Source organism: Micromonospora sp. NPDC048839, assembly GCF_040649915.1.
In the GTDB taxonomy this organism is placed as follows: Bacteria; Actinomycetota; Actinomycetes; order Mycobacteriales; family Micromonosporaceae; genus Micromonospora.
In genome coordinates, this window is sequence record NZ_JBEZGL010000002.1 from 172,861 (window position 1) to 288,203 (window position 115,343).

At 69.2% G+C, this 115,343-nt stretch carries 100 protein-coding genes (2 of these 100 only partly in view); 50 read left to right on the forward strand and 50 right to left on the reverse strand.

The features are described 5' to 3' along the window. The 4 genes from AB0C25_RS03960 to AB0C25_RS03975 all read left to right on the forward strand — a co-directional run. A protein-coding gene (locus tag AB0C25_RS03960) for a BTAD domain-containing putative transcriptional regulator (RefSeq protein ID WP_357369346.1) crosses the window boundary here: on the forward strand, positions 1–821 show its 3' portion. 1,978 nt of this gene lie to the left of the window's left edge; 821 of the gene's 2,799 nt are visible here — the last part of the coding sequence; its start codon lies off the left edge, out of view; the stop codon is at positions 819–821. 69 nt (positions 822–890) lie between these two features. Further along, complete coding sequence (locus AB0C25_RS03965; RefSeq protein WP_357369349.1) at positions 891–1,637, forward strand: hypothetical protein; 747 nt, start codon at positions 891–893, stop codon at positions 1,635–1,637. 52 nt (positions 1,638–1,689) lie between these two features. Then, positions 1,690–3,252, forward strand: a complete 1,563-nt coding sequence (locus tag AB0C25_RS03970; RefSeq protein WP_357369351.1) for a recombinase family protein — start codon at positions 1,690–1,692, stop codon at positions 3,250–3,252. A 127-nt stretch (positions 3,253–3,379) separates the two neighbouring features. Beyond that, positions 3,380–3,757, forward strand: coding sequence for a hypothetical protein (locus AB0C25_RS03975; RefSeq protein ID WP_357369353.1), 378 nt, complete (start codon positions 3,380–3,382; stop codon positions 3,755–3,757). Positions 3,758–3,793: 36 nt separating this feature from the next. On the opposite strand, the gene AB0C25_RS03980 is transcribed toward AB0C25_RS03975, so the two are convergent. Beyond that, complete coding sequence (locus AB0C25_RS03980; RefSeq protein ID WP_357369355.1) at positions 3,794–5,158, reverse strand: hypothetical protein; 1,365 nt, start codon at positions 5,156–5,158, stop codon at positions 3,794–3,796. 105 nt (positions 5,159–5,263) lie between these two features. On the opposite strand from AB0C25_RS03980, the gene AB0C25_RS03985 reads away from it, so the two are divergent. Beyond that, positions 5,264–6,013 carry a phage Gp37/Gp68 family protein gene (locus tag AB0C25_RS03985; RefSeq protein ID WP_357369357.1) on the forward strand — a complete coding sequence of 250 codons (750 nt, stop codon included), beginning with the start codon at positions 5,264–5,266 and terminating at the stop codon, positions 6,011–6,013. 166 nt (positions 6,014–6,179) lie between these two features. Beyond that, positions 6,180–7,274: a three-Cys-motif partner protein TcmP gene (locus AB0C25_RS03990; RefSeq protein WP_357369359.1), complete on the forward strand. Its 1,095-nt coding sequence runs from the start codon at positions 6,180–6,182 to the stop codon at positions 7,272–7,274. Between the two features lie 130 nt (positions 7,275–7,404). Here AB0C25_RS03990 and AB0C25_RS03995 read toward each other — a convergent pair whose 3' ends face one another. Continuing rightward, complete coding sequence (locus tag AB0C25_RS03995; RefSeq protein ID WP_357369361.1) at positions 7,405–7,971, reverse strand: GIY-YIG nuclease family protein; 567 nt, start codon at positions 7,969–7,971, stop codon at positions 7,405–7,407. A 1,004-nt stretch (positions 7,972–8,975) separates the two neighbouring features. Between AB0C25_RS03995 and AB0C25_RS04000 the strand changes: the two genes are divergently transcribed. From AB0C25_RS04000 to AB0C25_RS04010, 3 genes are all read left to right on the forward strand, one after another. After that, complete coding sequence (locus AB0C25_RS04000) at positions 8,976–9,770, forward strand: DUF2637 domain-containing protein (protein ID WP_357370116.1); 795 nt, start codon at positions 8,976–8,978, stop codon at positions 9,768–9,770. A gap of 450 nt (positions 9,771–10,220) precedes the next feature. Next, positions 10,221–11,156, forward strand: a complete 936-nt coding sequence (locus AB0C25_RS04005; RefSeq protein WP_357369363.1) for a replication-relaxation family protein — start codon at positions 10,221–10,223, stop codon at positions 11,154–11,156. Positions 11,157–11,726: 570 nt separating this feature from the next. Continuing rightward, complete coding sequence (locus tag AB0C25_RS04010) at positions 11,727–11,864, forward strand: hypothetical protein (RefSeq protein ID WP_357369365.1); 138 nt, start codon at positions 11,727–11,729, stop codon at positions 11,862–11,864. Between the two features lie 235 nt (positions 11,865–12,099). Here the strand turns inward: AB0C25_RS04010 and AB0C25_RS04015 are convergent, their stop codons facing one another. Further along, positions 12,100–12,732: a 2'-5' RNA ligase family protein gene (locus tag AB0C25_RS04015; protein ID WP_357369367.1), complete on the reverse strand. Its 633-nt coding sequence runs from the start codon at positions 12,730–12,732 to the stop codon at positions 12,100–12,102. A 15-nt stretch (positions 12,733–12,747) separates the two neighbouring features. Further along, on the reverse strand, positions 12,748–14,217 hold the full coding sequence (locus AB0C25_RS04020) for a helix-turn-helix transcriptional regulator (RefSeq protein ID WP_357369369.1): 1,470 nt from the start codon (positions 14,215–14,217) through the stop codon (positions 12,748–12,750). A gap of 380 nt (positions 14,218–14,597) precedes the next feature. Here AB0C25_RS04020 and AB0C25_RS04025 point away from each other — a divergent pair, with 380 nt between their 5' ends. The 11 genes from AB0C25_RS04025 (at position 14,598) to AB0C25_RS04075 (ending at position 25,218) form a co-directional block, all read left to right on the forward strand. Next, positions 14,598–16,004 carry an APC family permease gene (locus tag AB0C25_RS04025; RefSeq protein ID WP_357369371.1) on the forward strand — a complete coding sequence of 469 codons (1,407 nt, stop codon included), beginning with the start codon at positions 14,598–14,600 and terminating at the stop codon, positions 16,002–16,004. Between the two features lie 5 nt (positions 16,005–16,009). Beyond that, positions 16,010–17,026 (forward strand): acetamidase/formamidase family protein, encoded by a 1,017-nt coding sequence (locus AB0C25_RS04030; RefSeq protein WP_357369373.1) that lies wholly within the window; start codon positions 16,010–16,012, stop codon positions 17,024–17,026. An 11-nt stretch (positions 17,027–17,037) separates the two neighbouring features. After that, positions 17,038–17,718, forward strand: coding sequence for a GPP34 family phosphoprotein (locus AB0C25_RS04035; RefSeq protein ID WP_357369375.1), 681 nt, complete (start codon positions 17,038–17,040; stop codon positions 17,716–17,718). Positions 17,719–17,779: 61 nt separating this feature from the next. Continuing rightward, positions 17,780–18,622 (forward strand): hypothetical protein, encoded by an 843-nt coding sequence (locus AB0C25_RS04040; RefSeq protein ID WP_357369377.1) that lies wholly within the window; start codon positions 17,780–17,782, stop codon positions 18,620–18,622. Positions 18,623–18,738: 116 nt separating this feature from the next. Next, positions 18,739–19,233 (forward strand): DUF4254 domain-containing protein, encoded by a 495-nt coding sequence (locus tag AB0C25_RS04045; protein WP_357369379.1) that lies wholly within the window; start codon positions 18,739–18,741, stop codon positions 19,231–19,233. Beyond that, entirely contained in the window at positions 19,230–21,137 is a 1,908-nt protein-coding gene (locus AB0C25_RS04050; RefSeq protein ID WP_357369380.1) for a hypothetical protein, read from the forward strand. The genes AB0C25_RS04045 and AB0C25_RS04050 overlap by 4 nt, the downstream gene beginning before the upstream one ends. Beyond that, a complete protein-coding gene (locus AB0C25_RS04055; RefSeq protein ID WP_357369382.1) occupies positions 21,134–21,688 on the forward strand; it encodes a phosphoribosyltransferase in 555 nt (184 codons plus the stop codon). The genes AB0C25_RS04050 and AB0C25_RS04055 overlap by 4 nt, the downstream gene beginning before the upstream one ends. Continuing rightward, a complete protein-coding gene (locus AB0C25_RS04060; RefSeq protein WP_357369384.1) occupies positions 21,667–22,761 on the forward strand; it encodes a glycosyltransferase family 9 protein in 1,095 nt (364 codons plus the stop codon). Before AB0C25_RS04055 ends, AB0C25_RS04060 begins: the two co-directional genes overlap by 22 nt. Further along, positions 22,758–23,891 carry a hypothetical protein gene (locus AB0C25_RS04065; RefSeq protein WP_357369386.1) on the forward strand — a complete coding sequence of 378 codons (1,134 nt, stop codon included), beginning with the start codon at positions 22,758–22,760 and terminating at the stop codon, positions 23,889–23,891. The genes AB0C25_RS04060 and AB0C25_RS04065 overlap by 4 nt, the downstream gene beginning before the upstream one ends. After that, on the forward strand, positions 23,888–24,634 hold the full coding sequence (locus tag AB0C25_RS04070; RefSeq protein ID WP_357369388.1) for an SDR family oxidoreductase: 747 nt from the start codon (positions 23,888–23,890) through the stop codon (positions 24,632–24,634). Before AB0C25_RS04065 ends, AB0C25_RS04070 begins: the two co-directional genes overlap by 4 nt. Then, entirely contained in the window at positions 24,631–25,218 is a 588-nt protein-coding gene (locus AB0C25_RS04075; protein WP_357369390.1) for a histidine phosphatase family protein, read from the forward strand. The genes AB0C25_RS04070 and AB0C25_RS04075 overlap by 4 nt, the downstream gene beginning before the upstream one ends. On the opposite strand, the gene AB0C25_RS04080 is transcribed toward AB0C25_RS04075, so the two are convergent. The 5 genes from AB0C25_RS04080 to AB0C25_RS04100 form a co-directional block, all read right to left on the reverse strand. Next, entirely contained in the window at positions 25,201–25,647 is a 447-nt protein-coding gene (locus tag AB0C25_RS04080; RefSeq protein WP_357369392.1) for an NUDIX domain-containing protein, read from the reverse strand. The two genes, AB0C25_RS04075 and AB0C25_RS04080, sit on opposite strands and share 18 nt — an antisense overlap. 204 nt (positions 25,648–25,851) lie before the next feature. Continuing rightward, positions 25,852–26,568: a SprT family zinc-dependent metalloprotease gene (locus tag AB0C25_RS04085; RefSeq protein ID WP_357369393.1), complete on the reverse strand. Its 717-nt coding sequence runs from the start codon at positions 26,566–26,568 to the stop codon at positions 25,852–25,854. Next, entirely contained in the window at positions 26,565–29,825 is a 3,261-nt protein-coding gene (locus AB0C25_RS04090; protein ID WP_357369396.1) for an HsdR family type I site-specific deoxyribonuclease, read from the reverse strand. Before AB0C25_RS04090 ends, AB0C25_RS04085 begins: the two co-directional genes overlap by 4 nt. A 4-nt stretch (positions 29,826–29,829) precedes the next feature. After that, positions 29,830–31,074: a restriction endonuclease subunit S gene (locus tag AB0C25_RS04095; protein ID WP_357369398.1), complete on the reverse strand. Its 1,245-nt coding sequence runs from the start codon at positions 31,072–31,074 to the stop codon at positions 29,830–29,832. Continuing rightward, positions 31,067–33,466: a class I SAM-dependent DNA methyltransferase gene (locus AB0C25_RS04100; RefSeq protein WP_357369400.1), complete on the reverse strand. Its 2,400-nt coding sequence runs from the start codon at positions 33,464–33,466 to the stop codon at positions 31,067–31,069. Before AB0C25_RS04100 ends, AB0C25_RS04095 begins: the two co-directional genes overlap by 8 nt. Positions 33,467–33,710: 244 nt before the next feature. On the opposite strand from AB0C25_RS04100, the gene AB0C25_RS04105 reads away from it, so the two are divergent. After that, on the forward strand, positions 33,711–33,890 hold the full coding sequence (locus AB0C25_RS04105) for a hypothetical protein (RefSeq protein WP_357369402.1): 180 nt from the start codon (positions 33,711–33,713) through the stop codon (positions 33,888–33,890). A gap of 142 nt (positions 33,891–34,032) precedes the next feature. On the opposite strand, the gene AB0C25_RS04110 is transcribed toward AB0C25_RS04105, so the two are convergent. Genes AB0C25_RS04110 through AB0C25_RS04130 form a run of 5 tightly spaced genes read right to left on the reverse strand, consistent with a single transcriptional unit; the run spans position 34,033 to position 40,803 of the window. Further along, entirely contained in the window at positions 34,033–35,109 is a 1,077-nt protein-coding gene (locus tag AB0C25_RS04110) for a caspase family protein (RefSeq protein ID WP_357369405.1), read from the reverse strand. Positions 35,110–35,156: 47 nt separating this feature from the next. Then, positions 35,157–37,643 (reverse strand): effector-associated domain EAD1-containing protein, encoded by a 2,487-nt coding sequence (locus AB0C25_RS04115; RefSeq protein ID WP_357369407.1) that lies wholly within the window; start codon positions 37,641–37,643, stop codon positions 35,157–35,159. A gap of 24 nt (positions 37,644–37,667) precedes the next feature. Continuing rightward, positions 37,668–38,495 (reverse strand): hypothetical protein, encoded by an 828-nt coding sequence (locus tag AB0C25_RS04120; RefSeq protein ID WP_357369409.1) that lies wholly within the window; start codon positions 38,493–38,495, stop codon positions 37,668–37,670. 2 nt (positions 38,496–38,497) lie between these two features. Further along, complete coding sequence (locus AB0C25_RS04125) at positions 38,498–39,460, reverse strand: hypothetical protein (protein ID WP_357369411.1); 963 nt, start codon at positions 39,458–39,460, stop codon at positions 38,498–38,500. Positions 39,461–39,465: 5 nt separating this feature from the next. Further along, on the reverse strand, positions 39,466–40,803 hold the full coding sequence (locus AB0C25_RS04130) for a GTPase-associated system all-helical protein GASH (RefSeq protein ID WP_357369413.1): 1,338 nt from the start codon (positions 40,801–40,803) through the stop codon (positions 39,466–39,468). Positions 40,804–41,138: 335 nt separating this feature from the next. Here AB0C25_RS04130 and AB0C25_RS04135 point away from each other — a divergent pair, with 335 nt between their 5' ends. Beyond that, positions 41,139–41,993 carry an alpha/beta hydrolase gene (locus tag AB0C25_RS04135; protein WP_357369415.1) on the forward strand — a complete coding sequence of 285 codons (855 nt, stop codon included), beginning with the start codon at positions 41,139–41,141 and terminating at the stop codon, positions 41,991–41,993. A gap of 112 nt (positions 41,994–42,105) precedes the next feature. Here AB0C25_RS04135 and AB0C25_RS04140 read toward each other — a convergent pair whose 3' ends face one another. Together AB0C25_RS04140 and AB0C25_RS04145 are read right to left on the reverse strand one after the other, a co-directional pair. After that, positions 42,106–43,278 carry a hypothetical protein gene (locus AB0C25_RS04140; protein WP_357369417.1) on the reverse strand — a complete coding sequence of 391 codons (1,173 nt, stop codon included), beginning with the start codon at positions 43,276–43,278 and terminating at the stop codon, positions 42,106–42,108. Continuing rightward, positions 43,275–43,787, reverse strand: a complete 513-nt coding sequence (locus AB0C25_RS04145; protein ID WP_357369419.1) for a SigE family RNA polymerase sigma factor — start codon at positions 43,785–43,787, stop codon at positions 43,275–43,277. The genes AB0C25_RS04140 and AB0C25_RS04145 overlap by 4 nt, the downstream gene beginning before the upstream one ends. Positions 43,788–43,993: 206 nt before the next feature. Here AB0C25_RS04145 and AB0C25_RS04150 point away from each other — a divergent pair, with 206 nt between their 5' ends. Beyond that, positions 43,994–44,923 carry a hypothetical protein gene (locus AB0C25_RS04150; protein ID WP_357369421.1) on the forward strand — a complete coding sequence of 310 codons (930 nt, stop codon included), beginning with the start codon at positions 43,994–43,996 and terminating at the stop codon, positions 44,921–44,923. Positions 44,924–44,984: 61 nt separating this feature from the next. Here the strand turns inward: AB0C25_RS04150 and AB0C25_RS04155 are convergent, their stop codons facing one another. The 6 genes from AB0C25_RS04155 to AB0C25_RS04180 form a co-directional block, all read right to left on the reverse strand. Beyond that, the gene (locus AB0C25_RS04155; RefSeq protein WP_357369423.1) at positions 44,985–46,712 is read right to left on the reverse strand and encodes an IlvD/Edd family dehydratase; all 1,728 of its coding nucleotides are present in this window, start codon (positions 46,710–46,712) and stop codon (positions 44,985–44,987) included. 41 nt (positions 46,713–46,753) lie between these two features. Next, on the reverse strand, positions 46,754–47,638 hold the full coding sequence (locus AB0C25_RS04160) for a carbohydrate ABC transporter permease (protein ID WP_357369425.1): 885 nt from the start codon (positions 47,636–47,638) through the stop codon (positions 46,754–46,756). Further along, on the reverse strand, positions 47,638–48,579 hold the full coding sequence (locus AB0C25_RS04165) for a sugar ABC transporter permease (RefSeq protein ID WP_357369427.1): 942 nt from the start codon (positions 48,577–48,579) through the stop codon (positions 47,638–47,640). Before AB0C25_RS04165 ends, AB0C25_RS04160 begins: the two co-directional genes overlap by 1 nt. A gap of 78 nt (positions 48,580–48,657) precedes the next feature. Continuing rightward, positions 48,658–49,998: an extracellular solute-binding protein gene (locus AB0C25_RS04170; RefSeq protein ID WP_357369429.1), complete on the reverse strand. Its 1,341-nt coding sequence runs from the start codon at positions 49,996–49,998 to the stop codon at positions 48,658–48,660. Between the two features lie 102 nt (positions 49,999–50,100). Continuing rightward, the gene (locus AB0C25_RS04175) at positions 50,101–52,284 is read right to left on the reverse strand and encodes an alpha/beta hydrolase-fold protein (RefSeq protein WP_357369431.1); all 2,184 of its coding nucleotides are present in this window, start codon (positions 52,282–52,284) and stop codon (positions 50,101–50,103) included. A 152-nt stretch (positions 52,285–52,436) separates the two neighbouring features. Then, positions 52,437–53,459 (reverse strand): LacI family DNA-binding transcriptional regulator, encoded by a 1,023-nt coding sequence (locus AB0C25_RS04180; RefSeq protein WP_357369433.1) that lies wholly within the window; start codon positions 53,457–53,459, stop codon positions 52,437–52,439. A 672-nt stretch (positions 53,460–54,131) separates the two neighbouring features. Here AB0C25_RS04180 and AB0C25_RS04185 point away from each other — a divergent pair. Then, the gene (locus tag AB0C25_RS04185; RefSeq protein WP_357369435.1) at positions 54,132–55,655 is read left to right on the forward strand and encodes an alpha-N-arabinofuranosidase; all 1,524 of its coding nucleotides are present in this window, start codon (positions 54,132–54,134) and stop codon (positions 55,653–55,655) included. A gap of 95 nt (positions 55,656–55,750) precedes the next feature. Here the strand turns inward: AB0C25_RS04185 and AB0C25_RS04190 are convergent, their stop codons facing one another. From AB0C25_RS04190 to AB0C25_RS04220, 7 genes are all read right to left on the reverse strand, one after another. Then, positions 55,751–57,322, reverse strand: a complete 1,572-nt coding sequence (locus AB0C25_RS04190; RefSeq protein ID WP_357369437.1) for an alpha/beta hydrolase-fold protein — start codon at positions 57,320–57,322, stop codon at positions 55,751–55,753. A gap of 75 nt (positions 57,323–57,397) precedes the next feature. Beyond that, complete coding sequence (locus AB0C25_RS04195; protein WP_357370118.1) at positions 57,398–58,921, reverse strand: aldehyde dehydrogenase (NADP(+)); 1,524 nt, start codon at positions 58,919–58,921, stop codon at positions 57,398–57,400. A 2-nt stretch (positions 58,922–58,923) separates the two neighbouring features. Then, on the reverse strand, positions 58,924–60,135 hold the full coding sequence (locus AB0C25_RS04200) for a fumarylacetoacetate hydrolase family protein (RefSeq protein ID WP_357369439.1): 1,212 nt from the start codon (positions 60,133–60,135) through the stop codon (positions 58,924–58,926). After that, positions 60,132–61,316: a mandelate racemase/muconate lactonizing enzyme family protein gene (locus tag AB0C25_RS04205; protein WP_357369441.1), complete on the reverse strand. Its 1,185-nt coding sequence runs from the start codon at positions 61,314–61,316 to the stop codon at positions 60,132–60,134. Before AB0C25_RS04205 ends, AB0C25_RS04200 begins: the two co-directional genes overlap by 4 nt. Positions 61,317–61,324: 8 nt before the next feature. After that, on the reverse strand, positions 61,325–62,155 hold the full coding sequence (locus AB0C25_RS04210) for a carbohydrate ABC transporter permease (RefSeq protein ID WP_357369443.1): 831 nt from the start codon (positions 62,153–62,155) through the stop codon (positions 61,325–61,327). Then, positions 62,152–63,099: a sugar ABC transporter permease gene (locus AB0C25_RS04215; protein ID WP_357255329.1), complete on the reverse strand. Its 948-nt coding sequence runs from the start codon at positions 63,097–63,099 to the stop codon at positions 62,152–62,154. Before AB0C25_RS04215 ends, AB0C25_RS04210 begins: the two co-directional genes overlap by 4 nt. Positions 63,100–63,174: 75 nt before the next feature. Next, on the reverse strand, positions 63,175–64,422 hold the full coding sequence (locus AB0C25_RS04220) for a sugar ABC transporter substrate-binding protein (protein ID WP_357369446.1): 1,248 nt from the start codon (positions 64,420–64,422) through the stop codon (positions 63,175–63,177). A gap of 165 nt (positions 64,423–64,587) precedes the next feature. On the opposite strand from AB0C25_RS04220, the gene AB0C25_RS04225 reads away from it, so the two are divergent. Continuing rightward, entirely contained in the window at positions 64,588–65,388 is an 801-nt protein-coding gene (locus tag AB0C25_RS04225; RefSeq protein WP_357369447.1) for an IclR family transcriptional regulator, read from the forward strand. Positions 65,389–65,422: 34 nt separating this feature from the next. On the opposite strand, the gene AB0C25_RS04230 is transcribed toward AB0C25_RS04225, so the two are convergent. Further along, positions 65,423–65,911, reverse strand: a complete 489-nt coding sequence (locus AB0C25_RS04230; protein ID WP_357369449.1) for a GNAT family N-acetyltransferase — start codon at positions 65,909–65,911, stop codon at positions 65,423–65,425. A gap of 273 nt (positions 65,912–66,184) precedes the next feature. On the opposite strand from AB0C25_RS04230, the gene AB0C25_RS04235 reads away from it, so the two are divergent. Next, positions 66,185–67,243 (forward strand): hypothetical protein, encoded by a 1,059-nt coding sequence (locus AB0C25_RS04235; RefSeq protein ID WP_357369451.1) that lies wholly within the window; start codon positions 66,185–66,187, stop codon positions 67,241–67,243. A 52-nt stretch (positions 67,244–67,295) separates the two neighbouring features. Here the strand turns inward: AB0C25_RS04235 and AB0C25_RS04240 are convergent, their stop codons facing one another. Beyond that, positions 67,296–67,514, reverse strand: coding sequence for a hypothetical protein (locus AB0C25_RS04240; protein ID WP_357369453.1), 219 nt, complete (start codon positions 67,512–67,514; stop codon positions 67,296–67,298). Positions 67,515–67,591: 77 nt separating this feature from the next. Continuing rightward, positions 67,592–67,888, reverse strand: coding sequence for a chorismate mutase (locus tag AB0C25_RS04245; RefSeq protein WP_357369455.1), 297 nt, complete (start codon positions 67,886–67,888; stop codon positions 67,592–67,594). A gap of 98 nt (positions 67,889–67,986) precedes the next feature. On the opposite strand from AB0C25_RS04245, the gene AB0C25_RS04250 reads away from it, so the two are divergent. Further along, positions 67,987–68,589, forward strand: a complete 603-nt coding sequence (locus AB0C25_RS04250; protein ID WP_357369457.1) for a class I SAM-dependent methyltransferase — start codon at positions 67,987–67,989, stop codon at positions 68,587–68,589. A 40-nt stretch (positions 68,590–68,629) separates the two neighbouring features. Here the strand turns inward: AB0C25_RS04250 and AB0C25_RS04255 are convergent, their stop codons facing one another. The 3 genes from AB0C25_RS04255 to wrbA all read right to left on the reverse strand — a co-directional run bounded on the left by AB0C25_RS04255 (position 68,630) and on the right by wrbA (position 70,931). Beyond that, the gene (locus tag AB0C25_RS04255) at positions 68,630–69,349 is read right to left on the reverse strand and encodes a tetratricopeptide repeat protein (protein ID WP_357369459.1); all 720 of its coding nucleotides are present in this window, start codon (positions 69,347–69,349) and stop codon (positions 68,630–68,632) included. Between the two features lie 39 nt (positions 69,350–69,388). Next, positions 69,389–70,150, reverse strand: a complete 762-nt coding sequence (locus AB0C25_RS04260; RefSeq protein WP_357369461.1) for a GNAT family N-acetyltransferase — start codon at positions 70,148–70,150, stop codon at positions 69,389–69,391. A gap of 181 nt (positions 70,151–70,331) precedes the next feature. Further along, positions 70,332–70,931, reverse strand: a complete 600-nt coding sequence (gene wrbA, locus AB0C25_RS04265; protein WP_357369463.1) for an NAD(P)H:quinone oxidoreductase — start codon at positions 70,929–70,931, stop codon at positions 70,332–70,334. Between the two features lie 222 nt (positions 70,932–71,153). Here wrbA and AB0C25_RS04270 point away from each other — a divergent pair, with 222 nt between their 5' ends. After that, the gene (locus tag AB0C25_RS04270) at positions 71,154–72,098 is read left to right on the forward strand and encodes an acyltransferase domain-containing protein (protein WP_357369465.1); all 945 of its coding nucleotides are present in this window, start codon (positions 71,154–71,156) and stop codon (positions 72,096–72,098) included. Between the two features lie 16 nt (positions 72,099–72,114). On the opposite strand, the gene rph is transcribed toward AB0C25_RS04270, so the two are convergent. After that, positions 72,115–74,712: a rifamycin-inactivating phosphotransferase gene (gene rph / locus AB0C25_RS04275; RefSeq protein ID WP_357369467.1), complete on the reverse strand. Its 2,598-nt coding sequence runs from the start codon at positions 74,710–74,712 to the stop codon at positions 72,115–72,117. Positions 74,713–75,119: 407 nt separating this feature from the next. Here rph and AB0C25_RS04280 point away from each other — a divergent pair, with 407 nt between their 5' ends. From AB0C25_RS04280 to AB0C25_RS04290, 3 genes are all read left to right on the forward strand, one after another. Further along, a complete protein-coding gene (locus AB0C25_RS04280) occupies positions 75,120–75,746 on the forward strand; it encodes a TetR/AcrR family transcriptional regulator (RefSeq protein WP_357369470.1) in 627 nt (208 codons plus the stop codon). 32 nt (positions 75,747–75,778) lie between these two features. Beyond that, a complete protein-coding gene (locus AB0C25_RS04285) occupies positions 75,779–77,185 on the forward strand; it encodes an acyl-CoA synthetase (protein ID WP_357369472.1) in 1,407 nt (468 codons plus the stop codon). Between the two features lie 113 nt (positions 77,186–77,298). After that, positions 77,299–78,054 carry an MBL fold metallo-hydrolase gene (locus AB0C25_RS04290; RefSeq protein ID WP_357369474.1) on the forward strand — a complete coding sequence of 252 codons (756 nt, stop codon included), beginning with the start codon at positions 77,299–77,301 and terminating at the stop codon, positions 78,052–78,054. A gap of 64 nt (positions 78,055–78,118) precedes the next feature. Here the strand turns inward: AB0C25_RS04290 and AB0C25_RS04295 are convergent, their stop codons facing one another. Both AB0C25_RS04295 and AB0C25_RS04300 read right to left on the reverse strand, forming a co-directional pair. Beyond that, entirely contained in the window at positions 78,119–80,512 is a 2,394-nt protein-coding gene (locus tag AB0C25_RS04295) for an FtsX-like permease family protein (protein ID WP_357369476.1), read from the reverse strand. Continuing rightward, on the reverse strand, positions 80,509–81,201 hold the full coding sequence (locus AB0C25_RS04300) for an ABC transporter ATP-binding protein (protein ID WP_357369478.1): 693 nt from the start codon (positions 81,199–81,201) through the stop codon (positions 80,509–80,511). Before AB0C25_RS04300 ends, AB0C25_RS04295 begins: the two co-directional genes overlap by 4 nt. A gap of 205 nt (positions 81,202–81,406) precedes the next feature. Between AB0C25_RS04300 and AB0C25_RS04305 the strand changes: the two genes are divergently transcribed. From AB0C25_RS04305 to AB0C25_RS04320, 4 genes are all read left to right on the forward strand, one after another. Continuing rightward, complete coding sequence (locus AB0C25_RS04305; protein ID WP_357369480.1) at positions 81,407–82,783, forward strand: histidine kinase; 1,377 nt, start codon at positions 81,407–81,409, stop codon at positions 82,781–82,783. Continuing rightward, positions 82,780–83,439 carry a response regulator transcription factor gene (locus AB0C25_RS04310; protein ID WP_357369482.1) on the forward strand — a complete coding sequence of 220 codons (660 nt, stop codon included), beginning with the start codon at positions 82,780–82,782 and terminating at the stop codon, positions 83,437–83,439. Before AB0C25_RS04305 ends, AB0C25_RS04310 begins: the two co-directional genes overlap by 4 nt. A gap of 225 nt (positions 83,440–83,664) precedes the next feature. Continuing rightward, complete coding sequence (locus tag AB0C25_RS04315; RefSeq protein ID WP_357369484.1) at positions 83,665–85,179, forward strand: family 43 glycosylhydrolase; 1,515 nt, start codon at positions 83,665–83,667, stop codon at positions 85,177–85,179. A gap of 156 nt (positions 85,180–85,335) precedes the next feature. Continuing rightward, positions 85,336–86,904, forward strand: a complete 1,569-nt coding sequence (locus AB0C25_RS04320; RefSeq protein WP_357370120.1) for an RICIN domain-containing protein — start codon at positions 85,336–85,338, stop codon at positions 86,902–86,904. Positions 86,905–86,952: 48 nt separating this feature from the next. On the opposite strand, the gene AB0C25_RS04325 is transcribed toward AB0C25_RS04320, so the two are convergent. Beyond that, a complete protein-coding gene (locus AB0C25_RS04325; RefSeq protein WP_357369486.1) occupies positions 86,953–88,218 on the reverse strand; it encodes a PHB depolymerase family esterase in 1,266 nt (421 codons plus the stop codon). A 168-nt stretch (positions 88,219–88,386) separates the two neighbouring features. Between AB0C25_RS04325 and AB0C25_RS04330 the strand changes: the two genes are divergently transcribed. The 3 genes from AB0C25_RS04330 to AB0C25_RS04340 all read left to right on the forward strand — a co-directional run bounded on the left by AB0C25_RS04330 (position 88,387) and on the right by AB0C25_RS04340 (position 90,920). Then, on the forward strand, positions 88,387–89,625 hold the full coding sequence (locus tag AB0C25_RS04330) for an MFS transporter (RefSeq protein ID WP_357369488.1): 1,239 nt from the start codon (positions 88,387–88,389) through the stop codon (positions 89,623–89,625). Positions 89,626–89,848: 223 nt separating this feature from the next. After that, complete coding sequence (locus AB0C25_RS04335) at positions 89,849–90,628, forward strand: hypothetical protein (protein ID WP_357369490.1); 780 nt, start codon at positions 89,849–89,851, stop codon at positions 90,626–90,628. 13 nt (positions 90,629–90,641) lie between these two features. Then, complete coding sequence (locus AB0C25_RS04340) at positions 90,642–90,920, forward strand: hypothetical protein (protein ID WP_357369492.1); 279 nt, start codon at positions 90,642–90,644, stop codon at positions 90,918–90,920. A gap of 191 nt (positions 90,921–91,111) precedes the next feature. Here the strand turns inward: AB0C25_RS04340 and AB0C25_RS04345 are convergent, their stop codons facing one another. Next, complete coding sequence (locus tag AB0C25_RS04345; protein WP_357369494.1) at positions 91,112–92,122, reverse strand: hypothetical protein; 1,011 nt, start codon at positions 92,120–92,122, stop codon at positions 91,112–91,114. Positions 92,123–92,194: 72 nt separating this feature from the next. Next, the gene (gene murQ, locus AB0C25_RS04350; RefSeq protein WP_357369496.1) at positions 92,195–93,088 is read right to left on the reverse strand and encodes an N-acetylmuramic acid 6-phosphate etherase; all 894 of its coding nucleotides are present in this window, start codon (positions 93,086–93,088) and stop codon (positions 92,195–92,197) included. 263 nt (positions 93,089–93,351) lie between these two features. Here murQ and AB0C25_RS04355 point away from each other — a divergent pair, with 263 nt between their 5' ends. From AB0C25_RS04355 to AB0C25_RS04365, 3 genes are read left to right on the forward strand one after another with little or no spacing between them, the layout of a single operon-like run. After that, positions 93,352–94,917 (forward strand): sodium:solute symporter, encoded by a 1,566-nt coding sequence (locus tag AB0C25_RS04355; protein WP_357369498.1) that lies wholly within the window; start codon positions 93,352–93,354, stop codon positions 94,915–94,917. An 11-nt stretch (positions 94,918–94,928) separates the two neighbouring features. Beyond that, on the forward strand, positions 94,929–96,098 hold the full coding sequence (locus AB0C25_RS04360) for an anhydro-N-acetylmuramic acid kinase (RefSeq protein WP_357369500.1): 1,170 nt from the start codon (positions 94,929–94,931) through the stop codon (positions 96,096–96,098). Between the two features lie 25 nt (positions 96,099–96,123). Then, a complete protein-coding gene (locus AB0C25_RS04365; protein WP_357369502.1) occupies positions 96,124–98,997 on the forward strand; it encodes an FAD-binding and (Fe-S)-binding domain-containing protein in 2,874 nt (957 codons plus the stop codon). Positions 98,998–99,008: 11 nt separating this feature from the next. On the opposite strand, the gene AB0C25_RS04370 is transcribed toward AB0C25_RS04365, so the two are convergent. The 4 genes from AB0C25_RS04370 to AB0C25_RS04385 all read right to left on the reverse strand — a co-directional run bounded on the left by AB0C25_RS04370 (position 99,009) and on the right by AB0C25_RS04385 (position 102,202). Next, positions 99,009–99,725, reverse strand: coding sequence for an alpha/beta hydrolase (locus tag AB0C25_RS04370; RefSeq protein ID WP_357369504.1), 717 nt, complete (start codon positions 99,723–99,725; stop codon positions 99,009–99,011). A 94-nt stretch (positions 99,726–99,819) separates the two neighbouring features. Next, positions 99,820–100,170 carry a DNA polymerase ligase N-terminal domain-containing protein gene (locus AB0C25_RS04375; protein WP_357369506.1) on the reverse strand — a complete coding sequence of 117 codons (351 nt, stop codon included), beginning with the start codon at positions 100,168–100,170 and terminating at the stop codon, positions 99,820–99,822. Between the two features lie 43 nt (positions 100,171–100,213). Continuing rightward, positions 100,214–101,395: a MalY/PatB family protein gene (locus tag AB0C25_RS04380; protein WP_357369508.1), complete on the reverse strand. Its 1,182-nt coding sequence runs from the start codon at positions 101,393–101,395 to the stop codon at positions 100,214–100,216. Between the two features lie 9 nt (positions 101,396–101,404). After that, entirely contained in the window at positions 101,405–102,202 is a 798-nt protein-coding gene (locus AB0C25_RS04385; RefSeq protein WP_357369511.1) for an antibiotic biosynthesis monooxygenase, read from the reverse strand. Between the two features lie 73 nt (positions 102,203–102,275). Here AB0C25_RS04385 and AB0C25_RS04390 point away from each other — a divergent pair, with 73 nt between their 5' ends. Then, the gene (locus AB0C25_RS04390; RefSeq protein WP_357369513.1) at positions 102,276–102,632 is read left to right on the forward strand and encodes a helix-turn-helix domain-containing protein; all 357 of its coding nucleotides are present in this window, start codon (positions 102,276–102,278) and stop codon (positions 102,630–102,632) included. Here AB0C25_RS04390 and AB0C25_RS04395 read toward each other — a convergent pair. Then, positions 102,622–103,119, reverse strand: coding sequence for a hypothetical protein (locus AB0C25_RS04395; RefSeq protein WP_357369515.1), 498 nt, complete (start codon positions 103,117–103,119; stop codon positions 102,622–102,624). The genes AB0C25_RS04390 and AB0C25_RS04395 overlap by 11 nt on opposite strands. Positions 103,120–103,269: 150 nt before the next feature. Here AB0C25_RS04395 and AB0C25_RS04400 point away from each other — a divergent pair, with 150 nt between their 5' ends. Further along, positions 103,270–104,460 carry an amidohydrolase family protein gene (locus tag AB0C25_RS04400; RefSeq protein ID WP_357369517.1) on the forward strand — a complete coding sequence of 397 codons (1,191 nt, stop codon included), beginning with the start codon at positions 103,270–103,272 and terminating at the stop codon, positions 104,458–104,460. A gap of 36 nt (positions 104,461–104,496) precedes the next feature. On the opposite strand, the gene AB0C25_RS04405 is transcribed toward AB0C25_RS04400, so the two are convergent. Beyond that, positions 104,497–105,822, reverse strand: a complete 1,326-nt coding sequence (locus AB0C25_RS04405; RefSeq protein ID WP_357370122.1) for a glycoside hydrolase family 6 protein — start codon at positions 105,820–105,822, stop codon at positions 104,497–104,499. Positions 105,823–106,321: 499 nt separating this feature from the next. On the opposite strand from AB0C25_RS04405, the gene AB0C25_RS04410 reads away from it, so the two are divergent. Genes AB0C25_RS04410 through AB0C25_RS04430 form a run of 5 tightly spaced genes read left to right on the forward strand, consistent with a single transcriptional unit; the run spans position 106,322 to position 110,715 of the window. Continuing rightward, positions 106,322–107,386: an ABC transporter substrate-binding protein gene (locus AB0C25_RS04410; protein ID WP_357369519.1), complete on the forward strand. Its 1,065-nt coding sequence runs from the start codon at positions 106,322–106,324 to the stop codon at positions 107,384–107,386. Beyond that, the gene (locus AB0C25_RS04415; RefSeq protein WP_357369521.1) at positions 107,383–108,219 is read left to right on the forward strand and encodes an ABC transporter permease; all 837 of its coding nucleotides are present in this window, start codon (positions 107,383–107,385) and stop codon (positions 108,217–108,219) included. Before AB0C25_RS04410 ends, AB0C25_RS04415 begins: the two co-directional genes overlap by 4 nt. A 29-nt stretch (positions 108,220–108,248) precedes the next feature. After that, entirely contained in the window at positions 108,249–108,932 is a 684-nt protein-coding gene (locus AB0C25_RS04420; protein ID WP_357370124.1) for an ABC transporter ATP-binding protein, read from the forward strand. After that, positions 108,929–110,266, forward strand: coding sequence for an LLM class flavin-dependent oxidoreductase (locus AB0C25_RS04425; RefSeq protein ID WP_357369523.1), 1,338 nt, complete (start codon positions 108,929–108,931; stop codon positions 110,264–110,266). The genes AB0C25_RS04420 and AB0C25_RS04425 overlap by 4 nt, the downstream gene beginning before the upstream one ends. A 20-nt stretch (positions 110,267–110,286) precedes the next feature. Beyond that, complete coding sequence (locus tag AB0C25_RS04430) at positions 110,287–110,715, forward strand: aldo/keto reductase (protein ID WP_357369525.1); 429 nt, start codon at positions 110,287–110,289, stop codon at positions 110,713–110,715. 6 nt (positions 110,716–110,721) lie between these two features. Here the strand turns inward: AB0C25_RS04430 and AB0C25_RS04435 are convergent, their stop codons facing one another. Beyond that, a complete protein-coding gene (locus AB0C25_RS04435; protein ID WP_357369527.1) occupies positions 110,722–111,483 on the reverse strand; it encodes a hypothetical protein in 762 nt (253 codons plus the stop codon). 71 nt (positions 111,484–111,554) lie between these two features. On the opposite strand from AB0C25_RS04435, the gene AB0C25_RS04440 reads away from it, so the two are divergent. Next, positions 111,555–111,902, forward strand: coding sequence for a helix-turn-helix domain-containing protein (locus AB0C25_RS04440; RefSeq protein ID WP_357369529.1), 348 nt, complete (start codon positions 111,555–111,557; stop codon positions 111,900–111,902). 287 nt (positions 111,903–112,189) lie between these two features. Here AB0C25_RS04440 and AB0C25_RS04445 read toward each other — a convergent pair whose 3' ends face one another. Together AB0C25_RS04445 and AB0C25_RS04450 are read right to left on the reverse strand one after the other, a co-directional pair. Further along, the gene (locus AB0C25_RS04445) at positions 112,190–113,485 is read right to left on the reverse strand and encodes a GAF domain-containing protein (protein WP_357369531.1); all 1,296 of its coding nucleotides are present in this window, start codon (positions 113,483–113,485) and stop codon (positions 112,190–112,192) included. Then, complete coding sequence (locus AB0C25_RS04450; protein ID WP_357369533.1) at positions 113,482–114,096, reverse strand: hypothetical protein; 615 nt, start codon at positions 114,094–114,096, stop codon at positions 113,482–113,484. The genes AB0C25_RS04445 and AB0C25_RS04450 overlap by 4 nt, the downstream gene beginning before the upstream one ends. 224 nt (positions 114,097–114,320) lie before the next feature. On the opposite strand from AB0C25_RS04450, the gene AB0C25_RS04455 reads away from it, so the two are divergent. Next, positions 114,321–115,343, forward strand: the 5' portion of a protein-coding gene (locus tag AB0C25_RS04455) for a hypothetical protein (protein ID WP_357369535.1). 228 nt of this gene lie beyond the right edge of the window; the window shows 1,023 of its 1,251 coding nt (coding positions 1–1,023); it begins with the start codon at positions 114,321–114,323; its stop codon lies off the right edge, out of view.

The window sequence follows — 115,343 nt, forward strand, 5'->3', positions numbered from 1 at the left end:
CCATCGAGCAGGGGGTGCTGCTGGCCGCCGTCGACGACGCGGTCGCCCACCGCTTCGACGCCCACGCCGGGCAGCTCGCCCAGGCCCTCACCCCCCTGCTCAGCCGGTTGTCGCGGTGGCACGACCTGAGTGCCGTGCAGGCCGTCGCGGTCGCGGTCGCCCGACGCCGCGGCGAGCCGGGGGCCGAGGCGGTGGCACACCGGGACCTCGCGCTGGCCCACCTTCAGCTCCGCCGCTACGGCGCCGCCCGCCGTCACCTGCGCAGCGCGATGGCGCGGTACGAGACGATCGGTGACCGGCCGGGCCAGGCGAGCATCCACCTGCACCTCGCCTGGGTGTACGACATCGAGGGCAACCCGCGCGAAGCGCTGCCGCACGCCGAGGCGGCGCTGGCGCTGTCCAGCGGCAGCGACGACGCACGCGGCGCGGCGGACGCGCTCAACGCGATCGGGTGGGGTCACGCCCGGCTGGACGAACACGTCCGTGCCATCGCCTACTGCGAGCAGGCACTGGCACTCCATGCCGAGGTCCACAACCGGGTGGGCGAGGCCCAGACCTGGGACAGTCTCGGCTTCGCCCATCAGGGTCTCGGGGCGCACCCGACCGCGGTGGACTGCTATCGACGCGCCCTCGCGCTGTATTCCGACGCTCAGGACCAGTGCGGGCGGGCCGAGACACTCGTCCGGCTCGGGGACAGCCACCGGGCGGTGGGCGAACACGACACGTCGAAGGACCTCTGGGGACAGGCGTTGGCGATCTTCAACCGAATCGGTCATCCGCTGGCCGATGAGCTGTCCGAGCGGTTGGCGGCCACGCGCTGAGCGTGCCCCGTGCGGCGCATCCGGACCGGCATGGATCCGGCATGGACCGGCCGTCGGCAGGCTGGGCGCATGCTGACCATGAAGAGACCCACTCGCGGCGGGGCCGACCGTCGACGCCTCCCGCTCGTCCTTCGCCTTCCGGCTGCCGTCGCGGTCCTCGTCGCCCTGTCGCTGAACGCCCCACCGGCGTTCGCGGTCACCCCGCCGGCGTCGTCCGTCGCAGCCGGGCCGGACACCGGTTCGGTCGGGAGCACCACCAGCGGATGGAACGGCCGCATCGACTGGCGGGCGTGCGCGGACCAGGCCGACGATCCGGGTACGCGATGCGGCACCCTGCGCCTGCCCGTCGACTGGGCCCGGCCGGGCGGGGAGACCTTCGAGCTGGCCCTGGCCCGACGTCCCGCCGCCGACCCGGCCGCCCGTATCGGTGTCCTGGTCTTCAACCCCGGCGGTCCCGGCCTGTCCGGGGTGGACGTGGCGCTGACGGCCGCCAGCCAGCTCGGACCGGACGTGCTGCGCCGTTTCGACATCGTCGGCTTCGACCCCCGGGGTACGGTGCGCAGCGCACCGGTGCGCTGCTCGTCAGCGTTGCTGGCCCAACACCCGTCCCTGACCCCCACCACGGCGGCGGAGTTCGAGCGGCTCCGCACCTACAACCGCCAGTTGCGTGAGGACTGCCGCGCGCAGAGTGGCCCCCTGTTCGACCACCTCGACAGTGTGAGCGTCGCGCGGGACACGGACGCGATCCGGGCGGCACTCGGCGAGCGGCAGCTCAGCTTCTACGAGTGGTCCTACGGCACCGTGAAGGATCGTTAGAAGCTATGGTCGATGTTGCCGACACGAACGTCGATCTAGGGGGACGGTTCTGATGGTACGGCGGAAGGCCTGGTCGGGGAACCGGGGCCGGTTCGACAGCAAGGATGCGCTGCTAGCCGGTGGCGTAGAGGTGCGGGCGCTGCGGTATCAGCGTGCGAGTCAGGACAAGAAAGAGCAGGGCAAGAGTGTTCACGACCAGGGTGTGCTCAACCTGGCGGAGGTCACGAAGCGGTCGTGGACGGACGCGGGGTCGTTCACAGACAACCACCGCTCGGCGAGCCGGCGCGCGACGAAGGAGCGTGAGCAGTTCGAGTTGTTGATCGAGCAGATCCTCGCCGGCAAGGGTGATGTGCTGGTGGTCTGGGAGATCTCCCGCAAGGAACGTGACCTTGCGGTGTTCGTGAAGATCCGGGACATGTGCCACGAGGTCGGTCTCAACTTCTGGCTGGTCGGTGGGGTGCTGTACGACCTGCGGGACAAGAACGACCGGATGATGCTCGGCTTCCAGGCAGTTCAGGCCGAGTGGATGGCCGACTCGATCCGCGACAACGTGCTGCGCGGCATCGTCGGCGCAGCCGAAGCTGGCCGCCCGCACGGAAAGGTCACCTACGGGTACCGGCGGATTTACGACCAGCGCACCAGAGCTCTCCTGCGCCAGGAGCCCGACGCTGAGATCCGTACGGCCGTGGCGGTGGATGGGACGGTGACGGAGTATTCGCACGCGCAGGTGGTGCGGGACAACTTCCGCAAGATCGCCGAAGGTATGCCCCTAACGGTCCGCGAGGCGGAACTGAACCGCCTCGGAATCCCCGCGTCGCAGGGTGGAATGTGGCGACGCGGGATCCTGCGCAAGCAGGTGATGAATCCGGCCTACATCGGCAAGCGGGTGCTGCGTGGGGAGATCGTTGGCGAAGGAATCTGGCCCGCTCTGGTCAACGAGGAGACGTACTGGTCGGTGGTGCGGATGCTCGGCGACCCGTCGCGGACCACGACCCGCTCTGGCAGGGCGGTGCATCTGTTGTCGTACATGGTTCGCTGCGGTGTGTGCGACGGGCCGTTGTCTTCGCAGCGCCTGAACCGGCACGGCTGGGAGGGGCAGGTGTACTCGTGCCTGCAGAAACGATGCACTGCGGTGAAAGCCGAGTTCCTCGACGAGTACGTGCAGCGCACCGTGGTGGCGTGGCTGTCCCGCCCCGACGTCTACGACATCCTGACCGCCGCCAGCGCCACCGACGAGGAGGTCGCCCACGCCCGCGCCGAAGCGCAACGCTTGCGCGGGGAGCTGGAAGATTGGCGCAAGCTCGGGGAGGAGGGCGAGGTCACCGCGATCGCCTACTCCCGCGCAGAAAAGGGCCTGACGGCCCAGATCGCCGAGCACGAACAGCGCGCCGCCGACGCCGGCATTCCTGCGGTGCTGCGCGGACGCATCGGGGACCAGGCTGTGGAGGCGTGGCAGGAACTCGGTGACGACATCCCCGTCAAGCGGGAGATCATCCGCCTCGTCGCCGACATCAAACTCCTGCGCGCCGGATTCAAAGGCGAACGCCGCACCTTCGGCCGCCACCGCCTCGACTGGCGGTGGAAGTTCGGCCCGCAGGATCAGCAGGCGGCCTGAATTCGGGAGATTCTGAGTCAGGAGCCGCGAGGACGACTTGACCTGTGGGAAAAGTCGAGCGTCGATGGTGTCCGCCGCCCGCCCATGGGACGGGCGGCGTCATCCGTCGACGGAAGGTGTTCAGGCTGTGCCACGCGAACGACTCAGCACCCTGGCCGTGCTGCCCGACGATGCCACCGATCCGCTGTTGTGGCGGCTGGCTTTCGACGTTGCCTCCGCACACCAGCCCGACGAGCGCGGCGACTGCCGCAACCTGCAGTGCCAAGGGCAGCGCGGCATGTGCGCCGCCGCTCGCGCCGCCCGCCGTGCGATGAGCATGGCGCGTACACCGCGGACTATCGCGCCGCGCCCGCCGCCTGCTCGGGGCTGCGCTGCTGTGGACGACTCACCTAAGCGCAGCTTCGTCGGTTGGTTTACCGCGCGCTCGCCGATCGAGGCGACACACCCCGCCAGCCGTTCGGAGACGCTGCCACGCTGGCCGCATCCGAGACGCGCGGCGGCGTGACTGGGTCCGACTGTCGCAAGCTAGGGATGTGGTTGCTCACTTTAGGTGACCGAGCAGCTCGGCAGTGTCAATCCTCCCTGCGGCGGTCAGCGCTATAGCGATGAAGGTCGCCGCCATTCCCGCGACGGCGGCCAGGACGGCAGCGGTTCGCTGCGCGCTATCGGTGAGCCTTGTCAAGGCCACCGCGAGGCGCCCGGGGGGCTTGACGAACGTCTCTGCTGCCGGGGTTCCGTCCTCGTCGAACGCCTGAACCCTGGAGGCGAGTTTGCGCAGTGACGATGTCCCTTCTGGTTCGACCAGCAGGTCCAGCACAATGCGCAGCGTTTCTCGCAGGTCGAGGGGAAGCGTCGGGTCGCACGACTGTGGGCTCTGCAGGTGTCGTCGGATCGACGCGCTCGTCGCTCGCAATACGGTCGCCGCGGGGTGAGGGGCGAACCCTCGCGGTTGCCGACGATCCCACAGCCCGGCGGTCTGATCGAGCAGCACGGCGATGTCGACCAGACCGCTGCGGTGGACGTCGGCAACCGCGCGGAGAGGTTCAGGCAGCTCCAGCGAGTCGGCGCGCTCTTCTAGGACAGGCGGGACCAACAACTGGCAGATCTCTACCGACAACTCCCACCCGGCCAAGCGACGGCGCAGGAAGGACGCAGCAATGTGAGCGGGCACCATCATCGGCGTCACCGCCAGAAATAGCACGATGAGGCCGAGCAGAGGGGGCAGTGCGGAGTCGGCGTCCGATGACGGCGCCGCAGCACTTGACGGCGTTGCAGCACTGTCCATCTCGGGTATCACCGCGACCAGGACGAGGACGGGATACATGGCGGCGAGCAACTCGACCGTATGGGCCATCGTGAACCAGAACGCGTTAGCGGCGAGCCGGTCACGACCCCTGCTGGACAGATCGTCCGGAAAACGCAGGCCCGGAAGCTTCCCGCGCGGCTTGCCGGGCTGGGCGATGTAGCGCAGCCCGTTCAGGAAGAGGCGTATCGCCACCAGAATGCCGAACATGCCCGTGAGGCGACCCACTCTGTCGATCGCCTCCGCGAACTCGCCACCCGCGATGGCCCCTGGCACCAGAAGTAGGACAACGTAGGGAAGACTCACCGGCACCAGGAATCCAACGATCGGGACCAGCAGCATCAGCAGCACCCGACGCCACGACTCGCGGGCGACCAGCCGGCCAAAGATCCCGGACCCAGCAGCCGACCGAATCAGCTCCCATGCACCTCTGCGCAGCCCTCGCCGTCGGATGGGCTCAAACGACGTGGACGAGACGCATCTCCACTGAACCGCCCAGAGCATCGAGCCGCCGAACGCGGCTGCCGCAACGATCCAGCCGACCATCAGGGCGATGATGCAGACGAGCAAGAGTGCCGCGATCACAGTCACATCGACCGTCATACCAGTCACGGCCAAACGTGCCGGCCGTCCAGCTCGATATTCGGCGGTGTCGGATCTATCGAACCTGCGTGCGAACCAATACTCTTCGCAGTGTGAGGATGAGCCATGGGTGACCGCAGCGCCATCGAGTGGACGGAGGCGACCTGGAACCCTACGACGGGCTGCGATCGCGTGAGCCGCGGATGCGACAACTGTTACGCGTTGACGCTGGCCAAACGGCTCAAGGCGATGGGACAGCCGCGGTATCAGCGAGATGGAAACCCGCAGACAAGTGGGCCAGGGTTCGGGTTGACGCTGCACCCGGACAGCCTTGAGTTGCCATTGACCTGGAAGCGTCCCCGGCTCGTCTTCGTCAACTCGATGAGTGATTTGTTCCACGCCCAAGTGCCGGCGAGTTTCGTCCGCCAGGTCTTCGAGGTCATCGCGGCGACCCCGCAGCATACGTATCAGGTACTGACCAAACGAGCCCGCCGCCTACGCCGGGTGGCTCCATCTCTGGCCTGGCCGTCCAACTTGTGGATGGGCGTGTCCGTGGAGGACGTCAGCACTGTGCACCGCATCGATGATCTGCGGGCCGTGTCGGCGGCGTTGCGATTCCTGTCGTGCGAGCCGTTGCTGGGCCCGCTTCCGAGCCTGAAGCTAGACGGCATCGGCTGGGTGATCGCAGGCGGCGAAAGCGGTGCCAGCGCCCGACAGATGAACCCAGCCTGGGCCGTAGACCTGCGTGATCAGTGCACGCGCGCTGAGGTGCCCTTCTTCTTCAAGCAGTGGGGCGGACGGACGCCCAAGGCTGGAGGCCGCGTCTTGAATGGCCGGACCTGGGACGACATGCCCCTCAGCCTGGCCACCTGCTGACAACCACCCGGCCCGCATTCGCGACTGTCGGTCGCAAACCAGCAACCCCTCGCAGCTCCTCGGACTACTCGGCCTTCGCGCGGTGTCACTCAGGGACAGTATCGCTTTACGTGCGTCACAATGAGAGACTGTCTCGCAACCTGCTGTGATCGGGTGAGGAGGCTGGATGCCGGTCGACGGTCCGGTGCCGTGGCCCTGTGCGGAACACACGGGCGCCAAGCACGACATCTACCGCCACTACCTCGGAAAATGGTTCCCCATCCTGCTTGCCTACTCCAACGCCTACCCCTCGGTCACCTACGCAGAGGGATTCGCCGGACCTGGCATCTACAGCGGTGGGCAACCCGGATCGCCTGTCATCGCGATCCGCGCCCTCGTCGAGAACGTCCCCCCGACCAAGGGCATCGCCCGATTCGTCTTCATCGACGACGATCAACGTTGTGTCGACATGCTATGGGAGACCCTTCAACAAGCGTTTCCCGACCGGCCACGGTCCACGGTCGCCATGCCTGTGACGATGGGCAAAGGCACCTGCGCCGACGACCTCGAAGCCGCTCTCGACCGCATAGGTGCCTGGGGCCAGCCGATCTTCGCGAACTTGGACTCCTGGGGCAACGCACCCGTACCATTCAGGCTGCTGAAGCGCCTCGCCGCGAACGTGTCCACCGAGGTCATCGTCACACTGTTGCCGCAGCACTTCGTGCGCTTCGTCAGCAACCTTGGCGAGGCAGGTGATGACGTGTTCGGCGGCGACCCGCGCTGGCGCGAAGTCGTCAACCTCCCACCAGCGGCAAAGAGTCGACACATCCTTACCTGCTACCGACAGGCCCTGCAGGCGGCTGGCTTCCCTTACCTTCTGGACTTCGAACTGATCCCTCGCAACGGCCAACCCCTGTACCTCGTCTTCGGCACCGGGCACCCACTTGGCGTGCAGAAGATGAAAGCCAGCCTCTGGGAGGTCGACCGCGCCCAGGGCGTCGGCTTCCGCGACCCCCGCGACGAACAAGCGGAGACGCTGTTTGCCATAGATGAACCGCTTCTCGGACCGCTGACCCGACTACTGCAGCACAGGCTGCGCGACAGTGAGCCGGCCCGCGTGGAGGACCTGCGCAACTTCGCCCTACTGGAAACGGTGTACCGGCCAGAACACGTCATTATGGCACTCAAGCCGCTCGTTGACGCCGGCACTGTGAAGATCGAGGGCGGCGGCCGGCTACAGAGGTCATCCTTCGTTTCGCTGGCTAACGCGCGAACTCCTTAAGAACCGACGGCCGGGCCACCGCTGCGCACCACATTCTCGCGGCTCGTGGTCTGCTGGTCGCGGCAGTGCACGCCGTCGGGCTCGCGTTCGCGTTCGCTGGAACGGGTGCTGTTCTTCCCGTTCGGCGTCCTTACCGCTGCACACGTGGTTCGGCCGCCCAGACGTCCCATGCGCCGATCCCGGCGTACTCCAGATGGATGTCGTAATGCTCGCCCCGGCGCAGCGGATACCGGCCGTCGGGGGCCATGTCCTGGTCGTGCAACTGGCCCTTGATGACGCTGCGGCACGGCAGCCGAAAGTCGCAGACGAGTGAACCATCTTCATCCCAGGCGTCGTTCGCGACGATCGCGGCCATCCGCATCGGCGCGGGCACCACTCCGTTCCCGCAGGTTGGACAGGTCGTGGAGTACACCTGTCGAGCCTGCTCGCACGCGATGCTGAAGGCAACGTCCTGGAAGTACTCGCGGCCGGCGGGCGTGCGCCTGCCGATCTTGGCGAGGATCGTGATCAGTTGCCGTTCTGCCCAGTGGGCGCCCGCCCACTCGCCCGAAAACCAGCGACGTTCGATTGTGAGACCGTAGCGACCGCAGTCTCGCTCGTGGCGCACGTTGCGCGTCCGGGGGTCGGCCGTGCGGCCCACCTTGATGACTCCGTTGTCGAACTGCAGGACGTAGAGGTGTTCCTTGCCCGGGTCCATTGATGTTGACCGACTTCTTGCCACGGCCGCGGAGTGTAGCGGCTGCCCCTGACAGCAGCCGGCAGCGATCACCCGATGGTCTTCAATCTGCGCAACGGCATTCGCCATCCGTCGTACCACCGTAGCGACAAGGGCGACTCGCTGGGCTCGCACTGGCCAATCACATGCCGAGATCAGCGTCCCAGCAGGCGGGGTGTGGTGGCAGGTTTTTGTAGACGATTGGGGTGGACGGGCGAGGACTGGGGCGGATGCGGGCAACATCTATAGCACTCGGTTAGACTGGCGGCAAGGCTTGTGACCGATTCGTTACAAAATTTTGGTTGACTTCATCGGGTTCTTGGGGCTTAATGGAGGGACATTCCCGCAGCGCCGGCTGGCGCGGTCGGCCACAGACGCAGCGGGCAGGCACCTCCTCAGGGGTGCCTGCCGTTGCTGGTGCTGACGCTGCCGGGGTATGCCGAGTGTTGGGAGGACCCCCATGAAGGATCGTCTGTCGGCGAGTTGAGCCGCCGCACCATCTGATCGCGTTTGCGTCGTCGGTGGTGAGTCCTCACCCCTTGTGGCTCGGCTTGGCCGTCTGCCCTGTTTCCATGCTGTTGACCGTCGCCTGCTGTGCAGGTCACGGCGACGCCTGCTGCCGTGGTGCCTGCCCCCTGCGTGGGGTTCGGCGTGTTCGTTGACTCGACCACAGTGACTCTTACCGTCCCCCGCCACGCGAGGGGTCCGCCCGCCCGGGCGTTACCCGGCACGGACGCGCATGCCCGTACCTGCCGAGCATGCGCGACCCGGGCGATCCCCTTGCGCCGCACCTGAAACCCACAAACCCAGCTTGGAGAAGTTCGTGACTTCACTCGACATCATCCCTTCGGGCGCGGCCTTCACGCCCGCCCTTCCGGTCCACACCAGAGCGATGACCCCTGTTGAGGCGTTGCCCGGATCGGCCAACGGCGGGTGGTGGGCCTTTGGCGACACGTAAACAGCCGCGCCCTGACTCACCCGAGGCGGTGGGGTCGGGGCGGCAGCCGTTGGAGAACCGAGCCCAGGTGGCGATCATGCTGCTGATCGGCGGAGCGGCCGGCGCGGCGTCCTTCACCCACGTGCATGACGTCGCCGCCGCACACGGCCAGCCGGGCTGGCTGGCCTGGGCCGACGCGATCGTGTTGGAGTTGACCTCGATCGCCGCCGGTCTAGAGTTGCGCCGCAACCGGCGCTTGGGCAAGAACGTTGCGTTCCCTGCCACGATGTTGGTCGCGGCGGTGCTGCTGTCGTTGGCCGCGCAGGTCGTCGAGGCCGAGGCGTCGGTGATCGGCTGGATCGCCGCCGCCCTGCCAGCGCTCGGTTTCCTGGCGATGGTGAAGATTGCCCTCGGCCGCGCCGACCCTGCCCCACCCCACTCAACCGTCCGGCCCGCGCGGACGGAGCCCGGGCCGCCCCTGACCGTTGACGCCTCGGTCCCGGACGACCGTCAGCCGGCTCCCAGGATCGCTACCGCCGTCCGGGACCGCGCGACCGAGGTCCCCGCCGTCGCGGACCAGCCCTGGGTGGTCCCGGACCGTCCGGACAGCCAGCCGTCGACCAACGATGGCGGTCCGGAGGTCGCCGTGCTGGTCCCGGCCGCCCGGACCGCCGCCCACACCCTCACCGTCGAGGGAACGCCGATGTCCCGCAAGGCTCTCGCCCGACAGCTACGCGCGGACGGACACCAGTTGTCCAACGCCACCGCCTCGGCACTCGTGCGTGTCCTGCGCGCCGAGACCACCTCACCCACACCGGACCTGTCACCCGGAGAGGCAGCGTGACAGAACCGCAACCTGCGGCTTCTGTCAGAGCGAGCCGCTGCTGTCAGACCAGTTCGCGCGCCTGTCAGCAGGCCCACGAGCTGACAGAACCTGACCGAACCTGTCCACACGCTTCGGCCCGCGACAGCGGCCGGTGCACCCGCCGCACGTCCACCCACACCTCTGAGCTTGGAGCAACAACAGTGATTACCCCACATGGTGAATCTCAGCTGGGTCGCCGCTTTCGTCACCGGCCCGACTCACACCCACTTCCAGGGTGCCGTCACGCCGGGCACGGTGTGCCCGGCGGTGTAGGAGTCAGCGCCGATCCCCGTTCTACCGTCCGTCTTGATCCTGACCCCCAACCTGACCCTCCGTACTCGCTCACAGCCCAGGTCAACCCCCCTCACATCGACTCTGATCGGCTCCAGACAGACCCTCAACTCTGGGGTCTCCCCCCTGGGGCTGCCCATGCGTAAACCCATACAGACCTCGGATCCGCTGCTGCGGCTGCAGGCCAGCATCACCGCCCGCGACGACCGGCTCCTCGGCTGGCTCTACGACCACGGCGTGTTCACCACCGACCAGATCGCTGCCGCCCTGTTCCCGTCCCTGGACTTCACTCAACGCCGCCTGCGCCGCCTCACCACCCTGCGGGCGGTGGACCGGTTCCGGCCCAACAGGGCCGACGGCGGCTCCTACCCCTACCACTACGTCCTGGACCAGCTCGGCTACGACCACGTCCACGCCCAACGTGGACTCGGACGACCACGCCGGGACCAAGCCCGCCGCCGCAAGCAGTCCCTCACCCGCAGACCGGACCTGCCACACCTGCTCGGCGGCAACCAGGTCTTCATCGACCTCTCCGCCCACGCCCGCACCCACACCGACGGCGACCTGGTCCGCTGGCAACCCGCATCCGCCTACCACGAACCCGGCGTCCTCTACCGCAAAGGCGGCAACCCGCAAATCATCATCGGCGGACCGACCGGCTTCCCCCGCCCTGACGGCGCCGGGGTGTGGACCGAACGCGGACGGTCCGTGCCGTTCTTCCTTGAGTACGACACCAGCGGCGAACGCCTGGACGTCCTGATCGACAAGATCGCCAAGTACGATCGCCTCTTCGCGATGAGCACCTGGGCATGGCCCGTTCTGTTCCACCTCCCCTCCGCCCGCCGCGAGGCGAACCTGCACCATCGCATCGCCGGCATTAACCTGCACACGGTCTTCGCCACCACCACCGCCGAACTGCGGGGCGCACTCGATGCCAGCCCCGCCGACCAGGTCTGGCAACGAGCCGACAGCAGCGGCCGTCACCGCCTCATCGACCTGCCCTACACAGACACCGACCACGACGACGAGTTCCCCACCCACACCGCGCCCGACCAAGACGGGCGCGCTGCCTGATGGGGAGGGGTGGATCAGACGGCGCTGTCGGCGGTTGGTCTCCCGCATGCCGCTGAGCCCGCCCGCGCCCCACAATCCCGGGGCTGCGGTCGTCGTCGCCGCACGGCGCGCACCCCAGCGGTGTTCCCGGAGCGCGTGTCGGGCGGCGCGGGCAGCAGGGCTTACGAGCTATCAAGGTCTGTCAGCGGCGCTGCTCGGCGACAGACAGACCCCCGACCGCCCACCACTCACACCAGCGGCTCGCCTCCGTGAGTTGCTGTGAGTGGCGCACCTCTTCACTTCCACGGCCAGCGGAGCTAATGTCTGCGGCCCTCACCGATGCCGGCCCGCCGCCGACTCCGGCCAGCAGGATCCGGCGATCGATCTTCAGCGAGTTCTTATCACCGAGAAGGAGATGCGCATGGCTCGACACCTCGACCTCACGCCACGAGCCGTCCTGGGAGGGACATGGCCAGACGCCGTGACCACACATCACGTGCGAGCACACCGCATCGGTCGCCGCCGACCCCGCCCACGCGGGCAACCGACGGCGAGGCCCCGATCGAGTCACCCGACACCGATCTTGCGACCGTGCCGGGAACACTGTCGATGGCCCGCTACCTGACCGACCCACAGACCGAAGCCGAGATCCAAGCCCTGGCCGCCGAAGCCGGCCTTCCCACTGTCGACCAAGCCACCAGACTCGCCCGCCTCCTACGCCTCCATTAGGCCGCCGCCTCAGCACACGCCGCCTGAGCTGCGCCCGCTCCAATGGGGCGGGCGCAGCCTCTGCATCTGGAAGGCCAGCCTCTGGGATCAGAGTGCTACGGGTATCGATGCCGGCTGGCCGCGCGAACCCGTAAGCCGAAACCCGGCCAGCTCGCAGGCGGCAAACTGAGCGGCTGGTCGCGTCGACAGCGAGGCGACCGAGCACCAACGACGGCTTCGGCAGAAGAGGCAGACTTCAGGATCCGAGCTTTACGGTGGCGTACGGTTCCCAGACGTACATACCCTCGTCGCGGTTGAGAACGATGAGCTGACACGAGTCGATGACGGCGTTCGCGCTGAGTTTCGGCGCGGACGACAGAGTCTCGATCAGCGGAGCCGCAGAACCGTCGGTGTTGGTGTAGGCCAGGCTGAGGTGAGGGTTGTAAGGCTCGGCGGGCTCCGGTACTCGGTCCTCCCCCCAGACGTCGGCGATCGAGGCGCGGATCGCGGCACGTAGCTGCCGCACGGGTTCGACCGGGTCAACGGCGATCTGGATGGACTCGGAGTCGACGTGGGGCACGCCGATGGCGAGGTTGAACGGTGCCAAATGCGCGCAGCGGTTCTCAGCGGCGGCCACGATGGCGTCGATGTCCTCCGCGGCAACATCCTGAACAAACCCGATCCCCTGCATCGTGAGATGGAGCCATTGGTTTGGGATGACATCGAGGCTGGGCTGCGAGGAGAGCAAGGATCGGTACTGGCCAGCGAGCTCGTCGACCTCGGGTTGGCCGTCGAAGGTGATGTGCCACGTGTAGAAGCGGGAGCCAACGCCCCAGCCCGGTCGCCAGTACCAGTGGTTGCGGATGCTGGTGGTGTGGGGGATCGCCATTGGTTCTCCAGGTCGTTACGGGAGTTGACGGGCGGCGCCGGTGGCGCAGAACTCGGTGATCGCTGCTTGAACACTGCGCGCCTCGGCGCTCGTTCGCAGCGATGGGTTGCCGGCGAGGCTCCGGCCGACGTCACGCAGGCGGTGAATAAGCGGGTCGAGCCGCTGTTCGGGCGGCAGGCCGAGTACCGGGGACAGGATCGATACCGCCCCGTCGAGGCTTCCCGCGTTGAGATGTGCCGAGGCGGCCCAGATGCGGATTTGGGCCAGCGTGCCGTAGGCGACCGAGGGATCAACGGCGGCTTGCGCGAGAGCGTGCTCAGCATGCTTGATGGCGCTGGCAGCCTCACCGATGCGGAGCAGCACCGAGCCGGCGTAGTTGTGCTGGCGCACCATGCTGCAGGCCAAGAGTCCACCTACCGTGTCGACGGTGACATGCTCTCGGGCTGCGTCGGCCCGCCGCAGCGCCGATCGGGCCGAGTCAGCAGCACCGATTTCCGCCCACGCGTCTGCCTCCTGGCAGGCCAGCATGACCGCTGCGCTGCCCTCTGCGGCGTAGCCGAGTCCCCGCGCGGCGGCGTCCGCCGCGTCCTCGAAGCGCCTCTCCCACAGATGGACCTTGCTGATCGTGGACAGGACCCAGGCTCGGAGAGTGTTATCGCGGACGGTCTCGGCGCACATCCATGCGGTACGTGCTTGAGACTCCGCTGCGGCGGGATGGCCAAGGTCGCCAGCCATCCAGGCAAGCAGGCTGCATAGGTACCCAGCCCAGGTGTAGAGCTCTCGCGACTGGTCGGGATTCTGGCGACCGGTCTGCAGCAGCCGGAACACACGGTCGGCCAGTAGGCCCGCTCGGGCGTAGACGACGACTGGCGGCTCGGTCAGATAATCGACGGCGATCCTGCGGGTGGAGGCAATGACATCGTCGAGGGTGAAGGGCCCGACGTTGGAGGCTTGCGCCCATGTGCCGAAGCTGGCCGTGCGTTCTGCCACCGCGATCACCAATTCCGTCTCGTCCTGCAGAGCTCCGAGGTCCCACCGCATAGGCTCGGTCATCACGCCCGGCGGGGCTAGGGGTGTGACGGATCGGCTAGGCATCGGGACGGCGTTCCGGCCGCTCAGCATCTCTCGGTCCGCGTCCGGCATAGCGGTCAAGTCATCTAGGTCGACCAGACAGCTCGGCTCGGCGCCGAAGACCTGGGCCAGAGCGTTCAAGGCGGCCAAGGTGGGCCGACGGCCGCCGAAGGGCCATCGCTCGTAGTCGCTGATCCGTGCCCCTGTGATCGTCGCCGAACCGGTTCCGTTGGCGTTCAACCTCTCGGCCACCGCGTCCTGGGTCCAGCCATGAGCCTGTCGAAAGGCATCTCGCGGGCGCAATCCGAACCTTCGCTGCAGTTCAGCGGCGATGACTGTCGGCGTCGCGCCGAAGCCGGCCAACGTCTGGCGCACGTGGTCGCGCTGCGCTTTGGTGCCGGTTGTCCTTGCCATCGCGGTCACCTCCTACGTGCGGCCTTCCCGTCGCACGGTATCGCCCTTCTCGTGACAACCGGAACGGATGACGACGAGGCCACCGGTCTACCACTGGGTAGTTCCTCACCAAATGATCAAGGTAGATGCAGGTCAAGGGCCATGTGTGTGTGGGGGAAAATCTCACCACTCCTGGGAATCCATCTACGTCCATGCGTTGGCAAGCTTGCGGCACTGGATCGCCGATCGGTCCGGATGTGGCCACTCAGATGGATGCAGTGGGTGGCTAGCAAGCAATGCCAGTCATGGATGCCTACTGCCGCTAGCTCCCATGTCGTCAACCGGGCGGCAGACGCCACTCGGCTCCGTGCTGACACTTCTTACCCGCGTGGGGATGCCTGATGACAACGTCGAATGACCTGACCCGCTACGGCTACCGCCAGGAGTTGGCCCGAAGACTGCGGTTCCGGGACCTGGTCGCCTACGGCCTGGTGTACATGGTGCCGATCGCGCCGATGGCGATCTTCGGCAGCGTTTACGCCGGCTCCGGCGGGATGGTCGCCCTGGCCTACGCCATTGGTGTGGTCGCGTTGGTGTTCACCGCGTTCTCGTATGCGCAGATGGTGAAGGCCTTCCCCATGAGCGGCAGCGTCTACAACTACGCCGGCCGGGGCATCAGTCCGCCGGTCGGATTCCTCGCAGGTTGGGTGATCCTGCTCGATTACGTGCTCGTGCCGGGCCTGCTGTATCTGGTGGCGTCGGTGGCGATGCACGCCACGGTGCCGGCGGTGCCGGTGTGGTTGTGGCTGCTCGGGTTCGTGGCCGTCAACACGATCGTCAACTCGGTCGGGATCCGCATGACTGCGGTGGTAACCCGGGTGATGCTGATCGGTGAGCTGATCGTCTTAGCGGTGTTCCTCAGCGTCGCCGTCTGGGCTCTCGCCTCGGGCAAGGGCCGGTTCAGCTGGGACGCCTTCCACAACGCCGGCACCTTCACCTGGTCGCTGGTCGCCGGGGCGGTGTCGATCGCGGTGCTGTCCTTCCTCGGCTTCGACGGCATCAGCATGCTGGCGGAGGAGACCCGTGGCGGCACTCGGCAGATCGGGCGGTCGATGGCCGTCGTGCTCGTCCTGGCGGGGGTGTTGTTCATCGCGCAGACGTGGTTGGCGGCAATGCTCGTGCCGAATCCCGACGCGCTGCTGGCCGAGGGCGACGTGAACGGCACGGCCTTCTACGACGCCGCCGCCGTCGCCGGTGGAAGCTGGTTGGCAACCGTGTGCGCCGTCGCGACCGCGATCGCGTGGGGACTACCGAACTCGATGGTCGCCCAGGTCGCCACGTCACGGCTGCTGTACGCAATGGCCCGCGACCGGCAACTCCCGGCGTTCTTGGCGAAGGTGTCGGTACGCCGAAGTGTGCCGATCAATGCCACCCTGCTCACCGGCGTTGTCTCCCTCGTCCTGGGCTTGTACATGGCGACTCGGGCGGACGGGATCACGCTGCTGTCGTCGCTGATCAACTTTGGGGCGATGGTCGCCTTCCTTGTCCTGCACGTCTCCGTGGTCGTGCACCACCTGATCCGGCGGCGTAGCGGGAACTGGTGGGCGCACCTGCTCATGCCCGCGGTCGGCTTCGCGATCCTCGCGTTCGTGGTGGTGAACGCCAACATCGCCGCCCAACGCCTCGGCCTAGCTTGGCTCGCCCTCGGCCTGGTCGTCCTGGTCGGCCTCTACGCGACGGGCCGCCGCCCCGCGCTGTCCGGCCTGGCGCCGGCTCAGCCGGCCGGGCGTGACCTGGAGCGGGTGTGACCACGATGCCTCACGGAAACCACTTCACGTACCGGCCGGCCCGTGACGAGTTGGCCTACACCTTCGGCGGTCGGATCCCGGTGGCGCACGTGCACTCCGGTGACGTGTTCACCGTGCACACCGAGGATTGCTTTGGCGGGCGAGTGCGAGGGCCGGCAGACCTGCCGTCGCAGGTCTGCGCGATGCCGTACCTGAATCCGGTGTCGGGGCCGTTCTTCGTCGAGGACGCCGAACCCGGCGACACCCTCGCCGTGCACATCGCCTCGATCGAACCCGCCCGCGACTGGGGTGTCTCCGCGACGTTCCCGTACTTCGGGGCGCTGACCTCAACCCCTCACACCGCCACACTCCAGCCGCCCCTTGACGAACGGGTGTGGATGTACGACGTCGACCGCGCGGCCGGGATCGTGCGGTATCGGGCGACCGCAAGCGAGCACACTGTCGACCTGCCGTTGGATCCGATGATCGGCACGATCGGCGTCGCCCCGGCCGCGATGGAAGCTCGGGCCACGATCGTGCCGGACTACTACGGCGGGAACCTCGACACCCCTGAGCTGCGCGCCGGCACCACCCTTTACCTCGGTGTCAACGTCCACGGCGCGCTGCTCGCCCTCGGCGATGGACACGCCCGCCAAGGACAGGGCGAAGCCTGCGGGGTTGGGGTGGAGATCGCCACTGTCACCACCCTCGCCGTCGAAGTGATCAAGGGGGATCTCGGCACCGCGTGGCCTCGGCTGGAAACCAACACAGCGCTCATGTCGATCGGCTGCGCCCGACCGCTCGAGGACGCCTACCGAATGGCGCACCACGACCTCACCGCCTGGACCGTCGAACTGTGCGGTCTGGACAACCTCGACGCCTACCAGCTCATTTCCCAAGCCGGCCGGGCGCCGATCGGCAACGTCTGCGACCCCAACTACACAGTTCTTGCCGCCATCGACAAAGCCCTCCTCCCGCAGCCGAGGGCCGCCTACGAGGACGCCCATATCCGGCTGCGCAACCTCGTCGGCCGCAAGAGGTAGGAGCGGATTCGATGACCGCCGCTGCGATTCCCCGGCTGCCGCTGCGCGACGAGCTGTACCTGCTCGGCCACAACGACGACACCGGACAATCCCACATCCACCGCCAAGCCCTCGCCCTCGGCCTCGCCGGCGCCGTGCTCATCGACCTCATCATCAGCGGACGAACCGTCCTCGACGGCGACGGCCATCCGGTCGGGGAGCAGCGGGTCCGGCTGCACATCGACCGGCCCGTCGGCGACCTCATCGCCGACACCGCCATCGCCACCCTCCGCCACACCCACACCGCCCCACCCCTACGCCAGTGGCTACGCGGGTTCGCCGACGATCTCTACGAACGCACCCGAGCCGGCCTCCACGCCGCAGGCATCCTGCGCCACACCAGCCGCCGCCGACTCGGCGGACTCATCCGGGCCGACACCTACCTACCCACCCACACCCGATGGCCCGTCATCGCCCGCGCCCGACTGCGATACCTCGCCGACGGCCGTGAACAACCCGACAACCACACCGCCGCCCTCGCCGGACTCGTCGCCGCTCTCCACCTCGCCCATCACCTCTACCTCAACGACGACACCACCACCGTCACCAACCACCTCCGAGCCATCGCCAGCCAACACCACCGACCAGTCCGCGACGTCATCGCTGCCGTTGACGCCGCAGTCGGTGACCTCGCCACCGCCACCTACCGCTGAACGCAGAAGGGACCTCCACAGAGTTATGGTCACCCCGACTGTCCCCGTCCACCGTCTGGCGGTGAGCCTGCTCGGCAGCGTCCTGCTCGCTGGCTGCCACACCAGTACCCCCGCCGCCCAGACAGGGGCAACGACCGCATCACCGGCCACCAGTAGCCGGCCCGCCACCGCGCACACGGCCGTCACCGGGCCAGGCCTGACCGCTGCGCAGCGGCTGACCGCCCTCGCCGACACCATCAGCGCCACACCAGCCGACGGCACCACTGGCCTGCCCTACACCTACCTACACATCCAGTCCTGGACTCGCGCCACCAACGCGATCACCCGCACTGACCTGCGCCAGTGGCGCCGTAACACCGACGGCTCTGGCCAAGAGACCACCCGACGCCTACCCGACCTACCAGGCCTCGACCACCAGCCCGCGCGCGACGATCGCACCCTGCTCACGCAGGCATCCGAGACGACAACGCAGCACCCACCCGGCAGCCTGCATCCGTACCTGACCGAGCCGCTGCCAGCCGACGCGAGCGCCCTGGCCGGCGCACTGGCCCCCCTTCAACTTGCTGCCGAACCTGCCTACCCGAGGATGCTCACCAACGGCGTCGCCGCGCTCGCCAGCAACCAATACCTCAACCGAGACCAGCGGGCGAAGAGCCTCCGCGTCCTGGCTACCGTGCCCGGCATCACCTACCGCGGACAGACCACCGACCTCGCCGGCCGCGTCGGCCTGACCTTCACCGTCAGCGCCGACGGATCCACGTCGCAACTGCTGGTCGACCCGGGAAGCGGCGAGATCCTCGCCGCGCACGAGCGGCTGACCGGAAGCCGACCGGGTCTGTTCTCGTACTTCCTCATCCTCGAGCGGGGTCACACCGCCCACGCCGGCGTCGCTACCAAGCCCTGAGAGGCCACCAGCATCAGTAGGACCTGAAAGGAGGCTCGGCAATGCCCCTCCGTTCTGCCCCCGGCTCACCAAGTGCCCACGACCAGCAGCGTTGTCCGCCATTACCAAGCTCAGACATGATCACCAGCACCTTCGGTGGTCACGCACAAACCCTGCCAGAGCTTTGGACGAAGCCCCTTCATGCGGCATCCCGGCTCGCCTCGCAGCACTGCGAACAATGGGCGGCGGAAACAATCTCCCGCGACCCAGCTGCTGACGACCACGCTGTGGCGGCCGCCAAACGATTGATTGACTGCCTCAACGCCACACGGGTCGGTTTGATCAGTGAGATCGACTCGTGGGTTGAGCAGGTGGTTCGGGCTCCGGACGAGGGCCCGCTGCATACCGAGACGATCGGCTCCGTGATCGACCGCTTAGCCATCGCATGGATTCGGTGGAGGCGGTTCTCCGAGGCCGCCGAGATGGACCTACGCGACGTAGACCCTTCACTGGCCCTGCAGCAGTTCACCGAGCTCACGGAAGCCTACGACGCCCTTGTGCTCGATATCCATGAGGGCCGCCGCCGAATCCCTCGATGGCGCACGCTGAAGAGCTATCGGGGGCCGCGATGAGGATCGCCGTCACTCTCAACGGTGCCGACAACGTCGGCAAGACCACGAACGCCCGGTGGTTGGCGTCGGCGCTGCCGGACGTCGACTTCACCGGGACAATCGATCGGTGGGACCGGCGATGGGCCGAGGTGTCGCAACGGGACTTCGGTCAGTGGTGGTTCGTTGACAGCACCACAGACGAACACATCGACCTCGTGTTCAGCTCTCACGCCGCGCGGTGCGCCGGTGGTCGGCCCTTGGCGTTGGAGGACCGCGGTTGGCCGATGCTTGTAGCGACCTGCGCGGCAACGGCGGTGGTCAAGGACGGCATTTCAACCGCCGAGGCGCTCGCACAAGTCGAGGCCAAAGCACGCCGTTACGCCCCTACGCCGCGTCGCGAGCTGCACCTGCTGCTGCGCCACAGCAGCCAGCCTGCGGCCGAGGCACACCACGCCGTGGAGCGTGACCCTGCACCGGCCACTGAGCGCTACGCCGAGTATCAGTGGCGATTGGCGGAGGCGATCGATCTTCAAGTCGACGGCGGGGAATACCAGGCCATCGTGGTGCGCGGAGACCGCCCACTCCTTGATGTGCAACGTGAAATCCGCGAGGCTCTGACGCAACTCGACGTGCCCGTCGTCCCGCTGCCGCCGGACCGGATCGAACACCTATGGGTGCTCGCTGGTATGTCCGAGAGCGGCAAGAGCACGGTCGGCGAGCTGCTGCGCACTGAGCACACAGCCACTCGACTGAAGATCGGCTATCTCATGCAGCTTGGCGCCGATCGGCGCGGTGCGGCCGATCCGTATCGCGAATGGGACGAGGTGACCCAGGCGCAGATCCTCTCGGAGGAGATCCTGCGGTTCGCCGCACTGAACCCAGGCTCCCACCGGATGAGCCTGGAGAGCGCGCACCGCCTCGAAGCCACAGCACACCTTCGCAGGATTTGGGGTGAGCGCTGCGAGGTCCTATACCTCGACATCCCGCACCGGCTTCGCTCGCTGCGTGCCACCGAGCCCACGGAATCGCTCGCCACTCGCGACGCGATCAAGCAAAGCCGTGGCGGAGACCGCATCGTGTCGGTTGCCGACACGGTGATCGACAACAGTCGCAGCCTCGCCGCGCTGAAGAGCGCAGTCACGGAAGTTGTTCACCGCAGGTCCGCCGCTACGGTTCCGCCGCAGGCGGAAACGCCTATCCCTGATGCCCTGCAACCGCTACTCGCGGACTGCGTCGCCAGGCTGACCGATTCTGAGACAACGCTTGTCGCCGTCACCGGCAGCCTCGCCCACCAAGGCTGGCTACCCGGATGGAGCGATATCGACCTCCTTGTCGTGCGCGACACGCTACCGCTGAACTGGCTTCAGAGCAGACGTATAGCTCAGAACGGACCGGCGGGCGAAAAGATCGCGCTGTCCTCGTTTACCACGCGAGAGGTGCGCGCCGGGTCTGTCCCACCTCGGGTACTGCACGCGTTGCGGCAGATTGCCCACGATGGGCGAGGTCTGCTCTACCGCCGAGACGGCCTCACACTCAACGCCTTCGACGCACCAACCGACGACCGGGCCTCACGCAGCGAGTTGCCGCTCGTGGTGATGGTGCTGCGGCGGCTCGCCGCGAACCCGGCACTCGATGTCCGCGCTGCCTATAAGCACGTTGTGCTGATCATGAAGATCATCCTGCGTGCCGATGGGGTTGACCTAGACGCCAGCGAGGAGGTCCGCCTCGCCTTCACCACCAGCCATCCGGGTGCCGAAGTCGACCTCCCGGTAGTGGCCGAGGTCAGCGGCGACCGGTGGCGACAGGACGAAACGCTCTCCCACCGGGTCCGCGAAGCCGCCGCCAAGATCCTCGTTTATCACGACGCGCTCGGCTGCGCGGCCACCTCCGATGCCCCCAAGACGGAAGGACCCGATCTTCGATGACCACCGCCTTTGACGAGGTTCTTCACGCCGATCGAGTGACCCGGCTCGGGGTGGGAGACACCACTCGCCCGATTCGCGTCGTCCATGGCCTCGACGGCATCCGCACCGACGTGGCCGCAGAACAGGTACTGGCCACCGGGCGAAGCTTGTGGCAGCGATGGTGTGAGCACCCGGCGTACCGGCAGCACGATCTGCTGTTGGGTCTGGACGCCGGCGGCATCGTGCCCACGATCGCAATCGCCTGGGCCAGTGGCAGCCAATACCGCCTTGCTTGGAAGGTCAACCTTGACCTGCCCGAGAAGCTTGTCTTCCACGAGCCGCATGCCCGACGCCTTGAAGTCTTCGCGTACGGCGACTTCAAGGGCCAGCGCGTCCTCATCGTGGATGACGAGATAACCACAGGACTCACGTTGGCCAATCTCGTCAGGGCACTCCGTGCGGCCGGAGCCGATATCACTGGTGCGCTCTGCCTGGTCGAAGACACCGCCGGAGATGGTCGACGGTTACTCGAGAGCAGCGAGGTCCCGCTGTGCGTACTGACCACGCTGTGACCCTCGTCGAGGAGCCGGTGCGTCATCGCGGCGGGCGGTACGTCGTCCGACGTGAACAGGCGCCGCTCGGCCGGCTCCTGCCGTATCGACGGGCCAACGGAGAGATCCCGCCGCGACGGGCACGGCTCGACGCAGTACGTGAGGCCGGCTGGCGCGTCGACTTCGGCTCTCGCGGACTCGGCGACCTGCTGCTCGGCCTCGCCATGGCCCAGGCACTTCACGACGCCACACACGATCAGTTCGAAACACTGGAGTACGCCGGCAGGCGGGCGGACCTAATCGCCCGGTGCACCCTTCCAGTCACGGTCGAGTACGGGGACAGGCACCAACTGGGTACGCGGAGCAGCGATAACGCCGTGGAATTCGACGCGGTACCGGAATCGCCTCCGACGCTGCTCGACCTCGTCGACGTCGAGCTTGTCGAGGTCCATGCGGCGCTGCCGATGCGCTACTACCTCGACATCGAGCAGACCCTCGGCGCCAGGCTCCCCGCATCCGGTGATCCGTGCCCCAGGTTCCGGTCGACCGTCGCAGCGCCAGACCCATTCCACGTGGTCTTCGTGGCCACGACAAGTCGCCCCGACCGCAAGGACTACGGCATCGATAACTTCAGCGCTCTCGCCGAACACCTGACGACCCGCCACTCGGCCGCCTGGCGCTTCAGCCTGGTGACACCACCGGGCCACCAACCTGCGGCACCCGTAGGGCAGATCGAAGTACTTCACGGACCAAAGGCGGTCGACTGCATTGACCTCTTCGCCACCGCCGAGCTGGTCATCGGCAACGACACCGGCCTGACTCATCTCGCCGCGCTCACCATCCGACCGAATGGCACCCAGCCGCACGTGGTCGGCCTCTACGGACGACACGGCTACGCCAAGTGGATCACCGGATCGCCACACCACCACGCGGTGGCCACCCCGTTCTCGCACCTGATGTCGCTCGCCGACGCGTGTCCCGTGCGGGACCGCTACGACGACACCGTCTGGTCCACCGCGAGCGACCTTCGGGCCATTCCCGCCAAGGACATTGCCGACTTCGCGGGGCAGTGCGCCGGGTGGTGGCAACGATGATCCGGGTCGCCCGCTACCGCCGCTTCACCATGAACCGCACGTTCCACCTGGACATCGGCTCACACCGCCTTTTCGCCAAAGTGAACCCGAACCCGGTGGAGGCCGCCGCCGAAGCCGCCGGATACCAACGAATCCGCCACCACTACCGGGTACCAGGGCTGCATTCCCAACACCGCATCGGGCACTGGACCCTCACCCTCTACGACCGCCACCAACCAGATCTTGCGGACACCGGCCTGCTCCTCGACGCTCTCACATCGACCGACGCAGACAGCACGGCCAACCTCGATCGCGGGCTAGACGCGATCTTTCAGCACTACCGCCGAACCATCGACGCGACAATCTGCCGCGTCCCCGCCTCGCGCACCAACGGCAAGCTCTACCGCGACCGGGTCCAGCCCTGCGGCAGGCTGGACCACTACTACGGCCACGACCCGATCGTGCTCAAACTGGCCGACGCCGACGGTCTCCGACCCACCGAGCTGCGAGAGACCACCCTCATGGTCAACGGACAGCCCCGACGGCTCGACTTTCCTGCCCTTGTCAGCGAGCTACGCGACGCCTTCCACCCCGACGAGCAGGTCTGGGCCGCGATAACCCAGGGCGACCCCACCGACTTCAACATCGGCCTCGACGCCGACAGCAGGCCCGTCTGGTTCGACTACGACACCGCAGGCCTCAACGCCCTGCCCGGCGAGATCGCCTGCTTCCTCTGGTACCAGAGACTTCACGGCGCCTGGCTCGTCCCGCACTACAACACCGCCGCCTACGCCGACCACACGATGGCGCTCGCCGAAGCTGTCGAACCCACCGTACGGCTCAAGAGACTCTCCGACCGATCGGTCGGCATCGACTACCAGCACCAACCATCGCCGGCCCGGCAGCAAGCCATCACCCGATACCTCACGACGCTCGCCCGGCCGCTCGCACTCTCCGCCGCCACCGACCTACTCACCTGGATACGCCCATACCTCGCCATGCGGATCCTCGCGGTCTACCCACTACAGCTCCTGGAACCCCGCGACGCCGCTCTGTCGCTGGGCCTGCTCGCCGACCTCTACGCACCCGACGCCGACCTGGAACAGATCCTCGGACTCACCCCTTGTGCGCCGACGGAGCCGCCCTCGTGAGCCGCTCCATCGCCGTCATCACCGGAGCAGGCACCGGCATCGGCGCGGCCATCGCCACCCGGCTGTCCGCCGACTTCGACCTCGTCCTGACCCACCTCCACGACGACGCCGACCTCGCTGCGGTCGTCGAGGCCGCCCGCCGCCACGGCGCCCAGACCCACACCATCACCGGAGACCTGACCGTCGCCGACACCCAGACCGCACTCCGCGTCGCGATCGAGCAACACGCCACCCGGCTCGCGGCCCTGATCAGCAACGCTGGCGCGTACCCTCGCGTCCCTTGGAGCCGGACGGACCCCGACGTCCTTCGCGACCAGCTCGAACTCAACCTCGTCACGCACGCCGCTGTCATCCGCGCCGTCACGCCGGCATTCATCGATAACAACTACGGGCGTATCGTCGCGGTCTCCTCAGTCATGACCCAGCTCGGACGCGTCGACCTCGCCGGCTACATCGCCGCGAAAAGCGGCCTGGAGGGACTCGTCCGCGCGCTCGCCCGCGAACTCGGACCCCACGACATCACCGTCAACACCGTGCGGCCCGGCTCGATCGAGGTCCCCGCAGAGCACAGCGTCGTACCCGACCACGACGCCATGGTTCGACGCCAGCTCGACCGACAGTGCATCAAACGACGGGGCCAACCCTCGGACGTCGCCGCCGCCATCGCCTTCCTGGCCTCACCAGCAGCGGGATTCATCACCGGCCAAGCGATCAACGTCGACGGCGGCTGGCACCTGTCATGACCACCCTCTGGATCCGCCACGGAACCAGCCTCGACGGAATCACTCGCCCCCACGCCCATGCCCGACCCGACACGCCACTCAGCGCGCGCGGCGCGGCACAGATCGCCGCTACCGCCCACACACTTCGTGACCGCGGTGTCCGGCCCACAATCGTATTCACCAGCCCGCATCCGCGCGCCACCACAAGCGCGGAGATCCTGGCTGCGCTGCTCGGCGTGCCACTCGCCGCGCCGAACCCGCTGTACGCCGAGTGGCGCGCCCCCGACTGCGTCCTCGGTAAAGAACCTGACGACTACCCACCCGAGTACCGGACCTGGCGCACGCACCGGCTCCGCGCCCCGGACTCAACCCTGGCCGGCGGCGAGAGCCTTACAGCGCTTTACGAACGGGCGATGGCCGCCTCCACGGTCCTCGGACACCCGGTCGAAGGAAACACCGCCTTGATCGTCTCGCACCGAGTGCTCATCGGCGCCGTCGCAGCGATCATCGCCGGAGCGAGCCGCCCCCAGGACGTCTTCCAGGCCGCGCGCCGATTCACGCTCGCACCGGCAGGGATCTGGCCCGATTCAGGTCAACTCCGATAGCAACGCGTCAGTGTTCGCGAGGATAAAATCCTTCAGGGCTGCAGGCTTCAGATCTACCTCAGGAAGGCGGTCGACAGCCACCCGGTCCAGGGCATAGCCGCCCCGGCCCGGATCAGTGAACTCCGGACCCGTGCGGGCACTCGTGTCTACCCGTGTGAGCCGGCAGGAGACGAAGTGCTGTACGGACACCCCCTCGCCGGCCGGCGAGCTGAACAAGAACACCTGGCTGAGCCGCTCTGCCTCCGCGCCCAACTCCTCCCGCAGCTCACGACGCAGGGCCGCATCGAGGGTTGCGTCCGTCGGCTCAAGGCCGCCACCGGGCGCAGTCCAGTAAGGGGCTTGGCCGGACTTTGTCCTCTTGATTAACATGAGCTGATTGCGTTCGTCCCACAGGATCGCCCGTACCGACCGACGTACGACCTTACGCATGTAGACCCCTATCAGCACTTGCTCAAGGCGCGGGCGATCTGAAGTTACACCGTGACGTAGTGCAAGCACAAAGTGCTCAGATTGCGTACCGTGAGCGTGACCTGGTCTCGACAGTGGCGGGGCAGACGGCCCCATTCAGGCGAGGATGAAACAGCTCCCGTGCGACGACCATAGTTGCAAAATGGCAGTGACTCTCATCGAACGTCAACCCATCCATAGTCGGGCACCGGCGCCGAGCAGATCGGACTTGCGGCGTTCGTAGTCGGGCATAGCCCGTTCCACCATTGCCCAGAACGCGGACGTGTGCTGCGGGTGCGCCACGTGCGCCAGCTCGTGCACCAGCACGTAGTCGATCAGCGACGGCGGTAGTTGCAGGGTTGCCCAGTGGATGTTGAGCCGGCCATTGGCGCTCAGAGACCCCCATCGGTAGCCGAGGTCCCGCACGTCCAGCCCGGTCGGGAACAGACCCATCCGGTCGGTCCACGGACGCAGCCGACCCGGCAACCACTGCCGGCCCCGAGCGCGATACCAGCGGACCAGGTACGCGCTCGGGTCTGGGCCGGCTGCAGCCGTTCGGGGAAGAAGCAGCCGACCGCGTTCCATCCGCACCTCATCGGTATCGGTGACGAGCAGGCGGTGGCTGCGGCCCAGGTAGGCGAACCCTTCCCCGCTGACGAACTCCTTAGCTGGCCGGGCGGACAGCAGGAGGTCCTTCTCGGCCAGCTTGCGGTAGACCCACATCCGTTTGGAGTACGCCCATGCGGCCAACGCATCAGGTGGGCATCCGGTGGGTGCCTGCAGGTACAGCGACCCGTCCCGGTCGACTGTGATGCCGACGGTGGCGCGATGCGGCGACTCGCGGACCGCGAAGTGCAGGTCACCGATGAGCATTGTGTCGGGTAGCGCTTCGGCCACGCTCACGGCGAAGACGCCAGCCGGTGGTGGTTGTGCTTGGCCAGCTCGAGCAGCCGGTCGGCGAGCGGTCGCAGCATGGCGTACTTGAACAGGTCGCTGCCGTCCTCCAGCCGGCTGTCGTCCAGTCGCGCGATGATCGCCCGGCGGAGCTGTTCGCGCTTGTGCGGGTTGTCCCAGAAGCCGACCAGGCGTACGTCGTCGCGGATGAGGTGTACGACGTCGATGGTGGCCTGCCGTAGCGGTCCGGCGATCTCGGCGGCGACCGGTCGGCCGAAGTCGGCCAACTCTTGGGCGATGAGGTCGTGGAACGGTGCCTCGATACCCGCGTCGAGTCCGTTGCTGTCCTCGGTGCGCCCAGAGGTGACTACCGGCAGGAAATCGGCCAGCGCGAGCGCGAGCTGCTCCCACTGGTCCCGCAGCTGGCTGATGATCTGCTCCAGGTGCTCGGACAGCCGCTGGTAATGGGCCGGGTCGGTGTCCATGCGCTCGCCGATGTGGTGGCGGATGGCATGCTCCATCTCCGATGCCTTGGCGCGAGGGCTGGTCAGTCCGCTGACCTTCTCCGCGTAGTCGGCCGAGGTGATGGAGATCGGTGGGATCTTCTGGCTGATGCCCAGGGACTGGACGTGCGCGTCGATCAGCGCTCGGACCTTCTCGCCGTAGACCCGAACGTCGAACAGCGTGTGGTCGCGGTAGCGGCGGCGGGCCAGCAGCGCGATCGTGCCGAACGCCTTCGCGTCGGCCACATAGGGCAGGGCCTTATCCGACGGCAGAACGATCTCCATGCTGCGGTTGAATGCCTTGAGTGCTGCTTCGAACCGGGCCCTCAGCCGCTCCTCGGCCAGCGCCTCCACGCAGGCGTCCTGCGCCGCCACAATGCTGAAATCACTGATGCTCGTGAAGAGCTGCCGCACCGCGGCGTGCGCGGCGGCCAACCGCGGCACCTCGTCGTTAAGGCTGGTCAGTGCGCCGTCGATGTCGTCGTCGGCATACGCCTCCAACGCCTGCGCCAGGTGGTGCGCGACACCGTAGTAGTCCACGACGTAGCCGACACTCTTGCCCAACGTGGTGCGGTTGACCCGTGCGATGGCCTGCAGCAGGTCCGCTTCTCGAATCGCCTTATCCAGGTAGAGCACCTGCTCGCGAGGCGCGTCGAAGCCGGTCAGCAGCATGGCGTTGACGATTAGCATCGCCACCGGGCTGGTCTGGTCGGCGGGCACGCCCGGCATGGGCAGCTTCTTTTTCTTAAAGTCGTCGACTACCTGCTCGTACCCGCTGGTCCACTCCATGATCGGCGACTTGTCGTTCTGCGTGCCGGAGATCACCGGTACGAAGTCGAGCTGCGCGATGACGTCCCGATAAGGCCATGCTCGCACCAGTAGGGCACGCCTGGCGGTCAGCCGATCGACCCGCTCCAGAGCGTCTGAGGTCTTCCACGCCGGATCGAGTGCATCCAGCTCAGCGATCAGGGCGTCCCGGGCAGCCAGGAACGCGGTCCGGTAGCGGATGGTGGCGAGTCGGCTGGTGGCCACCACCTGAGCCTTGAAGCCGTTTGGCAGCACCACCTCGACGTAGTGGCGCAGCATGTTCGCCGCCTTCGCGGCGATGAGCTGCTCGGCCTCGGCGACGTGCCGCTTGGTGGCGTACCGCTTCTTCAGCTCCTCGGTCTGCTCCTGGGTAAGCCCGTACAGATCGATGAACTCGTCGATGTCGTCAGCGTCGTTAATGCCGCCGCGGGTGGTACGGCCCTCGTACAGGATCGGCACGGTCGCCCCGTCGGCCTCGGACTGGCGGATGTCGTACCGGTCCAGGTACTCACCGAAGATCGTATGGGTCTTCTTCTTTGCACCCATGATGATCGGCGTACCGGTGAACCCAACCCTGGCCGCGTTGGGCAGTGCCTTTTGCAACGCCGCATGCAGCGCGTTCGAGTGCGACCGGTGCGCCTCGTCGACCAACACCAGCACCTCGGCGGACTTGTCCAGCTGACCAATGTTCTTTAGCGCAGCGTCGTCGGTCTTCTTCGCCTGCGGGTTGCGGTACTTCTGCACCATCACGAAGATCAGCGCCTTGCCAGGAATGGCCAATAGTTCCTTGGCCTTGGTCACCTTGGTCGTCGTATGGACCGTTTCCCCTGTAAGCTCCGCCGTCTCGGCGAGCTGCTTCTGCAGATCCTTGCGGTCGGTCACCACCACGACCTTGAACCCGACCAGCGCTGGGTGCGATCGCATCGCCCGAACCAGGAACACCATGGTCAGGCTCTTGCCCGACCCCTGGGTATGCCAGATGATCCCGCCGCGCCTATCGTGCTCGCCGTCCTGCGCCCGGGTCGGGCCGGTCAACAGCCGCTCAATCGTCGTCCGGACGGCGCGGTACTGCTGGTACCGCGCGACGACCTTGATCTTGCGATCCTCCGGCTGCATGAACAGCGTGAAGTGCCGGACCAGGTCCAGCAGCCGGGCGGGGTGCAGCATCCCCGCGACCAAACGCTGCTGAGGGGACAGCCGCGCAACGCCGAGAGCGGCCTGGACGTCATCTTCAGGTACGGGGGCAGTGGTTTTCCACTCCGCGTAGTGCTCGGCCAGTGACGTGAACGTGCCCACCCGAGCCTCATCGAAGCAGGTGGCGACGACGAATTGATTGGTGTAAAACAGCCGCTCGCTGCCCTCCGGCTCGACCGAGCCGCGCTGATTGGCGTATCGGCGTAGCTGCTCGATCGCGGCGTTGACCGGCCCCGGCACGGTCGGAGACTTGGCCTCCACGACGACCAGCGGAATGCCGTTGACGAACAGCACAGCGTCGGGATAGATCGGAGTACGCCCGCCGGGCGGGTCGACCCGGAACTGGTTGACCACCAGGAACTCGTTGTGAGCCAGTGGGTCGGGGCTGGTCCAGTCGATGAAGTGGACGGTGCGGTCCCGGGCACCATCCCAGCCCGGCACGCCCTCGACGGTCACACCGTGCAATAGCTTCTCGGTCAGCTCCTCGTTGATCTCTAGCACCGAGGTGGCCCGTGGCCGGGTGAGCTGGGAAACCGCCTGGCTGATCCGCCCATCATCGAGCCACTCGCGGCCGTCCTCGTCGAGGTTGATCCGCCGCAGCGCGGCCCGGAGCCGATCGAGCAGCAGCACATCCCGGAAGTTCTCCCGCCCGGCGACGCCGGACGATTCGACTTTGCCGCCCCCGACGCGTCGCCACCCCATCCGGACAAGTTGCTCAAGCAACGGCCGCTCGACCCGTTCGTACTCCGATCCGGACCCCATGCAGCTACATCCCCTTCGCCAGAACCCGCACTCGGCCTATTAACAAGTCGTCGATCAATCCAGAACGGAGTGTCTGGAGCTTGGCCAAGCGCCGTTGCTCACACTCCACCTTTGTCGTAACAGACTGCAACCGCATGACAATTTCATGCTGTTTGTTCAAGGGAGGAAGGTGGACGACGAGGTGTCTGATCTCTTTCTGGCTGATATTTTTCATGCTTCCGCTGCTGCCAGTGCCACTGTTTTCAATCTGCCGACGCAGCAAAGGCGTAGCAAGCGCACGCGCCAGGTACTGACCGCTTGCCTTGTGCGAGTCGGCAACGAGCCTTAGCGTTTTGTCGCTCAGCATAAGCCTTGGGCGGACGCGGTGGATGTAGCATGCGAGTCCAACAAGCTCCGGGGTATTGGCCCTGCTGATTAGCAGGTCCCCTGCGTGCACTTCGATCCCATCATTGATGAAGCGGTGCTGGGTTACAACCTTATTCTCGTCTTCTTCAAAACCCCTACTTCGTATGGCACTTACCTTGAGGACGCCCCACTCGTCATACTTTGCGGGACGGTCCGGGACCTCCGGACTTCTACCCGCCTCGATTCGGAGCAGAAGATCGCCGAGCTGGCAGGATTGCCACATAGAGGAAGTGTGCTCAATCAGGGCGGATGCTAGAGTTGTTTCGAGTCTTAGCGTCTTGGCTATCAACCTTTCGGTGGAGCGGATCAACTCGTCGACCGAGTCCAAAATCTCCGCAATCCGCCGTTGTTCCTCAACGGGCGGTATGGCGACATCGAGGCGTCGTATCTGATTCTGCGATATGTTCTTCTGTCCACTGCTGCCGCTGACGATCTGCATTACTTGCCGGCGGACTCTGTCCGACTGGAGAAGCAATGCTAGAAAACTCCCGTCAAGGGTGCTAAGGCGCGGAACCACTCGAAGCGTCTTGTCGGACAGCATGAGCCGGGGAGGTGCGCCCCTTACCTCTACTGCGACGCCTACGAGCTCGGCCACTCCGTTTGCTCTGGCAACAAGGACATCGCCTTGGTGCACCTCCAGTTCCGGGATCGGACGCAGGTGCGATGGGAGCCGCTTCGCCGCCTGCGGCTTGAAGGTTCCTGAAGTCACCGCACTGACTTTCAGGACTCCCCATTCACCGAAGTCCGGCTGCTCCTCCACGCACTCCGGGCTCCATCCCGCCTCAATGGCCGAGATGTATTGGTCAAGCGTGCCGAGTGTCCAATCATGCGGGGCGTCAGGCATAACCCAACTCCTGAAGGTGAGCCGTGAGCCGGGTCGCGGCGGCGTCGCGTTGGGCCTCGATGTCGGCCAAAGAGACGGCATACTTGTCCCACCAGCCCTCAAGGGCCGCGACCATCTCACGGCGGCGCGGGATGATGTAGCCATCCAAGTGACCGGTCAGGTCCTCCTGCCAAATGCTCAACACTAGGTCCTGCTCTTGTTGGCCGGTCAGCGCCGCCCGCGCTCGGTCCAGGGTTGCGATGAACTGGGCCTTCAACTCCCCTTGCCGCTTACGCACCTGGGTCAGCTCCGCCTTCATGCGCTTCAGCTCCGCCGGGCTGATCACCTCGTCGCCGTCGTCGTCTGCCGGCTCGTCGTCCTCTGCGGCCAACGTGGTGGCCGCCTTAATTCGGGCGTCCAGTTCTCCACGCTGCGCCTCCACGGCGGCCAGTCGTTCCAGATATTCGGGCAAGAGCTTCGGTACCGCGCGGTGCCTCAGCGGTTCGGTCTTTGGTCGCTCGTCTTCCAGTGCGGTGCCGATGGTGGTGACCCAGCCGTCCACCACGCCGCCGAAGCCGTGCGTAGCCAAGGTCTGCAGGTCGTACTGGTTGGCGTCCCACCATCGCACGATCACTCCGGCGATTTGGAAGCGGTCGAGTAGCCGGACCGGTAGCAGCGCGGTAATGAACGAGTCGATCAGCTCGGTGCGCGCCGCCATCAGCCGCTGTGTGGCTGGCAGTTCGATCACAAGCTTGCGGTGCTCGTCCCACCACTCGCGCTTAACGGCCTCCAGCGCCGCCTCGCGGTCGCGTACCCCGGCATGGTCGGTGACCAGCGCGGCGAGCACGGCGCGGTCGATCCCTGGGGCGAAGTCGACGTAGGCGTCGTCCCGGTCAACGAAGACAGCGTCCGTGGCGAAACCGTACGAGGCGAATAGCTCTGCTTTGTCGGCGACCTCGGCCTTCGGCACGCCGCCGTACAGGTGGGCGCGAACGTCGTGCGGCTCCGGCGGCGGGGCGTTGTCGGCGTACCGGCGGATGTTGAGGTTGTCGTCGTTCTCCCGCAGCTCCTCGCGGGTCACCACCCGGGCGTAACCGAGGATGTCCCTGAACGTCTCGCACGCGTACACAATCTTCTCGATGTGCTCGGGCAGCAGATAGTTCTGAGCGCGGCCGGCTGCGTACTCGTGGTCGGCGTTGATGAACAGCACCTTGCCTGCACGCTCGGGTACCTTGGACCCGGGCGCGCGCAGCACCAGCACGCAGGCGGGGATGCCGGTGCCGTAGAACAGGTTGGGCGCGAGGCCGATTACGGCCTCGATAACGTCGTCGTTCAACAGGTTGGTCCGGATGTCGCGCTCGGCGCCGCCCCGGAACAGCACGCCGTGCGGCATGACAGTGGCCGCGATGCCGTTCGCCTTGAGTACCGCGACCATGTGCTGGACGAACATCAGGTCGGCCTTCTTGCCGCCTTCCGGTGCCCAGCCCCAGCGGAAGCGGTTGCTGTAGCGCATGCCGTCGCTGGAGTAGTTCAGCGAAAACGGCGGGTTGGATAGAACCCGGTCGAATAGGTCGAGCTGGCCGCCGTGCGTGTGGCGCGGGTTGGCCAGGGTGTCATCATTCTCGATCTTCGCATCGGGAATACCGTGCAACAGTAGGTTCATCTTCGAGATGGACCAGACGCTGCCGGCGTTTTCCTGCCCGGCCAGCAGCAGGTTGCGTGGGTTACCGCCGTGCTCCTCGACGTACTCCTTTGCATGGATCAACATGCCGCCGGAGCCCGAGCACGGGTCGTACACGCTCATGCCTTCGGCTGGCTTGACCAGCCGAACCATCATCCGGACCACGGCCCGTGGGGTATAGAACTCGCCGCCCTTTTTGCCGGCCGAGTCCGCGAACTCCTTGATCAGATACTCGTACGCGGCGCCCAGGAGGTCCGGGAACTCGAAGTCCTCGGTGCGCAACCGGTGCCGGCCGAAGTGCGCGATCAAGTCGCGCAACCTCTTGTCCGGAATCCGTGAGTTGCCGACCTGGCGGTTGAAGTCGATGTGCTGGACGACCCCCTCCAGCGAGTCCGGGTTGGCGTCCTCCAGGGCGGCCAGTGCCTTGTTGATGCCGTCGCCGACGTTGTCGTGAAGCCGGCGAAGATGGTCCCAGCGAGCGATCTCCGGGACGAAAAACGCCTCCCGGTACGACTCCGGCTGCTCGGCGCGGTGCTCGGCCTCCTGCGGACCACGGTCGGCGTAGCGGGCCACGACGCGCTCCCGTTCGGCGTCGAACATGTCCGACGCGCGCTTCAGGAACAGCATCCCGAAGATGTACTCCTTGAACTCCGAGGCATCCATCTTGCCCCGCAGGATGTCCGCCGCCGCGAACAGATGCCGCTCTAACTGCGGCAACGTCAACTTCCGCACCCGCTCCACCCTCTACGCTCGCCCATGGTCGTGCAATCGCCCAGCCTAGGCCCGCCGCAGCCGCTGCCCGTGCGGGGATCACCCGCGCGTCGCGCACGTTCCTCTCGGACGCGACACCGATCCCGAATGGCGGATGCGCAACCTGCTGACTCGCTCGGCAGCCTGCGTGCCGGGAAGCAAATCGACCACCTCGTCGACACCCTCGAAACCCTGCCGACCGCGATCGGCACTCCCATCCTTCCGCGTGGAACGCAAGGAGGACCTGCTCGACCCGTTCGCGACCGCCCGCACCCAGCCCAGCCGGGAACACGTCCACCGGCTACTGCACCGCCTCTACGGCCGCTGCGCCAGCTCTAATCTGCCTGAACTCCACCGGCTCGCCACCACCAGCGAGACCTGGTGGCCATACATCCACGCGATCTAATCACCGGAATTACCATCGCCGACTCCGAAGGCACCAAGCACGTGATCAAGACGGTCGTCGCACCCCTACGGCTTACGCAACCGGCATCACCACACTCGGCGCCACCGCGGACGCATCATCCCCGCTTAAACTCGAAGAGCCACTATTGCGCCGAGGCCATCAAGGCGGCGAGTTCGGGGTGATGGGGAAAATCTTCGATCGCCGCGCTGAGCAGTGTGCGGTAGCTGATGTTCTGCCCGCCGCCTCCGAGCCGAAGGGTACGGAGGGCCGCGAACCAGTTCGCCCGGCCAGTGCCGCTCAACTTCAGACGCGAGACGTCCCCGCCAGCACGAGCCCAGATCTCCTGATCAATGGGACCGGCAGGGTAGAGGTCCGCAATGATGCCCTCGACCTCACGCCAAGGCGCCGGAGCGGACGGCTGCACGGCCGATGGCGCCTTCGTCCCACCGCGATCGAGTGCAACTGGGAAATTATCTTCAAGGTCTGACGCCTTGAAGATCGGATGCTGCCGGCCAGGAACAGCTCCACGGACCTGCTCGGAAACGTAGTTGAAAACGTCGAAGACCCGAATGAGACCGTCGCCCGTCGTACGGGCCTTGCCCTTCAACGCCTCGAGCAAATGCTCCGTAAAGATGCTGTTGCGGGCGCCAGCCATCACAAGTGAAGTTTCGCTTGCCCGAGACGAGGCAATGATTACCCGACCTGCGCCTTGGGCAAGCCTATGGAGGGACTTCTCATCAAATCCTAGCCGGACTCCGTTATCCTCGTCTACCTTCAAGACGCCCGCGCCGCCGGAATAGCAAGAATCGATGAAGACGAGCAGCTTGCTCGCCTTCATCGCCGCGAGGGCGGCAGAAAACTCGGCCTCCTCAAGCACGGTGCCCCGAACATTGTCAGTCTGAAAGTCGACTGGGATTAGCGCGCTGGTTCTAGCCGCTCCCGACCCGATCTGAGCGCCGTGTCCCGAGAAGAAAATTATGACGGTGTCGTCCGGGCTGCCCGACGACGCCAGTTCCGCCAACTCGGCACGAATGGCATCCAAAGTGGCTTTCTCATCTAGGAGTACCTTGACGTTGCCGGGCAAAAAGCCGCAATAGTCAGTCGAATTAAGAACTGATACGATATCGCGAGCATCGTTTAGCACGGCCTCGGGAAGGAGGGCGGCCTCGTCGTAGTTGGAAATGCCAATTACCAGCGCTCGACCCTTGTTGAAGGTCACGGTTCACATCTCCATCTCTGAACGTGCTGTCGCACTGAATCTGGCTCTCACGAACGGCCTCCGAATTCCTTGTCATCGGCCATGAAACGCAGCGAGGCATTCGAGGGATAGTCCTGCTGCATCTCGCGGAGGAGCTTTTTCACCCGAGGGCCCTTAGCCCCGCGGCGGATCCTGCTGAGCGCGTCCCGCCACCTCTCGCGGCCGTTTCCGATTTTTTGGAGGTCGGCGTTGTGCCCGCCGGCTCGTTCCCACAGATTTTCGTGGTCTGGACCGGTTTCAAAAAGTTCCGCTGCCAGGCTTTCGAGCGACTCCCACTTTTCCGCCGGACTGATCGGCGACAGTCTGAGCCACCAACGGTCTAGTGGGCCGATCATTGACACGCATGCGCGCAGGGCTGGCCGGACGTCCTCGCGTCCGCGCCGCAGCATTCGTAGCAGCTCGTCCGTAGCATTACGCCAGCGCCGTTCCTGCGTCAGGCGCCCGATCGCCTCCGCGTCGCTAGGAGGGATGGGACGGGAACGGTTTGCCACGACGCGGAGCCAGGTGCAGAACCGGTGTTCGTCGAAGGCCGACAGCGCCACCACGATCTGGATGGCCGCACCGACGCGGCCGTCCGCGAACTGACCGAGCAGCTCGCCGAGCTTGTGATCGCTAAGTATCGCGGTCTGGATCTCTGGCTCCAGGCCCGGAGTGGCCTTGCTGGCGGCGGCTCTGTCAAGCCACCCTCGCGCGGTAGCGCGGATCAAGGCGTCTCGGGTTGCGCCTGTCAGAGTCGACCAGAGTTCGGGGCGACGCGCGAAGCCCGTCAAATCGGCCAGCGGCGTGCGCGAAAGGCGGTCGACGAGTTTCGGCGCGACTGGTCGACCGTGAAGCACGTCCACGAGTACCGCGTCGAAGGCCGAGCGCGGATCGGCCGGGCCACGCCACGCATCCGTATTGAGGGCCAAGGAGGCTGACCAAACCAGTCGAGCCGCTTCCCGAGACAGGTCCAGGTCTGCGAGCAGTGTTGGTGTCTTCGCGACATGTTCGGCGGCGAGCTGAATTACCCGCGGATCGACGACCTCGACTGCACAAGCTATAACCTCGCGCGGCGTGGCCTTCGTGAGCGCCAGCCGGACGCCGTCCGCCACGGCCGGAGACGGCTCGATTGCGACCTGCAGGCGAACGGCGTCGGCAGGACTGTAGGCAGCTGACACTGTCGCGCCGTGCAGCCGGTACAGATGTCCCTCTCGGGCGCGTTCGAGAATCGGCTGCGCGGCCTCGCGCTTCAACCTTTGCGGCGCGACGTTGACGAGCCGATCCTCTAGTCCCTCGTCTGCCTCGAACACCTTCCAGAGCAGCATCCCGACTGCAGGGTCGGCCTCCGCCCATCGCCAAAAGGCGGAGGCGAGCGCTGTGCCTCGGGCCCGAGCGGCACGCGACAGCCCACCGAGCACCGACGTCCGCCAGTCCTCTGTGCTGCTCGATGCCTCCATCGCGTCCGTGATCATCAACATGAACGACGGGTCCTGAGCCGCCGGAAAGGTGTTTTCCGCGGCCCAGCTGGCCAGCTCAGCCCACAGACGTTCGGCCTGCTCAAAGCCCCGCAGAGCCAGGTTGCGAAGCGGCAGCACCTCGTCCGCCGTGGCATTCCGGAGATGTGACACCACACGGTCCAGCAGGTCGGCCTTGTCGTCTGCGCCGTGTGTAGTGATGGGCGATAAACGCTCCACCAAGCGCGCGGCAGCGACGGTGTTGCCGATCGTGTCTGGCGCCCGCACGGTGAGCCGGTAGGCCTCCTCGAGCAGCGGGAGATCGCCAAAGCTCGTGAGTTCGGCGCCGATCCCGAGGGCGAAGGAGCGTAGTGCCTGGCCTTCGCTGGAGCCGCTGAGCATGGCGGCGGCCAGTGAGGGAGGCTTCGGGTTCTGCGCTTCGATCAGCCGATGTCCGCGCCAACGCGCGATTAGGCTGGGAGGCGTACAGACCAGCGCGGGTTGCGGCGTCTCGACGAGGTCGCCGGGGCCGAAGCTCAGCCGGAAGGCGAAGCGTCGGCGCATTGCGGGCCCGAGCCTTCCCCAGAGGGACACCACCAGCTCGTCGAAGCCGTGGTTCCCGAGGCGAACTACGGGGCCAGCTGCGCGGGTCGAGAGCGCTGCCGCCGCCGTCGGTAATTCGGCCGCCACCGGCGGAACCTCGTCGCCGAGATCGAGATTTAGGGTCAGGAGGTTCGACGGCGCGTTTGCCTCGACGATCAGCTGATCGAAAAGTAGGCGGAGGTCGGGAGCGTAGGCAATGTCCTCAATAGGCACGATGAGTGCGTGGGACAGCACCATGCCGGCCCTCGCCGCCCGCACATCCATGAAGGTACGCGCGAATACGAAGTAGTCCCGGTGCGGGAAACCCGAAACAAACGGCGACCAGTCCACTCCAGGAGGCACCGTGTCCGGCAGGTCGAGACGCGGCGCGAGCTCAGCGGCCGCCGTTAGGTCGCCGCTCGCAGCCTTGAGCGCATGGCCGCCTTTGGCCTCACCAAATATCGCCTGCTCCACGATCACGCTTGAGACCTACCCTGCCCGTCACTATCTAAGGCCGTCGAGAAGCAGCTGGATCGGCAGGGTGAGATCCGACGAGCGCGATCCGTCCGGCTTCACGACATAACCGAAATGCTCCGGCCCGCGGCTGACATAGTCGTTGTCCCTATCGTGCGGGCTGAGGGGACGTCCCAAGGCTGACAGCCCCATGACGGACGGCGTGCACCAGTTGGAACGAACAAACGCCGCGAGCATCGGCAGGCGTCCCTCTAGAGCCGCCGCCGGCGTTCCATCGAAGCCGAGTTCGTCCCAGCACGTGAGCAATATGCCGAGCCGCGGGCGATCAAGTGGGTTCCCGGCGGCTACGCCGCCCACGAAAACCAACATCTGTAAGAGTTCGATGAGTCGAGCCTGATCGGAGATTTGCAGCTCTCGGTTCTCAATCGACATACCTCGCAATTCCACTAGCGGACGCGAGAATATGTCTTCGCCGAACCGCGTCTGCTGAAGGCGGATCAGCAGTAGCCAGGCCGGAGATTCGCGCACGCGTGCTCGCCACGCATTCGGCACTCGACGTGAGGAGATCATGCTCTTGACCTGCTCGCCGCCGTAGTCGGGCCAGACGAGCTCCGCATGGTGTCCAGCTGCATCGGCGACAGGCCAAATGCTGTCCACGTAGGTTGAGGTGGCAGTGTGTCCGGCAGCCTTTCCTTCGTTGAGGCTTTCGAGCGCCGCCTCGAAGGGCTCTAGGTTCGTTGCCTGTCCGCTCATGCGCAGGTGGCCATCACCCTTCATCAGCCGTCTGAGAAGCTGTGCGCCGAAATGCGTCTTCCCAACCCCGCTTTCACCGAGCAGCAGGATGGAGTCGCGCGACATGGTCACGACGATCTCGCGCCGTACATGAAGAGTGGATCGTTGCCGGTCACCGACGGGGGAGGCAGTTCCACGCGCGGACGCCGTATCGCCAAGATCCAGTCCAAGAGCTCAACCAAGCCGACACCAACCTCGTGCTCACCAGGACCACTGGAGACAACGCTGACCGAGAACTCCGCAGCATCGGGCATAGTACCCCGCACCGCCTCACGAACTGACTGCTCTATCTGGTCCGTGATCTCAATGTCGGACTTAGTCCAGACCAGCGCGACCGGGCGGCCCCGCCGCTCTGCAGCCACTCGACGGGCGAGCAGTTGCAGCGAGCCGCGGGCCGACCCCACGTTCTCGCCGGACAACGCCTCTCGATCGGCAACGAGGAGCAGGACGTCGGCGTAGGCGGAGATCCAGCGCGCTCCGGCACCCTCGGCCGAATCGCGGTTGACCGACCATCTCTGAAACCATTCGCCGGGTGCGTCGGTCATGAGGTAGTCCGTGGCCCGCGCCTGCCTTGCGTCCCAGAAGGAAAGATGCAGCAGCCCAGGGGCACGGCCGCTCCGGCTCGTCGTGTGTGGCGGAAAGCTCGGCGGCTGCCCGGGATTCCAGCGCAATGATCCCGCGACTGCCTCCCAGCCTGTGAGCGAGAAGGATCCAGCGAAGTGACGATCTTCGAGGCCGACGGCACCGCGACCGAGTAGTAGGTACCAAGCACCTAGTAGCGTGGTCTTGCCCGCGTTTTGCGGGCCTGCAATCCCGACGACCATCGGGCGAGCGCGACCCGCGACGAAGCCGAGGTCTGCCAGCCCCAGCGCGCTTCCCGACCACGGCAGCAGCACCTCATCGGCCGGCTCAACGTCAATCGCGTGCGGCGCCGTACGGCCCGACCATGCAGAACACTTCGTCAAGTCGAGATAGCCGAGGTCGCAGCCGGTATCAGGGCTGAAACAGGCCCGTCGCGTGCATTCGTGCATGCTGCTTAGGTCCTCCGCGTCCGGCGCTTGGCGTTCGAGCCTTCCTTCGCAGCCCTAGCCGCCTGTAGCTCACGGAAAACCCAACTAGCCCAGCCCGGCAGCGTGAGCTGCGCGTCTGGCGGCACCCCGGTCAATCGCCGGAACTCGGCCTCGGCGCGTGCCACGGGCACGTCGGGATAGGCGATCAAAGCCAGAAAAGGGCCTCGACCCTCGGGCGGACCGATCACGGCGGCTCCGGCGTTGCGAAGCACAGCCAGCCCAGCCTCCGCCTGCGCTTCCGCCACCAACTCGCGCATCGGGTAGGTCTTGTCCTGATCGATCGAGGGAAGACCTACCACGGCCTCAGACAAGAACGCTGCCACGCTCGCTGGGGAGAACATCGGAACCTGCTGATGGAGGTCAAAGGCCATCAGAGTCGCTGCGGAGGCCGGCGGCAGATCCCGGTAACTGACCCGGGTGGTGGGCGAGAACAGGGTCTCCCTCCACCAGAGCAGGTTGGTTCGACGCTGCAAACCGGCCGTGGCGGCAGTCACGGTATTGAGGGCATTTCCGACATAGCTGGAGACGGTGGCCGCTAACTCCCGGAACGGGTCCGAAAGATCCGCTTGTTCGATCCTGGTCTTGCCAACGACAGCATCGATGCTCTCAGCCACAGCCTCGGCCATGCGATCGCCGAACTCGGTTACCCAAATATGGTTATTCCCCGGCCAGTACGGATTCCCGTTCGTAGCCACGTTGCCCCGCTGGGGATCCTGAAATTGCGGTCCAGCGGCCGCCCGAAACTCCTTCTTGAGGTAATCGCGGCCAGCGCGAGACGTCGTTACCGTCGGCGCATTCAACTCCGGCACCTCGAACACCATGGGCGGAACCGCGATCGAAGACGGAGTCGCCCACTCAGTCTCGGCGCGCGCGTCGACTCGTTCCTCGATCTCTGTGACCACGTCGGCCCAGATTTCCCGCTCGTCTCCGGCCTCAATGAACGGGAGCGCGTTGCGTGCCGAGGCGACCACGGCCACACCGATGCGATCGTCGTCCGCTGCGGCCTGTGCCAAGGCATCCAGGAGCATCGCCCGGACCACTGCGACCGGGGGGCCAGAGAAGGTGTTGACGTAGGTCGCCCACCGCTTCTTGAGGGCGGCGAGAGCGTCAACAACGACCGGATCCTCGACGGGCGCATGAGGATCGAAGGCTATCAAGGCGTAGGCCAACGCCTTAGACGACGACTTCTTCAAGGACCCGGCAAGATCACTCGCGGTCAACCTGAGTTTCTCGAGCTTGGCGTCGTCTCCGCCGACATCGATCAGTCCGCTGCCGAGAAAGCGGAGCAGGACATCCTCACTCACTTTGGCCCCCAATCACCGCGTCGACGCTCCCTCTGCCCTCGACAACTAGTTCTTTGGCTAGCCCATACGGCCATCGAGGGCGACCGGGCCGACTGAATCTACTTCTTTGATCTTGCCTCGCTTCAGCTCAGGATCGAGGCCGTAGCATAGACGAAACCTCAGGTGCCGGCGCGATTCGCTCCTTCGCTGGGCTGGCTCGGCGCAGCCAGTCAACAGCGCAGCTCACCGGCCGATCCGCGAGTGCGAGTCCTTGTAGACCTGCTGTGCGCGCAGGTCGTGGATGCCTTTGAGTGTTCAGCAGGGTATGGGCGGCCGTCGCAAGCGTCGATGGCTTCTTGCGACATTTGACTACGCTGATCGGGCAGGCCTACGCCGAACTGTTCCCCGACCGCGTCCGCGCGCTGGCCATGGACAGCGTGATGGACCACAGCCAGGGGGTCCGGGGCTACTTCCGCAGCGGGGCGACCAGCAACGAGGCCCTGTTCCACGAGTTCGTGAGCTGGTGCGGGCGGACCCCGAGCTGCGCGCTGCACGGACGCGACGTGCCGGCGCTGTACGACCGACTGATGCGCCGCGCCGACGCCGGCACGCTTGTCGACGCGGGCACCGGCGAGACGCTCACCTGGTTCGAGCTGGGGTTCGCGACATTCGTCAACTTCTTCGACGCGACCTGGGCCGACCTCGCCAACATGCTCCTCGCGTTGGAGCGGGGCGAGCCCGCCTCGCTCGCGTCCCCGATGGTCCCGGTCGACAGCGGCGTGGACCTGACCGAGTACGCGCTACCCGCGTTCTGTCAGGACTGGTCGTTGCCGGTCGACGACTTCGCCGAGTGGAACCGCTATCTGAAGGTGTCCCGCGACGCGGCGCCGCACCTGCGGGCCTCCCCGCTGGCCGTCCGCTTCGCCGCGATCTGCCTGGGGTGGACGGCGGTCAACCCGCAACATGAGTTGCGGGTGCGGACGAGCACCCCGGTCCTGCTGCTCAACGGTCGCTACGATCCGGCCACCCCGTACGACGGGGCGCAGCGGGTGGCGCGCCAACTCGGCACGCATGGCCGCCTCCTCACCTACGAGGGGTCGGGTCACGCCAGCTACCCCCGCACGGAGTGCACCCGGGGGAGCGTCGACAGGTACCTCGTCCATCGCGCCCTGCCGCCGGTCGGCGCGAGCTGTCCGGCCGCCCCGGCCTGACGCGTCGTGTCACCCGGGCGAGCGTCGCTGACAGCCTGACACCGGGGTCGGCGCCGAGGCTCAGGGCCTCGGCGCCGACCCCGCGTTCGTGGGCGGGTCGTCGGCGCGGACCTCAGGTGCAGCGCCACACCAGCGGCCGGTACGACTCGTTCTCGTAGACGGCACCGACCACGGTCCGGCCGTCGTCACTGATCCCGTTGGCCGTGTACGTGCCCGCCTCGGTCGACCGGACCTCGGGCCGACCCGGCAACCGACGGGACGTGCCATCCGCTGCGGCGACCACCGGCCCGCCGTCGTCGACCAGCAGGTCGCCGTTGCCGGCGATCCCGCTCGCCGACGGGTACGGCACCAGGCTCGCCGCCCCGGTCGTCAGGTTCCATCGCACCGGCAGCATCTGCACGGAACCGCCCCGCGCGGCACCGGGGACCATGCCGATCGCCCAGTTGCCGTGTGCCGAGTCGACCGAGGCGCGCGGGTAGCCGTCCGGCACCGCCAACTCGGCCCCGGTGCCCTGGGTCGTCCACCGGTAGGGCAGGTCGCCCATCGTGCCGACGACAGTGCCGTCCTCGGTGATCCCGGTCGCCGCGGACTCCACTCGGCCGAGAAAACGGTACTGCTGCGGGCGGTCCACGGACCACAGCACGGCACGGGCTGTGTCGTCGGCTTTGCGGGCGGTGCCGGCGATGTCGCCCCGACCGTTGACCGCGTACACCAGAACCGCGTCGTAGCCGGGCGGGGTGGTCAGGAAACGCAGGGTCCCACCCCGGTAGACCCAGCCGGTGCCGTCGCCGTTGGTGCCGACCACGTACCCGCCGGCGTTGACAGCGGCCCCGTGCCGGGCGGCGGCCGGCAGGACCGTTGCCCGGCCGTCGGTCCACAGCACGACCCGCCCGTCCTCGTTCCCGGTGCCGATGTCACCGACGATGTGCCGTCCGGTGGGGTCGACACCGGTCGCCACCGCCACCGAACCAGGGGTCGGCTGCGGCAGCAGGGCCACCGCACAGGTGAGCGATCTGGCCGGCTCGGTCGACACGGACACGGACGCGGTCGCCGACGCCGCGATGGCCGGTGGGACCGGGGCGGGTTCGTCGGCGACCCCGCCGACCTGGACGGCGCCCACCGCGCCGAACCCGGCCAGCACAATCACCGTGACGACACCACCGATCCGGCGGCGCCGGCGGCGACGCTTGCCGTCGCGGATCGCGCGGTCCAGGTCGACGCGCGGCTCGGGGACCGGCGCCGCCCGCAGCAGTGCGGCGATCCGCTGATCGTCCACCATGGTCATGTCGAGTTCCTTCCGGCCATCTCGGCGACGTCGAGCACCTGGCGGATCGCCGCCAGCGCCCGAGCCGTCTGCGACTTCACGTTGCCTTCGGAGCAGCCCATCGCGGCGGCCGTGTCGGCGAGCGACAGGTCGCACAGGAACCGCAGGACCAGCACGGTGCGCTGGCCGCGGGGCAGGTGGGCGAGCGCGGCGACCAGGCTGTCCCGCTCGGCGACCTCGTCGTGCGGCAGGACCGGGCGCTCCGGCTCGGGCGTCGACCCCGACAACCGGACCTTCGACCAGCTCAACCGCTTCTCGTCGACGAGCTTGTGAACGAGCATCCGGTGCACGTACGCGTCGACGTTGTCGGCCCGGCTGACCTTGCGCCAGTGCACGTACAACGCCGTGATCGTCTGCTGCACCACGTCGTCGGCCAAATGGGCGTCGCCGCACATCAGAAACGCGGTCCGATGCAGGCTCGGCAGTCGCGCGGAGACGTACTCCACGAACTCCCGCTCGGCATCCATCATTGAGGCTCCCTCCTCCGCCCACTCGACGGGTCCGGACGAGCGTCGGGTTGCGTCCGGGGCGAGGTTCGGCGAAATGCCAGTTCAGCGCCGGTGACCGTAGCAGCGCGTGCGACCGTCGGCGTCCGGCGCAGCTCCCTCCGGCGAGGGAGCACCCCTCCCCTGCCGGCGGGGTCCGCCCGAGCCGGGGCAGCGGGAGGATCGGACGCATGGCGACATCGATCGCCCGCAGGGCGGGCCACGGTCTGACGTACGCGGTGCTCGGCTGGGCCGTGGCATACGGGGGCGTGCGTCTGGCGTGGACCGTCGGCGAGACCCCGGAGTTCCGGCAGTTCGGGTCGGACCTGGTGGGTTTCACCGGTTGGTGGTCGGTGGCGCTGTGCCTGGTCGCAGCCGTGCTGGCCGTTGCGCTGGACCGGGTGGCGATGTGGCGGCCGGTGCTCGCGGGAGTCGCCTGGGCGATCACCGGGGCGCTGGTCGCTGCCGCCGCGATCCTACTGCCGGAGCTCGTGGGCTTCCTGCTGTTCATGGTCAGCCCGCACTTCGACCCGACGGCGTTCGCCAGCCGGCTGGGTTGTGTGTCCGGGGCGGCCCTGCTCGGCCTGGCCACCGCCCGCTATCAGCGACGCACCCGTGGTGACTGCCCGGAGTGCTGTCGGACCGGGCGGCCCGGTCACCGCCGCGCGGTCCCCGCGCGGTGGGCACGCTGGGCCGCGTACGTGGCGGTGGCCGGCCTCGTGACGCGCTTCGCGGCGCAGGGCGCGGTGGGGTTCGACAGCCTCATCCAGAACGCCTCCGTGATCGGGCTGGAGGTCGGCCTGCTGCTGGCGGGAGTGCTGTTGCCGTTGGCGCTCGTCCACCGCTGGGGTGAGGTCTGGCCGGGGTGGGTGCCGCTGCTCGCCGGCCGCCCGATCCCCCGTCTGCTGTTGCTGGTGCCCGGCTTCGGGCTCGGGGCGGGCATCGTGGCGTACTTCGGCATGGGGCTCGTGCAGTTGATGTCCGGCTCGGTCAGCGAGTTCTCCGACACGTTCCTCTGGGTGGCGATGTCGGCGTACTGGGTCCTGGGTCTCGGGCTCCTCGCGGCGTCAAGCGACTACCACCTGCGTACCCGCCGGGCGTGCGGGGCATGCGGGCGCTGACGGGAGCCCCAGCCGTGCGCTGGGACTCCCGTTCGGTGCCCGGTTCGTGGTGGGCGCGCGGTCAGTGCGAGTGCCGGGGTACGGCGCTGCCGCTGCCGCCGACCAGAAAGTCGAGGTCCGCGCCCTGGTCGGCCTGGAGAACGTGCTCGCTGTACAGGCGTGTCCAGCCCCGGTCGGCCGTCCGCGGTGGCGGTTGCCAGGCGGCGCGGCGTTCGGTGAGTGCCGCGTCGTCGACCAGCAGGTCCAACCGCCGCGTCGGGACGTCGACGCGGATCAGGTCGCCGGTGCGCACCAGCGCGAGCGGGCCACCCACGGCGGCCTCCGGGGCGACGTGCAGGACACAGGTGCCGTACCCGGTGCCGCTCATCCGGGCGTCGGAGATCCGCACCATGTCGATGATGCCGGCTTCGAGCAGTCGTCGTGGCATGGGCACGTTGCCCACCTCCGGGAAGCCGGGGTAGCCCCGCGGGCCCGCGTTGCGTACCACGATCACCGTGTCCGGGGTGACATCGAGGTCCGGATCGTCGGCGGCGACGATGTAGTCCTCGATCCGGTCGAAGACGAGCGCCGGTCCGGTGTGTTGCAGGAGGTGCGCGGAGGCGGCGGAGACCTTCAGCACGGCCCCGGACGGTGCGAGCGACCCGCGGAGCACCACGGTGCCCGAGCCGGCGGGTTGGAACGGCTCCGCCAGGGTGCCGATGACCTGCCGGTTCCAGCACTGCACGCCGCTGATGTTGTCGGCGACGCTCTTGCCGCTGACGGTGACGTGCTCCATGTTGAGCAGGGCGGCGATCTCGTTCATCACCGCCGGCACGCCGCCCGCGTAGGCGAAGTCCTCCATCAGGTACGCCCCGGACGGCATCAGGTTGACGATCATGGGCACCTCGGCGGTGAGGGTGTCGAAGTCCTCCAGGGACAGCGGGACGCCGAGGCGTCCGGCGATCGCCAGCAGGTGCACGACCGCGTTGGTGGATCCGCCGATCGCCGCGTTGACCCGGATGGCGTTCTCGAACGCCTCCCGGGTCAGCACCGTGGACAGCCGCTGGTCCTGCGCGACCATGGCGACGATCCGCCGGCCGGCGGCCTGCGCGAGCGCGTACCTGCGCGAGTCGACCGCCGGCACGGCGGCCGCTCCCGGCAGTTGCACGCCCAGCGCCTCGGTCACGCAGGCCATCGTGGAGGCGGTACCCATGGTCATGCAGTGGCCCCGGCTGCGGGACATGCCGACCTCGGCCTCCGAGCAGTCGGCCGCGGTCATCCGGCCGGCGCGCTGCTCCTCGGTGAAGCGCCAGACGACGGTGCCCGACCCGATGTCCTGGCCCCGGAACTTGCCGTTGAGCATCGGTCCGCCGGTGATCATCAGGGTGGGCAGGTCGACGCTCGCCGCACCCATCAGCAGCCCGGGGGTGGTCTTGTCACAGCCGGAGAGCAGGACCACCCCGTCGAGCGGGTTGGCGCGGACCGACTCCTCCAACTCCATGGCCAGCAGGTTGCGGTAGAGCATGGTCGTGGGCCGCATCAGGGGCTCGCCCAGGCTCATGGCGGGGAACTCCAGCGGCAGGCCGCCGCTCTCCCACACGCCCCGCTTCACCGATTCGGCGAGGTCACGCAGGTGGGCGTTGCAGGGTGTCAGCTCCGACCAGGTGGTGGCGATGCCGATCACCGGGCGACCGTCGAAGACGTCGTCCGCGAAACCCTGGTTGCGCATCCAGGAACGGTGGATGAACCCGTTGCGGCCCTCCGCGCCGAACCACTGCCCGCTGCGCAGCGGACGATCCGTCGTCGACATCAGCACACCTCTCTGTCATCCGGCGATCAAGGGGGTGGCACCTACCGGAGGCCGCCGACGGACAGCCCGCCGCGCCAGTGCCGTTGCAGGCTGAAGAACGCGATGATCAGTGGGATCACCGACACGAGCGAGCCCAGGATGATGAGGCTCCACAGCGAGGTGCCTCCCGAGTTGTTCGCCGAGGCGATGCCCTGCCAGAGGCCGAGGCCGACGGTCACCGGGAACAGCCGGTTGTCGGAGAGCATGGCCAGCGGCAGGAAGTAGTTGTTCCAGGACGCCACGGCGGACAGCAGGAGCACGGTGACCACCGCGGGGCGCATCAGCGGCAGGGCGATCTGGAGGAAGGTACGCACCTCGCCCGCGCCGTCGACACGTGCCGCGTCCAACAACTCGTCGGGTACGGCGTCGCGCGCGTAGACGTGCATCAGGTAGACGCCGAACGGATTGAGCAGCGACGGGAGGATCACCGCCCAGACCGTGTTGGTCAGGCCGAGCCGGGAGAACATGATGAAGGTCGGGATGACCAGGGCGGTGGCGGGCACCATCAACGCGCCGAGCACGACGGCGAAGCTGAAGCGTCGGGCGGCGAAACGGTACTTGGCGAAGCCGTAGCCGGCCATCACCGACAGGACCGTGGCGCCGATGCCGCCGGCTATCGCGTACAACGTGGAGTTGAGGATCCACCGCAGGTAGATGCCCCCGTCGTAGGTGAACAGCTGCCGGAGGTTGCCGACGTAGTCGATCTGGTCGGAGAACCACAGGGTGTTGCCTCCGCCGAACAGCCCCGGTGCGTCCTTGGAGCTGTTGACGATGACCCACCAGAACGGTACGAGGAAGTAGATCACCATGAAGCCGAGAAGGATCTGTAGTGGCAGATAGCGTTGCGGTCGGCGTGGGCCTGCGCTGACGCTCGTGCGGTTGGCCATCAGAGGAAGCTCCTCCGCTTGCGGGTGAAGAACAGGAATGCGTACACGCAGATGAACACGATGCCGCCGAGGGCGAACGAGATCGCCGACCCGTAGTTGAAGTTGGCGAGGGCGAACGCCTGCTGGTACGCGTACATGTTGGGGGTGAAGTCCGTCCCGATCGTGCCGGCGGCGAGATACCGCAGGATCTGCGGTTCGTTGAAGAACTGCAGGGTGCCGATGAGTGCGAAGACCAGGATGAGGATCAGCGCGGGCGCGATCAGTGGGATCTTGATCCGCAGCGCGACCTGCCACCGTCCGGCGCCGTCCATCCGGGCGGCCTCGTAGAGCGTCGGGTCGACGCCCTGCAACGCCGCGTACAGGATGATCATGTAGTAGCCGACCCACTGCCAGGTGACGACGTTCAGCAGACCGTAGAAGATCAGGTTGCTGCCCAGGAAGTCGGGCGCGGTCGCCCCGAACAACCCGAAGATGTCGGTGAGCGGACCGAAGCCCTTGCTGTAGAGGAACCCCCACATCACCGCCCCGATCACCGTGGGGATCGCGTACGGCAGGAAGATCATGAGGCGGGAGAAGCGCGCGAACAGGGACGTCACCGCGTCCAGGATGAGCGCCATCGCCAGTGCGATGGCGATCTGCACCGGGATGGCGACGAGGGAGAACCGGATGACGAACCACGCCCCGGACAGGAAGCTCGGGTCGGTGAACGCCTTCACGTAGTTGTCGAAGAGGACGAAGCTGGTGCCGCCGATCAGCTTCTTCTGGAAGAGACTGAGGTACAACGCGTAGCCCAGCGGCGCGATGAGGAACGCCAGGAAGACGACCGCGAACGGCCCGACGAAGAGCCACCCCATCAGGTGCTCGCGGAGGTGCACCTTGCCACGGGTCTTGCGCTTCTCGGTGCGGGTACGCGGTGTGCGCTGCTCGGTCAGGAGTGTCATCTGTGGTCTCCGGGACGTGGACGCTGCGGGATAGTGGGTGGGCCGGCCGTCGAGCGGCGGCACGGCCCACCCATCCGGTCACTGGACGGTGAAGCCCTGCTCCTTGGCGTACTTCGCCACGTCCTCCTGGATCCTGTCGGCGGCCTGCGCGCCGGCGGTGGAGCCCTTGATGATCTCGCTGATCTGCTTGGTCATCGCGTCGAGGTAGAACTGGCCGAACGGGGCGTAGGCGACGCCCTTGTAGGCGTTGGCGGCGGGAACGTAGACCTCCTTGTTCGCCTGCTGGCCGTCGAAGAACGCCACCTTCAGGTCGATGAACGCGGGATCGTTGAGCGCCGTCAGGTTGAGCGGGAAGATGATCTGGTTGGTCCAGCCGTCGGTCAGCGACTCCTTGTCGGCGTAGAGCCCGTAGGCGACCTTCGCCGCCAACTCCGGCTTCTTCGCCTGCTTGGTCACCGAGAAGGCCGACCCGCCCCAGTTGACCTGCACCGGGTTGTTCGCATCCCACTGCGGAAGCGGCGCCACCGCGAACTTGCCGGTGTCCTGGCCCTTGCCGACACCCGCGCCGGTGAGATAGCCGGGTGCCCAGGCCGCCGAGATGTACGTCGCGTAGTTGCCGTTGATCACGCCGGAGATGTACTCCGGGGTGAACTGGTCCTGCGTCCCGACCAGGCCCTTCTTGGCGAGGCCACCCCAGTAGTCGAGCACGTCCTTGGACGGCTGGTCGTTGAGCTTCACGCCGATGGACTTCGGCTGCGCCGGATCGAAGGTGAACGGTGCGGCGCCCTTCTGGATCTGGAGCGCCATCATGACCGCCGGGACGTTCGCGCCGAGGTCCCCGAACAGCGGGCCGCCGGCGTCCTTGACCTTCTGCGCGGCCTGCTCGTACTCGGCCCAGGTCTTCGGTGGGGTGATCTTGTACTTGTCGAAGATGTCCTTGCGGTAGATCATGCCCATCGGGCCGCCGTCGACCGGGACGCCGTAGACCGCGTCGCCGACCGACACGTCCTTCCAGGCGCCCTCGCTGTAGTTGGCCTTGACCGCGTCGTAGCCGTACTTCTTGATGTCGACGAGCGCGCCCTGGATCTGGAAGGTCGGGATCCGGTCCGCCTCGACCATGATCACGTCGGGCGCGCCGGTGCCCGCCGAGATGGCCGTCTGGAACTTGTCGTACTCGTCGCCGCCCTGCCCGACGTTGGTCCAGCAGACCTGCACGTCGTCGTGCTGCTTGTTGAAGTTGTCGACGACGAGTTGGGTGTTGGGGTACCAGCCCCACATCGTCACGACCGGCACGTCCTTCTTGGTGATGGTGTTCGTGCAGTTGCTCGCGTCGCTTCCCCCCTCGTCGGAGGAACAGCCGACGAGCCCGGCCCCGGCCGCGAGCATGGTCACCGTGGCGAGTATTCGTATCGTCTTCATTGACGTTCTTCCCTTCGGGGATCGCGGTGCGACAGTTTCCTGCTCGGCGGGCGCCACCAGGGCAGGAAGCCCTGCCCCGGTGGCGCCGCCGTGGACGTGCTCCTAGCGCTTGAACAGGCGCGGCGCCAGGTCGATGAGGTTCTTCTGCCACACGTCCCAGCCATGCGGCCCGGGGGTCACCCCGTCGAACTCGTAGCGGATACCGAGGTTGTCGAGCGTGGTCAGCGACGCCATGAAGCTCGGGTACACGAAGTCGGTCCGGTCGCCGACGTACAGGCGCAGCATCTTCGTCCCGCTGTTGATCGCCTCGACGTCGACGCCGGTGCCGCTGCCGAACCCGGCCGAGAGCGCCGCGACGTAGGCGAACTCGCCCGGGTACGCCCGCAGCACCCCCAGTGCCTGCCCACCGCCCATCGACAGGCCGGCGATTGCCTGCTGGGACGACTCGCTGGAGATGTGGTAGCGGGCGCGGGCCGTCGGCACGATGTTCTCCAACAACTCCCGGTTGAAGTTGGACGAGTTGCCGTTGCCCATCACGACGACCATGGGCGTGAGGTCACCGTCGAGGAACTGGTGGTCGAGGATCTGCTTGGCGCGCCCCATCTCGACCCAGTCGGTGTGGTTCTGGCCACCGCCGTGCTGGAGGTAGAGAACGGGGTACGGCTGGGCCCGGCCCGGGTCGTACCCGGGCGGCGTCCACACCAGAGCGGTGCGGTCCTGGCCGGCGACCGTGCTGGGATAGGTCATGCTCTCGACCGTCCCACCCCGCCCGGCGGGGACGTCCGTCAGCAGACGGGCGCCCGGTCCGGGGATGAGGAAGGTGCTCCACGTCGGTTCCGTGGTCACCCTGGTCGGGTTCGAGGTGTCCTTGACCGCGACCCGGTCCACGATCAGCCGGTAGTAGTAGAACCAGGGCTTCAGCGGACCCACTGTCGCTCGCCACCGGTCACCGTCGCGGGTCAGCGGCACGCGCAACCAACTGCCGCCCGGCGCGATGTTCGCCCATACCGTGACGTGCTGGGCGTCCTTGATATCCGGGCCGGTCTCGAACGTGACGAACCCGTCCTCGGTGACGAACGGCGTCGGGGTGGTGCCGGCCGGTGGCGGCGCGAACTCCCCCCGCAGCGACCGGTGACCGGGGCTCGGACCGTGGTCCGACACGTGCTGGAACAGTCGCGGCGCGAAGTCGACGAGGTTCTCCTGCCAGGTGGTCCAGTTCGCGCCGCCGTCCGGGTTGACCCCGTCGACCTCGAACCTGACACCGGCCCGGTCCAACGCCTTCATGAGTCGATAGGTGGGGTTGTACGCGGGATCCGTCACGTTCCCCGTGTACAGGCGCAACACCTTCAGGGTGCGGTTGACCGTCCTGGCGTCCTTCCGGTCGACCTGCGGGACCGACTGGCCCGAGAACCAGCCCACGTAGCCGAACTGACCCGGCTTGGCCAACGCGGCCTCGACCGCCGCCGCCGCGCCGTCGGACACACCCGCGATCGCCTGGTGCGCGGGATCACGAAGGACCCGGTAGCTGTCGGCGACCGCCTTCCGGAGGTCCTTCAGCTCCCTGCCGTCCGCGCTGTTGGCGTCGTTGATCACGACCACCATCGGCCTGATGGCGCCCGCGGCCGAGAGGTTGTCGAGGATCTGCTTGGATCGGCCGAGGTCGAGCCAGTCGGTGACCTTCGCGGCATCGCCCGACTGCAGGTAGAGCACCGGGTAACCCTTCGGGCCCTTGCCCGCGTACCCCGGCGGTGTCCACACCAGGGCCGACCGCTGCCCGCTCCTGGTGCGGTAGTTCAAAGTCTCGACCGTGCCGCCGGTGCCCGTGGGTGCGTCCGCCAACCACCGTGCCGAGTCACCCGGGACGAGAAAGGTGCTCAGGAGCGGGTTGGACGCCACAGTCGTGCTGTTCGTCGGATCCTTGAGGCTCAAGGTGTCGTCGGCGGTGACCTGGTAGTGGTAGAGCCCCGGCTCGAGCGGGCCGAGGATGCCCGACCACACGTCGCCGCGCCGGGTCAGCCCGAACTCCGCCCAGGCCGCGGAGGGGCCGAGGTTGCCCTCGACGACGACCTGCGACACCGAGCCCAGGTGCTCCTGGACGTACGCGGCCGGAACGGTGAACGCGGCGTAGCGATCCGGGGAGACATCCAGCCACGGTGTCTCCGCCGCCGCGGCCGGTTGCGGCGCGAACAGGACGGCCGCGGCCGCCATGACTCCGGCGGTGAACACCGCCGAGAGTCGACGCACGCCCGATCGGCGTACGCGCCAGTGGTTCGTTGCGGTTGTCACGCTCCACTCCTTTCCTGCGCCGGCAGCGGACGCGGCCCGCCGGGCCGGCTCAACTCGTCGGCGAATCTCGCCGTGGGTCTGCGCGTGCACACCCCCTTCGCGGTTCTGCCCCGGGCGTACCTGACGGGATCGCCCGGTGCGGCGGACCTGGGTCACGTTCGTGTCGCGCCTCGTGGTGGCGCGCATGAGCCGCGGACGACGAGCTCTGTCGGCAGCACGACCTGGCGTGGCCCCTCCCATTCGCCGGTCACCAGCGACTTCAACATGCGCGCGGCCTCGTAGCCGAGCTGGTACATCGACTGGTCCACGGTGGTCAGAGCCGGCAGGGTCAGCGCCGACTCCGGGATGTTGTCGAACCCGACGACGGACAGGTCCCCGGGGACCGCGAGCCCCAGCTCCGCGGCGACCTCCAGCACCTTCAGGGCCATCCCGTCGCTCGCCGCGAAGATCGCCGTCGGCGGGTCCGCCCGTTGCAGCAGCGCGCGTGCCAACGGCGTCGCCGACTCGGGGTTGAAGTCTCCTTCGCCGATCAGCGTCGGGTCGACCGGGATGCCGGCGTCGGTGAGCGCCGCCCGGTAGCCCTCCTCCCGCGACCACGCCGCCGCCAGGCTGGCGCGGCCCGCGATGAACCCGATGCGCCGGTGGCCCAGGCCCAGCAGGTGCTCGACCGCCGTGGTGGCGCCCGCGAGGTTGTCGGCTGTCACCGAATGCGCCGTCGAGCCGCGCACCGGGTCGATGGCCACGATCGGTGTCCGGCTCTGCACCTCACCCCAGGGTGTGACGACGATGCACCCGTCGGTGAGGGTGCCCGACAGTCGGGCGACGTGCCGCTTCTCCCAGCCCTCCGAATACGACCCGTAGAGGTCGCTGTTGGCGTAGATGATCAGGTCGAAGCCCGAGCGGCTCAGCGCCTTCATCGCTCCCTTGAGCACCTCGGCCGTGTACGACTGGAAGCTGTGCGTCACGAGGCCGAGAACGTTGGTGCGGCTGCGCCGGAGGCTCGTGGCCACCAGACTCGACTCGTAGCCGAGCTGGTCGATGGCCAAGCGGACCTGAGCAATGGTGCGGGCACTGACGCCGTAGTGTCCGTTGACCACGCGCGAGACGGTGGCGGTGGAAACACCGGCAACCCGCGCGACATCACTCATTGTGGCCGGTGCATTGACCTCAATCATGCCGCTCCCTCTGGACTGCAATCGTTATCGGTTACGTTTCCAGGGTGTTGCCAACGTAACCGACAGGGGTTACGAGCACAAGACCTCCGCGCCTCCCGCAACGCCTGGCAGACCGTCCTACCAGGACAGTTGGGCAGCCGGGACGAGCCGGCGGGACGGCCACAGAATTGTGAACGGACGCGACTCTCGGCGCGGACGGGAGGTGCGAGTTTCTGCGGTTGCGCAGACCGAAAGAACGGGGCGCAAAGGCCGCCGGCATTCCATTCCCCAGCGCAGTAGGGAATGCGGTCACCCGATAACGGGCCGGTGCGCCGCACCCGCGCGCCACGTTCGGCCACGCGTCGCCGGCCGGGCGGCGTTCGCCCGGATCGCCCACATTGGCCGCAGGCAACTGTTCCCTACCGTAAACGTAATCGGTAACGTTTACATAGATCGAGAACGTAGTCCACCGCCCTCGCGGTGTCCAGACCTCACACGGACCCCACCACCCCTCGGTCCCGCGCCCCGGCAGCGCTCTCGGCGTCGGGACCTCGCTCGAAGGGAGCCCGTCCTGAACCCCCACCTCGACAAGGCGCCGGCACACCTGGCCGACGCCGCATGCCCACTCCCCCACCGCTACCGGATGCCCGCCCGGCTGGCCGGGATCGGGCCGACGGTCACCGGGGAGGCGTCGTGAACACCGCGCGCCTGAGCCTGGACCCGCGTCGGCGCGTGGCGCCGGTGCCACGTCGACTCTTCGGCTCGTTCGTGGAACACCTGGGTCGCTGTGTCTACACCGGCATCTACGAGCCGGGGCACCCGACGGCCGACGCCGACGGCTTCCGGCGCGACGTGCTGGCGCTCGTACGGGAGCTCGGCGTGACCACGATCCGCTACCCGGGTGGCAACTTCGTCTCCTCCTACCGGTGGGAGGACGGCGTGGGACCGGTCGACAAGCGACCGGCCCGACTCGACCTCGCCTGGCACAGCCTGGAGACCAACGCCTTCGGGCTCGACGAGTTCATGCGCTGGCTCGGCCAGGCCGACCTCGAACCGATCATGGCGGTCAACCTCGGCACCCGCGGCACCGCCGAGGCGGTCGACCTGCTCGAGTACGCCAATCACCGCGGCGGCAGCCACCTCGCCGACCAGCGGCGCGCCAACGGCACGGCCGACCCGTACGGCATCCGCCTGTGGTGCCTGGGCAACGAGATGGACGGCCCGTGGCAGGTGGGCCAGCGCAGCGCGACCGAGTACGGCCGCCTCGCGGCACAGACCGCGAAGGCCATGCGGCGCTTCGACCCCGAACTCGAACTCGTGGCCTGCGGCTCGTCGCACCTCGGCATGCCCACGTTCGGCAGCTGGGAACGCGACGTGCTCACCGAGGCGTACGACGACGTCGACCTGATCTCGCTGCACGCCTACTACCAGCCGGTCGACGACGATCTGCCCAGCTTCCTCGCCTCCGGCGAGGACATGGACAGATACATCGACGCCGTCACCGCCATCGCCGACTCGGTCGGGGCGATCCGCCGGTCGACCAAGAAGATCATGATCGCGTTCGACGAGTGGAACGTCTGGTACCAGTCCGCCACCCCGTCGACCCCGCCGAGCGGTGACGACTGGCCGGTCGCGCCGCGACTGTTGGAGGATCACTACAGCGTGGCAGACGCCGTCGTCGTCGGTGGCCTGCTGATCAGCCTGCTCCGCCACAGCGACCGGGTGACGGCGGCGTGCCAGGCCCAACTGGTGAACGTCATCGCACCGATCATGACCGAGCCCGGCGGCTCGGCCTGGCGTCAGACCATCTTCCACCCCTTCGCCCGCACCGCCCGGCATGCCCGGGGAGCGGTGCTCGACGTGCTCCGCGACGGCAGCACGACGACCACCGACCGCTACGGTGAGGTGGCCGCGGTCGACGCGGTCTCCACCTGGGACGACGACAGCGGCGAGGTCAGCGTGTTCCTCGTCAACCGCGTCACCGACACCCCGGCCGAGGTGACCGTCGACGTCAGCGGCACCCACCTGACCGGGATCATCGAGTGCGTCACCGTCGGCGGCACCGACCTGGCCGCCAGGAACACCGCCGACGGTCCGGACCACGGCGAACCGCGACCCAACGACACGGCGCGGCAGGCCGATGCCGCCGTCCGGCTGACGCTTCCGCCCGCGTCCTGGACCATGCTGCGAATGCGGGCCACGGAGGCGACCCCGTGACCGGTTGAGCGGAAACGCCCCGGCCGCCGCTCCTGTCACCAGGGGCGGCGGCCGGGGTTTTTCCCACCGCACCGGGGAGGACGTCGAGCCCGGTGTTACCGGGCGTCGACCGGTGCGCTCCGCGAAGCGTTGAAAAGCCTGTCACCCCGGTAGTGGGCGACCACCGGAGTGGTGAGTCCGCCGTGGACGGTCGTCCTCAACCGGGCGACACCGTGGTGCACCGGGGCCGACCCGAGGCGGGTGTCTCCCGCGTAGAAGTCGACACGGCCGGCGGGGGCCGCGGTGCTGGTGCTGACGGCACCGACCGTCGCGGTGGCGGTGACCCTGGTCCGGTGCGAGGCGCCCGCGGGCACCGATGCGACGTCGAGCCCGGTCGTGGTGGCGCGGAACGTCAGGGTACGCAGGTAGTGGTCCAGCAGCGGACGCCAGACGTGCCAGGTGTGCACACCTGGCACGTTGTACTCGTCGAGGTCGACGCCGGCGGCCCGCAGGGCGGCCGCGTTGCGCTGCGAGTTCTCGGCGATGTTGCCCAGACGGTCCTGGAGCCCGGTGCCGATCATGATGCCGCCGGCGACCGCCTTCATGCGGTCGACCTGTGCCGGGGTGGCGGCTGGTCCGCCGGCACTCCAGGCCGCGTGGTAGCCGAACAGGTCGGTGTGGTCGTACATCAGGGTGTACGCCCGGCTGCCGCCCGCGGAGAAGCCGGCGAAGGCGCGGTCCTGCGCACGGGCGGACACGCGGTAGTTCTGCTCCACGAACGGGAAGATGTTGTTCCGCAGCTCGTCGACGTAGCCCGCGTTGCCGCCGGGCAGGCCGTTGAAGTCGGTGGACACGATCACCATCGGCTGCGCGGCACGGTCGGCGATGGCGTTCTCCAGGATCAGGTGGGCCACACCCTGCATCGTCCAGGCGGTCGAGTGGTCACCACTGCCGTGACTCAGGTAGAGGGTCGGGTACGGCGTGGCCCGGTGGGGGTCGTAACCGTGTGGCAGGTAGACGACGATGTCGTGCACCCCGGGCGGGTTCGTCGACAGCGGCGAGGTGTACCGCCGGGACTCCAGCCGGCCGGTCCTGGCCACCGGCGCCTGGTAGCCGGTGTCGTACGTCGGGAACTTCCTGCTGGCCGGGACGTAGATCGTGCTGCGAACCGCGCCGGGCGCGCCCGGGTACTGCGGCTGGATCTGCCACCGGTTCGCCGGGTCGTCGTGCAGCGTGCAGCCGGTGGCCAGTTCGTTCGCGCAGTCGTGGGTGAACGCGTAGCGGAACGTGCCCGCGGGCAGCGGCGTGGTGACCGCCCACACCCCGTCCGGGCCCTTGCGCATGGGCAGGATGTGCCACGGGGTGGCCGCCACGTCGCCGGGCTGCCACTCGGCGGGCGGCCGGGCGTCACCGCAGTCCTGGCAGGAGATGGCCTCGGGCCGGGAGTAGAACCAGTCGCCGTAGATGTGGACCTGCTGGACGTCCTCGGGGGCCCGGTACCGGAAGGTGACCTCGTACCCGGTCGGTGGTGTGTCGGTGCGGGTGACGGTCGGGCCCAGCCGCGCGGGTGGCGCGGCCGACGCCGCCGGGGCGACGACAGTCGTGGCCGCGACGGCGACGGCGGCGAGCAGTGCGAGCAGCCGGCGCCTCGGCGGCGGCGACAGGGGACGGGGGACTGCGACGGGCATGTTCCTACTCCCTCTACGGCGTGTGGCAGGCCGCGGCGAGCGACCGGCCGACGGTTCGACGGGTGCGGTGACCAGTTACCGGCGCGGCTGTTCCACCGCTGGCTCCAACCTCCCGTCGACTCGGCGGGGAATGGTGGTGCAGCCGTCCTGTAGCTCCTCGGGAAGGATCCAGACCGGGGCGTCCTGCCAGGCCAGCGGGCGCAGGAAGCGCCTGATCGAGGTGGCGCCGACGGAGGTGTGCACGGCATTGGTCGAGGGCCAGGGTCCGCCGTGGTGCTGGGCCCACGAGACCCGGACGCCGGTGGGATAGCCGTCGAAGACGATGCGACCCGACCGGTCGGCGAACAGCTCGACGAGCCGGCGTACGACACCGGCGTCGTCGTCCGGCGCGCTGTGGATGGCACCGGTCAGCGACGGTGGGACGGTCGCCAGCGCCGCATCCAACTCGGCGACGTCGTCGTAGCGCACCACGACCAGGAGCGGACCGAAGCACTCGTCGGTGATCTCGGCGGTGAGGCCCGGCAGACCGACCTCCAGGAGGGTCGGCGCGACGCGGAAACCCGCCTCGGCGTCGATCTGCGCTCGCGCCGAGACCCGGGCACCGGCCTGCTCGAAGGCCGCCGCCTGCTGCTCGTACGCGGTCCGGATGCGGTCGTTCAGCATGATCGCACCGCCGGTGGCGGCGACCTTCTCCCGCAGCGAGTCGACCAGGCGCGCACCGCTCGGATCGGACGGGACGAACGCCAGACCGGGCTTCGTGCACAGTTGGCCGCCCGAGTTGGTGAAGGAGGCGAACAGTCCCTCGGCGATCTGCTCGCCCCGGTCGGCGGCCGCGCCGGGCAGGACGACGATCGGGTTCACGCTGCTCAGCTCGGCGTAGAGGGGAATGGGATCGGGTCGCTCGTCGATGGCCGCCTGGATGCCGCGGGCGGCGCCGACGGAGCCCGTCAACGCGGCGGCGCGGATCGCGGGGTGGCGTACCAGCGAGCGGCCGGCCTGCTCGCCGTACACGGTCGCGATCACACCGTCGGGCCCGCCCAGGTCGCGGACGGCCGCCGCGATGGCCTCGGCCGAGGCGTGCGAGGTCAACGGGTGCGACGGGTGGGCCTTCAGGACCGTGGGACAGCCGGCGGCGAGCGCCGCCGCGGTGTCACCTCCCGCGACCGAGAAGGCGAACGGGAAGTTGCTGGCGCCGAAGACCGCGACCGGCCCGAGGGGTACGAGCATCCGCCGCAGGTCCGGGCCGCGTCCGAGCGGTGTGTCGGCGGCGTGGTCGATGGCGGCCTCGACGTAGCCCCCGTCGCGCAGCACGTCGCCGAACATCCGGAACTGGACCGCCGCCCGGGTGAGTTCCCCGTCGAGTCGCGCGTTGCTGAGACCGGTCTCCGCCTCCGCCGCGGCCACCAGGTCGCCGCGGTGGGACTCCAGGGACGCGGCGATGGCGTCCAGCAGGTCCGCTCGGCCGAGTCTGCCCAGGCCGGACAGCCACTGCGCCGCGTTGACCGCCTGGCTGGTGATCGCCTCCAGCCGCGGCTCGTCGGTCTCGCGGAGATCCGTCGTACGAGTTCGACCGTCGCGCGGGTCGACCGTGCTGACCATGTTCACAGCAGTCCTCTCCTCACCAGATTGCCCATCAGATCCCGGACGCCGAACTGCCAGGGCTCACACTCCTGGGCGTGTCGCACCCGGTTGACCAGGGTGCCCAGGGCCGGGCAGCCGATCCGTACCACATCGTCGATCTTGTGGGTGAAGCCCTCGCCGGGGCGGTCCCGGTCCTGGGTGGGCGCGAACATCGTGCCGAGCATCAGGGCGGCACCGTCGGGATAGCGGTGGTGCGGCCCGATCAACTGCCGCACCAGTTCCGCCGGGTCGCGCGACATCCGCGTCATCTCCGAGACCGCCTCCAGGTGGAAGCCGTCCACGCCGCGAATGTCCAGGCTCACCTCGAGCTCGCGCACCCGTTCCAGGTCGAACCGTTCGTCGAACAGCCGGATCAGGGGGCCGAGGGCGCACGAGGCGTTGTTGTCCTTCGCCAGGGGAAGCAGAAGCGCCGAGCGGCCCTCGACGTCCCGCAGGTTCACGTCGTTGCCGAGGGTGGCGCCGACGATCCGGCCGCTGGACTGGATGATCAGCGTGACCTCGGGTTCCGGGTTGTTCCAGGTCGACGCGGCGAGCACCCCCACCGGGACGGCGGTGCCGACGGCGGAGAGGACCTGCCCCTTGGTGAAGATCTCGGCGTCCGGCCCGATCCCCACCTCCAGGTACTGGCTCCAGATGCCCTCGGCGACGAGCAGGCTCTTGAGTCGGTCGGCCTCGGCCGAGCCCGGGGTCAGGCTGTCCAGGTCGGCACCGATGTCGGCGAGCATCCGTTGCCGGATGTCCGCCGCGAGCGCCAGGTCTCCACGGGCCCGTTCCTCGATGACGCGTTCGATGAGCGAGACGGCGAAGGTCACGCCGGCGGCCTTGAGCGCCTGAAGGTCGACCGGGGCGAGCAACCAGGGCCGGCTGTGGTCGCGGGTCACGGCCGCCGTGTTGGCGAGTATCTCGCCGAACTCACCCAGCCGCGGCCCGTCGAGCCCGGCCACCGTCGCGGCGGGGTCGGGCAGCTCGCAGATGTCCCGGACGGTGGGGAACCGCTGACTGAGGTCGATGACCTCACCGTCCCGGACGGTCACGGGTGACGGGCCGTCTCCGGCCGGATCCCAGATCCGGCCGATGAGGACACTGTCGTCGACGTCGTCGGGCAGCGCCTCGGCGGCGGTCCCGAACCAGTCCGCGCCGTCGGGCTGTCGCCGGGGCTGAGGCACCGTCATGAGCCGCTCTCCAGGTTGAAGAAGGATCGCTCGTCTCGCGGACGGATGTCGTACACGGCGTCCTGGAACATGCGCAGCGGGTGCGGTGTGAACGGGTGCCGCTCGATCGCGGCGAGATCCAACTCGATGCCCAGTCCGACGATGCCGGTCGGGATGAGCACGTCACCGTCGGCGGTCAACACCAGCCGTTCGTTGGTGATCTCGGGTCGCCACGGCACGTCCGTCGCCATGATCTCCAGGTAGCGGAAGCTGGGCAGTGTCGCACCGAGTTGCAGCGTGGCGGCCGTGCTGAGGGGTCCGCTCGGGTTGTGCGGCGCGAATCCCACGTAACTCGTCGCCGCGAGCGTCGCGATGAAGGCCAGCTCGGCGATCCCGCCGGCGTGGGTCACATCGGGTTGGACGAAGTCGACGGCCTGGCGGGCGAGGGCGGGCGCGAAGCCCTGCCGGCCGTACCACCGCTCCCCCGCCGCGATGGGCACCGGCGACGCGCGTCGGATGTCCACAAGCGCATCGAGGTTGTCCGGTGGGCACGGCTCCTCGAACCACACCGGGTCGAACTGGGCGATCTCCTTCGCGACCTTGATCGCGTGGCGGACGTCGAAGCGACCGTGGCCCTCGACGAACAGCTCGACGTCCCGGCCCACCGCGCCCCGGACGGCGTCGATCTGGGCGAGCACCCGATCCAACTGCGCGGTGGTGATGGTCAGGTCGTAGTTCTCGAACGGGTCCCACTTGAGGCCGCGGAAGCCGGACTCCACAGTCCGGCGCGCGGCCGCCGCGTAGTCCTCCGGCGTGACGGCACCGGAGAACCAGCCGTTGGCGTACGCGCGCACCCGGTCCCGGGTCGCACCACCGAGGAGCCGCGAGACGGGGACGCCGAGGTCGCGCGCCGAGATGTCCCACAGGGCCATCTCCAGCGAGCTCAACGCGGTCATGATGACCGGCCCGCCACGCCAGTACCAGTCCCGGGCCAGCTCGTAGAGGATCTTCGAGATGCGTGTGGGGTCCAGGCCCACGACCGCCTCGGACAGCTCGGCGATGGCGCCCTGGACGGCCCGTTCCTTGCCCTCCAGGGTGGCCTCACCGAGCCCGATGATCCCCGCGTCGGTGTGCACGCGCACGATGACGAGGTTCGTACGGTAGAAGTCGACGACGAGTGTGTCGATGGAGACGATCTTCATTCTTCGGCTCAACCCTTCACCGCGCCAGCGGTCATGCCGGACACCACGTACTTCTGCACCAGCAGGTAGAAGGCGACGGCGGGCAGCGTGAACAGGAAGGCGACGGCCATCACCGTCTGGATCGGCGTACCCAGCTCACCGATGAAGTTCGCGATGCCCACGGAGGCCGGTTGCAGGTCCGGATTGAAGATGAACGTCACCGCGAACACGTACTCGTTCCAGGCGTGGAAGAAGGCGATGACCGCGGTCGCCGCGATCGACGGCGCGATCAGCGGCACGTTGATCCGGGTCAGGGTGGTGAAGGGCCGCGCGCCGTCGGCGCGCGCCGCCTCCTCCAGCTCCTTCGGGATGCCGTCGATCGCGCCCTTGAGAATCAGCGCCACGATCGGCAGGACGAACGCGGAGTTCACCAGGATGAGACCGGTCAGCGAGTCGAGCAACTCGAATCGGCGGAACAGCGCGAACAACGGCACGACCATGAGCGCCTCGGGAAGCATCTGCGTGAACAGCAGCACGACGGTCAGCACGGCCTTGCCCCCGAACGAGAACCGGGACAACGCGTAACCGAGCGGGATGCCCAGGCCGACCGAGAGGACCATCGTGCCCACGGCGATGATCAGGCTGTTCAGCAACCACCCGGCCGCCTTGCCCTCGGCCAGCGCGTCGACGAACACCCCGAACTGGCCGAGGTCCGGCGTGAGCCGGGGCTGCTCGGCGAAGAGGTCGCTGTTGCTCGACAGCGCCGTGACGAACATCCAGTACAGCGGGAACACCGCGACACCGAGTACGACGAGCACGGCGACGATCCGTGCGGTGACACCGAAACGGAAGCGCCTCATCGGGCGTGCTCCTTCTCCACGGCACGGGCGACCAGTCGGCTGCCGATGACGACGATGAGTGAGATGACGACGCCGACCATCCCGATGGCCGCCGCCGATCCGAGTTCCTTCGAGTCGAACGCCTGCGAGTAGAGGTCGATGACGAGCGTCTCGGTGGCGCCGACCGGCCCGCCCTTGGTCATCAGCCAGATCAGCTCGAACCGCCGCAGCGACCAGATCGTCATCAGCAGCGCCAGGAGCCCCACGGTGGGCTTGATGACCTGCCAGGTGACGGCCCGGAAGGTGGCCCATCGTCCCGCGCCGTCCACGGTCGCGGCCTCGTTGAGGTCCTGCGGTACGGACTGCAGCGCGGAGAGCAGCACCACCGAGGTGAACGGGAACAGCTGCCAGATGGTCGTGGCGAGCACCGCCGGGAGCGCGTAGCGCGAGCTGTCCAGGATCGCGCCGCCCGGCACACCGAGTCCCACCGCGTCGAGGAACCGGTTCACGATCCCGTACTGGGCGTTGAGCATCCAGGTGGCGATGAGCGCGACCGCGATGCCGGGAGCGGCCCACGGGACGGTGATCAGCGCCCGCGCCACACCACGGCCCCGGAACTTCCCGTTGAGCAGGAGCGCGACGCCGAGCCCGGCGCCGATCGCGACGACGACGCAGGTGATCACGTAGACGACGGTGATCAGCAGGGTGTGGCGGAATTCCGGATCGCCGAAGATCCGGTTGAAGTTGTCGAACCCGACCCACTCGCTCCTGGTCGGGTTGAGCAGTCGCGTCCGGGTGAAGCTGAGGTACACCTCCTGGACGAGAGGCACCGCCTGGAAGACGAGGATGAACAGTGCGGCGGGTGCCAGGAACAGGTACGGCGTCCACTTGCTCCCCAGTGGGCTGGGCCGACGCCGCGCTCGGGGTGTTGTCTTCGGTGCTCCGGTCTGCTCGACCACAGTCATCGGGTTCGATCCTTCTGAGGAAGGACGCTGCCGGCGCACGGTCCGTCGCGCCGGCAGCGTCGCCGTGTCGAGCGGTCAGCGGACCAGGTCGGTCGCCTGCTGCTGGGCGCGGTCCAGTGCCGACTTCAGGTCGGTCTTACCCTGGAGGGCCGCGACCACGTTCTGCACGACCACCTTGCGGATGTCCGGCGTCTTGGCTTCGAACCCGAGGACGATCTGCGGCAGGCTGGTCTCGGTGAGTCCGTCGAAGACGGGCAGGAACGGGGTCGCCTTGAGCGTCTCCGCGCTGCGCTGCGTGGTGGTGGCGACGCTGCTCGCGCCGAGGATCTCCTGCAGCTTGACCTGGTTCTGCGGCTCCAGCGCCCACTTGATGAAGGTGCCGGCCTCGTCCTTGCCCTCGCTCGCCTCGTTGATCACGATCGGGGCGAGGATCGCGCCCTGCTTGCGGACCGGGAACGGGATGGGCGCGACGTTGAAGTTCAGCTTGGCGTTCTGGCCGCGGGTGGCGGTCACGTAGCCGCCGTTGTTCAGCTCCATTCCGACCTTGCCCTCGGCGAACATCCGCCGGAACGTCGCCGCGTCCGCGCCGCGCGGGATCACGTTCGCGTCGTACAGGTCCTTGAACGCCTGGAGGCCCTTGAGGTTCTCCGGCGAGTTGATCGTCAGGTTCTTGCCGTCGGACCACGCGCCGCCGAAGCCGTAGACGTAGTTGAAGATGTCCTGCCACACGCCGGCCTCCTCGGCCTCCGTCTGGCGGAACGCCAGGCCGAAGACGTCGCCCTTGGTCAGCGACTTCGCCGTGGAGGTGAACTGCTCGTAGGTGGTCGGCGGTGTCGGGATCAGGTCCGCGTTGTAGAACATCGCGTAGTTCGACGCCTCGAAGATGACGCCGTGCCGGACACCGTCGTGGACCATGAACTGGTCCGGCTGCTTGAGCAGGTCGTACTTGCCGGCGTCGATCACCTTGTCCAGCGGTGCGACCAGGCCGGCGTCCGAGGCGGCCTCGAACTCGGGCATGTCGAAGCGGACCAGGTCGGGACCCTTGCCACTGCCCATCTGCGTGAGCACCGTCTGACCGAAGGTCGGGTACGGGACCGCGGCGGCGGTGACCTGGACCCCGGTCTGGCTCTGGTTGAACTCGTCGAGCCACTTGGTCAGCAGAGGCCCGCGGCCCGGGTCGCCGAAGGTCGAGGCGGCGAATGTCAGTTTGGTGACGCCGTCGCCCGAATCGCCGTCGGAGCCACAGCCGGTCAGAAGAGCGGCGACCACGCCGAGGGCACATGTCGCCCTGGCGATGCCGAAGCGAGCGCGCTGGTTACCCATCGTTACTCCAGTGTTACGAGTCAGAGTCTTCGGGATGAAATTGCAACGATCGTAGCGCCATGCGCAACGGTGTCAAGTGGCGGTTGCGCATGGCGTCGTCTACATTGCACATATTGCAACGCTAGCGGCGGGCTCCCCCGTCGCTTCGAGGGGGAAGGCAGAGCCTTGGCGCAATCGATTCGCCGTGCGATCGACCTCATCCGTCGATCGGCGGAGCACCCGCTGTCGCTCACCGAGGCGGCGGACGTGCTCGGCGTGCACAAGTCCACGGCTCTGCGGATCCTGCAGACACTGGAATCCGCGCGCTTCGTCCGCCGGACCGGCGCGGGAACCTACGTGCTCGGTAGCGGACTGATCGAGCTGTCCGAGCTCGCGCTCGGCTCGATGGACCTGCGTCAGTTCGCGGCCGCACACCTACGCGCACTCCAGCGCGAGACCAGCCACACCGTGCACCTGGCACAACTGACCGGCGACGAGATCATCTACATCGACAAGGTCGACAGTCCGGCGTTCGATGCCGTCAAGCTGCCATCACGGGTGGGGCGGGCCGTGTCGATCTACGCGAGCGCCGTCGGCAAGACGATCCTGGCGTACCTGCCATCGGAGGAACGCGACCGCCTGCTCTCCCACGTCGTCTTCGACAGATTCACCGGCACCACCTTCGCCGACCACGAGTCCCTCGAGGCCGAACTCGTGCGGATCCGCGAAAACGGCTGGGCCACCGACAACGGCGAGCACGACGCCTACGTCATGTGCGTCGCCGCGCCGATCCGGGACTCCCGGGGCCAGGTCATCGCCGCCGTCTCGATCACGGCGATCGAGGTCATCGCCAACCTCGACCAACTGAGGAGCAACCTGCCGCGCCTGCTGGAGACCGCGAACCAGATCTCGCGGGAACTCGGCCACACACCGCCGCCCGTCCCGAGCCCGGCCACGCCGGAGGACGGCCGATCGATCGACGAGTGAGCCACGGACAACCGGGGGCGTCGCGCCGCGTCCGTCAGCGTCCGGTCGACCCGGGCGCGGTCCACCACCACGTTTCGAGCAGCTTCGACTCGCCCAACCCGTTAACCCTCTCGACCAGGGCGTCGTCGCCGCGGACGTATCCGGCGGACCGGGCGACCCCCTGCGAGGGCACATTGCCCCGCACGATGGCGAGCCGCAGTCGGGAGAGAGCGAGCTCTTCGTGGCAGAACTCAGTCATCCGCCGCAGCGACCGCGACGCCAGACCCTGACCACGGTGCGCCGGGCCGACGGCGTACCCCAGGACGCCGCTTGCCACGTGCAGGGCGACGAGACCGAGCGGCTCCCCGCCGTCGCGCGTCACGGCCAGGTCGACGATGCGCTGCGTGCGACGCCGCCGAATCCTGGCCAGGAAGGCATCCGCGTCGAACGGAGAGGGAATGTCGGTGTTCGCGGCCACGTCGGCCGCGTCGAAGAGCCCTCGAAGGTACGGCACATCGGAGTCGGCCCATTCCCGTAACACCACCTCCTCTCCGGTCAGCAGGAGAGGAGAACCTGTCGGATCGACGGCGGACGAAATTGTCGATGCGCAGGTCACACGACATCCTGACACGGACGCGACCGCATCCGGCAATGCGTGGGCTCCGTCGATGATCCCGCGCGGGCTTTCGCCGGTGGTGTCTCTTTCCAGCACTGCGTAGAGGTCGCCGACGATGCGGAGGCTCGCCGACAGTGGGATCTTGTACGGGTGATGGAGGCTGCGCGACGTGAACTCGAACGGGCACGACGCTCCTCGGCCGTGTGGCACGAGCTTCGCTACGAGCGCGGCACCGACGCCGATGGCCAGGACTGCGACACGAATGCGGGCCGGCGGGCGAGCGTGTTGTGGGCACTGCAGTACGGCCGCCGGGCCACGGACCTTCCGCTGGTGCGGTGGCTGGCCCGGCAGGAGGCGCAGTGTCGACGCGAGGCACCGTTTCAGGGGCTGACTGACGAGACCGAACTGGCTGGCTTTCTGCTCGCACAGCATCACCAGGTGGAGGACGTGTGGCTGCACTGGGAGCTCAAGCGGGCCAACTTCGACACCTGGTGCGGCTACGACGGTGAGCACCTGTTCGCCGCCGGCGTGCCGGCCACCGTTGCCTACGTGCGGGACAGCGGGCACGCCGAGCGGGACGACGTGCTGGCGTACCTGTTGGACCAGGAGGGCCAGCCGTACGTCCCCGAGGAAGGCATGGCCGAGTGGTGGCGCGGGGAGCGATCGCGCTTTCCGGATGACCCGAGCGCCGAGGACCCGCTCACCTGGATCGCACGCTCCAAACTGGTCGGTGATCAGGTGCTGGCACGCGAGTGGTTGGACCGGTGGGCGGTGGACCGACCTCGGGACAGGGCCACCCTGAGCCAGCTGCGATATGAGTTGGCCGATCTCGGTGCGTTCACTGAGGCCGCTTCGGCGCAGCGGGAGAGCCTGGTGTTCGTCGACAACGCGTGGGATGCGGCGTCGGCTTGGCAGTCCCTTGCCGGGCTGGAGCGCCAGGCCGGCAAGCACGGCGCCGCCTGGGAGGCGTTACGCGAGTGCCGCCGAGCCCTGCACGACGTGTCCGGCTGGACCGAGGTCGGCCTGGGGCGGATGTATGTGGAGGAGCTTTTCCTCCTGGCCCGTTCCGCCGGCGCCGAGCTTGCCGCCGTGGTGTTCGCCGAGGCCGACCGGCAGGCGCGCCACGTTACCTGGTTACCCCTGGCAGTGCTGAGCCTCGCCGCCGAGGCGGCGGACAGAGTCGGTGACCAGGATGCGGCGAGGCTCTACCGGCGACTGCGCGATGCCGAACAGCGGCGCATCGACGGCGAGCGGGGTTGAAGGCGGACACCCCGCGCCCTCGTGCGGGAGCCGGTGGCACCGCCGTGGAGGGTCACGCAGGGCCGCGTTCTCTCCGACCTGCTCGGCCGAGGTCTGGCGAGCGCTTGAGCAGGACGACACCGCCCACGATGAAGACGATGCTGAGGACCAGCCCGGTGACGTTGCCCTGGGCCAGGGTCGCGAAGATGCCCAGCAGGCCCACGAGGACCGCCACCCCGCCGATGAACCGCATGAGGTAGCCGCCCACGGACTTGACCCGTTCATTCGCCATGGTGATTCTGTGCCCGTCGGGCCGGTGCCACAAACACGGGTCGGCGTGGCCTGCACCAAATCATGCGGCCGGAGCGCTCAGGCGCCGCTGAGCCGATGGTGTTCGTCGGTCTCCATGTCGATGAAGGCCTGGATCATGCCGCGGTAGATCCGCTCGATCAGGTCCGGGTCCGCACCGGCGTCGTCCGCCAGCGTGCGGACCCGGGCCACCACCTGTGCCACCCGGTCCGGGGCACGGACCGCCTGCCTGTCGCTCTTGAGCGGGGCCGCTCGCCGGACCAGGGCCTCCCGGCGGGCGAGCAGCCCGACGAGCGCGGCGTCCAACTCGTCGATCTGGGCGCGGATGTCGGTGAGCGCCGACGCGGTGTCTGTCATGCCGGAGATCGTCGCACGATGGGGCCGGCTGCTCGGGCCTTCGATATCCGTGCCCGCTCGCCGCCGCGTGGCGGCGTCCGGCCTCGTATAGTTCGGCGGTGCAGAGCGAGACGGTTCGGCAGGCGTACGGGTCCATCGCAGGTCTCTACATCGACCTGTTCGGCACGACCCGAAAGATCAATCCCGAAGATCCGGCCTTCATCGGTCGACACCTGGCCGGTCAGCTCGGCCCGGTGCTCGACCTGGGCTGCGGCCCTGGCCATCTCACCGGTCACCTCCGTTCGCTGGGCGTCGACGTCAGGGGGATCGACCTGGTCCCCGAGTTCATCACCCATGCGCAGGCCGCCCACCCGGACGTCGAGTTCCACCTCGGGTCGTTCGAACGCCTCGACGTCGCCACCGGTTCCGTCGACGGCATCCTGGCCTGGTACTCGCTGATCCACCTTCCGCCGGAGGAGTTCGACGGCGTACTCGCTGAGTTCCGCCGGGCGATGGCCCCGGGCGGGAAGCTGGTGCTGGGGTTCTTCGGCGCCGACGAGATCGGTCCCTTCGAGCACAAGGTGGTGACCGCCTACCGCTGGCCACCCGACGAGGTCGCCGGGCGACTCCGCCGGACCGGCTTCCGGGAGGTCGAACGCGTACAGCGGCCCAGCGAAGGCGGTCAGCGGCTACACGCCGCCATCGCGGCGGTCGCGGAGTAGCGGCAGGGCGGGGCCGTCCGCACCGTGGGTGTCGATCGCGTCAGTCAGGGAATGCCGCACGCGGTTCGAGATGCTGGCCCCGCGCGTACTCCGCGGCGAAGCCGGTCGCGCCGAGCGCCTCGACCGCGGCCGCCCGCACGGCGGCCAGATCGGCCGCGTCATCGGGATCGGGCACCTGGCCCAGCGCCGCGAACGCGGCGTCCGTGACGGCGACCATCCGACCGGCCCGCGCGTGGTCACCCTGGGCCGACGCGAGCGCGGCGCCCGCCAGGCAGACGTACGGGACGAACTCCGCCCAGCCCTCGCGGAAGACCCGCTCCCGGCTCGCGGCGAACGACGCCCGCGCCGCGTCGAGGTTGCCGAGACCCAACTCGCAGAACCCGAGGTTGTGGGTCTCCGAGTTGACGAGCTTGGGCTGGCCCAGAGCTTCGTTCAGCGCGATGCTCTCCCGGTAGAGCTGCCGAGCCCGGGTCAGGTCGCCGGACATCCGGGCCACCGCGGCCAGCACGTGGCGGGGCCGCTCCTCCAGACTCCGGTCGCCGGAGCGAAGGGCGACCGCGAGCGCTTCCTGGGCGCGCGCCTCCCCGCCCGGGAGGTCACCGCCTCGGATGGCGACCCGGGCGAGGCTGTACCGGGCCTCCACCTCGCCCGACGGATCGCCGGCCGCCCGTGCCCGGTCGATCTCGGCCTCGCTCATGCGCACCACCGCGTCGGACTCGCCCCGGCGGAAGGCCGCGCGAACGTCGTCGCTGAAGCCCACTTCTGTTGTCCCTCTCGCTGCGAACCGTGTCGCAATCCATCACGGCGTGAAAATCGTCCAGTTTTCCACGAGGCGAAAGCCCATCGCCTCGTAGAGCGGTCGGCCCACCGCGCTCGACTGTAGGTAGGCCGCCTCGACGCCGGCCGCAATGCCATCGCGCAGTACGGCCTCCGTGATCGCCCGGCCCACTCCACGGCCTCGTGCGGCCGGCACCACGGCGATGTTGAAGACGCCGAGCACGTCGGAGGTCCGCATCCCGAGCCCGGTGCCGACGGGGCGGCCGGACTCCTCGGCCAGATAGCCGGTAACCTGGTCGGCATCGAGCACGCCGCCGTCCATGAGTGAACCGAAAGTGCCCTCGGGAGCTTCGAAGCTCCGCGTGAGGGTGTCGGTGTAGAGCCCAGCCTCCACCGCGCGGACCTGGCGGATCACCTCGTGCCCCATCGGCCCAGCCCGGAACACGACGTCGCGCGCGGTGCAGGCCAGCAACGGCAGAGCACCGCGGTTGAGCAGCCCGTGCCGGCCGGCGAGATCGCGGACCTCGTCGTCCGCCTCGCCCCGAACCATGATCGACCAGTGCTCGGCCTGCCTGCCGACCTCGGCCGCCAGCCGGTCGAGTGAGCCGAGATCCGGCTCCACCGTCGTGTCGTAGGCCACGTTCAGCGCCGCCACCCCCGCATGGGTCACCGCCGCCCGGGCGGTGCCCCGCTCGGCATACCAGCCCTTCGGGGTGACCGTGCAGAGGACCTTGATGGCGTCGGCATACGACGCCGCCATCCGATCGGCGCTGGTAATGATCACACCCTCCTCGTTACTCCGTAGCCCGCTGACCAGGCGAGGCCTGTCGGACCCGCCGTGTCGCGCTGCCAGGGTACGGCCAGGTGATCAGGCCAGCCCGGGCGCCGGGCCTGCCCCGGGGCCGGTTTCCCCAGGCGGGAAACCGGCCGCGGGCAGGTTGGTTGGGTACGGCCCCGCGCGACGGTCAGGCGGCGAGCTTGCCGGCGATCGTGACCACCCGCTGAGCCAGGTGGTCGAGGGCGTTGAGCTGCGCGTCACCCAGCGGCGCGTCGTTGCTGCCGCCGGTGACGTGCGAGACGCCGTACGGGTTGCCGTCGGCGAACTTCACCGGGTCGGTGTAGCCGGGGGCGGCGACCAGACCACCGAAGTGGTGGATCGTGTTGTAGAGCGCCAGGAGCGTCGACTCCTGCCCACCGTGGGCGGTCATGGTCGCGGTGAAGCCCGCGTACACCTTGTCGGCCAGCAGACCCTGCCCCCACTGCGGACCGAGGGTGTCGATGAACTGCTTGAGCTGGCTGGCGACGTTGCCGAACCGGGTGGGGGTGCCGAACAGCACCGCGTCGGCCCAGACGACGTCGTCGGCGGTCGCCTTCGCCTCGTTCTTCGTGGCGTCGAAGTGCTGGCTCCAGGCGGCGTTGGAGGCGATGGCCTCCTGCGGGGCAAGCTCCGGAACCTGGCGCAGCCGCACCTCGGCGCCGGCCTTCTCGCCGGCCTCGGCAAGCCGCCTGGCCATGGCGTGGATGGTGCCGGTGGAGGAGTAGTAGATGACGGCGAGCTTGGTCATCGGAGGAGTCCTTTCGTCGAGTTAGTTGCTGGCGATAAATTTGCGTCGGCAACAATCCGACTCTAGCAACAGCGGCGAGCGGCTGCCACCGGACCCGTGAGCGCGACTCGGATACCGACAAACGGTGCTGCGGGGGCGGAGAACCACCGAGGGACTACTGATGCCCCGGACCGGGACAGCGCACACCGGACCGCACGTTCCATCACCGGTACGATCGGCAGCGTGGACCTGGACGCCATCGCCGACCGGCTCGGGGTTCCCGTCGCGGACGTCGACCGCGTGCATCGCCTGGCGGATGGCAGGCCGTCGGCTCCGCTGCCGGCCAAGGCCGACGCGCCGGCGATCCTCGACCGGCTCGCGGTACGACCGGACGACGCCGCCGAGATCATGGCGGGCTGGCCCGACCCCGACTCACCTCTGTGGACCACCGAGCTGCGCTGGCTGCTCGACCGCTCGAACGCTCTGGTCCTCGCCGATCTCGGGGGCCACGGCTGGCTGCCGCCCGGTCCGGAGCTGCCCCGCGACCGAGGTCCCGCCTGGCGGCACCTCTACGTGTACGCGTACCTGGCCCTGGTCGACGTCGTCCGGGAATACCACCGCGACCACGGCATCACCGATGAGGTGTCCTGGGCGACCCTCGCGGACCTGGGCCGCAACCTCGCGATCGACAGGCGGATGCACCGCGAGGGTTGGCCGGTCATGCAGAGCTGGCTGACGCTGCACGCGCGCGGCGGCCTCTACGAGTTGGGCCGGTTGCAGTACCAGCGCGGCGGCACCGCCATCGACCTGCACATCCCCGAGGCGGGGCCGCTGACCCCGGAGGTCGTCGAGGTATCGCTCGACGAGGCCCGCGCGTTCTTCCCACGCCACTTTCCCGACGAGCACCACACCGCGTTCGCCTGCGGCTCCTGGCTGCTGGATCCGCAGTTGCGGGAGTACCTGCCCGAGGATTCCAACATCATCCGGTTCCAGCGGCGCTTCGAGTTGGACCCCTACGAGGAACCGGAAGGGGTGGACGCCGACGTCGAGGTGCGGCGATTCGCGTTCCGCACCCTGACCACACCACTCGACGAGTTGCCGCGCGGCACCGTGCTCCAGCGTGCGATCGTCGACCACCTGAAGGCCGGCCGGCACTGGCGCTGGCGCCGGGGCCGATTCCCGACCTAGCGCCGCCCCGCACAGGCTAGGGCAGTATCTCGACGTACCCGTCGCTGCCGTGTACGCGGATCCGCTGTCCGTCGCGGATCAGCCGGGTGGCGTCCACCACGCTGACGACGGCCGGCAGGCCGTACTCCCGGGCGATCACCGCGCCGTGTGTCATCGATCCGCCGACCTCCGTCACCAGGCCCGCGATGCCGACGAAGAGCGGCGTCCAGCTCGGATCCGTGTGCGCCGTGACGAGGATGTCACCCGGTTCGAGGTGAGCCTGTGCCAGGTCGAGGATGACGCGGGCGCGCCCTTCGATGGTCCCGGCGGAGACCGGTAGGCCGACCAGGGCACCGGCCGGCACGTCGTCGCGTCGGTACGCCCCGTTGATGGCGTCGCCCTCGGAGGTCAGCACCCGGGGCGGCGTGAGCCCCTGGTACGACCGGAACGCGTCCCTGCGTCGCTGGATCAGCGTGTCGTCCACCCGGTTCGAGCGCACGACCTCGTGCAACTCCTGGAACGTGAGGTAGAAGGCGTCCTCCCGCTCGCGGAGCACGTGGGCCCGCACGAGGCGCTCGACCTCTCCGAGCAGGGCCTGCTTGTAGACGAAGTAGCGGCTGATGATGCCGTACTTCGGGTACTCCCGGTAGCCGGTGAAGGTCCGGACCCGGTCGATCATCCGCTCGGTCTCGTCGGCCTTCTGCTCCCCGTCCGGCAGTGCCCGCAGGCGCGTCAACACCTCGTGCGCCTTGCGCTGCGCCTCCTGCTGTCCCTGCTCGAAGCGCCGCTGGGCGGCACCCGGCGTGAAGTTCGCGACGTTGTCGAGGAGGACGGGCAGGAGCGTGGCGGGTCGCTCGCGCCAGCGCGGTCTCGTGATGTCGATCTCGCCGACGCAGCGCATGCCGTACCGGTCGAGGTAGGCCTCGATGGCGTCGCGCGCTTCGGTCCCGCCCGCGATCTTCGGCAGCTCGTCCAGGAAGCCGTCGTCCTCGACGCCCCGCAGGAACGCCACCACCTCCGGATGCGGACGGATCACGTCCGCGACGTCGAGCAGCGCGAGCCCCATCTCCGACGTGACGTTGCCGGGGGCGGACAGCGTGAGGGTGTCGGCGGCGTTCGTCTCGCCGAGCCACTCCCCCAGTCGGTCGTTGAGCCACCAGGTGGCCTGCATCCCCGCCATGATCGCCTGCATGCTCAACGGATCACCGAGATCCCTCTTGTGCTCGGCAAAGGCCTCCAGCAGGAAGTCGAACAGCGCTGGTCCGGTCAACGGGGCGATGTCGCGGCGCAGGGCGGCGATGGACGCCTCGGTGCGCTCGATCAGTTGGGTGACGATGGCCGGATCGGTCTCGATCGGGGTGGGCGCGGCGCCGCCCGGCGGCGAAACGGGACCGCTGTCCGGCAGCGCCGGGACGAAGCCGGGGCGGTCGAGGACGGTCTGCAGCGCGTCCCTGGTCAGCGGATCGGTGCGGCCGGCCATCTCCAGGAAGTGGGCGCGGCTCGCCGGCGCGGCCAGCATCCGGGTCGCGTCGACGAAGAGTCTGCCGCCGGCCTCGTGCATCGGCGCCATGGCCGTCAACTGCCACATGGAGAGACCCAGCGGCCGCATGGCATCGGTCATCATCTGCTGGTGGCCGACGGAGAGATAGACGTGGTTGTCCGGGTCGTGGGCCGTGGGGATGGGGAAGAGCGTGGTGATCGGCCGGCTCTGCACGATCTGGAAGTCATCCTCGACCAGGCACCACTCGATGTCCTGCGGGCAGCCGAACCGCGCCTCGATCTGTCGCCCGAGTCGCACCAGCCGGACGACCTGCGCATCCGTCAGCGCCGGCTGCTCCCGCCGCGGCGGGTCGATCGCCACCTCGTGCGTTCCCCCACCGGGCAGGGCGTGCACGGCTACCTGTTTGGCGGCGACCGCCCGGCCGACGACCACACCGTCACGCACCGTGAAGACGTCCGGGTTCACCCGGCCGGAGACCAGGGCCTCGCCGAGGCCGAAGCTGGCGTCCACGGTGGCGACCTTCCGGTTGCCGGTGACGGGGTCCGCCGTGAACAGGACGCCCGCCGACCGCGGGAAGACCATCTGCTGTACGACCACGGCCATGCCGACCTTCCGGTGGTCGACACCGTTGCGAAGGCGGTAGGTCACGGCCCGCTCGGTGAACAGCGACGCCCAGCACCGGCTGACGTGTGCCAGGACCGCCGCCGGACCCAGGACGTTCAGGTAGGTGTCCTGCTGGCCCGCGAAGGAGGCCGTCGGTAGGTCCTCCGCTGTCGCGCTGGACCGCACGGCGTAGGCGGACTGCTCGCCGCGCACGAGGAGCGCGCGGGTGATCGCGGTCGCGAGATCGCCAGGGATGGCGGTCCCCTCGATGCGCTGGCGGACCTCGGCGCTGAGCGCACCGATCGCCTCCCGGTCATCCGGAACCAGGCGCGACAGCCGATCGAGCAGATCGCCGATCGCCGACCCATCCGTCACCACCCGCCGGAAGGCGGCCGTCGTGACACAGAAGCCGGCCGGCACGCGGAGGCCGTCGATCCGGGACAGCCCGCCCAGGTTCGCGCCCTTGCCGCCGACGAGTGCGACCTGGGTCTGGTCCACCTCTCGAAGATCCACGACGTACTGCTCGATCATCGCCCCACCTCTCCGGCAGCCGTGCTCCGGCGCACCGCCGATCCCATCCGCGGATAGCGGTGGCCGCGCCCCCCGTACACACCCATGTCGTGGCCCCCGTTTTCTCGTCGCCGCCGCGTCCGGCCGCCGATTCTGCGGCACAACCCCGGTCTTGCCGCAAGCCCCCCGGTACGGTATAAGTTAGAGGTGGCAGGGAGTCTGATCTCCCTGCCTTTTGTTGTGGTCGCCCGCCGCTTGTTGTGGTCGCCCGCCGCAGACCGAGGTCCCGGCTCACGCCGGCCCGGCCCCCGACGCCAGGCTGTCGACCCGCGAAGGCACAACACCTCGTCGGCCATGAAGAGTCCGAAAAGGACGCCAGTGTCCGCAAGATTGCATTGACTGCAACGTCCAGGAGGTACGATGCAGCGATGACGGGCAACATGGGCCTTCGCGAGCGGAAGAAGGCGCGCACCAGACAGGCGCTCGTCGACGCGGCGATCGCACTGTTCGCCAGCAAGGGATACGACGAGACCACCATCGCCGACGTGACGGCCGCCGCCGACGTCTCGCCCCGCACCTTCTTCGTCCACTTCGCCAGCAAAGAGGACGTGCTGTTCGACGATCCCCCGCTCAAACTGGAGCTCCTCGCCGCCGTGCTGGCGCACCCCGGACCGGACGAGACCCCCGCGCAACTGCTGCTCCGGGCGTTCCACTCGGTCCTCCACTCCGACACCGACCTCATGGGCCAGTCCGAGCGGGTTCGCGCCGACCTGATCCTCCAGACACCGGCACTACGGGCCGGTGCCATACGCAAGGTGTTGGAGGATCAACACGAGATCGTCCGGGCGCTGCTCGACGCCTATCCCGACACACTGGACCCGGTAGCCGCCTCGGCGCTTGTCGGCGCCATGGTGGGCACCCTGATCGGAGCGATCACCATGCTCTACTCCGATGCCACGGTCGCGGCCCGGCTGGCCGCCGATCCGCAGCAGATGCGCGCCGAGCTGGAAACCGCCATCACGTCGACCTGGCACCAGCTCGGCGCCACCGGCTGACCCGCGAGGTACGACGAGAAGGGTCCAGGCTTGTGCTGCTGAGGTGGCTGCTCTCGTCCGCCGACGAGCGTCCGGACGCGATCCGGATCGACGACCAGGCGACATCGTGGGTCCAGTTGCGACGGCTCGCCGCCGCGGTGGCCGACGACCTGCGCGGGGTGGACCGTGTCGCCGTCGACGCGACCGCCAGCCTGCACACCGTGGTCGGCGTCGTCGGCGCGCTGCTGGCTGGGTCCGCGGTGATACCGGTGCCACCGGACGCCGGCCCGATGGAACGCGAGCACATCCTGCGTGACTCGGCGCCCGCAGCGATGCTCGTGCCGGCTCGCGGTGAGCGCCGGGAGCCACCCGGCGGGCTACCGACCATTCCGATCGACCTGGGACGAGGCTCGGACACCGACCACCCGGAGCCGGATCCGGCCGGCATCGCGCTGATTCTCTACACCAGCGGCACCACCGGCGCACCGAAGGGCGTGACGCTCTCCCGCCGCGCCATCGCCGCCTGCCTCGACGGGCTCGCCGCGGCCTGGCAGTGGACTCCTGACGACCTGCTCGTGCACGGCCTGCCGCTGTTCCACGTACACGGTCTGGTGCTCGGGGTGCTCGGCCCCCTGCGGGTGGGCAGCCGGCTGCACCACGTGGGCCAGCCCCGCCCCCAGCGGTACGCGGCGGCGGGTGGCTCGCTCTATTTCGGCGTCCCCACCATCTGGTCCCGGATCGCCGCCGACGAGCCCTCGGCCCGAGCCCTACGCGCCGCGCGGCTGCTGGTGTCGGGCAGCGCCGCCCTGCCCGCGACGGTCTTCGCCGACCTGACCAGGCTCACCGGCCACCAGGTCGTCGAGCGGTACGGGATGACCGAAACGTTGATCACGGTGAGCGCCACCGCCGACGGCCCCCGTCGCCCCGGTGCCGTCGGTCTGCCGTTGCCGGGAGTACGCACCCGGATCGTGGACGAGCAGGGCCGCTGCCTCCCCACCGACGGGATGGCGATGGGCGAGCTGGAGGTGTGCGGCCCGACCCTCTTCGACGGGTACCTCGACCGGCCCGACGCGGACGCCGCCACCCGTACCGCGGACGGCTGGTTCCGCACCGGCGACGTGGCCACGATCGGTCCGGACGGCTGGCATCGCATCGTCGGCCGGGCAGCCACCGACCTGATCAAGAGCGGCGGCTACCGGATCGGCGCCGGGGAGGTCGAGGACGCGCTGCTGGCGCATCCGGGGGTCCGGGAGGCCGCGGTGGTGGGCACTCCGCACCCCGACCTCGGCCAACAGGTGACGGCGTACGTCGTGGGGGACGGGATCGACGAGGCGCAACTGATCGAGTTCGTGGCCCGACAGCTGTCGGCACACAAGCGTCCCCGGCAGGTACGGCTGGTCGAGGCCCTGCCCCGCAACGCGCTCGGCAAGGTGCAGAAGAGCCGACTCCAGGCGGACTGATCCCCCCACCGGCCGCCGCGGGATCGAGGCGTTCCCGGCCGAAAAGTGGGAACGCCGACTCGCGCACCTCGCGCGGACGACCGCGGGTGCCACCGGAGACCAGGGAGAGCGTCATGCACGAGCTGACCGTACGCGCCATTGGCGGGCCGACGGCCGTCCTCGACTACGCGGGCTCGCGCGTCGTGGTGGATCCGACCTTCGACGATCCGCAGACGTACCACTACGGAACGGTCACCGCGACCAAGCTGGTCGGCCCGAGCGTCTCGCCCGGGGACCTCGGCCAGGCCGACCTGGTGCTCGTGTCACACGAGCACCACCTCGACAACCTCGACATCTCCGGCCGGGAGTACGCGCGGCAGGCCCGCCGGGTGCTCACCACGGCCGCGGGGGCGCCGAAGCTCGGCCCCGGTGCGGTCGGTCTCCGGCCGTTCGCGCACGCCGACGCCGGCGACCTACGCGTCACGGCGGTTCCGGCGCTGCACGGCACGCCGGAGATCGGTGTGGTCAACGGCCCGGTGATCGGCTTCGTGCTGGAGGCCACTGGCTGGCCGACGGTCTACGTCAGCGGTGACAACGCCTCGGTGGATGTCGTGGCGGTGATCGCGGAGCGGTTCCCGGCGATCGAGGTCGCGATCCTCAACCTGGGTGCGGCCTACATCGCGGCCCGCGGCGAGGGGTTCCTCACCCTGACCGCGGAGCTGGCGGCCCGGGCTGCGGCCCTGCTCGGTGTGCGGGCGGTGGTCCCGGTCCACCAGCACGGCTGGGCGCACTACACCCAGGGCGCCGACGACGTCGTGCGTGCCTTCGAGGAGGCGGGGTCGCGCCAACTGCTCGTCGACCTGCGCCCCGGCGACACGGCCACCATCTGAGTTCCCAGCGCACGCGGGTGACCGCCGCTCACGGACAGGTTCCGTGAGCGGCGGCTTGTTTCCGTCACTCGGTCCGCAGTGCCACCGCGACCCGGGTCCTCGCCGCCCAGCCGGCCGGCAGCAGGGCACCGACCACGGCGATGACCAGCCCGCCGAGACCGAAGAGCAGCAGGTCGACCGACCCGTACACGTCCAGGACCGCGCCCGGTAGGCGGAAGCCCACGCTGCTCGCCATCTCGGTGATGACCGTGCGTTGCAGCAGCACGCCGACCCCCGCACCGACCGCGCCGCCGACCAGGCCGGTGACCACGACCGAGGCGATGACCATCGCCGTGGTCTGCCGGGGTGTCATCCCGAGCGCCTTGTGCACACCCAGGTCGTGGACGCGTTCCCGGGTCTCCAGCACCACCGTGTTCAGCACGCCGAGGCCGGCGACGACCATCAGCAGGAGGCTGAGCAGTCCGGTCAGCGCGTTGATGATGATGATCATCTCGTCGGGCTCGTGGCTGAGGCCGTCCGCCACCGCGCCGAGCGGCTCCAGAGCCGCCGTCAACGCCGTGGCGTACGCCCGGGCGTCGGTGCCGGACGCCACCGTGACGTAGTACATCGACGGCGCCAGCTCCGGCTCGGCCGCCCGCAGGGTGGCGATATCGGTGACGACCTGCATGCCGTCGTCGTCGATGTTGAACGCCTCACCGACGATCGTGACGGGGATGTCGACGCCCTTGTCGGTCAGCACGACGCGGTCACCTACCTGTTTGCCGGCAGCCGTCAGGAACGGCGTCGAGACGACGATCTGCGCCGGGCCGGTCAGCCAGGTGCCCGACACCATCCGGTAGTAGCGCGCCGCGTCCGGCCCGGTGACGGCGACCGCCTCCAGCTCACCGGTGATCCCCCCGGCGGTGATCTCGCTGCGGGCCATGCCCAGGTACCCGTCGGTGCCCGTCTGGTCGGTGATCACCCGCTCGATGGCGGCCGGGTCGCCGAACGGCTGCGGCTGCCCCGGACCCGGCGGCTGCCCCGGACCCGGCGGCTGCCCCGGACCCGGCGGCGGCCCGCCCTGCGGCATCCGGTGCGGCTGCCCGACCTGGACGTCGGCGATGTCCTCGACCTCCTGGATCCGGTTGAGCGACGTACCGAGACCGACCGCGAAGGTGACCGCGGCCGCGCCGAACGCGATCGCGGCGACGATGCTCACCGCTCGTACCGGTCGGGCGAAGGGGTGGGCCAGGCCGAGTGACACCGGCCGGGAGATCGGCAGCCGGCTGGTCAGGCGGGCCGCCCATCGACCACGGCCGGGCCGGGGGGTACGCCCGATGGCGAGCGCGTCGACGCTGCGCAACCGGCCGGCGCGGGCCGCGGCGGCCAGGGCGGTCACCGCGACGAGGGTGAGCGCGCCGCCGGCCACGACCGCGTCGACCCAGAGCGCGACTCCGTTGTCGCTCGTACCGTAGATCTGATTGGTCTGGGCGAGGATCGGCACGGTCAGGAGGTTGCCGGCGACCACCCCGACCGCCGCACCGACCGTGGCCGGAATGAGCGCCTGCCCCACGTACGCCCGGACCACCTGGGCTGGCGTGAAGCCGAGCGCCTTGAGGATGCCGATCCGGCGGGTGGCGGTGGAGACCGCCCCGGCGATGACGTTGCCGATGATCAGCACCGCCATGACCACGCCCAGCATGCCGAAGGCGATCAGGAACGGCACCAGCAGGACGGTCTCGCCGGTCGCCTCCCGGCGGACGTCGAGCCACGACACGGCGCTGTCGAGCGCGGCGGCGGGAACGGACGCCTGCACCGCGGTCCGACCGGCCTGGACCTGTGCGGCCGTGCCGGCCTCGGTGAAGCGGTAGAGCATCTGGTAGGCGCGGGGGCCGTCGGGACCGGTCCAGGCGGTGAGCTGCGCCGGGGTGGTCCAGGCGTCGGCGGTCTGGCTGGCCGACCGGGCGAGCCCGACGACGGTCACCGTCGGGCTGCCCGGCGCGTCGGACACCGTCCACCGCTGGCCGAGCACCTGCGGTGGCAACCGCAGGTCCTCCCCCGTGGCCAGCACGATCTCCCCCGGGCCGGTCGCCCACCGGCCGTCGACGACGTCGACCCGGTCGACCGCCCCGCCCGGATCGGCACGCCCGACGACGGTCAGCCGCGGCACCGGGTTACCCATCGGGCTGCTCAGGTTCAACTCCGCGTTCGGGAACGGTCCCGCCGACCCGGCGACCCCGGCAACGCTCGCGGAGGCGGCCACCTGCGCCTCGGTGACCGCATCCGCGTCGAACTGGGCGGCGAGGTGCGCGCCCTGCTGCTGGCTGAAGGCCCGGTCGAAAGGTCCGCGGGAGGCCACCATCAGCGAACCGCCGAGGACTGCCGAGGTCACCGCGATCATCACGACCAGACCGATCACGATCGTCTGTACGCGTCTCCGCCCGACCCCGGCGCGGACCACCCGAGCCAGCGCGCTCATCGGGTCCGCTCCAACGCGGAGTCGGCGGCGACCTGCCCGTCGAGGAGCTGGACGGTCCGGGTGGCGCACCTCTCGGCGAGGACCAGGTCGTGGGTGACCACGACGATGGTCTGGCCGTCGGCGTGCAGCTCGGTCAGCAGCCGCATGACCTCCTCGCCGGAGGCGGTGTCCAACGCCCCGGTCGGCTCGTCGGCCAGCAGCAGCGGCGGCCGGTTCATCAGCGCGCGGGCGACGGCGACCCGCTGCCGTTCACCGCCGGAGAGCCTCCCGGGGTACGCCCCGGCGTGTCGGTCGACACCGAGCCGGCCGAGCAGCTCGGTCGCCCGACGTTGGGCGGTGCCACGGCCCATTCCGGCCAGCTGTGCCGGCAGCATGACGTTGTCGGCGACGGTCAGGTCGTCGAGGAGGTTGAAGAACTGGAACACCAGGCCGATCCGGGCCCTCCGGTACCGGGCGGAGGCCGCTTCGCCGAGCTGGTCGACCCGCACCCCGTCGACGGTTACCGTGCCGGTGCTCGGCCGGTCCAGCCCGGCCACCAGGTTCAACATCGTCGACTTGCCGCTGCCGGACGGGCCGAGGATCGCCACCGCCTCGCCGGGCGCGACGCTCAACGACACCTCGCGCAGCGCCGGTGGCCCTTCGTCGTACCGGCGTGTCACCTCGTGCAACTCGATAAGCGGTGTGGTCATGTCCCCGTCTCCTCAGGTGGTGGTGAGCTGGCGAGGCTGACGCTAGGGGCGGGGACGAGTCGGACACATCGGCAGCGAGAGGCATCTTCGGTACCGCGTCGGGATGAGCGGTGGCGGCATCATCCCTGCGAGGTAGGCGTGCGATGTAGCGACACCGCTCGCCAGGCGGATAGGCAGCGGCGCGGTCGGCACCGAGAATGAACCGATGACGTGGCGTGCGGTGGTGATCCGGCTGTGGTCGCACATCCGGTCCCTGGCCCGTCCGGTCGGCCAGCTGCCACCGCTGTCGCGCCGGGGGCAGCTGTTCGACGCGCTGTTGGCACTCGGGCTCGGTCTCCTCGCGATCCAGGCGGACCGGGGTGTCGATGACCGGCCCGCGGAGCGTCGCATCGTGTTCGAGCGGGGCGAGCCCTGGCCGGATCCGCCGGTGCCACCCGACCCGGTGTGGCCACCCTTCCTGCCGGTCGAGGACGACGGCACCGGCTGGACGGCGGTGCTGCTCATGCTCGTCGTCCTGCCGTTGCTGTTTCGCCGCCGGTACCCGCTGGGGACGCTGTGGGTGGTGCTGGCCAGCGCCGGGCTGGTCGACGACAATCCGGCCGCGCTGCGGCTGTCCTTCTTCGCCTGCGTGGTGGCCGGCTACAGCGCCGCGGTCTTCAGCCCGTACAAGATCCTGGCGTTGGCCAGCCTGCCGGCGGCCGCGTTCCTGCACGCCGGGTTGCAGTCGGACGCCAGCTCGGTGTCCGACAGCGCCGTGCCGTTCCTGATCCTGCTGCCGATCGCGGTGGCGGCCGACGGGCTACGCCGGTGGAAGGAGCACGCCGACGAGGGCCGGGCGCGCATGTCGGCCATGGAGCACGAGCAGGTCGAGGCGCTGCGCCGGGCGACGGAGGTCGAACGGGCCCGGATCGCCCGGGAGCTGCACGACGTGGTGACCCACAACGTCAGCGTGATGGTGATCCAGGCCGGTGCGGCCCGCAAGGTGATGGAGTCCAGGCCCGAGGACGCCCGGGCGGCGCTGCTCGCGGTCGAGGCCGGCGGCCGGGCGGCGATGACCGAGCTGCGGCACGTGATGGGGCTGCTCACGATGGACGGCGACGTCCTGGGGCAGGAGGGCGCCGCCGACCTGGCTCCGCAGCCCGGCCTCGATGGGCTGGACGCACTGGTGCGGCGGGTGCGTGACTCGGGTGTCGAGGTCGAGCTGGTGGTGCGCGGGCAGCGGGGGCCGCTGCCGTCCGGCATCGAGCTGACCGTGTACCGACTGGTGCAGGAGGCGTTGACGAACGCCGTCAAACACGCTGCCGGCGCATCCGTACGCGTGCTCGTCGACTATGCCGGGACGCACCTGCGGGTCGAGGTGACCGACACCGGCGGCCGAGCCGGCGTGACCGCCGGCACCGGCACCGGGCGCGGGCTGATCGGTCTGCGCGAGCGACTGGCGGTCTACGGTGGCACGGTGCAGGCGGGCCCACGACTCACCGGTGGATACCGGGTCCAGGCCCTGATCCCGGTGGACAATGCCATGATCGACGACGTCGCGGGCGACGGCCGGGCGGGCACACCTCTGGGGGGCACGGCATGACCGCAGCGCTGCGGGTGGTGGTCGCTGACGACCAGGCGTTGGTCCGGGCCGGATTCCGGATGATCCTGACCGCCGACGGGATCGACGTGGTCGCCGAGGCGACGACCGGGGTCGAGGCCGTCGAGGCGGTCCATCGGCACCGGCCCGACGTGGTCCTGATGGACATCCGGATGCCCGAACTGGACGGTCTCGCGGCCGCCCGCCAGATCCTCGCCGGCGTTGGCGAGGCGCCACGCATCATCATGCTCACGACCTTCGACCTCGACCAGTACGTGTACGCGGCCCTCACCGCGGGAGCGAGCGGATTCCTGCTCAAGGACGTCACCCCGGAGCATCTGGTGGGTGCGGTCCGGCTGGTCCGCACCGGCGACGCGCTGCTGGCGCCGGCGATCACCAGGCGGCTGGTGCAACGGTTCGCCCAGCGCGACACCGACCCGCCGGCCATCCACCGGGACCTGGCCGCTCTGACCCCACGTGAGGTGGAGGTGCTGGGTCTGTTGGCGCACGGCCTGAGCAACGCCGAACTCGCCGGCCGCCTGCACCTGTCGGAGGCGACAGTCAAGACGCATGTCGCCCGGATCCTGGCCAAGTTGGGCCTCCGCGACCGGGTCCAGGCCGTCGTCGTCGCGTACCGGACCGGTCTGGTCGCCCCCTGACCGTGCCCGCCCGGTCGACAGTCGATCGAGCCGGTGGGGACGGACACCGTCCGACCCACACGGCCGCAACCACGACGCCGGCACTCGGTCGGACGCTGGGCAGGTCACCGGCCAGATTTCCTTGACACTCATCAATGTTAACGCCAACATTATGACGCTACCTGGACGCAACACCACCGTCACGCCGCCGACACACGGGTCGCTCACGAACCGCACGGAGGACAGATGCCGCTGCCACTCCCCCGCACCGAGCCAGCGACCCGCCGCGCCACCGGACCGGGGCGCGCCGGGCGCCGGGACCGCCGACACCCACGGTCGGTCGTGGCCGCCGTGCTGGTGCTGCTCGCCGTCTCCGCCGGGCTGCCAGCGGCGGGGCCGGCGCAGGCCGCGCCGGCCGTCAACTACACCAATCCGCTGGTGAACCAGCGGGCCGACCCGCACATCTTCCGGCACACCGACGGCTACTACTACCTGACCGCCACGGTGCCGCAGTACGACCGGATCGTGCTGCGACGTGCGACCACCCTGCAGGGGCTGGCGACGGCGGCGGAGTCGACGATCTGGAGCCGCCACACCAGCGGAGAGATGGGTGCCCACATCTGGGCACCGGAGATCCACTTCATAAACAACAGGTGGTACATCTACTTCGCCGCGGGCCGTACCGACGACGTGTGGCGGATCCGGATGTACGCGCTGGAGAACGCCAACGCCAATCCGCTCACCGGCTCGTGGACCGAACGCGGACGGATCACGACCCCCTGGGACACCTTCAGCCTGGACGCGTCGACCTTCGTCGCGAACGGGGTGCGCTATCTGACCTGGGCCCAGCAGGAGCCGGCGATCGGGAACAACTCCAACGTGTACCTGGCCCGGATGGGTGCCAACCCCTGGCAGATCACGGGCACGGTGACCCGGCTGGTCGTGCCGACGTACGACTGGGAGACCCGCGGCTACCGGGTCGCCGAGGGACCGGCGGTGGTCCAACGCAACGGCCGGATCTTCCTGACCTACTCGGCCAGCGCCACGGACGCCAACTACTGCCTGGGGATGTTGAGCGCCTCCGCCACCGCGAACCTGCTCGACGCCGCCTCCTGGAGCAAGAGTCCCAACCCGGTGTTCGTCAGCAACGCGGCCACCGGTCAGTACGGCCCCGGCCACAACTCGTTCACCGTCTCCGAGGATGGGCAGAGCGACGTCCTAGTCTATCACGACCGCAACTACCGCGACATCAGTGGTGATCCCCTCAACGACCCGAACCGGCGGACCCGGCTCCAGAAGGTGTACTGGAACGCCGACGGCACCCCGAACTTCGGCATCCCCGTGCCCGACGGGGCCACCCCGGTCCGGCTGCGTTCCCACGACCTGGCCACCAACTACATCCGGCACTACGACTACCGGGCCCGGATCGAGCCGAACGTGACAAATCTGGCCGACTCGCAGTTCCGGATCGTCACCGGGCTCGCCGGCGGCGGATCGGTGTCGCTGGAGTCGACGAACTTCCCCGGGTACTACCTGCGCCACCGGGGCTACGCCCTGTACGTCGAGAAGAACGACGGCTCCGCCCTCTTCGGCGGCGACGCGAGCTTCCGTCGCCAGTCCGGCCTCGCCGACAGCGCCGGGATCTCCCTGGAGTCCCACAACTTCCCGGGCCGACACGTGCGCCACCGCGGCGGGCTGCTCTACGTCGAGCCGGTGAGTTCGAGCGCCGACCGCGCCTCGGCCACCTTCCACCTGGAATAGCCGCCCACCGGCTGCGACACCCGCGGCCGTCGACACCCGTCCCGGCTCGCCCGGAGCCGATCCAGCCCAGGAGGAGCGATGCGCTTCACTCTCAGGACAAGGCCGTCCGGCGGCGGATCGATCCGTCGAGGCGGGCGTACGGGCCTGGTCCTCGCCATGATCACCACGCTGGTCGGCGCGGCCGCCGCCGTCCTGGTCGGCGCACCGCCGGCAGCGGCGGCGAGCATCGACACCAATGCCTCCTACGTCCTGGTCAACCGGTACAGCGGCAAGGTGCTCGACGTCCGGGACACCTCGACGGCGGACGGTGCGGTACTCCAGCAGTGGTCCCGCAACGACGGCGCGTGGCAGCAGTTCCAGTTCGTCTCCTCCGGCGGTGGCTACTACCGTCTCAAGGCTCGACACAGCGGCAAGGTCGTCGACCTCTGGGAGTGGAACACCGCCGACGGCGCGGAGTACCGCCAGTGGTCCGATGTCAACGGCACCAACCAGCAGTTCCAGGTGCTCGACTCCGACGGCGGGCACGTCCGGCTGATCAACCGTCACTCCGCCAAGGCCCTCGAGGTCTGGGAGCGGTCCACGGCCGACGGCGGCCGGATCAGTCAGTACGCCGACGTCAACGGCCCCAACCAGCAGTGGCAGTTGGTTCAGGTGGGCGGCGGGGGCACCGGGTGTGGCAGCGGGTCGAGCAACGCCGAGGCCGTGCTGAGCGGGAACACCTGGACATCCCGGAACGGCTCGTCGACCGTCTACTCGGGTTCGGACATGCTGTCGGCGATGCAGGCGGCGGTCAACTCGCTCTCGGCGGGTCGTACGTCGAAGCAGCGGGTGGTGGTTCGGGGCTCCGGCTCGATGAGCGCGGGGTCCCGGTTGTCGCTGCCGTCGTACACGACCCTGGCCGTGTGCGGGACGATAAACGTGACCGGGTCGGGCTCGGGTGACCAGGCGCCGGTGTACTCGCGGGGGACCACTGACGTCGAGGTGCAGAACCTCACGCTCACCGGCTCCCCGTTGTACGGGATCTTCATGCGCAACGTGAACAACCTGACCCTCGGGCAGATCGACATGCGACTCTCCGCCGGTCTGGGCGTCCGCATCGACAACCACGGTGGAGATCGAGCGGTCAAGGTGCGCAACGTCCGCATCGACACCGTGTACGTGTCCGGGACCGGCACCCACGGGGTGGAGACGTACGGCGTGGACGGTCTCACGATCGGCACGGTCACGGCGCGGAACACCCGCGACTCCGGCCTGCTGCTCAACGACACGATCAACGCCACGGTGGGCACCGTCGACGCGCAGGGCGCCGGGGCCGGCACCGGGTACGCGGCGTTCCGGATGGCCAACCGCAACGGCCGGGTGGGCAACGCGTACCCGACGAACATCCGGGTCGGCACCGTGCTCGCGTCCGGGGGCGGTCGGGGGATCTTCTGCGTGTCCGAGTCCGGCGGCGCGGTCATCGACCGGGTGACGATCTCGAACACCGGCAACAACGCGATCCTGGTGGAGAACTGCTACAACGTCGTCATCGCCGGGGTTTCCGGGACGGTGACGGGCGGCGGCGAGGTACGGATCGCGGCGCGGAGCGAGTTTCCGATCTCGTCCGGCATCCGGTTCCAGAACCTGACCGTCAGCGGCACCAACATCACCCAGAGCCCATGCGGTGGAGCGAACAACACGATCAGCAACGTCACGCGGGTCAACTCGACACTCACCTGGTGTTGAGCCGAGGGAGTGCGGCCGCCCGGGTTCGGACGGCCGCACTCGCCGCGCTCACCGACGGCGGCGGGCCATCCACTGCCAGATGTGGGTGCCGTTGCGGCTCGGGTCGTTGCGGGCCACGTAGATCCAGGACCAGTGGCCGGGGAACCGGTAGCCGTTCCAGACGACCTGGTCGTAGAGGGTGATCAGCGATCCCGGGATGAGGTCGTGGGCGTGGATCGTGTTGGTCTCCGGTGGCACGGTGTCGTCGTCACGCGAGGTGACCAGCCAGGTCGGGGTGCGAATCGCCACCAGTTCCGCGTCGGTGATCAGCGGCGGGCCGTCCCCGCCGAGCGGCTCGACGACGCCGCAGATCGGCACCGACGCGGCGAACAGGTCGGGATAGGTGACTGTCATCTCCAGGGACATGTAGCCGCCGTTGCTGCACCCGACGACGTAGATCCGGTCGGGGTCGACGCGCTTGCGGCGGACGAGGTCCTGGACGATCTCGCGGATCAGCGGGGCGAACCGGGGGCCGTCCTCCATCCAGTAGGAGGTGCTCTGCGGCGCCACGACGTACGCGCCGGAGAAGATCCGCTGCGCCTGCGGAGTGGCGAAGCCGAGCGCCCCCCGGTTGGCGCGCAGGGTGGTCTCGTTGTCGTAGTAGTCGTCGGGCAACGAGGCGCCCTCGCCGGCGCCGTGCAGCCAGACGATCAGCGGCCGCCGACCGTGCCCAGCCGAGTGGTCGGGAGAATAGAGCCGGTACTTCATACCCGAGCCCGAGGCGTGGTAGCTGAAGGCGTCCACCTCGGGGTTCGACAGCCGTCCCTGCGCGAAGCGCGTGATGGTGACCGGCGAGCCGTGGCGCCGCGCGATCGGGGCGTTCTGCGTGATGGTGTAGACGAGGTCCAGCCGCACGTTGCGGCCCTTGCTCAGGATGTAGCCCAGGGTGCCACCGCCGGGTTGACCTTCGGCGTGGCTCAGCTCCAGCACGATGTTGCCGTGGCGGTCGAGGCGGGCCGCGGTCACCGTACGGTCCAGGTCGTACTCGCTGAAGATCTGGTCGCCGGGAGCGATCGGGAGCGGACTCGTGGCCTTGGCGTGCACGCTGAACGTGGCGGGGGTCAGCCCGGCCGGGTCGATCGGCCCGAGCCGACTGGTGTCGAGGGTGACCGAGGTGACCTGCTCACCGCCGTCGAGCGTTGTCGCGTCGAGGGTGAAGCGCACGGTCGTGGGATGACGGCCACCGGCGTGGGCGGCGAGGCCGGGCACGGCCAGACCGATGGCGGCACCGGCCCCACCGGCCAGAACAGTGCGACGAGTGACAGGCGTGGACATGCGGCCCCCGTACGTTGCGACGTCGACGTGCGTCGATGAGATCTCAACGTAACGCCGCCGAGATCCGCTGGCAACCGTCGCCGCTGGCGGGCGCTCGGCTGCCTCGCCGCCACGGTTCGCGGCGCGGGGTCGACCGTCCGCACTCCCATCCCTATAGTGAGTTCCATCATGGAACTAACTGCTTTCTGGCGTTGGTGGCTGGCCAGCACGACCAGCCACCTCGGCTCGGCCGTCGGCGGGGTGGCCCTGCCCCTGACCGCGTTGGTCGTGCTGGACGCGTCGGCCTTCGACATGGGTCTGATCACGGCGGCCGGCTATCTCGCGTACCTCCTGATCAGCCTGCCGGCGGGGGTGATCGTGCAGCGCCTGCCGCTGCGCGGCATGCAGGTCGTCCTGGACCTGATCCGGGCCCTCGCCATCGCGTCCGTCCCCCTGGCCTGGTGGTACGACGGCCTGACGGTGGCCCAACTGGTCGTGGTCGCGCTGGTCGTGAGCTTCGCCAACGTGCTGTTCGACGTGGCGAACCAGACCTTCCTGCCCGAGATCGTGCCGGCCGCCCAGTTGCAGGCGCGCAACAGTCTCAACTCCGGCACTCTCGCCGCCACCCAGTTGGGCGGGCCGTCCCTGGGCGGGCTCGCGGTGCAACTGTTCGGAGCGGTGCCGACCCTGTTGGTGGACGCCGTCAGCTATCTGGTCTCCGCCGTGCTGCTGCGCACCCTGCCGGCCCGGCGGGTGCAGCGACCGGACCAGCGGCCACCGATGGTCACGATGATCCGCGAAGGCTGGCACTACGTGCTGCGACACCCGATCATCGGACCGGCCATGTGGGACGCCACCGCGACGAACTTCGTCAACGGCGCCATGCTTGCCCTCTTCCAGTTCTATCTGGTGCGCGAGTTGCACGCACCGCCGATCCTGGTCGGAGTACTGATCGCCGCCGACGGACTCGGCACGCTCATCGGCGCCGCGCTGACCACCCGCTTCACCAACCGGTTCGGCACCGCACGTGGCCTGATCATCTCGTCCTTCGTCGGTGTGGTCGGCGCGCTCATCATCCCGCTGGGCACCGGCACCGCCGGCTACCTCGCCTTCGCCGTCGGGAATCTCATCTTCGCCGGGTCCACGGTGGTGCTCAGCGTGACCACCCGCACGTACCGGATGCTCGCCAGCCCGCCGGAGCTGCTGTCGCGGGTGATCGCCACGGTCAAGTTCGTCTCCTGGGGCGCCATCCCGCTCGGCGGTCTACTCGCCGGCGTCCTGGCCGGGCCGCTCGGCGCCCGCACCACCCTGCTGATCTTCGGGGCGCTCACCGCGCTCTCCCCGATCATCTATCTGTCCACCCCGATCCGCCGGATGCGTGACCTGCCGCTCGACCCCGCCCCGGCCCCAGCGGAAGCCCGGGTGTGATCCGCCCACTCGATCACTGACGTCGAGTCGCCCGGATCCAGGTCGGACGCGCGAGCCAGCCACCCAGACATCGACAGAAGGTGTAGCCCGGGGATTCCCGGGGCAAGAACCCGCACATGGAGGGAACGGCAGGACGCGACGGGCATCCGCTCGGCCAGCGGCAGCGCACCGGTGAATCGGACCGGGCCGGGCTCGCGGCGCACCTGTCGACGGCCTCCGTCTGATGCGGTTGAGGCACAGCCTGCCAGCGGCGGCGATCGGGGCCGCGGCGCTCGGGGCGGCCCTGGGTGCCAACCCCGCCCACGCCGACACGCCGCTCCCGTTGCCGACGAGTCTCCAGCCGCTGGAGGTCAGCACCTCGCCAAGCACCATCACGGTGCGGGTGCCCGACCTCGTCGAGGTGCAGGTGTCCGTCCCCCTGGGTTTGCCGACCGCACTCCCCCTGCCGTCGGCAATTCCCCTGCCTCTGCCGTCGGCCGTCCCTCTGCCGACTCTGCCGGCCGATCCCCTGCCGGGCGGTCCCTCCACCGCCGTACCGACGCGGCCGGCCCGTACGTCGCCGTCGTCTTCGCCGCAGGCCAACCCCGCACCCCCGAACTCGGCCTCCGCAGGGGCGCGCGCCGCCTCGCGGTCGGCGCCGGAACCGTCGACGCCCGTGCCGGCGACGGTGTTCCGCGTCGTGCACGGCACCTCCGGCGGCCGGACACCGGATCGGGCGCGGGTGGCGACGGCCGCGGTCCTCGACGAGCCGTCCCGACCACCCGTCCGTCCCGCGTCGGGGCCACCGGCGCTCGTGCTGGCACTCGCGTCGGCACCCACCGGTGCCAGCACCGGCGGCACCGATCCGCCCACGTCGGCAGCTGAGGCTGTACCGCCCAGCGCGCCGCTGGGTCCAGGGCTCACCGTCACCGCAGTCGACAGGCGCGCTGCCGGCCGACCGGTGGAGCGGGGTCCCCCGCCGCCACAGCAACTCCTGATCACCCACTCGCGTCCACGACGTTGATCAGGAGAAGACCATGGAGATAGCCGTCATCTGGATTCCCGCCGAGGTCGAGCCGGCGGAGCCCGCCGTCGCGACGTGTCTTGCGCACCTTCGCCGACACTCGTACCGATTCGCGGGGATCATGCGAGCATCGTGGGAGACCGTCGAGCAGGCCATGATCGACGGAGAGGTGGACGTCGTCGTCATCGCCGACCGTGCCCACCTCCCGCCGGACCGGTCCCCCCGGATCGAGCTGGCCACCGCTACCGACGCCGACGGGGACCGCACGATTTCCTACCCGAAGCTCGGCTGACACCACGAAGCGCCCCGTCCGACCCGGACGGGGCGCTTCGTCGACTCTCGACCGAACGTGAGCGACGCCGGAGTCGAGCAGGCGGCCGACCCCGATGGGCTTTCCGGGGAGACCCGGGTGCTCCTGCGGACGGTCGTGACCACCGGCGCGGCCGCGCGGAGCGCCGAGGCGGCACGGGCCACGATGGAGGGCTACTCTGCCGTCGCGTCGTCGTACGGGTCCCAGTGCGCCGCATAGCGCAGCAACGAACGAGCCAGGGCCGCATGTGCCGCCGCCCACCTGGTGTCGAAGAGGAACCACTGGTCGAACCCGAAGAAGTCGTCGATGTATCGGGCGACCTGCGCGATGTGCGGGTCCGACCGGACCAGCGACCCGATGGACGGTTGCGGGGCCAGCAGCCGCATCACCTCCGGATGGATCGCGTGGTGTGCCGATGCCAGCTCCCAGCTGACGGGCGACGGGTCGTACCCGGACAGCCGAACGTAGCGCTCCAGCGCCGCGCCGGCGTCCGTCTCGTCGGGCGCGACCAGTGCCCGCAGCAGCTGGGCATCGTGGGGCCATCGGCGGGCGCCGGGCGCGTCGACGGCACGCAGACGAGCGGCGAGGTCCGGCAGGGCGAGGCCGGGAAAGGCGATGGCACCAGCCAGGTCCAGGGTCCGGTCGGCGTCGTGCGAACCCCAACCCAGACGGACCGAGAACACGGTCTCCGGCCCGGGTGGGGCGATCCGTACGGAACGGACCGGCACCCCGTGGTCGAAGATGGCGTCCGGCGCGGCGACGTCGACCGGCAGGGGCCAGGTGTCGTGCAGCAGGAAGGCGAGCCGGTCCGGCGACGCGACGGCGGCGGCCTCCTCGACGAAGTAGTAGGCCAGATCCACCTCGTCATCGTCGGTACGCACGCGCAGGGCGCCGTCGCCGAGCCGGATGAACGTGCCGTCGTCGTCGCCCTCCACGTAGAGGTGCTCGTTCAGCAACCCGCGTAGGTCGTCGAGGGTCTCCGGCGGCGGCAGGTGGCGCTCCCCGGCCTCCTCGAAGATCGAGTCCAGGCCGTACACGTCGTCGCCCAGCTCGCTCTCGATCCAGCCCTGCGGGTTGGCACGGCCCCAGCCGCGGCGGAACCAGTCGAGCGTCGTCGCGTCGGGCAGGGTGACCACCCGCTTGCTGAACGGCGATTCCTCGCGCCACCGGCACACGAAGTACATGCGGCGAACCCTAGGCGAGCGGCCTGACAGAAAGTCCGCGCCCGAATCTGTCCCCCTGCCGTGGCGGGACGATCAGGCCGCGACGGCCGCCCGGACGTCGTCGTCGGCGGCGCGCAGCCGCGCAGCGGCCTCCTCGGCGGTGCAGTTCGCGAGCAGCAGCACGATTGCCGTCTTGGCGTGTCCGTGCGCCGCCACGAGTGCCCGCGCGGCGCTGTCGAGGTCCGTGTCGGCGGCCTCGGCGACGATCCGCCGCGCCCGGTCGACGAGCTTCTCGTTCGTGGCGTTCATGTCCACCATCAGATTGCCGTAGACCTTGCCGAGCCGGGCCATCGTGGCGGTCGAGAGCATGTTGCAGACGAGCTTCTCGGCGGTGCCGGCCTTGAGCCGGGTGGAGCCGGTGAGCACCTCGGGGCCGGTGGGCACCTCGATGGCGACGTCGGCGTACCTGCTGATCACCGCGTCGGAGTTGCAGGCCACCGAGACGGTCGACGCGCCGAGCGCGCGGGCGTGCTCCAGCCCGCCCACCACGTACGGAGTGCGGCCGCTGGCGGCGAGCCCGACGACCGTGTCGCCGGCGGTCAGGCCGACCGCGTCGAGATCGGCGACAGCACGGTTCGGGTCGTCCTCCGCACCCTCGACGGCGACACCGAAGGCGCGCGCTCCCCCGGCGAGCAGGCCGAGAACCCGGTCGTGCGACGTACCGAAGGTGGGTGGGATCTCGACGGCGTCGAGCATGCCGATCCGGCCGCTGGTACCGGCACCGAGGTAGATGAGTCGCCCGCCCTGGCGGAGCGACGCCACGACGACGTCGACGGCGGCCGCGATGTCCGGCACGGCCCGCCGGACCGCCTGGGCCACCGTCTGGTCCTCGTCGTTCATCGCGAGGAGCAACTCGGTGGGGGACATCAGGTCGAGGTCGCTGGTCTTGTCGTTGCGGGTCTCGGTGCCGAGGGTGCTGAGGTCCACGGGGTTGCTCGATCCTCTCGCTGTGTTCAGTCGCCGGTCGAACGACGGGCCGCGGCTCGTCGAGCGCCGCGTCCGCAATGTGCCGTTCCGGCCGTGCCAGCCTGGGCGGGACGGTGGGAGGTGGGCCATTCCGCTGGCCCCCGCCTCCCCCGTATCCGCAGGCCGGGACCACAGCGTAGCCAGCCCGGGCGCGGACTGGCAAAAAGTTTCGCGATACGCTAGACATGCGTCACTTATTGACAACTCCTGGTTGGGAGCGAGCCGTGCGTCAACTCGACCTTGTCGTGATCGTGCTGTACCTCGTGGTGATCGCCTACGTCGGACTACGCCTGTCCGGCAAGCAGAAGTCCGCCAAGGACTACTTCGTGGGCGAGGGTCGACTGCCGTGGTGGACCGTCTCGTTCTCCGTGGTCGCCACCGAAACCAGCGTCCTGACCGTGATCAGCGTGCCCGGTGGCGCCTACAGCGGGCAGGGTTTCGGCAACGTCGAACTGGCCCTCGGCTACGTGATCGGTCGCGTCGTCGTGGCCGCGGTGCTCATCCCGCTCTACAAGCGGGGCGGCTTCGTCAGCGCCTACCAGTACCTCGGTGAGCGGTTCGGCCTGAAACTCCAGGGTCTGGCGTCCGTCACGTTCGTCTTCACCCGCCTGCTCGCCGAGGGTGTCCGGCTGTTCGCCTCGGCCATCCCCATCAAGCTGCTCCTCGACGAGTTTGGGCTCAATGTCGGCTATCAGGCCATTATCGTGGTCCTGACGCTGATCACGGTGGTCTACACCTACCTCGGTGGCATCAAGGCGGTCATCTGGACCGACGCCATCCAGATGGGGCTCTACCTGGGCGGGGCGATCCTGGCCATCGCGGTGCTCAGCCACGCCGTCGGCTTCGACGGCTACTCGCAGGCGCTGGACGCCGGCAAGTTCCAGCTCTTCGACACCAACCTCGACCTGGCGCACGTGCTCACCAGCCCGTTCGCCCTGCCAACCGCGATCATCGGTGGTGCGATCTTCGCGATGGCGAGCCACGGGTCGGACCAGCTGATCGTCCAGCGGATCCTGTCCACCCGCACGCTGCGCGAGGGACAGAAGGCGATGATCTCCTCGGGCATCTTCGTGGTCATCCAGTTCGCGGCGTTCTCCCTGGTCGGCGCACTGCTGTGGTCGTACAACAAGGGTCAGACCTTCAAGGAGCTCGGCCTGGCCAGCAGCGACAACCTCTACCCGAGCTTCATCCTGCACGCCCTGCCGGTGGGCATCTCGGGCCTGCTGGTGGCGGGCATCCTCGGCGCCGCGATGGGGTCGCTGTCCTCGGCGCTGAACTCGATGTCGAACTCCACGGTCGCGGACTTCATCCACAGCTTCTTCCGGAAGGTCCCCTCGGACGACGCGATGCTGCGGCTCGCCCGGGTGATGACCCTGGTCTGGGCGGTGTTGATGGCGGTGTTCGCCTGCGCGTTCAGCTCCAGCACCGGAAACGTCTACCTGACCGGTCTGACCATCGCGGGCTACACCTACGGCGCGCTGCTCGGGGCCTTCCTGCTCGGCCGCCTGGTCAGCCGGGCCAACCAGGTCGACGCGTTCATCGCCTTCCTCGTCACCGTGGCGGTGATGACCTACATCGTCCGCTACGTCAAGATCGACGTCACGACGGCGGGGCACACCGTCCCCACCGCCATCGCCGCGCAGTGGCTGGTGCCGATCGGAGTCCTGATCACCCTGCTGGTCGGCGCGGTGTCGAGCCGGTTCCACGCGGCACCGGCGACGCCGTACGACCACGGACGCGCCGACGACGTCGACGACGATGAGGCGGCAGAGCCCGCCGCCCGGGCATGAGGGAGAACGTGATGCGTGTCATCGGCCTGATGTCCGGCACCTCATACGACGGCATCGAAGCCGCCGCCGCCGAGTTCGACAGGAGCGGCGACACCCTGCGGATGCGGCCACTGGGCCGGTTCAGCCACCCGTACCCGGAGGAGCTGCGCGCCCGGATCGCCGCCGCCCTGCCGCCCGCGCCGACCACCACCGAGGCGGTCACGGTGTTGGACACCGGCATCGGCCAGGCCTTCGCCGCGGCCGGCGTGCGGGCTCTCGCGGAGCTGTGCGGCGGAGACGCCGACCTGGTCGTCTCGCACGGGCAGACCATGTACCACTGGGTCGACGGCGGTGCGGTTCGGGGCACCCTGCAACTGGGTCAGCCGGCCTGGATCGCGGAGGCCACCGGCCTTCCGGTCGTGGCCGACCTGCGCACCCGCGACGTCGCCGCGGGCGGCCAGGGCGCTCCCCTGGTCGCCCTCTTCGACACGCTGCTGCTGCGGGGCCTGCCCGGCGTCCCCGCCGCGCTGAACCTGGGCGGCATCGCCAACATCACCGTCGTCGCGCCGGACGCGGACCCGCTCGCGTTCGACACCGGCCCGGCCAACGCGCTCCTCGACGCCGCCGCGCGCCACTTCAGCGGCGGCACCGAGGAGTACGACCGGGACGGGCGCGGGGCGGCGGCCGGGCAGGTGGACCAGGCCCTGCTGCGGCGGCTGCTCGACGAGCCGTACTACCGGCAGCCCGGCCCGAAGAGCACCGGCAAGGAGCTGTTCCACCTGCCGTACCTGCTCGCCGCCCTCGCCGACGCGCCCACGCCGGATCCGCAGGACGTCCTGGCCACGCTCACCCGGCTGACGGCGGTCACGGTGGCCGGCGCCTGCCGCGACCACGGCGTCACCCGGCTCGTCGTCTCCGGCGGCGGCGCACACAACCCGACGCTGATGCGCATGATCGCCGAGGAGCTGTCGGACGTCGACCTGTCGTCCAGCGACGACCTGGGTGTCGCGTCGGACGCCAAGGAGGCACTGGCCTTCGCGCTGCTGGGCTACCTGACCGTGCACGGGCTGCCGGGCACCCTGCCCTCGGGCACCGGCGCGCGGCACGCCTCCGTGCTCGGCAGCATCACGCCCGGCCGGCAGCCGCTGCGGCTGCCGGCGCCTGTCGACACCGCTCCGGACCGGCTGACCGTCGCCTACTGACCGTCCCTCCCGGGAGGACCCGCCCATGAGACCCGTCGTCGGAGTACCCGCGCCCACCACGGCCGGCGTCCGCGCCCGCGAGGTCGCCGAGCTGCTGCGCTCACGCCTCGATGATCCGAGCCGGGCCAGCACCGAGCTGCCCCGCAGGCTGGCGGCGGCGCACGACGCCTCGCCGTACCTGTTCGAGCCGCAGGCCGTGGTGCGCGCCGCCTCGGCGGCCGAGGTGGGGGCGCTGATGGCGGGCGCCCGGGAGGCCGGTGTCCCGCTGACCCTGCGCGGCGGCGGCACCAGCCTCGCCGGGCAGGCCGGCGGGGCGGGGGTGCTCGTCGACGTCCGGACCGACTGGCGGCACGCCGAGGTGCTCGACGACGGCCGCCGCATCCGGCTCCAGCCGGGACTCACGATCCGGCAGGCAAACGCCCGTTTGGCCCGCTACGGCCGCCGGCTCGGCCCGGACCCGGCCAGCGAGGCCGCCTGCACGGTGGGTGGCATGGTGGCCAACAACTCCAGCGGGATGACCTGCGGCACCACCGACAACGCGTACCGCACGATGGAATCGATGCGCTTCGTCCTGCCCTCCGGCACCGTCGTCGACTCCGCCCTGCGCGACGCCGACGACCGGCTGCGGGCCGACGAGCCCGAGCTGTACGCCGGGCTGCTGCGCCTGCGCGACCGGGTGCGCTCGGCACCGGACTCCCGCGCCACGATCGAGCGGCTGTTCGCCATGAAGAACACCATGGGGTACGGGCTGAACTCCCTGCTCGACCACGACAGCCCGGCCGACATGCTCGCCCACCTGATGATCGGCAGCGAGGGCACCCTCGGCTTCGTGGCCGAGGCCGTCTTCCGGACCGTCGAGATCCACAAACACGCCGCCACCGGACTGCTGATCCTGCCGGGTCTCAGCGCCGCCACCGACGCGCTGCCCGCCCTGCTCGCCGCGGGTGCGCGTACCGCCGAACTGCTCGACGCGGCCGCGTTACGGGTCAGCCAGCGCGACCCCGACGCGAGCGCGGCCCTGCGCGGGCTGACGGTCACCGGGCATGCCGCGCTGCTCGTGGAGTTCGCCGAGGACAGCGCGGAACGGCTGGCCGCGACGCTTGCCGACGCCCAGCCCGTGCTCGACCGACTGCCCGCCGTCACCGGCACCGCACTGACCCACGATCCGCGCGAACGGGCCAAGCTCTGGCACCTGCGCAAGGGCCTCTACACGGCGGTCGCCGGTGCCCGCGCGCCCGGCACCACGGCCCTGCTGGAGGACATCGCGGTGCCGATGCCGCGCCTGACCGGCACCTGCGACGGGCTGATCGACCTGTTCGACAGGCACGGCTACCCGGACGCGGTGATCTTCGGACACGCCCGCGACGGCAACCTGCACTTCATGCTGACCCAGTCCTTCGACACACCTGCCGAGATCGACCGCTACGCCCGGTTCACCGACGACATGGTCGACCTCGTGCTCGCCGAGGGGGGAACACTCAAGGCCGAGCACGGCACCGGCCGGGCCATGGCCCCCTTCGTGCGCCGCCAGTACGGCGACGAGCTGTACGACGTGATGCGCGACCTCAAGCGGTTGTGCGACCCCAGCGGCCTGCTCAACCCCGGTGTGCTGCTCAACGACGACCCGACCGTGCACCTGCGGCAGCTCAAGGCCGTCCCGACGGTCGACCCCGAGCTGGACGCCTGCGTCGAGTGCGGCTACTGCGAGCCGGTCTGCCCCACCGCCGACGTCACCACCACGCCCCGGCAGCGCATCGTCCTGCAACGGCAGATCGCCCTCGCCACCGCCGCCGGCGACGAGGAGCGCCGCCGGGAGTTGACCGCCGACTACGCGTACGCGGCGGTGGACAGTTGCGCCGCGGACAGCCTCTGCGTCACCGCCTGCCCGGTCGGCATCGACACCGGTGCCGCGATGAAACGGCTGCGCGCCGAACGACACAGCCCTGCCGCCCAGCGCACCGCCCGCGGTGTCGCCCGGCACTGGAAGGGCGCCGTGACCGGCGTCCGGGTCGGGCTGACCGCCGCACACGCCGTACCGACACCGCTGACCCGTGCCGCCACCGGGGTGATCCGTGGGCTCGGCGCCACCGAACTGGTACCACAGTGGAGCGACGACATGCCGCGTGCCGGCGCTCCCCGCCCCCGTCCCCGCAGCGCGCCGGACGCCCAGGCGGTGTTCTTCGCGGCCTGCGTGGGCAGCCTCTTCGCCCCGGAGGACGGCCCGGCCGGCGGCGCGGCGGCGGCGTTCCTGCGCCTGTGCGAGCTGGCCGGTGTGTCGGTCGTCGTGCCGGCCGGGACGGCGGGCCTGTGCTGCGGGACGCCGTGGCAGTCCAAGGGCTATCCGGCCGGTCACCGGGAGATGGCCGAGCGGACCCTCGCCGTGCTGTGGGAGGCCAGCGACCAGGGCCGCCTGCCCGTCGTGTGCGACGCGTCGTCCTGCACGCACGGGCTGACCCAGCTGACCGACACGCTGGCCGAGGAGGACCGGGCACGGTACCGCGACCTGCGGTTCGTCGACAGCGTCACGTTCACCGCCGAGCACCTCCTGCCGGCCCTGCCGGAGCCCCGACGGCTGGGCTCACTGGCCCTGCACCCCACCTGCTCCACCGTGCACCTGGGCGGCACCGACGACCTGCGCGCGGTGGCCCAGGCCGTCGCCGACACGGTGACCGTGCCGGACAGTTGGGGATGCTGCGCCTTCGCCGGCGACCGGGGGATGCTGCACCCCGAGGTGACCGCGAGCGCCACCGCCGCCCAGGCCGCCGAGGTCAACGAGCGCGACCACGACGCGTACGCCTCCTGCAACCGCACCTGCGAGATGGGCATGAGCCGGGCCACCGGGCAGCCGTACCGGCACGTGCTCCAGGTCCTCGTCGAGGCGGTCGAGCCGCCCGCGTAGTCGCGGTTGGATCAGCCGCCCACGCCCCGGACCGCCTCGATGATCGTCTCGGTGACCTCGCTCGGCCGGGCCGCCACCATGGCGTGCGAACCGCCGGCGACCTCACGCTGGCCCCGCGGCTGGGCGCGCTCGGCCATGAACCGGTGCGCGGCGACCGGGATGTTGTTGTCGGAGTCCCCGAACACGAACCAGCTGGGCAGCGATCGCCACGCCGGGTCGCCGGTGAGCCCGTCACCGAGCGCCTTCTCGGTGATCGGCCGCTGGGTCCGGGCCATCTGCGCGGCGACGTCGGCCGACACGTCCGCGACGAACTGCTGGTGGTAGGCGTCCTGGCCGATCGCCACCTCGTTGCCGCCGGTCGAGAGCGGGTACTTCACCAGCGTGTCGGCGAGCGTGCTGCCGGGGAACTGCCCGGACAGCGACAGCCCCGACTCGCCGGTGTCCGGGGCGAAGGCGTTGACGTACACGAGGGCTCGCACCAGTGGTTCGTCGGCAGCGGCCTGCGTGATCACCATGCCACCGTAGGAGTGTCCGACGAGGATGACCGGGCCGCCGATCCCGCGTACCACGTCCCGTAGGTAGGCGGCGTCGCCGGCGACCTCCCGCAGCGGATTGGCGGCGGCCACCACGTCGTACGCGGCGCCGAGCCGCTCGATCACGCCGTTCCAGCTGCCCGACTCGGCGAACGCGCCGTGCACGAGGACGATTGTGGGCTGCGGATCAGACATAACACGCACTCCCTTACTCCGTGACGCTTTTCCACCCACGGCCGCGCCGGTGCGCCTGATTACCCGTCCCGCGAGGCCGAAACATCCGGCCCTCTCAGTCGTCCGCGGGCTGCTCCTTCGTCAGGTGCAGCAGCCAACCCTCGGCCGTGCGGATGAGTGCGTACCGCCGTCGACCGGCGCGGCCGTGCAACGTGAACAGCAGGCGGCGATCGTCGCGGTCGTGCTCCTCCCAGGTGCCGATGTCGGCGATCGACTTGTCCGCGTCCTCGTAGGTGAGGTGATCAAGGTGGTGGTCCGCCACGGCGATCGCGAGCCGGTTGGCGCGGGGACTGTCCGGCAGGCCGCGGGGCACCGCCCAGGAACGCAACACGCCGGCCTCCTCGAGCCGCAGGTCGAAGTGCGGTCGAGGCCGGCGGTGGTGGTGCAGCACGAAGGCAGGTGGCACGCTGACAATTGTCGCCGCCCACGCGCGCTCCCGGTGCCGTGATCTACCCGGCGACCGCGGTCGCCATCCGGCGTACCGCCTCGGTGATCAGCTCCGGTGCCGTGGCCAGGTTCAGTCGGACGTGCCCGTCGCCGCCGGTGCCGAAGGCCGGACCCGAGTTGAGCGCCACCCGGCCACGGTCGAGGAACACGGCGGCGGGGTCGTCGTCGAGGCCCAGGGCGCGGCAGTCGAGCCAGGCGAGGTACGTGGCCTGCCCGGGTTGGTAACGGATGGCCGGCAGGTGCTCGCTGAGCAGCGCGGCGAGGAGCCGGCGGTTGTCGTCCAAGCCGGTCAGCAGGGCGTCGAGCCACTCGCCGCCGTCGCGGAATGCCGCGGTGTGCGCGATCACGCCGAGGTGGCTGGTGCTGACGCTGGCGTCGAACGGGACGCGGGCGACGTCGGTGGCCGCGGCCGGGCCCGCGATGAGCAGCGCACCGCGCAGGCCGGCCAGGTTCCACCCCTTGGAGGCCGACATGAGCGACAGGCCGTTCTCCGCACCGGGCACCGAGAGGTACGGCACGAACCGCGCTCCGCCACCCACCACGGGAGCGTGGATCTCATCGGCGACCACCCGTACCCCGTGTCGCTCGGCCAGGCCCGCGACGGCGGCCAACTCGTCGGCGGTGTGCAGGACACCCGTCGGGTTGTGCGGGCTGCACAGCAGGTACGCGGCCGGTCGCCCACCGGCGCGGGCCCGACGGAACGCGTCCTCCAGCGTGCCGAGGTCGAGCCGCAGGTCCGCGCCGAGCGGCGCCTCCACGATCCGACGGTCGGCGTGCGCCACGAACTCGTAGAACGGCGGGTAGACCGGGCAGTTGACGACCACCGCGTCGCCCGGCTCGGTGACCAGCCGCAGCGCCTCCACGACACCGTGCATCACGTCGGGCACCAGCGCGGTGCGCTCCACCGCCAGCCCGTCCCACCCCCACCGCCGCCGGGCGAACTCCGCCAGCGCCTGCGGGTACGCCGTCCCGGCGGTGTACCCGGTGTCGCCGCGGGCGACCGCGTCGGTGATCGCCGCCGCGACCGGCTCGGCCAGTGGCACGTCCATCTCCGCGACCCAGAGCGGCAGCACGTCGTCGGGGTACTCCCGCCACTTGAGGCTCGTCCGTTCGCGGAGCTGACCGATCGTGAGCTGGCGAAGGGGGTTCATCGAGTCTCGGGTACCGCTCAGCACGCCACTCATCGCTGAAGCCTATTCCGCTCCCCGCGTGCCGGCGGGCCGCGGACCCTCCTGGTAGGGCGGAGCGACCCCCCAGCCCCAGCGTGGTACCGGTGCCTGGCGGATCGGGTCCGCGTCCGGTTGGGAGTTGCGGACCGCCAACCGGGTGCCCCACTCGAGGTAGCCCGTGAAGGCGGCGCGGAACTCCGGATCGTCGGGCAGGCCGACCTCGTCGGCGGCGTCCATCATCAGGTTGACCCACCGCCGACGCTGCGCCTCGCTGATCGCCCGGCCCAGGTGCTGGCCGAGCATGTGGCGGTAGCCGCCGCGCTCGGCGGTGTACGTGGCCGGTCCGCCGAAGACCTCGGCCAGCCACATCGCCACATGCTGGGCGTGCGCCGGATCCATGCGCGCGAAGATCGGCGCGAGCAGGTCGTCGGCGCGGACCAGGCGGTAGAAGGCAGCGCAGAGCCGCCCGAACGCGTCGACACCACCGGCCCACTCGTACAGGCTCGGCGGTGCGGCGCCACCAGGCCCGAAAACCCCGGTCGGGTGGTAGTGCCGCATCTCCTCGATGTCCTCGACGTACGGCCTGATCGCGGCGAAGAACCGCCCGAACACCGGGCCACCCCGAAACCCCCTGAGGTGCTCGTCCACCGACGTCCAGGTGATGCGCAGCACGTAGGAGGCGGGGTCGTCCAGGCAACGGCTCAACTCGTAGTCCACGCACTGCGGCGCGGCGCGGAGCGCGTCGGCGGCCCGCTCGTACGCCGCCTCGAAGCCGTCCAGCCGCTCCTGCGGCACCCGGTACCTGATGTACTCGATGACCATGGGCACAGCCCAACACCCGCAGCGACGGCAATCAAGTACGCACCATCTGGTGCGTGCCCCGAGGGAGGCCACGATGCCCAAGCGTTACCACTGCCCGGTGGAGTTCGCCGTCGACGTCATCGGCGGTAGGTGGCGGCCGGTGATCCTGGCCCACCTCAAGGAGGGCGTACACCGCTATGGCGAACTGCGCCGCCGGATGCCGGGGGTCAGCGAGAAGATGCTGACCCAGCGTCTGCGCGAGTTGGAGGCCGACGGACTCATCCTGCGGCACGACCGCGAGACCAACCCACCGCACGTCGAGTACCGGCTCACCGAGGAAGGACTCAGCCTCGCCCCGGTGTTGCAGGCCCTCTACGACTGGGGCACCGCACGGGCCGCCCGTACCGGCGCCACCATCGACGAACCCGCTGCCGGTGCCGTCAGTCGCTGAGCCCGAGGTGCAGCAGCCACACCCGGTCGTCACGGCGAACGACGAGGTCGACGTACACGCCTTCGTACCACTGTCTGGTGTCGACGGTGAGCTCCCAGGACTGCACGGAGCCCGGCCAGAGTCGCCGCAGCAGCGCCAGGACCCAGCCGGCGACCGCCTCGGCCAACTGCCGGGCCGGCATCTTCTCGGCCCACACGTACGCCGGCTCCCCGGGGAGGAACAGTCCGGGGAGCGCCGCGTCGACAAGCGCGGGCCAGGAGCTGACCGGCGCCAGCCGGGAGACCGCGCAGTCCTTCGGCAGCAGCGCGTTCACACCGGTGGTCACGTCGCCGAGCAGCGGCCCGCTGGTGAGGGTGAAGGTGCCGACGTGGTTGACCCCGACCAGCAGATCCTCCAGAAACCGCAACGCGCGGTCGACCATCTCCGGGATCTCGTCCGCTGTCGCGTCCCTCGCCGCCTGCAACGCGGCCCAGTCGAATGCCGTCACGTCGGCCAGGTTAGTGAATCCGACACCGGTCCTCGATCCGGAGTCGCCGAGCCTGCGCACGTGCCACGGTTGCGCCCGTCGGAGCGGGTACCCGCGCGGAGTCGTCAGCTGAGAGCCTGACCGGGATGGTGCAACCCACGGGGAGGGTCAATGACACGGCACGCGGTCCGGGCGGCGCGGATGTTCGACGGTGAGCGGCTCGTGGACGGAGGGGTGCTCGTCCTGCTGGACGACGGCCGCGTCGTCGACGTACACCGGGGTTGGGCCGAGGCACCGGAGGGCTGGCCGGTGCGTGAGGAGCCGGACGCCACGGTGCTGCCCGGCCTGGTCGACGCGCACGTGCACCTGTGCGCCGACGCCGGACCCGACGCGCTCGGCCGGCTCGCCGAGCGTCCCGAGCCGGACCTCGACGGGGTCGTCGAGGCATCCCTGCGCGCGCACCTGGCGGCGGGCGTCACCACCGTCCGCGACCTGGGTGACCGCCGGGACGCCGTGCTGCGCTGGCGGGACCGGGAGGGACGCGACGACCTGCCAACGGTGGTGGCGTCGGGCGCGCCGGTCACCAGCGTCGGCGGACACTGCTGGTCACTGGGAGGCGAGGCGAGTGGCGTCGACGGGATCCGCGAAGCCGTGCGCCTGCGGGCGGAGGCCGGCGCCGACCTGGTGAAGGTCATGGCCAGCGGTGGGGTGTTCACCCCCGGCACCGACACGACCCGGCCGCAGTTCAGCGACCAGGAGTTGACCGCCGCGCTGACCCAGGCACACGATCTCGGCCTGCCGGTGACCGCGCACGCCCACGCGATCGGCGCGGTCGAGCAGGCGGTGCGCGTCGGCGTCGACGGCATCGAGCACTGCACGTGCGTCACCGCGACCGGCGCCCATGTCCCCGACGAACTCGCGGACCGCCTGGCCGCGTCCGGCGTGGCGGTCTGCGCCACGCTCGGCACGGACCCGGCCGTGGTGACACCGCCGGAGGTGGTGGCGATGGCGGCGCGCGCCGGGCTCAGCGAGGCCACCCTGCGCGACGGCGTCGCCACCCTCCATCGGGCCGGGGTCCGCCTGGTGGCGGGCTCGGACGCGGGTCTCGGCCCGGCGAAGCCGCACGGGATCCTCCCGGAGACGCTCATCGAGTACGTCGGGTGCGGCATGCCCGCCACCACCGCGCTGGCCGCGGCCACCTCGGTCGGCGCCGAGGCGTGTGGCCTGGGGCGGCGCAAGGGCCGTATCCGCGCCGGTTTCGAGGCCGATCTGCTGGTCGTGGACGGCGACCCGACGGACGACATCACCGTACTGCGCCGCCCGCTGGCCGTGTACCGCGCCGGCGTTCCGCTGACCGGCTGACCGGCTCCGCCGACGGGTCGGTGCGCGGGACCACTGTCACAGTGGCGGCCAGGCGTTGGTCAGCAGTTGACGGAAGTGCGCCGGGAACCACTCGCCGAACGGCGGAGCGGCAGGCATCGCCCCCGTGACGTACGGGGAACTGCGCGGCGCGAGATAGTTCGGGTCGCACAGCGGCTCGTACGGCAGACCCGGGGTCGGGTTGCCGGCGGCGCCGTCGGACGCGCCGGGCGGCTTGACCCACGCGTAGGCGTCGATGCCCGGCTCGGGTTCGGCGGCGGGCCGCTGACCGAGGCCGGCGCCCACCTGGTTGCACCAGTTCCCGACGGTGGCCCGCCGGTCGATCCGGCTGCCGTCGACGTACCTGTTCACCTCGCTCGCGGTCGCCGGGCCGGTGGGGCGGCTCGGACCGCCCCAGCCGTTGCGTGAGGTGTCGACCACGACACCCACCTGCGGGGAGAAACCCACCTCGGTCAACCGGGCGCGCATGTGCTGCGCGTAGGGCACCTCGTCGAGGAACGGGTTCCAGTCGACCCACCTCGACTGGTACACCGGCTGGCCGTTGACGACATCGCCGACGCGGAAGTGCTCCTCGCGGAGCACGGAGTAGTTGGCGGTGTTGGCGACGAAGCCGTGCACGTTGGCCACCGTGCTGCCCGCGGCGGTCGCGGCCTGGAGCAGGAGCGCCGTCAGCGGCGCCGAGTCCTCCGGCCAGCCGACCTCGCCGTGGTGACTGACGTCCAGGTACGGGTAGACGTTGGAAACGGTGCCGAGCCGGGCGAGGGCGTAGCCGATCCCCTGCTGGTAGGTGCCGCGTGCCCGCACCTCGTCACAGGCGGGCGTGGCGGTGTACCGGGTGCCGGTGTTGACGACGAGGTTGGGCAGCGAGTTGGGCTCGACGAAGGCGACGATGCGCAGGCCGGCGTATCGGGGAGCGGCGAGGATCTCGACAATCGGATCGATGAACTCGGCCTGGTAGCGGGCGGTGTCCTCGATCGACAGCTCCCCCTGCGGTGCACGCCGGCCGCAGTCGCGGGCCGGCAGGTTGTAGAGGGTCAACTGGACGAGGTCGGCGCGCTGCGCCAGGGCGGCGTCCAGATGATCGCGCAGGCCCAGCACCCCGTCGGTGCCCGCGATCCGGGCAATCCGGTCCAGCCAGACGGCCGTCGGCTGACCCGCGACGGCGGCACCGCCGGGCTCGGCGGCGACGCGAGAGGCCCACTCGGGATTGACGTAGACCCGGGCATCGACGTAGGGGTTGTCCACCCGTGACGGCGGATCGGCGGCGTGGGCCGGACCGGCGTGGGCGAGCACCCCCACCACGAGGACGGACACGGCGGCGAGGACTGAGCGGACCGGTGGCATGGTCACAGTGGTGGCTCCCTCGGATCTGACCCGGGCGTCGAGTGTGCGCCCTCGGCCATAGATTTATCGACTTCGATCGATTATCGCATCCGCCGTGTCCCAGCGCGTGAAATTCTAGTTGACACATAGGAATTGTGGGTTAGCGTCGTATCCATGACCAGCCAGCACACCCTGCTTCGGGGCACCGCCATCGCGGTGTCGCGGGGATGCTGCCGTGGCTGGACCGCCGCCTGCGGCTGCTGCCGCTGAGCGAGCGTTACCCGCTTCTTCCATCCGCGGCGCCGCCGGCTCGACGACGACCGGCAGCCGTTCCCTCCACCCGATCAGCGGATACGCGCCGAGCAGACCAACTGGCTCCTGTCGCGTCACCCAGCGGTGCCTGCTGGTGGCCACGCGATCGTGCTCGCCGAACCGCTGATCGGCAGTCCCGCCCACGACGCCGCCCCTGGACCACGTGGGGTGCTGCCCCGTCCCGCAACCAGCCACGAAGGAGTCGTACGTGAGATCACCATCCCTCCTGGATCGACGGGCGTTCCTGTCCGCCACCCTCGGCGTAGCCACGCTGGGCCTGACCGCCTGCGCCGGCGACGAGACACCCGCCGTGGCCCTGGCCGCCGGCGAGCCACTGCCGGAGGTCGTGCCGAAGGGCACCAAGCTCGTCATCGGGGACAAGGAGCACCAGAAGGCGATCGAGTTCTCCGGAGAGGCGGAGAAGCTGTCCTTCACCGTGGAGTGGGCGAACATCAGCGGCGGCCCACAGACCCTGGAGGCGTTCCGCGCGAAGGCGGTGGACCTCGGCTCGGTGGCGGACATCCCCCCGATCCACTCGCACTGGACCGGCATCCCCACGAAGATCGTCGCCTCGAAGTACCGCCAGGACCCGCTCAACCACGCCATCTACCGCCTCGGGATCGCACCCGGCGTCACGGTCGCCACCCTCGCTGACCTCCGTGGGAAGAAGATCGCGTACAGCCCGGGGCAGGCGCAGGGAGCGCTGGTGCTGCGGGTACTCCACAAGGCCGGCCTCAGCAAGAAGGACGTCAAGCTGGTCGAGCTGCCGAGCACGGGCGACGTCTACGCGACAGCGCTCGCCAGCCGCCAGGTCGAGGTGGCCCCGATAGGCGGTGTGCAGATCAAACGCTACGAGACCAAGTACGGCCGGGACGGCGCGACCGCAATCCCGCACGGACTGCGCGACGACCCCGGTCACCTGTACGCGCCGGTCACCGTGCTCGGCGACCCGGCCAAGGCGGCGGCGATCCGCGAGTACGTGCAGGCGTGGGCGCGGGCCTGGCGATGGCGCGAGGCCAACCCGGACGAGTGGATCGAGCGGTACTACGTCAAGGACCAGGGCCTGACCACCGACGACGGCAGGTGGCTGATCGAGAACGGCGGCGTGGCCGACATCCCGTCCAGCTGGACGGAGGCCATCGGCCGGCACCAGGAAACCATCGATCTGCTGGCCAAGGAGACGGGCAACAAGCCCCTCAAGGCCGAGGACCTGTACGACCGACGGTACGAGGCCGTGGGCGCGCAGGCACTGACCGCGGGAGGTGCCAGGTGACGGTCCTGACACTGATCCGGCCCCGACCGCCCGCCGCCGTTGCCGCCCGGCGCCCGCGGCGTCGACTGAAGCCGGGACGCCCCATCCCGTACGGGGCGGCGATCGGTCCGTTCCTGCTCCTGGCGGTGTGGGCGGCCGGTTCGGCAGGCGGCTGGATCGATCCCCGTATCCTCTCGGCGCCCTGGACCGTGGTGACCACGGCGGGTGACCTCATCGCCGACGGGCGTCTTCAGGACAACCTGGTCGTCTCGGCGCAGCGCGCCGGCCTGGGCCTCGCCCTCGGCACCGTCATCGGCACCGTGCTGGCCGTGCTCGCGGGCCTGAGCCGCTGGGGTGAGGCCATTCTCGACGGCCCGATCCAGATCAAGCGGGCCATCCCGGCGCTCGCGCTGATCCCGCTGCTCGTCCTCTGGTTCGGCATCGGCGAGCAGATGAAGGTCATCACCATCACGCTCGGCGTGTTCGTCCCCGTCTACATACACACCCACAACGGGCTGCGCACCATCGACAGCCGGTACGTCGAGCTGGGCGAGTCGCTACGACTGCGGCGGACCGCCTTCATCCGCCGGATCGTGCTGCCCGGAGCACTGCCCGGCTTCCTGCTGGGCATGCGGTTCGCGGTCGTCGGGGCGTGGCTGTCCCTGGTGGTCGTCGAGCAGATCAACTCGACGAGCGGCATCGGCTACATGATGGAACTGGCCCGCGAGTACGGCCAGACCGACGTGATCATCGTCGGGCTCGTGCTGTACGGACTGCTCGGGCTGCTGTCCGACGGTGCCGTCCGACTCGTGCAGAGGAGGGCCCTGTCGTGGCGACGCACCATGGCGGACTGACCGCCACCCGTACCGTCCGGGTCGAGGGGTTGATCCGCGGTTTCGGGGATCGGGCCGTCCTGGACGGGTTCGACCTGGAGATCGGCGCGGGCGAGTTCGTCGCGCTGCTGGGCCGCAGCGGCTCGGGCAAGAGCACCCTGCTGCGGGCGCTCGCCGGCCTGGACGGCGACGCCACCGGCACGGGCCTGGTCGACGTACCGGAGAACTCCTCGGTCGTCTTCCAGGACGCCCGACTGCTGCCCTGGCAACGGGTGCTGGACAACGTCGTGCTCGGCCTGCGCGGGCCGGACGCCTACCAGCGCGGCCAGGCGGCACTCGCCGAGGTCGGCCTGGCGGGGCGGGAGCGGGCCTGGCCGAACGAGCTGTCCGGTGGCGAGCAGCAGCGGGTGGCCCTGGCCCGGGCGCTGGTATCCGAGCCGAACCTGCTGCTCGCCGACGAGCCGTTCGGCGCGCTGGACGCGCTGACCCGCCTGCGCATGCACGGCCTGCTGCGTGAGCTGTGCGCCCGGCACCGGCCCACGGTCCTGCTCGTCACCCACGACGTCGACGAGGCGATCACGCTGGCCGACCGGGTGCTGCTGCTCGACGCCGGCCGGATCGCCGTCGACCTCGCCATCGACCTGCCGGCGCCACGCTCGTACCGGCAGCCGCAATTCCTCGCGTACCGCGAGACCCTGCTCCGCGCACTCGGCGTCGACCCGACGGAGGGATGACCATGCTGCACCTCAACGCGTTCCTGATGGGCGTCGGCCACCACGAGGCGGCCTGGCGGCTGCCGGAGAGCGACCCGTTCGCGCAGACCGACGTCGCGCACTTCACCCGCCTGGCGCGCATCGCCGAGCGCGGCAAACTCGACTCGCTCTTCCTCGCCGACAGCCCGGTGCTCTGGAACAGCATCGGCCGGCGGCCGGCGGGCACGCTCGAACCGACGGTGCTGCTCACCGCGCTGGCCGGCGCGACCCACCACATCGGGCTCATCGCGACCGCCTCGACGACGTACAACGAGCCGTTCAACCTGGCCCGCCGGTTCGCGTCGCTGGACCACATCAGCGGCGGCCGGGCGGGGTGGAACATCGTCACCACCGCCGGCGTGGACGCCGCCCGCAACTTCAACCTGGACGAGCTGCCCGCCCACCGGGACCGGTACGAGCGAGCCGCCGAGTTCCTGGAGGTATCGCTGAAGCTCTGGGACAGCTGGGACGACGACGCCCCGCTCGGCGACAAGGACGCCGGCCGGTGGGGCGACGACGACCTGCTCTACCCGCCCCGCCACATCGGACGACACTTCCGGGTGGCCGGCCCGCTCAACGTGCCCCGTTCACCGCAGGGTTACCCGCTGCTGGTGCAGGCCGGGTCGTCCGAGGACGGCAGGGAGTTGGCCGCCCGGTACGCCGAGGCCGTCTTCACCGCCCAGCAGACACTCGCCGAGGCGCAGGAGTTCTACCGCGACCTCAAGCGGCGCGCCGCGCAGGTCGGCCGCGACCCGGACAGCGTCAAGATCCTGCCCGGCATCGTGCCGGCGGTCGCCCCCACCGAGGCGGAAGCCCGCGCGCTGGAGGAGGAGCTGGATCGGCTGATCAGACCCGAGTACGCGAGAGCCCAGCTCGCCACCACGCTGCGGGTCGCCGCGGAGGACCTCGACCTGGACAAGGAACTGCCCGCCGACCTGCCCAGCGAGGACGAGATCCAGGGCGCCAAGAGCAGGTACACGCTGATCGTCACCCTGGCCCGGCGGGAACGCCTGACCGTACGCCAGCTCATCGGCCGGCTCGGCGGGGGACGCGGGCACCGCACCTTCGCCGGCACGCCGGAGCAGGTCGCCGACGCCATCGAGGAGTGGTACCGCAGCGGCGCCGCCGACGGCTTCAACATCATGCCGCCGGTGCTGCCGTCCGGGCTGGAGACGTTCGTCGACCACGTCGTGCCGATCCTCCAGCGCCGGGGCCTGTTCCGCACCGAGTACACCGGCACCACCCTGCGCGACCACTACGGGCTGCCCCGCCCGGTCAACCAGTCCGCACGGCGGCTCGCCGCCGCTTCCCACTGATCACCTGGAGAGGACGAACGATGGTGGAGCAACGACCCTTCGGGCGCACCGGCGTGCGCATCAGCTCACTCACGCTCGGCGCGATGAACTTCGGCCAACGAGGTAACCCCGACCACGAGGACGGCATCCGGATCATCCATCGAGCCCTCGACGCGGGCATCAACGCCATCGACACCGCCGACGTCTACTCCCACGGCGAGTCGGAGGAGATCGTCGGCAAGGCCCTCGCCGGGGGACGTCGCGACGAGGTCTTCCTCGCCACCAAGTTCCACGGCCAGGTGGGCGACAACCCGCAGCATCGGGGCAACTCCCGCCGCTGGATCTTCCAGGCGGTGGAGCACAGCCTGCGCCGGCTGGGCACGCAGCTCCTGCCCCTGCTGCGTGAGGGGGCGATCGACGCCCGCCGGACCAGCACGCGGGACCGGGGTGCGGTGCCGGCGGTCAGCTGAGCCCGATCACCCGCAGTGAGGTGCGGTCAGCTCGGCAAGCAGCGTGTAGAGCCGTGCGGCCGTCGACCGGTCGAACTCCGGTCGGGCCAGCGACACCGGCGCTCCTCGACGCAGCGCTGTCAGTCGGGCGGTCGGCGGTTGGGCCAGCAGGGCGGCCAGGTGGGTGGCTGCGGTATCGGTGGATCGTCCGAACAGGGCGGCTGACGCGCCGACGAAGGCACGTGCCGGCTGGCGGAGGTAGCGGTGCATGCCGCTGTTGACGAACAGGGGGTTGTAGAGCACGTAGCGGATCTGGCTCTGGGGATGCGCGGTCGCGAAGCCCGCTCCCAGGAGGTCGTTGGCACGTGCGCCCTGCATGGTGGCCTTGAACAGGCTGTATCCGTCGGCGAGCTGGAGGTCGTTCCAGTTGATTCCGCCGGCCCGGATTCCACCGGTGCCGCTGAGGTTGAGGATGAGCGGCGCCTCCGCACGGTCCAGCGCGGGGCGAAGCCGTTCGGCGAGCAGATAACGACTGAGGACGTAGATCGCGAAAGTCTGCTCGAAACCCTCGTCGGTGACGACCCGCCGCTGGCCGAAACGTCCCGCGGCCAGCACCAACACGTCAATCTTGTCGGGGAGCCGGTGTGTCAGTTCGGCGGTCTGCCGGACCGAGGTGAGGTCCGCGTCGGCGCTGCCGATCGCGATGACCCGGTCTCCGGCTTGCCGGAGACGGTGAGCGAGTGCTCCGCCGATGCCTCGTGTCCCGCCCGTGATTACCACTGTGCGCATACTTTCATCGTGGGTCTCGCCCGAGTTCGCGGAAAGAAGGCACATCGATGTCACCGGTACTACCGCTACCCGTGACCCTGGCCGACCGTGCGGCGTGCACGGCGACCGACGTCCTGCGGCGGGTGGGTGAGAAGTGGACAGTTCTCATTCTCGTCGTACTCCACGACCGCCCGTACGGTTTCAACGAACTCGATCGCACCGTCCATGGGCTGAGCCGGCGCATCCTCACCCGCACACTGCGAACGCTGGAGGCCGATGGCCTGATCAGTCGCCAACAGATGCCGGATCGCGTCGAGTACGCGCTCACCGGCCTGGGCCACTCACTTCTCCCGTTGGTCATCGCCCTCGGTGAGTGGGCGGTCGATCACGCGTCCGAGATCGGACAGGCACGAGCGCGGGCGCGGCCGGATAGCCTCTGACCTGGTGGCCCACTCCGTCGCCCCTCGGTCAGGCCCGGCCGGAGTGGAGCTTTTCGCGGAGCCGCGCCCCACCGCCGACCGAAGACGGGGGCTGAGGTCGCGGCGAAGGGCCGCCCGCCATCGGCTCTGGCTGCCCGCCAGGGCGGTGTGCTGCTGAGCGCTATGACTCAGAGGCATAAATATGACACTGAGGTATACCGCTCAGCACCGCGTCCACCCCCACGGAGGTGACCGAGAGTCACTGCCGGCTGCGTCCACCGCCCCAACCAGGGTGAGCATTTGCTCGTCTAGCGCTTGAGGTACGCAGCCAGGCCGCCGAGCTCTTCGCTGGCGATGAACACCGACCGTACGTTGAGGATGGCCTCCTCGACGTGGGCGGAGCAGCCCCACGCCGCGTCGCCCCACGAATCGGCGATCTTGATCTCGGCCGGGGCGGTGCATCCCAGGACGCCACCGAGCTCGCAGTGCTCCGGGTGCGGCATGGCCGCCTGCGCGGCCGCCGCCGCGCGCATCCGGGCGGCGAGCTCCGCGGCGGCGCTCGCGCGCTGCTCGGCCTCGGCGCGCAGCTCCCGTTCCACGCGTACCACCTTGGCCAGCTCGTCATGGGCGGACCTGGCACGTGCTTCGGCGGCTCGGCGCGCCTGCTCGCTGTGGTGACACTCGATCGCCAGGGCGGCGGTGCCGGCGAAGACCCGGGCAAGGGCGAGGTCGGAGTCCTGCGGGGCTCGCGGGGTGCGGTGATACATGGCGAAGGTGCCCAGGAGGCCGCCGTCGCGGGCCAGGATCGGCGTGGACCAGCAGGCCGACAGACCAGCCTGCTCGGCCAGGTGCCGGAAGTCGTCCCAGAACGGGTCGGTGCTGATGTCGGTGACGATCACCGGCTCCCGCCGGTGGGCGGCCGTGCCACAAGACCCGACGCCCTCGCCGGTGGCGATTCCGTCGATGGCCTTGTTGTAGAAGTCGGGAAGGCTGGGTGCGGCACCGTGGCGCAGGTGCCGGCCGTCGGGATCGGCGAGGAGGACGGAGACGAGCACCTCCTGCGGTGCGAGATTCTCGATACAGCGGGCCATCCCGTCGAGCACCTCGGTCAGGGGTGCCTGCCGGGCGATCTGCTCCACCAGGGCGCGGTGTTCGGCCATCAACCGCTGGGCCTGCTTGACCTGGGTGGTCTCCACGCCGAGCACCCGGATCCCGGAAACCTGACCGGAGACGTCCCGGCGCGGCTCGTAGGTGAAGTCGAAGAAGGCCTCCCGCGCCTGCGGGCCGGTGCCCAGCATGATCCGGGCGTCACTGCCGGTGTAGGGCTCACCCGTGCGGTAGACCTGGTTCAGCAGCCCGATGAAGCCCTGACCGGCCAGCTCGGGCATCAGGTCCACAAGCGCGACCCCGGTGCGAGCCCGTTCTTCGCCGATGGTGGCGAAGAACGCCGGGTTCGCCGTCTCCACCAGATGCTCCGGCCCCGCCAGCGAGGCGAAGACGGCGGTGGACTGCCCGAACAACGCCCGCAGATCCTCCTCCGCCCCTCCCTGCCCGGAGCCCGCCGGATCCGCAGCCCTGGGCAGTTGGCCTGGTACCGCCGTCACGTCGTGGTCCGCCTCTCGTCCGGGTTACGGCAATGACTCGATCGTGCGGCACTCGGTGTGCCTGTGCTGACCGTGCGCGCGGCGGGTGGCTGAGGCCGCCGATGCAGCGTACCGGCGGGACGGACCGACGGCGAACGCACGCAGGTGCAGGACCTCCGGCGGCCGTAGGAGACGGTTGTCCCCACCAGCAGCACGGCCCCCAGGAAGAAGTAGGTGTTGATTGCGAGGCCCGCCCAGAACTCGCCCGTGGAGATGTCGTCGGCGCCGACAAAGCCACCGCGGCGGACACCGGTGACCATCAGCAGGTTCTCGACCATCCCGGGAACACCCCGGATCACGAGCAGGATGCTGCCGCCCAGGAGCGGCGGCAGAAGGAGCCACCGGGGCAGGTGCCGAGCCCAGGGACGGACGGTGGCGTGGACGACGACCGCCCCGACGGCCGACACCGAGATGAGTACGACGTTGAAGATCACGTAGGCCCGCAAACTCCAGGGTCCGCCACCGGTCGGATCGTCGCCGGGAAAGAACACCAGGAACACATGGGACACCACGAAGAAGATCAACCAGGCGAGGGCGCCGTACGCCCAACGCGGATCTCTGCAAGCGGGCATGCCAGCACCATCGTCGCGCCGGTCCGACGACGCCTCCCTCCCTCGGGGGGCTTTCCTCCCGCGGCTGAGCGAGGCGCGGCAGTGTCGACACGCTCAACTCGGCCCCGAGGCGAGGCACGCGGCGCGGAGAGGCATGGCCGACAGAACGCGAATCAGCGGATGCAGATACGTGAGCGCATCGCTACCATGGGTCAGCAATCCAGAGGGAAGGGGGTCGTGGCCGCGTGCGAAGTCCCGTCAACGGAACCGCACCGACGTCCGCGCCGGGCGGCCCGTCCGCGCCGCCTACGGCCGACCGTCTGCGCGGGCTCGTCCGCCGGATGGTGCTGTTCGCGACTGCCGTCGGGGCCGGGTTCCTCCTGGCCGCCCTGTTCCAGGGGCCGGCCGCCGCCGACGGGATGCGCAGCGGCTCTGGCGCCGAGCCACGTCTGGAGATCGGCGGTCTGGTCGAGCCGGTCACACGGCTCACCGAGGCGGCACGCCCCGACCAGGACCGCAAGCGGACCGCGGGTGCCGACGACCGCCGCGCCGGTGCCCCCGACACCCCGGTGACCAGAGCCATCGGTGACGTCGTCGCCCCCCGCGACACGACACCCGCGCCGAGGGCTCCACGCTCGGCGGGCACGTCGACGGTGTCCGTGCCGCTCCCCCGGGTCGACACATCCGGCGCGGCGGAGGGCGAAAGCCTCCGGCCAGCCTCCTCGGCTCGCGCGGATCATCGTCCAACTCGACGCGTTCCGGCGGCGCGGCCGACCGCTGATCCAGTACGACAGGCAGCCCGCGCCGTGCCCGAACTGCCCGCGATGCCCCGACCGGCGGGTACGCCCGCGGCGGACCTGATCACCGCCGCGCTACCGCACGTCACGGACATCGCGCGCGCCGCGCTACCGCGCGTCACGGACATCGCGCGCGCCGCGCTACCGCGCGTCATCGGCACGGTGAGCGCGGTGCCGATCCCGCCTGTCGTCACGGCGCTCTGCCTGGTCCGGGATGCCGCTCTGGCACCCGCTCTCGACGCGATGATCGTTCCGTCGGCGCCTGCACCGCCCACTCCCCCAAGGCTGGGACCGGCCGCCGTGCCGCTGGCCGGCCCGGTACCCGCGCCTGCGCCGACCGTACCGACGCCACAAGCGCAACCGGCGAAACCGGCGTTGGCACCGGTACACGCCCCAGCTACGGCGGCGGCTATGGCACCGCCACCGTGGCTGTCCGTCGTCGAGCCCGCGCACACCAGGGCCTCGACGGGA

Coding starts and splice junctions, on each gene's coding strand:
- AB0C25_RS03965 (WP_357369349.1), top strand. CDS start 891: ATGCTGACCATGAAGAGACCCACTCGCGGCGGGGCCGACCGTCGACGC.
- AB0C25_RS03970 (WP_357369351.1), top strand. CDS start 1,690: ATGGTACGGCGGAAGGCCTGGTCGGGGAACCGGGGCCGGTTCGACAGC.
- AB0C25_RS03980 (WP_357369355.1), bottom strand. CDS start 5,158: ATGACGGTCGATGTGACTGTGATCGCGGCACTCTTGCTCGTCTGCATC.
- AB0C25_RS03985 (WP_357369357.1), top strand. CDS start 5,264: ATGGGTGACCGCAGCGCCATCGAGTGGACGGAGGCGACCTGGAACCCT.
- AB0C25_RS03990 (WP_357369359.1), top strand. CDS start 6,180: ATGCCGGTCGACGGTCCGGTGCCGTGGCCCTGTGCGGAACACACGGGC.
- AB0C25_RS03995 (WP_357369361.1), bottom strand. CDS start 7,971: ATGGACCCGGGCAAGGAACACCTCTACGTCCTGCAGTTCGACAACGGA.
- AB0C25_RS04005 (WP_357369363.1), top strand. CDS start 10,221: ATGCGTAAACCCATACAGACCTCGGATCCGCTGCTGCGGCTGCAGGCC.
- AB0C25_RS04015 (WP_357369367.1), bottom strand. CDS start 12,732: ATGGCGATCCCCCACACCACCAGCATCCGCAACCACTGGTACTGGCGA.
- AB0C25_RS04020 (WP_357369369.1), bottom strand. CDS start 14,217: ATGGCAAGGACAACCGGCACCAAAGCGCAGCGCGACCACGTGCGCCAG.
- AB0C25_RS04025 (WP_357369371.1), top strand. CDS start 14,598: ATGACAACGTCGAATGACCTGACCCGCTACGGCTACCGCCAGGAGTTG.
- AB0C25_RS04030 (WP_357369373.1), top strand. CDS start 16,010: ATGCCTCACGGAAACCACTTCACGTACCGGCCGGCCCGTGACGAGTTG.
- AB0C25_RS04035 (WP_357369375.1), top strand. CDS start 17,038: ATGACCGCCGCTGCGATTCCCCGGCTGCCGCTGCGCGACGAGCTGTAC.
- AB0C25_RS04045 (WP_357369379.1), top strand. CDS start 18,739: ATGATCACCAGCACCTTCGGTGGTCACGCACAAACCCTGCCAGAGCTT.
- AB0C25_RS04050 (WP_357369380.1), top strand. CDS start 19,230: ATGAGGATCGCCGTCACTCTCAACGGTGCCGACAACGTCGGCAAGACC.
- AB0C25_RS04055 (WP_357369382.1), top strand. CDS start 21,134: ATGACCACCGCCTTTGACGAGGTTCTTCACGCCGATCGAGTGACCCGG.
- AB0C25_RS04065 (WP_357369386.1), top strand. CDS start 22,758: ATGATCCGGGTCGCCCGCTACCGCCGCTTCACCATGAACCGCACGTTC.
- AB0C25_RS04075 (WP_357369390.1), top strand. CDS start 24,631: ATGACCACCCTCTGGATCCGCCACGGAACCAGCCTCGACGGAATCACT.
- AB0C25_RS04080 (WP_357369392.1), bottom strand. CDS start 25,647: ATGCGTAAGGTCGTACGTCGGTCGGTACGGGCGATCCTGTGGGACGAA.
- AB0C25_RS04090 (WP_357369396.1), bottom strand. CDS start 29,825: ATGGGGTCCGGATCGGAGTACGAACGGGTCGAGCGGCCGTTGCTTGAG.
- AB0C25_RS04095 (WP_357369398.1), bottom strand. CDS start 31,074: ATGCCTGACGCCCCGCATGATTGGACACTCGGCACGCTTGACCAATAC.
- AB0C25_RS04120 (WP_357369409.1), bottom strand. CDS start 38,495: ATGTCGCGCGACTCCATCCTGCTGCTCGGTGAAAGCGGGGTTGGGAAG.
- AB0C25_RS04125 (WP_357369411.1), bottom strand. CDS start 39,460: ATGCACGAATGCACGCGACGGGCCTGTTTCAGCCCTGATACCGGCTGC.
- AB0C25_RS04140 (WP_357369417.1), bottom strand. CDS start 43,278: ATGACCATGGTGGACGATCAGCGGATCGCCGCACTGCTGCGGGCGGCG.
- AB0C25_RS04145 (WP_357369419.1), bottom strand. CDS start 43,787: ATGATGGATGCCGAGCGGGAGTTCGTGGAGTACGTCTCCGCGCGACTG.
- AB0C25_RS04150 (WP_357369421.1), top strand. CDS start 43,994: ATGGCGACATCGATCGCCCGCAGGGCGGGCCACGGTCTGACGTACGCG.
- AB0C25_RS04155 (WP_357369423.1), bottom strand. CDS start 46,712: ATGTCGACGACGGATCGTCCGCTGCGCAGCGGGCAGTGGTTCGGCGCG.
- AB0C25_RS04160 (WP_357369425.1), bottom strand. CDS start 47,638: ATGGCCAACCGCACGAGCGTCAGCGCAGGCCCACGCCGACCGCAACGC.
- AB0C25_RS04165 (WP_357369427.1), bottom strand. CDS start 48,579: ATGACACTCCTGACCGAGCAGCGCACACCGCGTACCCGCACCGAGAAG.
- AB0C25_RS04170 (WP_357369429.1), bottom strand. CDS start 49,998: ATGAAGACGATACGAATACTCGCCACGGTGACCATGCTCGCGGCCGGG.
- AB0C25_RS04180 (WP_357369433.1), bottom strand. CDS start 53,459: ATGATTGAGGTCAATGCACCGGCCACAATGAGTGATGTCGCGCGGGTT.
- AB0C25_RS04190 (WP_357369437.1), bottom strand. CDS start 57,322: ATGCCCGTCGCAGTCCCCCGTCCCCTGTCGCCGCCGCCGAGGCGCCGG.
- AB0C25_RS04195 (WP_357370118.1), bottom strand. CDS start 58,921: ATGGTCAGCACGGTCGACCCGCGCGACGGTCGAACTCGTACGACGGAT.
- AB0C25_RS04200 (WP_357369439.1), bottom strand. CDS start 60,135: ATGACGGTGCCTCAGCCCCGGCGACAGCCCGACGGCGCGGACTGGTTC.
- AB0C25_RS04205 (WP_357369441.1), bottom strand. CDS start 61,316: ATGAAGATCGTCTCCATCGACACACTCGTCGTCGACTTCTACCGTACG.
- AB0C25_RS04210 (WP_357369443.1), bottom strand. CDS start 62,155: ATGAGGCGCTTCCGTTTCGGTGTCACCGCACGGATCGTCGCCGTGCTC.
- AB0C25_RS04215 (WP_357255329.1), bottom strand. CDS start 63,099: ATGACTGTGGTCGAGCAGACCGGAGCACCGAAGACAACACCCCGAGCG.
- AB0C25_RS04220 (WP_357369446.1), bottom strand. CDS start 64,422: ATGGGTAACCAGCGCGCTCGCTTCGGCATCGCCAGGGCGACATGTGCC.
- AB0C25_RS04240 (WP_357369453.1), bottom strand. CDS start 67,514: ATGGCGAATGAACGGGTCAAGTCCGTGGGCGGCTACCTCATGCGGTTC.
- AB0C25_RS04245 (WP_357369455.1), bottom strand. CDS start 67,888: ATGACAGACACCGCGTCGGCGCTCACCGACATCCGCGCCCAGATCGAC.
- wrbA (WP_357369463.1), bottom strand. CDS start 70,931: ATGACCAAGCTCGCCGTCATCTACTACTCCTCCACCGGCACCATCCAC.
- rph (WP_357369467.1), bottom strand. CDS start 74,712: ATGATCGAGCAGTACGTCGTGGATCTTCGAGAGGTGGACCAGACCCAG.
- AB0C25_RS04280 (WP_357369470.1), top strand. CDS start 75,120: ATGACGGGCAACATGGGCCTTCGCGAGCGGAAGAAGGCGCGCACCAGA.
- AB0C25_RS04290 (WP_357369474.1), top strand. CDS start 77,299: ATGCACGAGCTGACCGTACGCGCCATTGGCGGGCCGACGGCCGTCCTC.
- AB0C25_RS04295 (WP_357369476.1), bottom strand. CDS start 80,512: ATGAGCGCGCTGGCTCGGGTGGTCCGCGCCGGGGTCGGGCGGAGACGC.
- AB0C25_RS04300 (WP_357369478.1), bottom strand. CDS start 81,201: ATGACCACACCGCTTATCGAGTTGCACGAGGTGACACGCCGGTACGAC.
- AB0C25_RS04305 (WP_357369480.1), top strand. CDS start 81,407: ATGACGTGGCGTGCGGTGGTGATCCGGCTGTGGTCGCACATCCGGTCC.
- AB0C25_RS04310 (WP_357369482.1), top strand. CDS start 82,780: ATGACCGCAGCGCTGCGGGTGGTGGTCGCTGACGACCAGGCGTTGGTC.
- AB0C25_RS04315 (WP_357369484.1), top strand. CDS start 83,665: ATGCCGCTGCCACTCCCCCGCACCGAGCCAGCGACCCGCCGCGCCACC.
- AB0C25_RS04320 (WP_357370120.1), top strand. CDS start 85,336: ATGATCACCACGCTGGTCGGCGCGGCCGCCGCCGTCCTGGTCGGCGCA.
- AB0C25_RS04325 (WP_357369486.1), bottom strand. CDS start 88,218: ATGTCCACGCCTGTCACTCGTCGCACTGTTCTGGCCGGTGGGGCCGGT.
- AB0C25_RS04330 (WP_357369488.1), top strand. CDS start 88,387: ATGGAACTAACTGCTTTCTGGCGTTGGTGGCTGGCCAGCACGACCAGC.
- AB0C25_RS04335 (WP_357369490.1), top strand. CDS start 89,849: ATGCGGTTGAGGCACAGCCTGCCAGCGGCGGCGATCGGGGCCGCGGCG.
- AB0C25_RS04340 (WP_357369492.1), top strand. CDS start 90,642: ATGGAGATAGCCGTCATCTGGATTCCCGCCGAGGTCGAGCCGGCGGAG.
- AB0C25_RS04345 (WP_357369494.1), bottom strand. CDS start 92,122: ATGTACTTCGTGTGCCGGTGGCGCGAGGAATCGCCGTTCAGCAAGCGG.
- AB0C25_RS04360 (WP_357369500.1), top strand. CDS start 94,929: ATGCGTGTCATCGGCCTGATGTCCGGCACCTCATACGACGGCATCGAA.
- AB0C25_RS04365 (WP_357369502.1), top strand. CDS start 96,124: ATGAGACCCGTCGTCGGAGTACCCGCGCCCACCACGGCCGGCGTCCGC.
- AB0C25_RS04370 (WP_357369504.1), bottom strand. CDS start 99,725: ATGTCTGATCCGCAGCCCACAATCGTCCTCGTGCACGGCGCGTTCGCC.
- AB0C25_RS04380 (WP_357369508.1), bottom strand. CDS start 101,395: ATGAGTGGCGTGCTGAGCGGTACCCGAGACTCGATGAACCCCCTTCGC.
- AB0C25_RS04385 (WP_357369511.1), bottom strand. CDS start 102,202: ATGGTCATCGAGTACATCAGGTACCGGGTGCCGCAGGAGCGGCTGGAC.
- AB0C25_RS04390 (WP_357369513.1), top strand. CDS start 102,276: ATGCCCAAGCGTTACCACTGCCCGGTGGAGTTCGCCGTCGACGTCATC.
- AB0C25_RS04400 (WP_357369517.1), top strand. CDS start 103,270: ATGACACGGCACGCGGTCCGGGCGGCGCGGATGTTCGACGGTGAGCGG.
- AB0C25_RS04405 (WP_357370122.1), bottom strand. CDS start 105,822: ATGCCACCGGTCCGCTCAGTCCTCGCCGCCGTGTCCGTCCTCGTGGTG.
- AB0C25_RS04425 (WP_357369523.1), top strand. CDS start 108,929: ATGACCATGCTGCACCTCAACGCGTTCCTGATGGGCGTCGGCCACCAC.
- AB0C25_RS04430 (WP_357369525.1), top strand. CDS start 110,287: ATGGTGGAGCAACGACCCTTCGGGCGCACCGGCGTGCGCATCAGCTCA.
- AB0C25_RS04435 (WP_357369527.1), bottom strand. CDS start 111,483: ATGCGCACAGTGGTAATCACGGGCGGGACACGAGGCATCGGCGGAGCA.
- AB0C25_RS04450 (WP_357369533.1), bottom strand. CDS start 114,096: ATGCCCGCTTGCAGAGATCCGCGTTGGGCGTACGGCGCCCTCGCCTGG.